Annotated in this window: 93 protein-coding genes and 1 other RNA gene (2 of these 94 running past the window's edge); 41 read left to right on the top strand and 53 right to left on the bottom strand. The window is 71.7% G+C overall.

Features of this window, described 5'->3' with window-relative positions; genetic code table 11:
* The 10 genes from KHP12_RS22360 to KHP12_RS22405 form a co-directional block, all read right to left on the bottom strand.
* Window positions 1–2,154: the 5' portion of a xanthine dehydrogenase family protein molybdopterin-binding subunit gene (locus tag KHP12_RS22360; protein ID WP_086884176.1), read on the bottom strand. The gene continues 168 nt to the left of window position 1, outside the view; only the first 2,154 of its 2,322 coding nucleotides appear in the window; it begins with the start codon at window positions 2,152–2,154; its stop codon lies beyond the left edge, outside the window.
* Window positions 2,151–4,451: a 2Fe-2S iron-sulfur cluster-binding protein gene (locus KHP12_RS22365; protein WP_308289497.1), complete on the bottom strand. Its 2,301-nt coding sequence runs from the start codon at window positions 4,449–4,451 to the stop codon at window positions 2,151–2,153. The genes KHP12_RS22360 and KHP12_RS22365 overlap by 4 nt, the downstream gene beginning before the upstream one ends.
* Window positions 4,448–5,347 carry an FAD binding domain-containing protein gene (locus KHP12_RS22370; RefSeq protein ID WP_037954802.1) on the bottom strand — a complete coding sequence of 300 codons (900 nt, stop codon included), beginning with the start codon at window positions 5,345–5,347 and terminating at the stop codon, window positions 4,448–4,450. The genes KHP12_RS22365 and KHP12_RS22370 overlap by 4 nt, the downstream gene beginning before the upstream one ends.
* Window positions 5,348–5,622: 275 nt before the next feature.
* Window positions 5,623–7,278: a beta-N-acetylhexosaminidase gene (locus KHP12_RS22375; RefSeq protein WP_086883617.1), complete on the bottom strand. Its 1,656-nt coding sequence runs from the start codon at window positions 7,276–7,278 to the stop codon at window positions 5,623–5,625.
* A gap of 111 nt (window positions 7,279–7,389) precedes the next feature.
* A complete protein-coding gene (locus KHP12_RS22380) occupies window positions 7,390–8,259 on the bottom strand; it encodes a carbohydrate ABC transporter permease (RefSeq protein WP_037954800.1) in 870 nt (289 codons plus the stop codon).
* Window positions 8,256–9,254, bottom strand: a complete 999-nt coding sequence (locus tag KHP12_RS22385; protein ID WP_086883618.1) for a carbohydrate ABC transporter permease — start codon at window positions 9,252–9,254, stop codon at window positions 8,256–8,258. Before KHP12_RS22385 ends, KHP12_RS22380 begins: the two co-directional genes overlap by 4 nt.
* Window positions 9,251–10,588, bottom strand: a complete 1,338-nt coding sequence (locus tag KHP12_RS22390; protein WP_086883619.1) for an extracellular solute-binding protein — start codon at window positions 10,586–10,588, stop codon at window positions 9,251–9,253. Before KHP12_RS22390 ends, KHP12_RS22385 begins: the two co-directional genes overlap by 4 nt.
* A gap of 157 nt (window positions 10,589–10,745) precedes the next feature.
* Complete coding sequence (locus KHP12_RS22395) at window positions 10,746–11,156, bottom strand: hypothetical protein (RefSeq protein ID WP_020870921.1); 411 nt, start codon at window positions 11,154–11,156, stop codon at window positions 10,746–10,748.
* A gap of 189 nt (window positions 11,157–11,345) precedes the next feature.
* Window positions 11,346–11,633 carry a DUF3039 domain-containing protein gene (locus KHP12_RS22400; RefSeq protein WP_075200572.1) on the bottom strand — a complete coding sequence of 96 codons (288 nt, stop codon included), beginning with the start codon at window positions 11,631–11,633 and terminating at the stop codon, window positions 11,346–11,348.
* A 21-nt stretch (window positions 11,634–11,654) separates the two neighbouring features.
* Entirely contained in the window at window positions 11,655–12,242 is a 588-nt protein-coding gene (locus KHP12_RS22405; RefSeq protein ID WP_037954797.1) for a YqgE/AlgH family protein, read from the bottom strand.
* Between the two features lie 255 nt (window positions 12,243–12,497).
* Here KHP12_RS22405 and murA point away from each other — a divergent pair, with 255 nt between their 5' ends.
* Window positions 12,498–13,841 carry a UDP-N-acetylglucosamine 1-carboxyvinyltransferase gene (gene murA / locus KHP12_RS22410; protein WP_037954796.1) on the top strand — a complete coding sequence of 448 codons (1,344 nt, stop codon included), beginning with the start codon at window positions 12,498–12,500 and terminating at the stop codon, window positions 13,839–13,841.
* 379 nt (window positions 13,842–14,220) lie between these two features.
* Here murA and KHP12_RS22415 read toward each other — a convergent pair whose 3' ends face one another.
* Both KHP12_RS22415 and KHP12_RS22420 read right to left on the bottom strand, forming a co-directional pair.
* Window positions 14,221–14,502, bottom strand: coding sequence for an HU family DNA-binding protein (locus KHP12_RS22415; RefSeq protein WP_009717479.1), 282 nt, complete (start codon window positions 14,500–14,502; stop codon window positions 14,221–14,223).
* Window positions 14,503–14,757: 255 nt separating this feature from the next.
* The gene (locus tag KHP12_RS22420) at window positions 14,758–16,179 is read right to left on the bottom strand and encodes an NAD-dependent malic enzyme (RefSeq protein ID WP_086883621.1); all 1,422 of its coding nucleotides are present in this window, start codon (window positions 16,177–16,179) and stop codon (window positions 14,758–14,760) included.
* A gap of 280 nt (window positions 16,180–16,459) precedes the next feature.
* On the opposite strand from KHP12_RS22420, the gene KHP12_RS22425 reads away from it, so the two are divergent.
* A complete protein-coding gene (locus tag KHP12_RS22425) occupies window positions 16,460–16,669 on the top strand; it encodes a cold-shock protein (RefSeq protein WP_020870916.1) in 210 nt (69 codons plus the stop codon).
* A gap of 256 nt (window positions 16,670–16,925) precedes the next feature.
* On the opposite strand, the gene KHP12_RS22430 is transcribed toward KHP12_RS22425, so the two are convergent.
* From KHP12_RS22430 to KHP12_RS22465, 8 genes are all read right to left on the bottom strand, one after another.
* Window positions 16,926–19,445: a HelD family protein gene (locus tag KHP12_RS22430; protein ID WP_372455216.1), complete on the bottom strand. Its 2,520-nt coding sequence runs from the start codon at window positions 19,443–19,445 to the stop codon at window positions 16,926–16,928.
* 63 nt (window positions 19,446–19,508) lie between these two features.
* Window positions 19,509–20,270 carry an anti-sigma factor family protein gene (locus KHP12_RS22435; RefSeq protein ID WP_037954794.1) on the bottom strand — a complete coding sequence of 254 codons (762 nt, stop codon included), beginning with the start codon at window positions 20,268–20,270 and terminating at the stop codon, window positions 19,509–19,511.
* Entirely contained in the window at window positions 20,267–20,788 is a 522-nt protein-coding gene (locus KHP12_RS22440; RefSeq protein ID WP_020870913.1) for a sigma-70 family RNA polymerase sigma factor, read from the bottom strand. Before KHP12_RS22440 ends, KHP12_RS22435 begins: the two co-directional genes overlap by 4 nt.
* A 261-nt stretch (window positions 20,789–21,049) precedes the next feature.
* The gene (locus KHP12_RS22445) at window positions 21,050–21,652 is read right to left on the bottom strand and encodes a CGNR zinc finger domain-containing protein (RefSeq protein ID WP_086884669.1); all 603 of its coding nucleotides are present in this window, start codon (window positions 21,650–21,652) and stop codon (window positions 21,050–21,052) included.
* A gap of 225 nt (window positions 21,653–21,877) precedes the next feature.
* Window positions 21,878–23,047: a uroporphyrinogen-III synthase gene (locus KHP12_RS22450; protein WP_086884668.1), complete on the bottom strand. Its 1,170-nt coding sequence runs from the start codon at window positions 23,045–23,047 to the stop codon at window positions 21,878–21,880.
* A gap of 212 nt (window positions 23,048–23,259) precedes the next feature.
* Window positions 23,260–24,660, bottom strand: a complete 1,401-nt coding sequence (locus KHP12_RS22455; RefSeq protein WP_086884667.1) for a nitrate/nitrite transporter — start codon at window positions 24,658–24,660, stop codon at window positions 23,260–23,262.
* Window positions 24,661–24,849: 189 nt separating this feature from the next.
* Window positions 24,850–25,215: an MmcQ/YjbR family DNA-binding protein gene (locus tag KHP12_RS22460; protein WP_037954790.1), complete on the bottom strand. Its 366-nt coding sequence runs from the start codon at window positions 25,213–25,215 to the stop codon at window positions 24,850–24,852.
* A 191-nt stretch (window positions 25,216–25,406) separates the two neighbouring features.
* Window positions 25,407–26,360: a LysR family transcriptional regulator gene (locus KHP12_RS22465; RefSeq protein ID WP_210609361.1), complete on the bottom strand. Its 954-nt coding sequence runs from the start codon at window positions 26,358–26,360 to the stop codon at window positions 25,407–25,409.
* 121 nt (window positions 26,361–26,481) lie between these two features.
* Here KHP12_RS22465 and KHP12_RS22470 point away from each other — a divergent pair, with 121 nt between their 5' ends.
* On the top strand, window positions 26,482–27,780 hold the full coding sequence (locus tag KHP12_RS22470; protein WP_210609363.1) for an MFS transporter: 1,299 nt from the start codon (window positions 26,482–26,484) through the stop codon (window positions 27,778–27,780).
* Here KHP12_RS22470 and KHP12_RS22475 read toward each other — a convergent pair.
* Window positions 27,775–28,626, bottom strand: a complete 852-nt coding sequence (locus KHP12_RS22475) for an alpha/beta fold hydrolase (RefSeq protein WP_086886504.1) — start codon at window positions 28,624–28,626, stop codon at window positions 27,775–27,777. The genes KHP12_RS22470 and KHP12_RS22475 overlap by 6 nt on opposite strands.
* A 93-nt stretch (window positions 28,627–28,719) precedes the next feature.
* Between KHP12_RS22475 and KHP12_RS22480 the strand changes: the two genes are divergently transcribed.
* From KHP12_RS22480 to yicI, 5 genes are all read left to right on the top strand, one after another.
* On the top strand, window positions 28,720–29,613 hold the full coding sequence (locus tag KHP12_RS22480; protein ID WP_086886503.1) for a LysR family transcriptional regulator: 894 nt from the start codon (window positions 28,720–28,722) through the stop codon (window positions 29,611–29,613).
* Window positions 29,614–29,754: 141 nt separating this feature from the next.
* Window positions 29,755–31,059 carry an extracellular solute-binding protein gene (locus KHP12_RS22485; RefSeq protein ID WP_086886502.1) on the top strand — a complete coding sequence of 435 codons (1,305 nt, stop codon included), beginning with the start codon at window positions 29,755–29,757 and terminating at the stop codon, window positions 31,057–31,059.
* 7 nt (window positions 31,060–31,066) lie between these two features.
* Window positions 31,067–31,981 carry a carbohydrate ABC transporter permease gene (locus tag KHP12_RS22490; protein ID WP_210609365.1) on the top strand — a complete coding sequence of 305 codons (915 nt, stop codon included), beginning with the start codon at window positions 31,067–31,069 and terminating at the stop codon, window positions 31,979–31,981.
* Window positions 31,982–32,136: 155 nt separating this feature from the next.
* Window positions 32,137–32,901, top strand: a complete 765-nt coding sequence (locus KHP12_RS22495; RefSeq protein WP_086883943.1) for a carbohydrate ABC transporter permease — start codon at window positions 32,137–32,139, stop codon at window positions 32,899–32,901.
* Between the two features lie 13 nt (window positions 32,902–32,914).
* Window positions 32,915–35,224: an alpha-xylosidase gene (gene yicI, locus KHP12_RS22500; protein WP_086883941.1), complete on the top strand. Its 2,310-nt coding sequence runs from the start codon at window positions 32,915–32,917 to the stop codon at window positions 35,222–35,224.
* Here the strand turns inward: yicI and dacB are convergent.
* Window positions 35,205–36,821: a D-alanyl-D-alanine carboxypeptidase/D-alanyl-D-alanine endopeptidase gene (gene dacB / locus KHP12_RS22505; RefSeq protein ID WP_086883940.1), complete on the bottom strand. Its 1,617-nt coding sequence runs from the start codon at window positions 36,819–36,821 to the stop codon at window positions 35,205–35,207. The genes yicI and dacB overlap by 20 nt on opposite strands.
* A gap of 126 nt (window positions 36,822–36,947) precedes the next feature.
* Here dacB and KHP12_RS22510 point away from each other — a divergent pair, with 126 nt between their 5' ends.
* Window positions 36,948–37,355 carry a DUF3592 domain-containing protein gene (locus KHP12_RS22510; RefSeq protein ID WP_211833563.1) on the top strand — a complete coding sequence of 136 codons (408 nt, stop codon included), beginning with the start codon at window positions 36,948–36,950 and terminating at the stop codon, window positions 37,353–37,355.
* An 85-nt stretch (window positions 37,356–37,440) separates the two neighbouring features.
* On the opposite strand, the gene KHP12_RS22515 is transcribed toward KHP12_RS22510, so the two are convergent.
* Window positions 37,441–38,133, bottom strand: a complete 693-nt coding sequence (locus KHP12_RS22515) for a TetR/AcrR family transcriptional regulator (protein WP_244203103.1) — start codon at window positions 38,131–38,133, stop codon at window positions 37,441–37,443.
* A gap of 99 nt (window positions 38,134–38,232) precedes the next feature.
* Here KHP12_RS22515 and KHP12_RS22520 point away from each other — a divergent pair, with 99 nt between their 5' ends.
* A complete protein-coding gene (locus KHP12_RS22520; RefSeq protein ID WP_086883937.1) occupies window positions 38,233–39,159 on the top strand; it encodes a zinc-binding dehydrogenase in 927 nt (308 codons plus the stop codon).
* Here KHP12_RS22520 and KHP12_RS22525 read toward each other — a convergent pair.
* Window positions 39,152–39,670, bottom strand: coding sequence for a GNAT family N-acetyltransferase (locus tag KHP12_RS22525; protein ID WP_237514890.1), 519 nt, complete (start codon window positions 39,668–39,670; stop codon window positions 39,152–39,154). The two genes, KHP12_RS22520 and KHP12_RS22525, sit on opposite strands and share 8 nt — an antisense overlap.
* 16 nt (window positions 39,671–39,686) lie before the next feature.
* A complete protein-coding gene (locus KHP12_RS22530; RefSeq protein WP_086883936.1) occupies window positions 39,687–40,979 on the bottom strand; it encodes a helix-turn-helix domain-containing protein in 1,293 nt (430 codons plus the stop codon).
* Between the two features lie 256 nt (window positions 40,980–41,235).
* Between KHP12_RS22530 and tgmA the strand changes: the two genes are divergently transcribed.
* The 3 genes from tgmA to tgmC are packed head-to-tail and all read left to right on the top strand — an operon-like array spanning window position 41,236 to window position 44,082.
* Window positions 41,236–41,934 (top strand): putative ATP-grasp-modified RiPP, encoded by a 699-nt coding sequence (tgmA, locus tag KHP12_RS51230; protein ID WP_241787800.1) that lies wholly within the window; start codon window positions 41,236–41,238, stop codon window positions 41,932–41,934.
* A gap of 7 nt (window positions 41,935–41,941) precedes the next feature.
* The gene (tgmB, locus tag KHP12_RS22540) at window positions 41,942–42,910 is read left to right on the top strand and encodes an ATP-grasp ribosomal peptide maturase (RefSeq protein ID WP_037954777.1); all 969 of its coding nucleotides are present in this window, start codon (window positions 41,942–41,944) and stop codon (window positions 42,908–42,910) included.
* On the top strand, window positions 42,907–44,082 hold the full coding sequence (gene tgmC, locus KHP12_RS22545; RefSeq protein WP_211833566.1) for an ATP-grasp peptide maturase system methyltransferase: 1,176 nt from the start codon (window positions 42,907–42,909) through the stop codon (window positions 44,080–44,082). The genes tgmB and tgmC overlap by 4 nt, the downstream gene beginning before the upstream one ends.
* An 88-nt stretch (window positions 44,083–44,170) precedes the next feature.
* Here tgmC and ssrA read toward each other — a convergent pair.
* The 5 genes from ssrA to ftsE all read right to left on the bottom strand — a co-directional run bounded on the left by ssrA (window position 44,171) and on the right by ftsE (window position 48,062).
* Window positions 44,171–44,540: a transfer-messenger RNA gene (ssrA, locus tag KHP12_RS22550) on the bottom strand.
* A 133-nt stretch (window positions 44,541–44,673) separates the two neighbouring features.
* The gene (gene smpB, locus KHP12_RS22555; RefSeq protein WP_079257863.1) at window positions 44,674–45,153 is read right to left on the bottom strand and encodes an SsrA-binding protein SmpB; all 480 of its coding nucleotides are present in this window, start codon (window positions 45,151–45,153) and stop codon (window positions 44,674–44,676) included.
* Window positions 45,154–45,171: 18 nt separating this feature from the next.
* On the bottom strand, window positions 45,172–46,383 hold the full coding sequence (locus tag KHP12_RS22560) for a S41 family peptidase (RefSeq protein ID WP_086883934.1): 1,212 nt from the start codon (window positions 46,381–46,383) through the stop codon (window positions 45,172–45,174).
* Window positions 46,384–46,451: 68 nt separating this feature from the next.
* Window positions 46,452–47,363 carry a permease-like cell division protein FtsX gene (ftsX, locus tag KHP12_RS22565; protein ID WP_086883933.1) on the bottom strand — a complete coding sequence of 304 codons (912 nt, stop codon included), beginning with the start codon at window positions 47,361–47,363 and terminating at the stop codon, window positions 46,452–46,454.
* Window positions 47,364–47,372: 9 nt separating this feature from the next.
* Window positions 47,373–48,062 carry a cell division ATP-binding protein FtsE gene (ftsE, locus tag KHP12_RS22570; protein ID WP_009717451.1) on the bottom strand — a complete coding sequence of 230 codons (690 nt, stop codon included), beginning with the start codon at window positions 48,060–48,062 and terminating at the stop codon, window positions 47,373–47,375.
* A 327-nt stretch (window positions 48,063–48,389) separates the two neighbouring features.
* Here ftsE and KHP12_RS22575 point away from each other — a divergent pair, with 327 nt between their 5' ends.
* A complete protein-coding gene (locus tag KHP12_RS22575) occupies window positions 48,390–48,584 on the top strand; it encodes a hypothetical protein (protein WP_020870883.1) in 195 nt (64 codons plus the stop codon).
* 123 nt (window positions 48,585–48,707) lie between these two features.
* Here the strand turns inward: KHP12_RS22575 and KHP12_RS22580 are convergent, their stop codons facing one another.
* The 4 genes from KHP12_RS22580 to KHP12_RS22595 all read right to left on the bottom strand — a co-directional run bounded on the left by KHP12_RS22580 (window position 48,708) and on the right by KHP12_RS22595 (window position 54,083).
* Window positions 48,708–49,379 (bottom strand): hypothetical protein, encoded by a 672-nt coding sequence (locus KHP12_RS22580; RefSeq protein ID WP_086883932.1) that lies wholly within the window; start codon window positions 49,377–49,379, stop codon window positions 48,708–48,710.
* 294 nt (window positions 49,380–49,673) lie between these two features.
* On the bottom strand, window positions 49,674–50,786 hold the full coding sequence (prfB, locus tag KHP12_RS22585; protein WP_037954772.1) for a peptide chain release factor 2: 1,113 nt from the start codon (window positions 50,784–50,786) through the stop codon (window positions 49,674–49,676).
* A 40-nt stretch (window positions 50,787–50,826) separates the two neighbouring features.
* The gene (locus KHP12_RS22590) at window positions 50,827–52,167 is read right to left on the bottom strand and encodes a serine/threonine-protein kinase (RefSeq protein WP_086883931.1); all 1,341 of its coding nucleotides are present in this window, start codon (window positions 52,165–52,167) and stop codon (window positions 50,827–50,829) included.
* Between the two features lie 200 nt (window positions 52,168–52,367).
* Complete coding sequence (locus KHP12_RS22595) at window positions 52,368–54,083, bottom strand: serine/threonine-protein kinase (RefSeq protein WP_086883930.1); 1,716 nt, start codon at window positions 54,081–54,083, stop codon at window positions 52,368–52,370.
* 649 nt (window positions 54,084–54,732) lie between these two features.
* Between KHP12_RS22595 and KHP12_RS22600 the strand changes: the two genes are divergently transcribed.
* The 4 genes from KHP12_RS22600 (at window position 54,733) to KHP12_RS22615 (ending at window position 63,325) form a co-directional block, all read left to right on the top strand.
* The gene (locus KHP12_RS22600) at window positions 54,733–59,391 is read left to right on the top strand and encodes an FtsK/SpoIIIE domain-containing protein (RefSeq protein WP_211833568.1); all 4,659 of its coding nucleotides are present in this window, start codon (window positions 54,733–54,735) and stop codon (window positions 59,389–59,391) included.
* A 299-nt stretch (window positions 59,392–59,690) separates the two neighbouring features.
* A complete protein-coding gene (locus tag KHP12_RS22605; RefSeq protein WP_086884663.1) occupies window positions 59,691–61,049 on the top strand; it encodes an ABC transporter substrate-binding protein in 1,359 nt (452 codons plus the stop codon).
* 24 nt (window positions 61,050–61,073) lie between these two features.
* Window positions 61,074–62,447, top strand: coding sequence for a carbohydrate ABC transporter permease (locus tag KHP12_RS22610; protein WP_211833569.1), 1,374 nt, complete (start codon window positions 61,074–61,076; stop codon window positions 62,445–62,447).
* Window positions 62,444–63,325 carry a carbohydrate ABC transporter permease gene (locus KHP12_RS22615; protein WP_037954765.1) on the top strand — a complete coding sequence of 294 codons (882 nt, stop codon included), beginning with the start codon at window positions 62,444–62,446 and terminating at the stop codon, window positions 63,323–63,325. The genes KHP12_RS22610 and KHP12_RS22615 overlap by 4 nt, the downstream gene beginning before the upstream one ends.
* 98 nt (window positions 63,326–63,423) lie before the next feature.
* Here KHP12_RS22615 and KHP12_RS22620 read toward each other — a convergent pair whose 3' ends face one another.
* Window positions 63,424–63,879: an ATP-binding protein gene (locus KHP12_RS22620; protein ID WP_086884661.1), complete on the bottom strand. Its 456-nt coding sequence runs from the start codon at window positions 63,877–63,879 to the stop codon at window positions 63,424–63,426.
* 168 nt (window positions 63,880–64,047) lie between these two features.
* Here KHP12_RS22620 and KHP12_RS22625 point away from each other — a divergent pair, with 168 nt between their 5' ends.
* The 3 genes from KHP12_RS22625 to KHP12_RS22630 all read left to right on the top strand — a co-directional run bounded on the left by KHP12_RS22625 (window position 64,048) and on the right by KHP12_RS22630 (window position 65,817).
* Window positions 64,048–64,962, top strand: a complete 915-nt coding sequence (locus tag KHP12_RS22625) for a helix-turn-helix domain-containing protein (RefSeq protein ID WP_086884660.1) — start codon at window positions 64,048–64,050, stop codon at window positions 64,960–64,962.
* A complete protein-coding gene (locus KHP12_RS51235; protein ID WP_244203224.1) occupies window positions 64,925–65,053 on the top strand; it encodes a DUF397 domain-containing protein in 129 nt (42 codons plus the stop codon). Before KHP12_RS22625 ends, KHP12_RS51235 begins: the two co-directional genes overlap by 38 nt.
* Before the next feature lie 221 nt (window positions 65,054–65,274).
* A complete protein-coding gene (locus KHP12_RS22630; protein ID WP_086884658.1) occupies window positions 65,275–65,817 on the top strand; it encodes a DUF4232 domain-containing protein in 543 nt (180 codons plus the stop codon).
* Between the two features lie 201 nt (window positions 65,818–66,018).
* Here the strand turns inward: KHP12_RS22630 and KHP12_RS22635 are convergent, their stop codons facing one another.
* The gene (locus tag KHP12_RS22635) at window positions 66,019–66,885 is read right to left on the bottom strand and encodes a LysR family transcriptional regulator (RefSeq protein ID WP_211833571.1); all 867 of its coding nucleotides are present in this window, start codon (window positions 66,883–66,885) and stop codon (window positions 66,019–66,021) included.
* Window positions 66,886–66,955: 70 nt separating this feature from the next.
* Here KHP12_RS22635 and KHP12_RS22640 point away from each other — a divergent pair, with 70 nt between their 5' ends.
* On the top strand, window positions 66,956–67,552 hold the full coding sequence (locus tag KHP12_RS22640; RefSeq protein ID WP_086884656.1) for a short chain dehydrogenase: 597 nt from the start codon (window positions 66,956–66,958) through the stop codon (window positions 67,550–67,552).
* 241 nt (window positions 67,553–67,793) lie between these two features.
* Window positions 67,794–67,958 carry a hypothetical protein gene (locus KHP12_RS22645; protein WP_211833573.1) on the top strand — a complete coding sequence of 55 codons (165 nt, stop codon included), beginning with the start codon at window positions 67,794–67,796 and terminating at the stop codon, window positions 67,956–67,958.
* Window positions 67,959–68,104: 146 nt separating this feature from the next.
* Here the strand turns inward: KHP12_RS22645 and KHP12_RS22650 are convergent, their stop codons facing one another.
* Together KHP12_RS22650 and KHP12_RS22655 are read right to left on the bottom strand one after the other, a co-directional pair.
* The gene (locus KHP12_RS22650) at window positions 68,105–68,422 is read right to left on the bottom strand and encodes a winged helix-turn-helix domain-containing protein (RefSeq protein ID WP_086884655.1); all 318 of its coding nucleotides are present in this window, start codon (window positions 68,420–68,422) and stop codon (window positions 68,105–68,107) included.
* Window positions 68,409–68,933 (bottom strand): hypothetical protein, encoded by a 525-nt coding sequence (locus tag KHP12_RS22655; protein WP_086884654.1) that lies wholly within the window; start codon window positions 68,931–68,933, stop codon window positions 68,409–68,411. The genes KHP12_RS22650 and KHP12_RS22655 overlap by 14 nt, the downstream gene beginning before the upstream one ends.
* A gap of 259 nt (window positions 68,934–69,192) precedes the next feature.
* On the opposite strand from KHP12_RS22655, the gene KHP12_RS22660 reads away from it, so the two are divergent.
* The 3 genes from KHP12_RS22660 to KHP12_RS22670 are packed head-to-tail and all read left to right on the top strand — an operon-like array spanning window position 69,193 to window position 74,561.
* Window positions 69,193–71,592 carry a bifunctional glycosyltransferase/CDP-glycerol:glycerophosphate glycerophosphotransferase gene (locus KHP12_RS22660; protein ID WP_211834895.1) on the top strand — a complete coding sequence of 800 codons (2,400 nt, stop codon included), beginning with the start codon at window positions 69,193–69,195 and terminating at the stop codon, window positions 71,590–71,592.
* Between the two features lie 54 nt (window positions 71,593–71,646).
* Entirely contained in the window at window positions 71,647–73,494 is a 1,848-nt protein-coding gene (locus KHP12_RS22665) for a stealth family protein (RefSeq protein WP_210609369.1), read from the top strand.
* Window positions 73,467–74,561 (top strand): FkbM family methyltransferase, encoded by a 1,095-nt coding sequence (locus tag KHP12_RS22670; RefSeq protein ID WP_086885826.1) that lies wholly within the window; start codon window positions 73,467–73,469, stop codon window positions 74,559–74,561. Before KHP12_RS22665 ends, KHP12_RS22670 begins: the two co-directional genes overlap by 28 nt.
* 95 nt (window positions 74,562–74,656) lie before the next feature.
* Here the strand turns inward: KHP12_RS22670 and KHP12_RS22675 are convergent, their stop codons facing one another.
* Together KHP12_RS22675 and KHP12_RS51240 are read right to left on the bottom strand one after the other, a co-directional pair.
* Window positions 74,657–75,010: a VOC family protein gene (locus tag KHP12_RS22675; protein ID WP_086885827.1), complete on the bottom strand. Its 354-nt coding sequence runs from the start codon at window positions 75,008–75,010 to the stop codon at window positions 74,657–74,659.
* A 41-nt stretch (window positions 75,011–75,051) separates the two neighbouring features.
* Complete coding sequence (locus KHP12_RS51240) at window positions 75,052–76,851, bottom strand: glycosyltransferase family 39 protein (RefSeq protein WP_246643187.1); 1,800 nt, start codon at window positions 76,849–76,851, stop codon at window positions 75,052–75,054.
* A 146-nt stretch (window positions 76,852–76,997) separates the two neighbouring features.
* Here KHP12_RS51240 and KHP12_RS22685 point away from each other — a divergent pair, with 146 nt between their 5' ends.
* Together KHP12_RS22685 and KHP12_RS22690 are read left to right on the top strand one after the other, a co-directional pair.
* Entirely contained in the window at window positions 76,998–79,148 is a 2,151-nt protein-coding gene (locus KHP12_RS22685; RefSeq protein WP_211833575.1) for a hypothetical protein, read from the top strand.
* A 231-nt stretch (window positions 79,149–79,379) separates the two neighbouring features.
* Window positions 79,380–81,392 (top strand): glycosyltransferase, encoded by a 2,013-nt coding sequence (locus tag KHP12_RS22690; RefSeq protein ID WP_210609371.1) that lies wholly within the window; start codon window positions 79,380–79,382, stop codon window positions 81,390–81,392.
* Between the two features lie 64 nt (window positions 81,393–81,456).
* Here the strand turns inward: KHP12_RS22690 and KHP12_RS22695 are convergent, their stop codons facing one another.
* From KHP12_RS22695 to KHP12_RS22705, 3 genes are all read right to left on the bottom strand, one after another.
* Entirely contained in the window at window positions 81,457–83,466 is a 2,010-nt protein-coding gene (locus KHP12_RS22695) for a glycosyltransferase family 2 protein (RefSeq protein WP_211833582.1), read from the bottom strand.
* A gap of 162 nt (window positions 83,467–83,628) precedes the next feature.
* Window positions 83,629–85,878 (bottom strand): bifunctional glycosyltransferase/CDP-glycerol:glycerophosphate glycerophosphotransferase, encoded by a 2,250-nt coding sequence (locus KHP12_RS22700; protein ID WP_211833584.1) that lies wholly within the window; start codon window positions 85,876–85,878, stop codon window positions 83,629–83,631.
* Between the two features lie 176 nt (window positions 85,879–86,054).
* Window positions 86,055–91,031: an NAD-glutamate dehydrogenase gene (locus tag KHP12_RS22705; protein ID WP_211833586.1), complete on the bottom strand. Its 4,977-nt coding sequence runs from the start codon at window positions 91,029–91,031 to the stop codon at window positions 86,055–86,057.
* Window positions 91,032–91,485: 454 nt separating this feature from the next.
* Here KHP12_RS22705 and KHP12_RS22710 point away from each other — a divergent pair, with 454 nt between their 5' ends.
* A complete protein-coding gene (locus tag KHP12_RS22710; protein ID WP_037954810.1) occupies window positions 91,486–92,052 on the top strand; it encodes a DJ-1/PfpI family protein in 567 nt (188 codons plus the stop codon).
* A gap of 144 nt (window positions 92,053–92,196) precedes the next feature.
* Here the strand turns inward: KHP12_RS22710 and KHP12_RS22715 are convergent, their stop codons facing one another.
* Both KHP12_RS22715 and KHP12_RS22720 read right to left on the bottom strand, forming a co-directional pair.
* On the bottom strand, window positions 92,197–92,865 hold the full coding sequence (locus KHP12_RS22715; RefSeq protein ID WP_086886344.1) for an HAD family hydrolase: 669 nt from the start codon (window positions 92,863–92,865) through the stop codon (window positions 92,197–92,199).
* Window positions 92,866–92,900: 35 nt separating this feature from the next.
* A complete protein-coding gene (locus KHP12_RS22720; protein WP_086886345.1) occupies window positions 92,901–93,407 on the bottom strand; it encodes a DUF6912 family protein in 507 nt (168 codons plus the stop codon).
* Window positions 93,408–94,084: 677 nt separating this feature from the next.
* Here KHP12_RS22720 and KHP12_RS22725 point away from each other — a divergent pair.
* Entirely contained in the window at window positions 94,085–94,474 is a 390-nt protein-coding gene (locus KHP12_RS22725) for an Rv3235 family protein (RefSeq protein WP_308036129.1), read from the top strand.
* Between the two features lie 513 nt (window positions 94,475–94,987).
* Here KHP12_RS22725 and secA read toward each other — a convergent pair.
* On the bottom strand, window positions 94,988–97,834 hold the full coding sequence (secA, locus tag KHP12_RS22730; RefSeq protein ID WP_037954740.1) for a preprotein translocase subunit SecA: 2,847 nt from the start codon (window positions 97,832–97,834) through the stop codon (window positions 94,988–94,990).
* 242 nt (window positions 97,835–98,076) lie between these two features.
* On the opposite strand from secA, the gene KHP12_RS22735 reads away from it, so the two are divergent.
* Together KHP12_RS22735 and KHP12_RS22740 are read left to right on the top strand one after the other, a co-directional pair.
* Window positions 98,077–98,751, top strand: coding sequence for a GNAT family N-acetyltransferase (locus KHP12_RS22735; RefSeq protein WP_246643186.1), 675 nt, complete (start codon window positions 98,077–98,079; stop codon window positions 98,749–98,751).
* A 122-nt stretch (window positions 98,752–98,873) separates the two neighbouring features.
* Window positions 98,874–100,070, top strand: coding sequence for a winged helix-turn-helix domain-containing protein (locus KHP12_RS22740; RefSeq protein ID WP_211833590.1), 1,197 nt, complete (start codon window positions 98,874–98,876; stop codon window positions 100,068–100,070).
* A gap of 146 nt (window positions 100,071–100,216) precedes the next feature.
* On the opposite strand, the gene KHP12_RS22745 is transcribed toward KHP12_RS22740, so the two are convergent.
* The 6 genes from KHP12_RS22745 to mtrA all read right to left on the bottom strand — a co-directional run bounded on the left by KHP12_RS22745 (window position 100,217) and on the right by mtrA (window position 107,731).
* Window positions 100,217–100,966: a response regulator gene (locus tag KHP12_RS22745; RefSeq protein ID WP_014061176.1), complete on the bottom strand. Its 750-nt coding sequence runs from the start codon at window positions 100,964–100,966 to the stop codon at window positions 100,217–100,219.
* Window positions 100,967–101,188: 222 nt separating this feature from the next.
* Window positions 101,189–101,878 carry a ribosome hibernation-promoting factor, HPF/YfiA family gene (gene hpf / locus KHP12_RS22750; RefSeq protein WP_037954739.1) on the bottom strand — a complete coding sequence of 230 codons (690 nt, stop codon included), beginning with the start codon at window positions 101,876–101,878 and terminating at the stop codon, window positions 101,189–101,191.
* Window positions 101,879–102,193: 315 nt separating this feature from the next.
* Window positions 102,194–102,991: a ComF family protein gene (locus KHP12_RS22755; RefSeq protein WP_086884841.1), complete on the bottom strand. Its 798-nt coding sequence runs from the start codon at window positions 102,989–102,991 to the stop codon at window positions 102,194–102,196.
* A 151-nt stretch (window positions 102,992–103,142) separates the two neighbouring features.
* On the bottom strand, window positions 103,143–105,020 hold the full coding sequence (locus tag KHP12_RS22760) for an LpqB family beta-propeller domain-containing protein (RefSeq protein ID WP_208653193.1): 1,878 nt from the start codon (window positions 105,018–105,020) through the stop codon (window positions 103,143–103,145).
* A complete protein-coding gene (mtrB, locus tag KHP12_RS22765) occupies window positions 105,010–106,989 on the bottom strand; it encodes an MtrAB system histidine kinase MtrB (RefSeq protein WP_211833592.1) in 1,980 nt (659 codons plus the stop codon). The genes KHP12_RS22760 and mtrB overlap by 11 nt, the downstream gene beginning before the upstream one ends.
* A gap of 64 nt (window positions 106,990–107,053) precedes the next feature.
* Window positions 107,054–107,731, bottom strand: coding sequence for a two-component system response regulator MtrA (mtrA, locus tag KHP12_RS22770; RefSeq protein WP_014061181.1), 678 nt, complete (start codon window positions 107,729–107,731; stop codon window positions 107,054–107,056).
* Between the two features lie 369 nt (window positions 107,732–108,100).
* On the opposite strand from mtrA, the gene KHP12_RS22775 reads away from it, so the two are divergent.
* The gene (locus KHP12_RS22775; RefSeq protein ID WP_211833594.1) at window positions 108,101–109,336 is read left to right on the top strand and encodes a helix-turn-helix domain-containing protein; all 1,236 of its coding nucleotides are present in this window, start codon (window positions 108,101–108,103) and stop codon (window positions 109,334–109,336) included.
* Window positions 109,333–109,896, top strand: a complete 564-nt coding sequence (locus tag KHP12_RS22780) for a flavoprotein (protein WP_308016953.1) — start codon at window positions 109,333–109,335, stop codon at window positions 109,894–109,896. The genes KHP12_RS22775 and KHP12_RS22780 overlap by 4 nt, the downstream gene beginning before the upstream one ends.
* A 216-nt stretch (window positions 109,897–110,112) precedes the next feature.
* Here the strand turns inward: KHP12_RS22780 and KHP12_RS22785 are convergent, their stop codons facing one another.
* Window positions 110,113–110,499: a GntR family transcriptional regulator gene (locus KHP12_RS22785; protein WP_020870841.1), complete on the bottom strand. Its 387-nt coding sequence runs from the start codon at window positions 110,497–110,499 to the stop codon at window positions 110,113–110,115.
* Between the two features lie 462 nt (window positions 110,500–110,961).
* On the opposite strand from KHP12_RS22785, the gene KHP12_RS22790 reads away from it, so the two are divergent.
* The 7 genes from KHP12_RS22790 to KHP12_RS22820 all read left to right on the top strand — a co-directional run.
* Window positions 110,962–111,231: a DUF6284 family protein gene (locus KHP12_RS22790; protein WP_211833598.1), complete on the top strand. Its 270-nt coding sequence runs from the start codon at window positions 110,962–110,964 to the stop codon at window positions 111,229–111,231.
* Window positions 111,228–111,554: a hypothetical protein gene (locus KHP12_RS22795; RefSeq protein ID WP_211833600.1), complete on the top strand. Its 327-nt coding sequence runs from the start codon at window positions 111,228–111,230 to the stop codon at window positions 111,552–111,554. Before KHP12_RS22790 ends, KHP12_RS22795 begins: the two co-directional genes overlap by 4 nt.
* Entirely contained in the window at window positions 111,551–112,429 is an 879-nt protein-coding gene (locus tag KHP12_RS22800; protein ID WP_211833602.1) for a hypothetical protein, read from the top strand. Before KHP12_RS22795 ends, KHP12_RS22800 begins: the two co-directional genes overlap by 4 nt.
* Entirely contained in the window at window positions 112,429–112,812 is a 384-nt protein-coding gene (locus KHP12_RS22805) for an RRQRL motif-containing zinc-binding protein (RefSeq protein ID WP_211833604.1), read from the top strand. Before KHP12_RS22800 ends, KHP12_RS22805 begins: the two co-directional genes overlap by 1 nt.
* Window positions 112,813–112,842: 30 nt before the next feature.
* A complete protein-coding gene (locus KHP12_RS22810) occupies window positions 112,843–113,094 on the top strand; it encodes a hypothetical protein (RefSeq protein ID WP_211833606.1) in 252 nt (83 codons plus the stop codon).
* Window positions 113,095–113,182: 88 nt separating this feature from the next.
* Window positions 113,183–114,766, top strand: a complete 1,584-nt coding sequence (locus KHP12_RS22815; RefSeq protein ID WP_211833608.1) for a hypothetical protein — start codon at window positions 113,183–113,185, stop codon at window positions 114,764–114,766.
* A gap of 1 nt (window position 114,767) precedes the next feature.
* On the top strand, window positions 114,768–115,343 hold the 5' portion of the coding sequence (locus KHP12_RS22820) for a hypothetical protein (RefSeq protein WP_211833610.1). Its footprint extends 1,527 nt past the window's final position; the window shows 576 of its 2,103 coding nt (coding positions 1–576); the start codon lies at window positions 114,768–114,770; its stop codon lies off the right edge, out of view.

The following is a 115,343-nucleotide window of genomic DNA, read 5'->3' on the forward strand; positions in this document are numbered from 1 at the left end:
CTTGACGATGCGGATGTCGGGGACGTCCAGGGCGGTCGGCAGGGCGTAGCCGGTCAGGTCCGGGTGCCGGACCACACCGCGTGAGGTGCGCAGGTTCTCGGTGAGGGCCGCGCCGATGCCCTGGGCGACACCCGCCTCGATACGGGTCCTCAGCTGACGCGGGTTGAGGACCCGGCCCACGTCCTGGGCCACCGTCATGTCGACGACCCGTACCGCGCCGATCTCGATGTCGACGTCCACCACGGCGCGCACCGCGCAGTAGGCGAGCCCGACGAAGGCGTCACCCTGCCCGGTCTCGTCCAGCGGCTCGGTGGGGTGCGGACGGCACTGCGCGGTGGCCCACAGCTCCTTGCCCTCCAGGGCCTCCTCGACGGTCGTGCTGAGCACCCCGTCATACGAGGTGATCTTGCCGTCGGCGATGCTGAGCAGCTCGGTGGACATGCCGAACGTATGCGCCAGGGGCTGGAGCAGCTGGGTGCGGACCATCTTCGCGGCGCGCTCGACCGCACCGCCCGAGACCCAGGTGTGGCGGCCGCGCGAGGCGGGCCCGGCCGGGGGCTGGTCGGTGTCGATGGGCGCCACATGGACCTCCTCGATACCGAGGACGTCCTGGACGATCTGGCGGGCCAGGGTGGTGAAGCCCTGGCCGGTCTCGACGGCCGCGCAGATGACGGTGGCCACCGGCCCGGTGACCTTGACGGTGGCGGTGGAGACCTCGTCCCTCCCCTCGGCGCCGAGCATATGGACCATGCCCAGGGCGTAGCCGACCCCGCGCCGCACCGCGGCCGGATCGCCCGCGCCCTCCAGGCCGCCCGGCAGCAGCCACTCCTCCTCGGGGTCGTCCTTGGGGAGAGTGGGCAGCGGTGCGTCCCTTACGGCTTGCAGCAGCTCGGCGACCGGGGCCGGGCAGGTGACGGTCTGTCCGGTGGGCAGCAGATCGCCGGTGGCCATCACATTGCGCATCCGGATCTCGACCGGGTCGAGACCCAGCTTGGCCGCCAGCTTGTCCATCTGGCCCTCGTACGCGGCGCACACCTGCATCGCGCCCTCGCCGCGCACATGGCCGGAGGGCGGGTTGTTGGTGCGCACCGCCCAGCCCTCGATGAAGGCGTGCGGAACGACATAGGGGCCGCAGGCGAAGGAGACGGCGGCGGCCAGCGAGTCCGCGGAGGAGTCGGCGTACGCGCCCGCGTCCAGCAGGATCTGCGCCTCGACCTTGACCAGCTTGCCCTGGGAGTCCGCGTGGTGGCGGTAGCGCAGCAGGGTGGGGTGGCGGTGGGCGTGGCCGAGGAAGGACTCCTCACGGGTCGCCGCCAGCTTCACCGGATGGCCGGTGCGCAGCGCCAGCAGCCCGAGCGGCAGCTGCATCCCCGGGTCCTCGCGCTCGCCCATGGCGCCGGGGACGCCGGTGACGACGACCTTCACCCGCTCCGGCTCGAGACCGAAACAGGCGGCGGCCAGGTCGCGGTCGGCGTGCGGATCGGTGGAGGCGGTGTAGATCTCCACCCCGCCGTCGGGGCGCGGCACGGCCAGGCCCGCCTCGGCGCCGATGGGCGCCGGGTCCTGTCGGCCGATCCGGTACAGCCCCTCGACGATGACCTCGCCGACCACGTCCGGGTCGCCGAAGGACAGCGGGATGTGGCGGACCAGATTGCCGTCGGGGTGCAGCGGCTCGGCGGAGAACGCCTGCTCGGGGTCGGTGACGGGCTCCAGCACCTCGTACTCGACGGCGATGGCCGCGGCCGCGAGGCGGGCCGTGTCGGGGTGGTCGGCCGCGACCGCGGCGATCGGCTCGCCGTGGTGGCGGACCAGGTCCTTGGCGAACACCGGACGGTCGGCGACCCGGCGGCCATGGGAGGCGTCGCCGGGCACGTCGTTGTGGGTCACCACGGCCCGTACGCCGGGCATCTCGACGGCCTGTTTGGTGTCGATGGAGACGATGCGGGCATGCGGGTGCGGGGCGCGCAGCACGGCCGCCCACAGCAGCCCCTCGGCCCACAGGTCGGCCGCGTACGGGAAGGTGCCCGAGGTCTTGGCGGCCGAATCGGTGGGCGGCAGGGACACGCCGAGGCCCATGGTGGACGGGGTCTTGACGGGCGTTCCGGCGGCGGGGGTGGCGGTGACGGCGCCCGTGCCGTCCGCGATTCCGGTCATGCCGATGCCCTTCCGCTGCCGCTTCCGTTGACGCTCCCGTTGCCGGTGATGCCGTGCGGTCCCGTCTGGTGCGGGATGCGGGCCGGGTCCTGGTGGGCGTCGTGTCCCTCGTCCGCCTCGGCCTCCGCGTCCTCGGCGGCCTCACGGCCCGCGACGACCTCGCGGACGGCGTCGAGGACCCCACGGTAGCCGGAGCAGCGGCAGAGGTTGCCGGAGATCGCCTGGCGGGTCTCCTGGTCGGTCGGGGCGTGGTTGCCCTCGAGGAGGTCGTGCACGGTCATCGCCAGCCCGGGCACGCAGAAGCCGCACTGCACGGCCCCGCACCGGGCGAGCGCGCGCTGGACGTCGGAGGGCTGTCCGCCGGTGGCGAGGCCCTCGACGGTGCGGACCTCGCTGCCCGCGGCGGTGGCGGCGGGCACCAGGCAGGAGGCGACGAGCCGCCCGTCGACCTGGACCGAGCAGGCCCCGCACTCGCCCTGGGAGCAGCCGTCCTTGGCCCCTGCGAGGCCGAGGCGCTCGCGCAGCACGTAGAGCAGCGACTCGCCGATCCAGACGTCGGTGACGGGGCGGTCGGCGCCGTTGACGTGCAGGACGTACGAGGCGAGCGGATGCTCGCTGTGGCTCGGGCCCTCGTCCGCGGCCTGGGCGGCCTCGGCGAGGAGGGGCTCGGCAAGGGGCTCGACGGGGGTGTCGGCGGCCTCGGGGGCGTCGGCCGGGGTCCCGGCCGGGGCGGGCGCTCCGGCGTCGTCGGACGCGTCCGTGAACTCGCCCTCGGCCGGGGACGGTTCGGGCTCGGCCGAGGGATCGGCGAGCTCGGGCCCGGCGTCGTCCGGTACCGCCTCGGCGGGGGCCTCGGGGGCGCCCGGCGCGGCGGCGGCGCCGGTGTGGCCCGCGCCGTCCTCGGGGCCGAGGTGCGGGGCGTGCCCATGGGCGTCCCCCGCGAATGGGGCGCCCGGCAAACGGTCATCGGCCGACCGGTCGTCCGTCAGACGGTCGTCCGCGAACCGGTCGTCCGCGAACGCGCCGTGCCAGGACGCCTCCTGGGGCAGTCCGGGGGCCGGACTGCCGTGCGGCGGGGTCTCCAGCCCGGTGTGCTGCCCGTCGACCGGGAAGTCGACCGGGAACTCGCCGGAGCCCCCGGCGGCCGGATCGCCCGGCCGCCGGCCGGGGTCGTCGGCGGCGGGCCGCCCGGACGCGGGGCCGTCGTGCGGCGGGGTGCCAGGGGGCGCGCCATGTGGCGGGGTCCCGTGCGGCGGGGTGCCGCGGGGCGGGGTGTGCAGCCCCTGGTGCCCGTCGGTCGCGAACTCGCCCGAGTCCCCGGCGGAGGGGCCCGGCCACGCCGGGTCCGCGGCCGGGGCCGGTTCATCGCGGTCGGGCATGCGCAGCCGGCGGCGGGCGGGCGGCGGCATGGGCACGGCCGGTGGCGCGGACGCGGCCGGGCCGAGGTGGCCCTCGACCGCGTACTCCCCGGAGTCCTCCGTGCCCTCGTCGGCGGCCGGAACCGACCACTGGCCGGAGTGCCCCTGCTGCTGCCCGGGCTGGGGCTGGAGGGGCTGCTGCGGCTGATGGGGCTGCTGCGGCTGCTGCCGGGGCTGTGCCTGCCCGGCGAACGGCATCCGCAACTGGGCCGTCGTCTGCGGGTCCTGGGGACCGTCCGCGTGGCCGCCGTACGGAGGGGCGGCCGGGCCGGGGTGGTCGTCGACGCGGTACTCACCGGTCTCGTCCACACCGTCGTCGCCCGCGACCGGGATGGTCCACTGGCTGGTGTGCACGGGCCCGCCGGCGCCGTCGTCGGACGGGGCGGGCACCGGCCAGTCGTCCACCGGCTCCTCGGCCGCCGGAGCCGGCCAGTGGCCGGTGTGCGGCGGATGGTGGCCCTGCTGGTCCTCGGTGGGCGCCGGCCACTGGCCGGACCCGTGATGGGGATCGTCGTGGCCGCCGTAGAGGTAGCCGCCATCGGTCTCGGCGGTGGTCCAGTGCCCGGTCATGCCCTGGTTGTGCATGCCCTGATCGTGCATGCCCTGGTCATGGGGCGCGCCCTGGCCATGTCCTGACGGCTGCCAGTGGCCGCCCTGGGACGGGTCACCGTGTCCGGTGTCCATGGGCGGGGGCGCGTAGCCCGTGCCGGGCGCCGCGAGCGGGTCCCAACGGCCGGAGGGGTCGGTCGGGTCCGGGTGGGCGTAGTCGGGCGGCAGTTGAACGAAGGCCGTCGACTCGGCGTCGTACTCCGGGCCGTGCGGCATCGGCTGCCAGCCGCTCCCCGGCTCCGGCCGGTGCGGCTGCTGTTCATCACTCACGCGAGTGCCCTCCCCAGTGCTCGGCGGGCCAGAGCTGCCACGGTACGCCTCAGATGGATCGCGGCAGGCGGCAGGGGGACCGGCTCGCCGCCGTCCTGCGGAGGCAGCGGGTCGGGGATGCACGCGGCGGCGACGTATTCGCCGAAAGCGGTCGTGACCTGCGGGTCCAGATGGCCTCGGTCCCCGTCCCAGTCGATGAGCGAGGCGACCCAGCGCTCGGCCTCCAGGGGGCGCAGCGGCATCGGCGCGACCGCGCCCACGGCACAGCGCACGCCGCGCCGCGCGGGGTCCAGGACGAGGGCGACGGAGGCGGTGGACCGGCCGGGCCCGGTGCGCCCGGTGGCCTTGAGGAAGGTCTGCGGGGCGTGCAGCAGCGGAACCCGGACGAATCCGACGAGTTCACCGGGGCGCAGCAGATCGACCCCGGCGAGCAGATGGCTGACCGGGATCTCGCGGCGGGACCCCTCGGGCCCGGCGATGATGACCGTGGCCTCCAGGGCGGCGAGCACCGGCAGCGCGTCGCCGGTGGGGGCGGCGGTGACGATGTTGCCGCCCAGGGTGCCGGCGTTGCGGATCTGCGGGGGCCCGGCGGCGCGTGCGGCCGCGGCCAGCGCCGGGATCAGCGCGGCGAAGTCGGGTCGGCCCATCCGGGCGTGGGTGAGTCCGGCGCCGAGGAGGGCGTGCCCGTCCAGATAGCGCCAGCCGCGGATTTCGCTGATCCGGCCGAGCCCGACGAGCGCGGCGGGCCGCAGCAGGCCGGAGTTGACCGTGGCCATCAGATCGGTACCGCCCGCCACGGGCACGGCGGCGGGCATGGCGGCCAGTGCCGCCACGGCCTCGTCGAGCGTGCTCGGCAACGTCACCGTGTGCGCCGCCTGCGGTGCGTGCGTGGTCAACCCAGCTGCCCCTTCCCCGGTGTCCCGGCTGTTGCGCCGTACGGTACGTGCTGACAGCCCGGACGTGGCAACTCTGGCACATCTTGCGAGCCCGCCGTCGCGGGGGTCCGTGATCCGTGGATCCGTCCCTGACCTGGGGGATGGTACGGGTTTCTTACGACGTCTCCGTCGGGAGTGGATTGCCACGTTTCAGGGACCCTTGTGCGATTTGGGCTTGCGCCGGTGGGACTACGCTCCCAGGGGCGGCGGAGCGCAGTGCGCACCTTACGGGCGGCTCACACGATCGGGGGCGCCCCCTCGCGCGGGCGTCCGAGAAGGCCGGGGCGCCGCTGCCAGGGAAGCGGCCCGGCGGGCGGGCGGTAACTCACGCCGAGCGCGTCCAGGCGCGCGTAATGTGCCTCCATGCGCCCCTGGAACGCCTCGAAGTCCCGTTCGGGAGACGGCGGCAGCGCCGACCAGACGACCTCGGCGAAGGCGGCGAGCCGGGGGAAGGTCTGGTAGTCCACCCGCCTGCGGTCCTCCATCACCTCGGTCCAGACATTGGCCTGGGCGCCCAGCACCCGGTCCGCTCCTACGCCGGTGAGCTGCGGTGGAACCGGTTCGAAACGGTAGACGTCCTCCAGGGTGCGGACATAGCCGATCGGCACCGGCTCGTCCTCCCCCGGCGCCTGCCGGTGGTCGAAGTACACCTGCTGCTCGGGGCACATGACGACGTCGTGGCCGGCCCGCGCGGCGGCGATCCCGCCCGCGTAGCCGCGCCAGGAGGAGACCGCGGCGCCCTCGGGCAGCGGGGCGTCGGGCGCGCCGCCCTCGAGGATCTCGTCCCAGCCGATCAGCCGGCGGCCGCGCGCGGCGAGCCAGTGGCCGAAGTGGCGGATGAACCAGCTCTGGAGCTCGTCCTCGTCGGCCAGGCCCAGGGCGCGGATGCGCTCCTGGGCGGCCGGGGACGCCTTCCACTGGTCCTTGGGGCACTCGTCGCCGCCGATGTGGACGAAGCTGCCGGGGAACAGCTCCAGGACCTCTTCCAGCACGTTCTCGTAGAAGCGGAGCGTGTTGTCGGTGGGGGCGAGTACGTTCGGGTTGATGCCCCAGGTGGTCCAGACTCCGAGGGAGGCGGTGTCGATGACATCGGTGTTGCCCAGCTCCGGGTACGCGGCGATGGCGGCCTGCGAGTGTCCGGGGATGTCGATCTCGGGCACGACGGTGATATGCCGCTCGGCGGCGTAGGCGACGATCTCGCGGATGTCGTCCTGGGTGTAGTGACCGCCGTGCGGCCGCTCGTCCCACAGCGGGGACGCCCGGTGGCCCAGCTTGGTGCGCTCGCGCCAGGCGCCGACCTCGGTCAGCCTCGGGTAGCGGCGGATCTCGACACGCCAGCCCTGGTCGTCGGTGAGATGGAAGTGGAACACATTGAGCTTGTGGGCGGCGAGCAGGTCCAGATAGGCCAGGACGCCGTCCTTGGGCATGAAGTGGCGGGCCACGTCCAGCATCAGCCCGCGCCAGGCGAACCGCGGCGCGTCCTCGACCGTCCGCTCCGCCAGCTCCCAGCCGGTCTCCGCGCCCCTGAGCGGGGCGCGGCGGTACGCGTCGGGGCCCAGCAGCTGACGGAGGGTCTGGGTGCCCCAGTGGACGCCCGCGGCCGTGCCGCCCGCGATCTCCACCCGGCCGTCGGCCACGGTGAGCCGGTAGCCCTCGGGCTCCAACGCGGCGTCGATCCGCAGGCTGATGGTGTCGTCGCCGCCGGGCTCGCCGTCCGGCAGGGCCAGACCGAGCGCCTGGCCGAGGGTGGTGCGCAGCAGCCGCGCCACCCCCTCGGTGCCGGGCCCGGCGGCCAGGGCGGTGCGCCGCGGGTGGATCCGCGCGCCCGCGCGGCCGGGACGGCTCTGGTCATGGCGGGGCGCGGGGATCAGCCCCGCGGCGTCGTGAGTCATCTGCTCCCCTGTCGGCCCATCATCGTCAGCTGTCGGCCCATCACCGGCTCTTGCCGGTCCTCGTCGTCCTCGTCGTCCTCGTGAGTCCTCGTGAGTCCTCGTCAGTCCTCGTCAGTCCTTCACCGCGCCGCCGAGCCCGGAGACCAGCCGGCGCTGGACGAGCACGAAGAAGATCAGCACGGGGATGGTCATGACGGTGGACGCCGCCATGATCCCTCCCCAGTCGTTCCCCTCGTCCTTGAAGAAGACCAGCAGCGCCATCGGAAGGGTGGAGTTCTCGGTCGCGCTGATGATGAAGGACTTGGCGAAGAGGAAGTCGTTCCAGGCGGAGATGAAGGAGAAGACGCTCGTCGCCACGAGTCCGGGGAAGACGAGTGGGAAGAGGATCTGCCACAGGAAGCGGGAGCGGCTGGCCCCGTCGAGATAGGCCGCCTCCTCCAGCGCCTCGGGCACCGCCTTGACGAAGCCGCGCAGCATCCAGATGGCGAACGGCAGCGAGAAGGCGATATGCGGCAGGATCAGCGACCCCAGGGTGTTGAGCCCCACCCCCGGCACCGACTCCCCCAGATCGCGCATCAGGAAGAACATGGGGATGGTCAGCGCCTCGATCGGCACCATCTGGGCGACCAGAAACATGATCAGCAGCGTGGTGCGGAACCGGAATGTGAAGCGGGCGACCGCCGTGGCCGCCAGGAAGGCGATCAGCGCCGAGGCGACCACCACCACCCCGGCCACGAACAGGCTGTTGAGGAAGTAGCGCCCGAAGTCCTCCTGCTGGAAGACGCGCCGGAAGGAGTCCAGCGACGGGGACCCGGTCCACGGCCGGGGCTCGGTGGACTGGATCTCCCCCTCCGGCTTGAAGGCCGAGAGCACCATCCAGTACAGCGGGAAGGCGACCACGGCCGCCACGAGAAGGGCGGTGGCCTCGGCGGCGAAGCGCCAGGGACGGCGGATGCGCAGCGAGACGCGCGAGTGGCTCACAGTTCTTCTCCCTGGCGTCGCAGCAGCCGCAGATAGACCAGCGTGACGGCCAGCAGGATCAGCAGCATCACCACGCCGATCGCCGAGCCCAGGCTGTACTGCGAGGACGCGAACGCCTTCTGGTACGCGTACACGTTGAGCACCATGTTCTGGCCGGCGATCCCGCCGCCGTTCGTCATCACGTAGATCTGCGTGAAGACCTTGAAGTCCCAGATGATGGACTGGATGGTCACCACGACGAGGATCGGCCGCAGCATCGGCGCCATGACCGTGCGCCAGATCCGCCAGGTGGAGGCGCCGTCCAGGGCGGCGGCCTCCAGCACCTCGGTGGGGATGGCCCGGATGCCCGCGTAGACGGTGACCATGACGAACGGGAACGAGCACCACACGACCTCGAACAGCACCAGGGCGAAGGCGCTGTAGCGGTCGTAGGTCCAGGAGTAGTTCTCGAAGCCGGAGAGGCCGAACCACACCAGGACCTTGTTCACCGGCCCGAAGTCGGGGTCGAAGAGGAAGACCCAGACCGTCGAGCCGGTGATCGCCGGGGTGGCCCAGGCGCCGAGCGCGGCCAGCATCAGCGCCAGCCGCGGAATCGCCCGTACGCGCGTCAGCAGCACCGCCAGCGCACAGCCGACCGCGAGGGTGGACACCACGCAGACGGCGGCGAAGAGCAGGGTGGCGACGGCGACGTTCCAGAACTCGCTGTCGCCGAACAGCTCGGCGTAGTTGGCGAACCCCTGGAAGGTGGTCGGTGCACCGCCGCTGACCTGCGCCTGGGTGTACTCCAGGAAGGAGATCAGACCGAGCTGGTAGATGGGGTAGACGAGCAGCCCGCCCAGGACGACGAGCGCCGGGGCGAGATAGAGCCAGGGGGTCCAGGTGCCGCGCCGGGCGCCCTTCCCGGATCGGCGCCCGGCCGGGACGGTGGATCCCGGCCGGGACCGGCGGCCCTTGGCGGGGGCTCGCCGGGCGTGCTGTGCGGTGCCGGCGCTCACTGCTCGAATGCCTCGTCCATCTTCTTCGCGGCGTCCTGGGTGGCGGCGGGCACGCTCTTACGGCCGCTGACGATCTCCTGGAACATGGTGGGCAGGACGAGCTGCGCGTCGATGGCCGCCCAGCCGGGCGAGGCGGGCACGAACTTGGCGCTGTCGTTGAGGGTCTTCACGAAGGGCTTGACGAAGGCGTCCTTGTGGGCGATGTCGCCGCGCACATCGGTGAAGGTGGGCAGGAAGCCCATGGCGTCGTAGAGCTCGCGCTGGGTCTTCTTCCCGGCGAGCGTCTTGATCAGGTCCACGGCGATCGTGCGGTGCGAGGTGCTCTTGAGCACCCCGAGGTTGTTCCCGCCCGCGAAGGCCGGTGCGATCTCGCCCTTCTTCACGCCCGGCAGCGGCACGACCTTGTACTTGCCCTTGACCTTGCCCGCCTCGATGGCCTGGCGGCTGAAGTCGCCGCCGATCGCCATGGCCGCCTTGCCCGAGGCGAACGCCTCGACGGTGTCGTTGCCGCCCCACTGGGCGCACTTGGCGGCCGGGCAGTTGTCGTTGCCGAAGAGCGAGGTGTACGCCTTCACGCCCTTCTGGGCGTCGGCGCTGTCGATGGCCGCCTCGTACTCGTTGGAGCCGAACTTGCCCTTCTCATCGGCGAGGTCGCCGCCATTGGCCCAGATGAAGGGCATCGCGCCATAGGTGTAGGCGCCGCCGACCGCGAGCCCGTACAGATCCGGCCGCTCCGAGCGGATCTTCTTCGCGGTCGCAATCAACTCGTCCTGGGTGGCCGGCGGCTCCAGGTCGAGCTCCTTGAAGACGTCCGTCCGGTAGTACAGCGCCCGTACGCCGACGAAGAGCGGGACGCCGTAAACCTTGCCGCCGATGGTCAGCGAGTACTTCGCGGTGGGGTCGATATTGGTCGAGTCGCCCCAGGCGCCGATCTCCTTGCTGATGTCCATCAGCCCGCCGTCCTTGACATAGCCGGCGGTGTCGGTGTTGCCGAACTCGATGACGTCGGGAGCGCTCTTGGGGTCGTTGAAAGCCGCCTTGATCTTCTGCGCCCGGGTGTCGATGGGGATGTAGGTCACCTCGACGTCGGTTCCGTCGTGCTCCTTCTCGAAGCCGGCGACCGCCTCGTCGATCACCTTCTTCTTGGGCGCGTTATTGACCTCCTGGAAGAGCCAGACACGCAGCTTGCCGCTCTTCTCGTCCTCCTTGGAGCTGTTGTCGGAGGTGGAAGGGGCACATCCGGTCATGGCCAGCCCCGCCAGGGCGAGTGCCACCACGGGCACGGTGACGCGGGAGGACGGCCGGGAGGAAACAGCGAGATGGGACGGCTTCATAAGGACCCTTAAACATTTGGCGTTGCAAGTAATGCAACGCATGTTTCGCTCAGCACAATACGCGTGAGGCTAGGGAACCTTGAGCGACCCCACAAGAGGTCTGAACCACTTCGTGATAAAGCGAGCCGAAGCACTCCCCCACAAAAGGGAATTCGCGCTAGCGACGCGGCAACTCCTCGCCCGGATAGGCGGGTTCAACATACGGCACGGCCTCTACCCGCGCACCAGCTTCCGCCAGGCGCTCGACCACCCGGTCCCAGTCCGGCCAGGTCTTCCGGAACCGCTCCAGAACGCGGTCGCTGGCCACCAGCACCACCTCGGCACCCGGGTCCTCCGCCCACTCCAGGAGCCTGGGAAGGGTCGGCTGGGCGACCGACATCACGCAGCCGCCGGAGAGCCGGTAACCCCGCTCGGCGGCCAGCCGCCCGCACCGCTCCAGCTGGGCGTCCCAGTCCTTCTCGAACTGGCAGTAGGCGCTGGCGCCTTCCGCTTCGGGCTCGTCGACCTCACGCGCCCCGAACACCAGATAGGCGGCCCGCGCCGCCCCGTTCTCCGTACGCCCGCTCATGGGCCGACCCTACTGGGGCCGTACGGCGCGCGGCAGGGCGCACAAGGCACGGCACGCCCGGCCCGCGACCCCGTTGTCTCGGGATCGCGGGCCGGGCGTGCCGTCTGTTCGCGCGCGAGGCTTGTCGTCGAGGCTGTTCTCGTCAGCGCCCAGGGCCGATCTCGTCAGCGCCCAGGCCCGACGGACCGGCTACTTCTTGCCGTCGCCGTCCTTGCCCTTGTCGCCACCGGCGCCCATGCCCTCGAAGATCTCCTTGCACATCGGGCAGACCGGGTACTTCTTCGGGTCACGACCCGGGACCCAGACCTTGCCGCAGAGTGCGACGACGGGAGATCCGGAGAGGGCACTCTCCATGATCTTGTCTTTCTGTACATAGTGGGCATAGCGCTCGTGGTCGCCGTCACCGTGCGACACCTGCGGTGTCGGCTCAACGAGGGTCCCCGTGCCTGCCCCGCGCTCGGGCTCAAGAGTGCTCATACAGCCCCAGGGTACTCATGCCTAGTTGAGAGAAGGGTCGTCCGGATACGTGGCGACCATGGCCAGCTCACTGCGCTGGCGGCGCAGCACCGACCGCCACAGCCGCTCGGGGGCGGGCGAGGACACATCGCCCGGCTCGGACTCCACCACGTACCACGCGCCCTCGGCGAGCTCGTCCTCCAGCTGACCGGGCCCCCAGCCCGCGTAACCGGCGAAGATGCGCAACGAGCCCACGGCGGCCGCCAGCAGCTCCGGCGGCGCCTCCAGGTCCACCAGGCCGATGGCGCCGTGCACTCTGCGCCAACCGAGTGGCCCGTCCTCGCTGCGCGCCGAGGACCGGCCCGACTCGCCCGGTACGACGGCCACGCCCAGCGCCGAGTCCAGCGAAACCGGACCGCCCTGGAAGACCACCCCCGGCTCCCCGGCCAGCGAGGCCCACGACTCCAGGATGTCGCCCACCCCCACCGGGGTCGGACGGTTCAGGACCACGCCGAGCGAGCCCTCCTCGTCATGGTCGAGGAGCAGCACCACCGCGCGGTCGAAATTCGGGTCAGCAAGCGCCGGTGTCGCGACAAGCAGCCGTCCTGTGAGCGAGGACACCTCGGTCATGGCCACATGATCCCCCATATCCGGGCCGGAGGGGGAGTGGAAGTCGAGTCCCGTATGAGAGCAGGTCGGGGCGCAAGACAGCAGATGCGGCGCACGTGACTGTGGGCCTTTCGATCGAAACGGAACGTGTTGTGTCGGCTACGGGGTGACGCAAAGGGTGCAAGAGCCTTACGGAGGCGGTCTCCGGGGCTATTACCCTTGCCCTTTGGCCCTTGTGCCTTTTGGCCCTTGCCCGTCTCAGGAACGCGAGACCAGATGACCCGCTCGAACGATGTCCTGCTCGTCCATGGCGGCACCCCGCTCGAAGGCGAGATCCGTGTCCGCGGCGCGAAGAACCTCGTGCCGAAGGCCATGGTGGCCGCCCTGCTCGGCAGTGCGCCCAGCAGGCTGCGCAACGTCCCCGACATCCGCGATGTGCGGGTGGTGCGCGGGCTGCTCCAGCTGCACGGTGTGACGGTGCGCCCCGGTGACGAGTCCGGTGAGCTGGTGCTCGATCCCACGCATGTGGAGAGCGCCAATGTCGCCGACATCGACGCACACGCAGGTTCCTCGCGGATCCCGATCCTCTTCTGCGGCCCGCTGCTGCACCGCCTCGGCCACGCCTTCATCCCGGGCCTGGGCGGCTGTGACATCGGCGGCCGGCCGATCGACTTCCACTTCGACGTGCTGCGCCAGTTCGGGGCGACGATCGAGAAGCGGGCGGACGGCCAGTACCTGGAGGCCCCGCACCGGCTGCGCGGCACCAAGATCCGGCTGCCCTACCCGTCGGTGGGCTCCACCGAGCAGGTGCTGCTGACGGCGGTGCTCGCCGAGGGTGTGACGGAACTCTCGAACGCGGCGGTCGAGCCGGAGATCGAGGACCTCATCTGCGTCCTTCAGAAGATGGGCGCCATCATCTCCATGGACACCGACCGGACGATCCGGATCACCGGTGTCGACCAGCTCGGCGGCTACAACCACCGCGCCCTCCCGGACCGCCTGGAGGCCGCCTCCTGGGCGAGCGCGGCGCTGGCCACCGAGGGCAGCATCTACGTGCGCGGCGCCCGCCAGCGCGAGATGATGACCTTCCTGAACACCTACCGCAAGGTCGGCGGCGCCTTCGACATCGGTGACGAGGGCATACGGTTCTGGCACCCGGGCGGCAAGCTCAACGCGATCGCCCTGGAGACCGACGTCCACCCCGGCTTCCAGACCGACTGGCAGCAGCCGCTGGTGGTGGCCCTGACCCAGGCGTCGGGCCTGTCCATCGTCCACGAGACGGTCTACGAGTCCCGGCTGGGCTTCACCTCGGCGCTCAACCAGATGGGCGCGCACATCCAGCTCTACCGGGAGTGCCTGGGCGGCTCCGCGTGCCGGTTCGGCCAGCGCAACTTCCTGCACTCCGCGGTCGTCTCGGGACCCACCAAGCTCCAGGGCTCCGACCTGGTCATCCCCGACCTCCGCGGCGGCTTCTCCTACCTGATCGCGGCCCTGGCCGCCCAGGGCACCTCGCGGGTCCACGGCATCGACCTGATCAACCGCGGCTACGAGAACTTCATGGAGAAGCTCGTGGAACTGGGCGCGAAGGTGGAGCTCCCGGGCGGCGGCAACGCCGTGTAACCCATCTCTCCCGGCCCCGCGGCCGGGCCCCAACCCACCTCAGCCCGCCCCGGCACCCCCGGGACGGGCTGACCCATGCCACACCCCGCACCACGACGACCGCCCCCGGCTGGGGGTCCGGGGGTTATCCCCCGGGGGAACGCAGCATGGAGAAGCTCGTGGAGCTCGGCGCGGAGGTAGAGCTCCCGGGCGGCGGCAACGCCGTGTAGGGCCTCCGTGGGGCCTCCATGGGCCCTCCGTGGGGCTCGTAGAGCCTCCGTGGGGCCTCGTAGAGCCTCCGTGGGGCCTCGTAGAGGCTCGTGGACGGGCCTCAGGGCCCGTAGGAGCGCCGAAGGGGCGGCCACCCTCCCGGGTGGCCGCCCCTCTTGTTCGCGGGGGCTTACTTGCCCTTGGCGGCTTCCTTGAGCTTGGAGCCCGCGGAGACCTTCACGCTGTAGCCGGCCGGGATCTCGATCGGCTCACCGGTCTGCGGGTTGCGCGCGGTGCGAGCGGCACGGTGGGTGCGCTCGAAGGTCAGGAAGCCGGGGATGGTGACCTTCTCGTCGCCCTTCGCGACGACCTCACCAGTCACCTCGGCGAGGGCGGCCAGCACGGCGTCGGCGTCCTTTCGGGTCACCTCGGCGCGCTCGGACAGAGCGGCCACCAGCTCACTGCGGTTCATGTTGTACTCCCGTGTTCATCTTGCCAATGAGGCGTGAGATCGAAGCCGATGCTGCCAGGGCCCTCGGACAGTCCCCGGACCCGGGTCTGCTGTTCAGACCCTCGCGCCCGGAACGCATCCTGCCCCCACCTGTGGCGGGAATGCCAATCCGGAGCCCTGGAGAGTCACACGAAAAGCGCCGTGGCGGTCGTTTTCCTGCCCGCCACCCTATGGCCGCTTCCGGGACCCCGGAGCGCGCGACGCGCCGTGCCCCGCCTAGACCGCAGTGGTACCGGTCACAGCGCGGGCCGCGTCCCGCACGGCCCCGGCGACCGCCCCCGCGACCTTGTCGTTGAAGACGCTCGGAATGATGTAGTTGGCATTGAGCTCGTCGTCGTGGACGACGTCTGCGAGCGCACCGGCAGCAGCCAGCATCATCTCGGTGTTCACCGTACGCGACTGCGCGTCCAGCAAACCACGGAAAACGCCCGGGAACACCAGGACATTGTTGATCTGGTTCGGGAAATCCGAGCGTCCGGTGGCGACCACGGCCGCGGTCTGGCGGGCGATCGCCGGGTCCACCTCGGGGTCCGGATTGGCCAGTGCGAAGACGATCGCGCCGTCCGCCATGGCGGCCACGTCGTCGCCGGAGAGCACGTTCGGGGCCGAGACGCCGATGAAGACGTCCGCGCCCCGCACGGCCTCGCGCAGGGTGCCCGTGACGCCCTCCGGGTTGGTGTTGTCCGCGATCCAGCGCAGCGGGGACTCCGGGTCGGCGGAGACCAGGTCCTCGCGCCCGGCGTGCACCACACCGTGGATGTCGGCCACCACCGCGTGCCGCACACCCGCGGCGATCAGCAGCCGCAGGATGGCCGTGCCGGCGGCGCCCGCGCCGGACATGACGACCCTCACATCCTCGATCTTCTTGTCGACCACCCGCAGCGCGTTGGTGAGGGCCGCCAGCACCACGATCGCGGTGCCGTGCTGGTCGTCGTGGAAGACCGGGATGTCCACGGCCTCGCGCAGCCGCGCCTCGATCTCGAAGCAGCGGGGGGCGGAGATGTCCTCCAGGTTGATCCCCGCGAAGCCGGGGGCGATGGCCTTCACGATCGCGACGATCTCGTCGGTGTCCTGGGTGTCCAGGCAGAGCGGCCAGGCGTCGATGCCCGCGAACCGCTTGAAGAGGGCCGCCTTGCCCTCCATGACCGGCAGGGCGGCCTTGGGGCCGATGTTGCCGAGGCCCAGCACCGCGGAGCCGTCGGTGACGACCGCCACACTGTTGCGCTTGATGGTGAGGCGGCGGGCGTCCTCGGGGTTCTCCGCGATGGCCTGGCAGACCCGGGCCACGCCCGGGGTGTAGACCATGGAGAGGTCGTCACGGTTGCGGATGGGGTGTTTGGACGACATCTCGATCTTGCCGCCGAGGTGCATCAGGAACGTACGGTCGGAGACCTTGCCGAGCGAGACACCCTCGATGCCCCGCAGCTTCTCCACGATTTCCTGGGCGTGCGCGGTCGAGGTCGCGGCGATGGTCACGTCGATACGGAGCTTCTCGTGGCCGGACGCGGTCACATCGAGGCCCGTCACCGAGCCACCGGAGGACTCCACGGCCGTGGTCAGCTGGCTGACCGCGGTACCGCTCGCGGGCACCTCCAGCCGGACCGTCATCGAGTACGAGACGCTGGGCGCCGTTGCCATGGCCTGCTTCCTCTGCTTTCCCTTGTTCATGCTGTCGGGGCCGCGGGATGCCGGGGCCACGTCCTCAGATGGTTACACCTACCTCTGGGTACGGGGTAACCCGGCCCGACTTTCGGACATATTGTTCTGACATAGCAGAGTGGGGTCAGGCGAGTGGAAAGCCCCACTCCTTCGCGGGAACGCCTGGCGAGGCGGACCGTCCGCCGCAGCCGCCGCCCTAGGCTCTGGCGCGCTACAGCGTCGTAAGGACGTCGAGGAAGAGACAACGAGGAGCGCGGGCATGGCTCAGGGCACCGTGAAGTGGTTCAACGCCGAGAAGGGCTACGGCTTCATCGCCCAGGAGGACGGCGGACCGGATGTCTTCGTCCACTACAGCTCGATCGACGGCAGCGGCTACCGCAGCCTGGTCGACGAGCAGCGGGTCGAATTCCAGATCGTGCAGGGCCGCAAGGGCCCCCAAGCGGAAGAGGTCCGCGTCCTGGGCGGCTGATGCCGCCGGGCGCGGACCCCTTACGGAAGAGATGAAAGATGGCACCGACCCGCCATGCTCGCCTCGCGGCAAGTGGTCGCTCGAAGCGACGAAGGTTGGGCCCGGGGGCTTGGATCGGGCCGGTGCCACATCAAGGCTAACAAACAGGCCCGGGAAGGGATTCCCCTCCCGGGGGTGGATTTTGGAGCGTCCCGGAGCACCGGGCTCCGAGGTCTTCCGAGCAGCGGGCGCCGGGGCCATCCGGCCGGGGTGGCGGTCAGTCCCGCAGCAGGTCGGGGACGGCGTTTCCGTCCGGCTCGTCGCGGTCGCCCGAGACGACCGTCAGCCGCTGGGTGGCGCGGGTGAGCGCCACATACAGCACCCGGAGCCCCGCCGGGGACTCGTCGGCGATCTCGGCGGGCGAGACCACGACCGTCGCGTCGTACTCCAGCCCCTTCGCCTCCAGGCTGCCCAGCGCCACCACCCGGTCGCCCAGGCCGTTCAGCCACTGCCGGGCCTGGGCGCGCCGGTTCATCGCGACGACGACGCCGACGGTGCCGTCCACCTCGTCCAGCAGCCGGACCGCCTCGCGGCGCGCGGCCGCGCCGAGGCCGCCGTCCGCGCCCGGTACGAAGCGCGGCGCCACGCCCGTGGAGCGGACCGCCTCGGGGGCGGGGGTGCCGGGCATGGCGAGGGTGAGGACCTTGGTGGCCAGCTCGGCGATCTCCGCCGGGTTGCGGTAGTTGACGGTAAGGGTGAAGCGGCGGCGCGGGCGGCTGCCCAGCGCCTCGTCCCGGGCCCGCCCCGCCTCGTCCGGGTCGGACCAGGAGCTCTGGGCCGGGTCGCCGACGACCGTCCAGGTGGCGTGGCGGCCGCGGCGTCCGATCATCCGCCACTGCATCGGGGTGAGGTCCTGCGCCTCGTCGACGATCACATGGGCGTAGTCGGCGCGCTCCCGCTCGGCCCGCTCGGCGCGGCTGCGGCGGGGGCTGACCCGGTCGGCGTGGGTGGTCAGCTCGTCCAGACCGGTGAGCAGGTCCAGCGGGTCGGCCTCGCGGGGGGCCGCGGGGCGGGCGGGGGTGCCCAGGAGGGTGGTCAGCTCGTCCAGCAGCGCCACGTCGTGGACCGACAGCGGGCCCTGCCCGTCCGGGCCGAGCCGGGCCAGCGACCGGGCCACCTGACGGACCTCGCGGGGGTTGAGCACCCGCCGTGACCAGCGGTTCAGCCGCTTCTCATCGGCCATGGCGGCGAGGACGGAGCGGGGGGTGAGCTCGGGCCACCAGGCGTCGAGGAACTCCTGGAAGGAGTCCTCCGAGGAGATGTCCTCGTCGAAGCCCTCCCGCGCCTCGGCGGCCAGCTCGGGGTCGGTGTACCGCCCGGGGGCGCCGGAGCGGGTCCACAGCGCGTCCAGGAGCAGCCGGCGGGCGCGGGGGCGCAGCAGATTGACGGGCGCGGTGCCGCTCAGCACGTGTTCGCGGATGGTGCGCAGCTCTTCGGCGCCCAGCTCGATCCGGGCGCCGAAGGCGACCACGCGCAGCAGCTCGGGCGGACCGCCGGGTCTGGACCCGGAGCCCGCGCCGGGTCTGCCGCCGTGGACGTCCAGCGCCCCGTCCAGCGCCCCGTCCAGCGTCAGCTGGCCGTTGTCGGATGACGGTGACGAAGCCGAAGCCGAAGCCGAAACCGATGACGGCGAAGGGGCCGAACCGGCAGGCGCGGCGGCTCCGCGCGGCAGCTCGAGCGCGCCCCGGGCGGCCTTGCGCAGCACCTTCACCATCCGGGACGAGCCCTTGACGCGGGCCACGGCCGGGGTGTCGTGCGTAGTGGCCTCGGCGCCCTCCACCAGCGAGCCCACCGCCCGGATGGCCACCTGGCCCTCCTCGCCCAGCGAGGGCAGCACGCCCTCGGTGTAGGCGACCAGCAGCGGGGTGGGACTGACCACGAGGATGCCGCCCGCGTACCGCCGCCGGTCCTGGTAGAGGAGGTACGCCGCGCGGTGCAGCGCGACCGCCGTCTTCCCCGTGCCGGGGCCGCCCTCGACCTCGGTGACGGAGGCGGCGGGGGCGCGGATCACCTGATCCTGCTCGGCCTGGATGGAGGCCACGATGTCCCGCATGGTGTGGCCCCGGGCCTGGCCGAGCGCGGCCATCAGCGCGCCGTCGCCGACCACCGGCAGCGCCCCGCCGTCGAGGGTGGCGCTGAGCTCCGGGCGCAGCAGGTCGTCCTCGACGCCGAGCACCCGGCGGCCCTTGCTGCGGATCACCCGGCGGCGGACGACCCGGCCGGGGGCGACCGGGGTGGAGCGGTAGAAGGGCGCGGCGGCGGGCGCCCGCCAGTCGATCACCAGCGGGGCGTAGTCGGCGTCCAGGACGCCGATGCGGCCGATGTGCAACGTTTCGGCGATCTCCGCGCGGTCGCCGTCCGGCCCGCTGCGGATGGCGTCGTCGGCCGGTTCCACGGAGGTGTAGGCGCCGTCGGGGCCGCGTTGGCCGTCCTTGCCCGGCAGCAGATCGATGCGGCCGAAGAGGAAGTCCTCGAACTCGCTGTTCAGCCGGTTGAGATGCACCCCGGCCCGGAAGACCTGGGCGTCCCGTTCGGCGAGCGCGCCGGGCGTGCCGACCTGCCCGCGCTTGGCGGCGTCGTCCATGAGGAACTCCGCCTCGTGGATCTTCTCCGCGAGGCGGTGGTACACCCGGTCCAGATGCGCCTGCTCGATCCGGATCTCGCTGTCCCGGACCCCGTCCCCGCGGTCCCCCCGCGGTGCCGTCCGGTCGTCATGCGTGGCGTTCTGCGCGGCCACCCAGGCCCCCTTCTGTGTTCTTAAGGGCAGCCGTCAACCGTACACCTCCAGGGAGGGGGTTTCTCAGAGCCTGACCTGGGCCAGGCGCTGGCCGTCCAGGGTGCGGACCTCGAACCGCTCGATGTCGTCGGTGTTCATGGCGGCGCCGCCCTGGGCGTAGAGCGGCTCCTTGCTCCAGCGGGAGCCGTCCCCGTCCTTGACGCCGTAGCCCGAGGTGGGCACGGCCCAGGTGGTGATGGTCTCCTCGTGGCCGTCCTTGCCGATGGCGACCAGGTCGCAGGTACGCGGCCCTTTGAGGTTGCCCAGCTTGAGGGCGACGGAGGTGCCCCACCCCTTCTGCTGGAGCGAGACGGAGGCGTCCACCTTGGTGACGGGGTCCACCGCGCTGAACTTCTGGCCCTGGTCGTACACCTGCTTGGAGGAGGAGGCCACCACCTGGCCCTTGCCCCCGTCGTCGGAGTTCGCGGTGATGGCCGCTCCCGCGAGCGGGCCGCCGACGATGAGGACGGCGGCCGCGGCGACGAGGAAGAGCCGCCTTCTGCCGGAGGCTTTGCGACTCACCGCGACGTCGTCCATCAGCCGGTCGAGCAGTTCGGGCCCCGGGCGGGCGGTGACCACCGCCGGATCCGGGAGCGCGGTGCCGTCGGCGGCGGTGGCGTACTCGGCCAGCAGCGGCGGGAGGCCCATCAGCTCGTCGAGCTCGGCGGCGCACCGCTCACACCCGATGAGGTGGTCCTCGAAGCGCGCCGCGTCGGCGGGGTCGAGCACCCCGAGCGCATAGGCGCCGACCGCGGTGTGCTGCTGGTCGTCCGCTGCCGGCATCATGCCGTGACCCCCCGTTCCTCGAGCGAGAGCTTCAGGGAGCGCAGCGCGTAGAAGACCCGGGACCTCACCGTCCCGGCGGGAACGCCCAGCACTTCGGCCGCCTCACTCACCGTCCGTCCCTTGAAGTATGTCTCGACGAGGGCCGCTCTATGTGCATCGGTGAGGTCATTCAACGCGTCAGAAATGGTCATCTGGCGCAATGCGCGGTCGATGTCGTCCGCGGCGGGCATCACATGGAGCGGCGCCGCGTCCACTTCGTGGGGGCGTGCGCGGCGTTGGCGGTGGCCGTCGATGACGATACGGCGGGCCACGGTCACCAGCCAGGGCCGCACCGATCCTCCGGAGCGCCGCAGTTGGTCGGCGTTGCGCCAGGCGCGCAGGAGGGTCTCCTGGACCACGTCCTCGGCGCGGTGCCGGTCGCCCGCGACCAGGCGCAGGACGAAGGCGAGAAGCGGGCCTGCGTGCTCCGCGTAGAGCGCGCGCATGAGCGCGTCGTCCGGTGTCGTCCTCTCGGTCACGAGGGCATCTTTGCGTACGCAAGCCGCCGGGTCGAGGGGGGTACGGGCTGGAAACGCTCGGCGTTCATCGACACACGTGTGATGTACATCCCATTCCCGGGCTGAACATCTCCCCCTGTGCGGTGCGTACTTGAGTCCGAGTAAGGCCGACGCCGGGCGGGCGCCGGCCACCAGGAAGGGCTCCCTCCCCAAATCCGCCCCGCAGGCCCCGGTCCCCCCATCCGGGGCCTGCGTCATGTCCGGGTCATGGCTGAATATCGCTCATGCTTTGCTGATGCTTGGGTTTACCCGACGGCGGTGACGAGCGACCCGCTCGCGGTTTCCGCAGACTTCGCTCGAGCACCAGCGGCGTCGGCGGCCGCGCGAGGTGTCGAGGTAGACCAGCGAGCAGGTCTCCCCCGCACAGCGCCGCAACTGCCCGCGCGCCACCGGGTCGGTGAGCAGCTGCACCGCGTCCCGGGCGATCTGGGAGAGCAGAGCGCCGCAGTCCGGCTTCCCCGCGAGGGCGCTCACCAAGGCGCCGTCGGGGGTCCGTACGGCGCGCAGGGCGGGCGGGGCGGTGGCGGCCAGCGCGTTCATCCGCTCCAGATCGGCGGCTGCGGCATGGCCCTCGACCTCGGTGTGGACGATGCGGTGCAGCAGGTCGCGGGCGGCCCGGAAGCGGATGAGCCAGCGGTGGTCCACGGCCTCGAGCGAGGTGCCGCCGGGCACCAGCCCGGCGCCCAGCAGCCACGCCCTGAGGGGTTCCACCCCGCCGAGCCGCTCGACGGGCGCCTCGCTGAGCCGACCGCCGACCGTGGCCACCAGGTCCAGGCAGATCCGCCCCGAGTCGAACCGCAGGTCGTAGGCCGACGCCGACGCCATGTTCCTGTCACCCCTTCGGGGAAGGCCCGATCCGGTCACCCCTCAGAGTGCCCGCCTCGCGGGTTACCCGTAACCCCCCAGAAGCGGAACTCCAGCCCCTCCAGGGGCACCTCCCAGCGGTAGCTGGGGGAGCTTGAGGAGCGGGCCCCGGGGCAGAGCCCCATACTCCAGCCCCTCCGGCGCTTGAGGAGCGGGGTCCGGGGCGGAGCCCCGGCAACAGAACAGCTACGCGCCCCCATACTTCGTGTCGACGGACGGATCGAGCGCCAGCCGATACCCCCGCTTGACCACCGTCTGAATCAGCTTCGGCGAGCCGAGAGCCGTCCGCAGCCGAGCCATCGCCGTCTCCACCGCATGTTCATCACGCCCCGCCCCCGGCAACGACCGCAGCAGCTCCGACCGCGCCACGACCCAGCCGGGCCGCCGGGCCAGGGCCCGCAGCAACGCCATCCCGGCGGGCGGCACCATACGCAGCTCCCCGTCCACGACCACCGCGTGGCCACGGATCTCCAGCCGCCGCCCGGCGACCGGCAACGGCCGCACCCGCCCGGGAAGTTCCGCGGTCAGCAGCTGCACCAGCGGCCCGAGCCGGAACCGTTCGGGCTGGGAGGTGGGGATGTCGTGGGCCTCCAGCGGCAGCGCGGTGACCGGCCCGACACACGCGGGCAGCACATCATGGCGGAGCGCGTCCAGCAGCTCCGCGCGCATCCCGCGCCGCTCCGCCCGGTCCAGCAGGCTCGCGGCGGCGGGCGCGCTGGTGAAGGTGACGGCGTCCAGGGTCCGGGCCACCGTCGCGTCCAGCAGCCGGTCCACGGGCCCGATGTCCTCCGGCGGCATCCAGCGGTACACCGGCACCCCGACCACCTCCGCTCCCCCGGCCCGCAGCGACTCGACGAAGCCGGGCAGCGGCTCGCCGTGCAGCTGGACGGCGATGCGGTGCCCCTCGACGCCCTCGTCCAGCAGCCGCTCGAGCACCTCGGCCATCGACTCCGAGGCCGGGTACCACTCCTCGGTCAGCCCGGCGGCCCGGATCGCCCCGCGCACCTTGGGCCCGCGGGCCAGCAGCCGCACCTGGCGCAGCCGGTCGAGCAGGGCGTCGCCCAGACCCCAGCCGTCGGCGGCCTCGACCCAGCCGCGGAAGCCGATGGCGGTGGTGGCGACCACGACATCGGGCGCGCTGTCGATCAACTGCTTCGTGGCGGCGAGGAGTTCGGAGTCGTCGGCCAGCGGCACGATCCGTAGCGCGGGCGCGTGCATCACCTCCGCGCCACGGCGCTGCAGCAGGGCGCCGAGCTCATCCGCGCGGCGCGCGGCGGTGACCCCCACGGTGAATCCGGCGAGAGGGCCGACGGGCAGCTCGTCGTCGCCCGCGGCTCCGGTCTGTTCTCGGTGCATGGCTCTCGTCCCGATCTTCCGATCTCCCGATTCAGTCGTGTATGGGCGCCTTCGGTTCCGCATCGTGTCGCCGTCCCGTGTCGGTGGCGGTTCACGGAGGTTTCCCAGGCGTAACGGAGTGGACGGCCGGCGGGCTTCCCCGGCCGACCGTACGCCCCGAAACCACTGGGACGCCCGCCCGTAGGACGTCCGGAGTTCCCTGGGCGCCCCGCTCAGATGTCCGCGTAGGCGGGTTGCCGCTCCGACCGCGGATCATGCGCACCCGCCTGCCCGGCGGGCACCGTTGCCGGGCGCCGCGCGCCACGGAGGTATACGGCCCAGGTGACCGCGGAGCACACCGCGTAGAAGCCGAGGAAGGAGACGAAGGCGGGGGTCCCGGAGTGGGCGCTCGCGAACGACTCCCGGAAGGCGAGGTTGATCCCGAGCCCGCCGAGCGCGCCGACCGCCCCGATCAGCCCCATCGCCGCGCCCGACAGCCGCCGCCCGTAGGCCGCGGCCTCCTCGCCGGTCAGGCCGCGGGCCACGGCCTTCGCCTGGAAGATGCCGGGGATCATCTTGAAGGTGGAGCCGTTGCCGAGCCCGCTGAGGACGAAGAGGGCGATGAAGCCGACGAGGAAGACGGCCAGCGACTTCTGCGCGGAGGCGTAGACGACCACGACGGTCGCGGCGGCCATGGCGGCGAAGGTCCACAGCGTGATCTTCGCGCCGCCGTGGGCATCGGCGAGCCGGCCGCCGACGGGGCGGATGAGCGAGCCGAGCAGCGGGCCGATGAAGGTGAGCGAGGCGGCCTGGAGCGGGGTGCGGTCGAACTGGTTCTGGAGCACCAGACCGAAGGCGAAGCTGTAGCCGATGAACGACCCGAAGGTGCCGATGTAGAGCAACGACATGATCCAGGTGTGGGCGTCCCGCGCCGCCTCCTTGGCCGCCCCGGCGTCGTTGCGCACCGGCGCCAGGTTGTCCATGAACAGCGCCGAGAGCGCCGCCGCGACGACGATCAGCGGGATGTAGACGGCGAGCACGAGCCGTGGGTGGGCCGCCCCGGCGGTGCCGATCACCAGCAGTCCGATCAGCTGGATCACGGGCACGCCGATGTTGCCGCCGCCCGCGTTGAGCCCGAGCGCCCAGCCCTTCCTGCGCAGCGGGTAGAAGGAGTTGATGTTGGTCATGGACGAGGCGAAGTTGCCGCCCCCGACCCCGGTGAGCGCCGCGACCACCATGAACGTGGTGTACGAGGTCCCGGGCTCCATCACCACGGCGGCGGTGATCGCGGGCACGAGCAGCATCCCGGCGCTGACGATCGTCCAGTTGCGCCCGCCGAACCGCGCGACGGCGAAGGTGTACGGCACCCGCAGCACCCCGCCGACCAGCGTGGGCATCGCGACCAGGAAGAACTTCCCGGCCGGGTCGACGCCGTACTCCGGCCCCATGAACAGCACCATCACCGACCACAGGCTCCAGATGGAGAACCCGATGTGCTCGGAGAGGATGGAGAAGACCAGGTTCCGGGCGGCGATCCGCTCGCCCTTCTCCCTCCAGAACGTCTCGTCCTCCGGGTCCCACTGCTCGATCCAGCGGCCCCCTTTGCGCGCGGCGGTGGTGGTCGGGGCAGTCATCACGCCTCCACAGTTCTCGGTGTCGCCACAGACGGTAGGGACGGCGGATTTCCGGGCTGTGGCGGCAGGTGACACGGACGAAACCTTGCTCTCACCCGGGGGGCCGGGTGGCGGTGAGGGGGATTCCCGAGCTCCCGGAATCCCTTGAGAGCCAGGACCGCGGCACCCTCGAGACCGACCACGACACCCTCAAGGCCGGTCGAGCCGGAGCCGCTCGGCCCTCGGCAGCCCCGCGACCACCAGGTCGTAGGAGTCCTCGATGAGCTCCCGGACCAGCCGGTCCGGGAGGCCGCCGTCGACCGTCACCGTGTTCCAGTGGCGCTTGTTCATGTGCCACCCCGGAACGATCAGCTCCGGGTGCCCCTCGCGGAGCCGGCCCGCGTCCGCCGGGTCGCACTTCAGATTCACCGTGAGCGGACGCGCGTCCAGCGTCGTCAGGGCGAAGATCTTGCCGAGCACCTTGAAGGTCGAGACCTCGGGGTGCCGGGAGAACGGGAACTCCTCCACCACCGCGTTGAAGGAGAGGCAGAAGGACCGCAGTTGCTCAGGGGTCACTCCGGATACTCCTCGCACTCGACCGATGGGGCCAGGACGATCCTCACCGTAGACCACGCCTCCGACAACGGGCCGGTGACGACAGCGGCGCAGGCAAGGGACGTGCCCGAAGGGGCGCGGGGAACTGCGCGACCAGCCACGACGCAGCCGCGGATGAACGACCGCACCTCGCGGCACTTCCCGCGGGCCGCCTAGTCCGCCTCAGGGCGCGGCAGCCATGCGCCCGGTGGGCGGTGGAGCCAGCCGGACGTGGTGGCGAGCGCGCGGGCCGCCGCGTGGAGGGCGTCCAGGCCGGGGTGGACGAGGCCCTTGCGCCACACGATGGAGACCGGTGAGAGCGGAACGGGCTCGGCGAGGGGCCGCAGCACCGCGCCGGGCAGATGGGTGAACACCTCGCTCGCCAGCACCGACCAGCGGCGCTTGGTCACCACCCGGATGAACTCCTCGTCCCCGTCGATCTCCGGGAACGGCTCCGCCATCACGATCCCGCGCCCCGCGAAGAGCTGGGCGGCCAGGTCCGTCCACTCGGTGGTGGTGTCGTTGCCCGCCGCCGCGTACAGGGTCTCGCCCGCGAGCGCGGCCAGCGGGATCTCCTCGAGCCGGGCCAGCGGGTGGTCCTCGCGCAGCACCACCGCGATGCGCTCATAGCGGATCAGCCGGTGGTCCAGCCGGGCGAGCACGGCGGGGTCGAGGCCGCGGGCCCGGCCGAAGGAGACGTCGAGGCGTCCGGCGAGGAGTTCGGCGGCGGCCCCGGCCAGCCCGCTGTGGAAGCGGGCCACCAGCTCGGTCTCGGGGCCGATGCGACGCCGCGCCTCCGCCAGCACCTGGTTTCCGGTGCTCACCGGGGCGCTCACGTCCACCAGCAGCGGACGGCGCCCGGCCCCGCTGAAGGCCGCCGCCAGATCGTCCTGGGCCCGGAGCACCCGCCGGGCGTGCGGCAGCAGCCGTTCACCCGCAACCGTGAGGGCGACCTGGCGGGTGGTACGGACGAACAGCTCCGCGCCCAACTCCCGCTCCAGGCGCCGGATGTCGCGGCTGAGGGCCTGCTGGGCGACGTAGAGGCGGGCGGCGGCGCGGGTGAAGTGCAGTTCGTCGGCGACGGTGGTGAAGGCGCGCAGCAGGCGCGGTTCGATGTCCCGGTTCACCCGCACATGGTGACCGACGCACCCCGCGATCCTCACCCGGCCGGCATTGACAACACAGATGCGTGAATGGCTCCCGATCAGGTGTTGGACCGCCCCCGGCCGGGCCCGGGACCGTAGTGACGTGATCCTCTTCCTCGCCTCCCGCCCCGTCGTCCCCCGCCCCTCCGGCCCCGCCCACCCCGGCACCGCCGCACGGCGCCGCCGCCGGTCGCCACTCACCCCGTACCGCCGCCTCTTCGCCGCCCCCGGCGCGCTCGCCTTCACTCTCGCGGCCTTCGTCGGCCGGCTGCCGGGCTCGATGCTCGGCGTCTCCACGGTGCTCATGATCGCCACGGTCCGGGACTCGTACGCGCTCGCGGGCGCCGTCTCGGCGACCGGAGTCGCGGCGACGGCGGTCGCGGGGCCGCTGCTGGGTCGCCTGGTCGACCGGTACGGACAGGCCGGGGTCGCGGTCCCCGCCGTCCTCGTCTTCGTGGCGGGGGCGATCGCCATGGTGCTCTGCGTCCGCCTCGGTGCCCCGGCCTGGACGCTGTTCTGCTGCGCGGTGGGCTCGTCCGGCGTGCCCAGCCTGGGCTCGATGACCCGCGCCCGCTGGGCCGCGCTGCACCGCGAGGACCCGGCGGCCCGGCACACCGCCGCCTCCTTCGAGCAGGTCGTCGACGAGGTCTGCTTCATGGCCGGGCCCGCGCTCGCCATGGTGCTGTGCACGGCGGTCCGCCCCGAGGCGGGGCTGGTCACGGCGGCGGCGCTGCTGCTCGTCGGCACCCTGCTGTTCGCCGCCCAGCGCCGCACCGAACCGCCGCCGGATCCGCGCCCCGCCCGGGGCCGCGTCCTCCTCACCCCCGGTCTGCGGGTCGTCCTGATGACCTTCCTCGCGACCGGCGCCGTCTTCGGTTCGATGGAGGTGGCGACGGTCGCCGCGGTCGGCTCGTACGGGGGCTCCACGGCGAGCAGCGCCGTCCTCGCCCTCCAGGCCGCCGGGTCCTGCGCGGCCGGGCTGGCCTTCGGCGCGCTGCCACCGCGCGGTACGGCCGGAGGGCGCCTGGTGGCGGGCGTGGCCGCGATGGCCGTGGCCGTCCTCCCCCTCCTGACCGCCCGCGGCCTCGCCACTCTCGCCCCGCTGCTCTTCCTGGCGGGCATGGCCACGGCCCCCACGATGATCACGGGTATGACCCTTGTCCACCGGCTGATCCCGGCCGCCCGCCTCAACGAGGGGATGACCACCGTCTACACCGGTCTGCTCATCGGCATCTCCACGGGCGCCGCGGCAGGCGGCTGGACGGTGGACCATCTGGGCGCCACCTCCGCCTACCTCACCCCGGCGGCCGCGGCCGCCCTCGCCTTCGCCATCGCCTGGGCGGGGCGGGACCGGCTGCGGCCCGGCTACGGTGCGGTGCCCGGTCCGAGCGGGCGGTCATGACGCATCGGCCTCCGCCAGAAAGGGCCTGAGCAGAGACAACAGGGGGCCGGGGCGTTCCTCGGGGAGGAAGTGGCCGCTGTCGTCGATCACGGCGCCGCGGGTCGCCGGGGCGACCTGGCCGAGGCTGTGGACGGGGGCCGGGCCGCCGGCCCGGCCGCAGCCGACGGCCAGGGTGGGCATCGGGAGCGGGGTGCGGGCGAGTTCGGTGAGGGCGGCGGTATCGGCGGGGGCGTTGCGGTAGTACGCGAAGCCGTTGGCCAGCCGGCCCGGGCGGGTGTAGCTGCGCAGATAGGTGTCGACATCGGCGGGGCGGATGGCCCCGGCCTCCAGGGCATGCCCGTAGAAGTGCTCCAGCAGGATCCGCTCCCGGCCCTCCGCCAGCCGCTCCGCGAGGCCGGGCACCGAGAAGAAGCCGAAGTGCCAGAGCCCGGCGCGGGCGATCAGTTCGCTCAGCCCGAAGCCGTGCAGTGGCACGGCGAGCAGGGTGAAGCTGCGGACCGGGGCGGGGTGGGCGGCGGCCCACGCGTAGCCGATGGGGCCGCCCAGGTCGTGGCCGACGACATGGACCCGGTCCAGGCCCAGCTCGGCGCGCCAGGCGTCGAGCAGGTCGGCGGCGATCCGGACGCCGTGGCCGCGCGGGGAGGAGCCCGAGTCGCCCAGGCCCGGCAGGTCCACCGCGAACACCTCGTGGTGGCGGGCGAGTTCGGGGATCACCTTGCGCCAGGCGTACCAGGTCTGCGGCCAGCCGTGGAGCAGCACGACGGGGGTTCCCGGCCCCGCCGCCCGCACCCAGTGCAGCCGTACGCCTTCGATCGTCGTCTCGTGGTGTTCCAGCGTTTCGCTCATGCGGGCCAGTCGAACACCGGCGCGACGATGCTTTCCTCTTTGATATATGAGACCTGAAGGGATTATTCGCGATCAGATATAGGCTTGGCTGTTATGGAGCTGCGCCATCTCCGCTACGCGCTCGCCCTCTCCGAGCACGCCCACTTCGGCCGCGCCGCCGCCGCGCTGGGCATCCGGCAGCCCCCGCTGTCCCAGCAGATCAAGGCGCTGGAGACCGAGCTGGGCGTACGGCTCTTCGACCGCACCGGGCACGGGGTGCGGCCCACCGCCGCGGGTGAGGCGTTCCTGGCCCGGGCCCGGCAGGTGCTGGACCACCTCGACCTCGCCGTACGGGACGCGGCCGACGCCGGGCGGGGTGAGACCGGTTCGCTCGCCATCGGCTTCCTCGGCACCGCGCTGGCCGCCGTGCTGCCCGAGGTGCTCACCGCCTTCCGGACCCGTCGCCCGCAGGTCCGGCTGGAGCTGCGGGAACTCCCCAGCGCCCGGCAGATCGAGGCGCTGCTGGACGGCAGCCTGGACGCCGGGGTCGTCTGCGGCCCACCGCCCGCGGCCGCCCGGCGGCGGCTGACCAGCCTGCCGCTCGGCCGGGAGACCCTGGTGGCGGCGGTGCCGTCCGGCCACCCGCTGACCAGCGCCGCGGCCGTGCCCGTACGGGCGCTGGACAGCGAGCCGCTGATCCTCTCCTCGCGGCAGGCCGAGCCCGCCGCCGCCGATGTGGCGCTGGCCGTATGCCGCGCCGCCGGGGTCGAGCCGCGGGTCGCGCATGAGGCGCACAATCTGCACACCCTGCTGGGGCTGGTCGCCTGCGGGCTCGGCATCGGCATCGGACCGGCGGGGATGCGGCGCTTCCGGCATGTGGGGGTGACCCTGCTGCCGCTGGAACCGGCCGCCGCCGGGCTGGAGTTCCACCTGGCCCACCGCTTCGGCCCGGTCCCGAGCGTCCTGGGCGCCTTCCTCCGCACGGTGCGCCAGGTCCACAAGGGCTGAGGCCCACAGCGTTTCCGGGTGCGCCCGTTTTGTCAACGGCATTGACATATCTCTACCACCCCTCGTATACCTCTCCCCATCGAAGCGCTTCGACGAACGTTGCACATGCGCCCTTCCTTCCAACCCTCTCGGAGGCAGCGGATGTTGACGGCACGGAAACGGACGAAACGAACGGTGGCCACCATCGCGGCCGCGCTCGCGGCATCCCTGGTCATCGCGGGTTGCGGGGACGGCGGGGACGAGGCCGGGGACGGCAAGTCGCTCAAGCTGTGGCACTACGAGGCGCCCAACAGCGCCATGGGCATCGCCTGGAAGCAGGCGATCGAGGAGTTCAAGAAGAGCCATCCGGGCGTCACCGTGAAGGTCGAGGAGAAGGGCTTCGAACAGATCCAGAAGACCGCCTCGATGGTCCTCAACTCCGGTGACGCACCCGATCTGATGGAGTACAACAAGGGCAACGCCACCACCGGGCTGCTCTCCAAGCAGGGCCTGCTCACCGACCTCACCCCCGAGGTCACCAAGCGCGGCTGGGACAAGCCGCTCAGCTCCGGCGTGCGCACCACCAGCCGCTATGACGCCCAGGGCGTGATGGGCTCCGGCAACTGGTACGGGATCCCCAACTACGCCGAGTACACGATGGTCTTCTACAACAAGACCCTCTTCACCAAGCACCACATCAAGGTCCCGACCACCTTCGACGAGTTCACCGCCGCCCTGAAGGCGTTCAAGAACAAGGGCGTCACCCCGCTGGCGAGCGCGGGCGCCGAATACCCCGCCCACCAGTACGTCTACCAGCTCGCCCTGTCCAAGGCCGACCGCTCCTGGGTGGACGCCTACGAGCAGTACCAGGGCAAGCCGGACTTCCACGACGCCGCCTGGACCTATGGCGCCACCACCTTCGCCGACTGGGTGAAGAAGGGCTATATCGCCAAGAGCTCGAGCGGCGCCAAGGCCGAGGACGCGGGCGCGGCCTTCATCGCGGGGAAGTATCCGATGTTCTTCTCCGGCAGCTGGTGGTTCGGCCGCTTCAAGTCCGAGATGAAGGACGAGTGGGGCACCTTCCCCTTCCCCGGCTCCAAGCTCACCCTCGGCTCCGGCGGCAATCTCTGGGTCGTCCCCAAGGGCGCCAAGAACAAGGAGCTCGCCTACGACTTCATCGACATCACGATGAAGAAGGGCATCCAGAACACCCTCGGCAACAACGGCGGAGTGCCCGTGGCCGCCGATCCCTCGGCGATCACCGACCCCAAGTCCAAGGCCCTGATCAAGGACTTCGCCACCTACGCCGACGGCGACGGCCTCGCCTTCTACCCCGACTGGCCGGTCCCCGGCTTCTACGACGTCCTCGTCTCCGAGACCCAGAAGCTGATCACCGGCGGCGCCGGGCCCGACGCCTATCTGGACGCGCTGAAGAAGGCGTACGACGCGGGCGCGCCGAAGGGATGAGCTCCCGATGAGCTCCCACAGCAAGGCACCGCCGCTACGGCGCCGCGAGTATCCGTACGCCCTGTTCCTGCTCCCCGGCGCGCTGGCCTTCCTCGCCGTCATCGTCGTCCCGTTCCTGATGAACGCCGGGATCAGCCTCACCCACTGGCAGGGCGTGGGCAGCCCCAAGTGGGCCGGGCTCGCCAACTACCGCGATCTGCTGGACGACTCCGCCTTCTGGGAGTCCTTCCGGCACAGCCTGGCCATGGTGGTGGCGATGGCGGTGCTCCCCACCGCCCTCGGCCTGGTGCTCGCCGCCGCGCTCTTCGACTACATCGCCAAACACATCGGCACCCGCACCGCGAGCGTGCTGCGCGCCTGCTTCTATCTGCCGCAGGTGCTGCCGATCGCGGTGGCCGGAATCGTCTGGAGCTGGATCCTCGCCCCGGAGAACGGCGCGCTCAACGAGGCGCTGGGCACCGTCGGGCTCGGCTCGCTGCGCCAGGACTGGCTGGGCGACCCGGACTTCGCGCTCTACAGCGTGATGGCCGTGATGGTGTGGGTCCAGCTCGGCTTTCCGCTGGTGGTCTTCATGGCGGGGCTCCAGCGCGCCGACCCGTCCCTGCACGAGGCGGCCGAGCTGGACGGGGCCTCGTGGTGGCGGCGGTTCTGGCATGTGACGCTGCCCCAGATCCGCCCGGAGATCTATGTCGTGCTGCTGTGGTGCACCATCGCGGCGCTCAAGGTCTTCGGCGCGGTGTATGTGCTCACCAAGGGCGGGCCGGGTGGGGCCACCAACGTCCCCTCGTACTTCTCCTTCCAGTCCTTCTTCGAGAAGACGCAGGTCGGGTACGGCTCCGCGGTCTCCACCGCCCTCACCGTGATCATCCTGGCGCTGGCCCTGGTGGCGTTGCGCCTGCAAACCCGGGCGGAGGACCGGTGAACGCCGTCAAGGGCCCAGTGAACGCCGTCGGAGGACCGGTGAACGCCGTCGGAGGACCGGTGAACGCCGTCGGAGGACCGGTGAACGCCGTCAAGGGACAACGCGCCCCGGCCCGCTTCCCGGTGCTGGCCGCGCTGATCGTGGCGGCCGCCCTCATGGTGCTGCCCTTCCTCGTGGTGGCCCTCAACGCGGTGAAATCGCCCGCCGACTACTCCGCGCACGGCCCGCTGAGCCTGCCCGAGGGGATCCACCTCGACGGCCTCAGGGACTTCTGGCAGCGAGTGGACTTCGGCCGGAAGCTGTTCAACTCCGCGCTGATCTCCGGCTCGGTGGCGGTGCTCGCCGCACTGCTGTCGGTGCTCAACGCGTATGCGATCGGCATCGGGCGGGTCAGGGGCCGCCCCTGGGTGCTGGCCTTCTTCGTGCTGGCCAACATGCTGCCGCAGGAGGCCCTGGTCTACCCCGTCTACTACCTGTCCAAGCAGGTGGGCCTGTACGACACCCGGCTGAGCGTGATCATCGTCTTCACCGTGATCCAGTCGGCCTTCGGCACCTATCTGCTCTCCTCCGTGCTCGGCGCCTTCCCCAGGGAGGTCATCGAGGCGGCCCGGATCGACGGTGCCACCAAGTGGCAGGTGCTGTGGCGGGTCGTGGTGCCGGTGAGCCGCCCCACCATCGGGGTGCTGCTGGTCTTCTTCTTCATCTGGACCTGGAACGAGTTCCTGCTGCCCCTGGTGATGCTGATCTCCAACGACAACCAGACGGTCTCGGTGGCGCTCGGCGTCCTCCAGGGCCAGCGGCTGATGGACGCCACCATGACCAACGCGGCCGCCCTGCTGGGGGTGCTCCCCGCGTTCTGCTTCTTCCTGATCTTCCAGCGGACCCTGACCCGTGGCATCGCCATGGGCGCGGTCAAATGACGAGGAGGCCCGCATGAAGTTCAGCGACGGCTACTGGAGACTGCGCGAGGGCGTCCACGCCGCCTACCCCCAGGGGGTGCTCGACGTGGAGACCGGCCCCGGCACCCTCACCGTCCACGCCCCCACCCATCCCGTACGCCACCGCGGCGATCTGCTCAAGGGTCCCGCCCTCACCCTGACCTGCACCGCCCCCATGCCCGATGTGATCGCCGTCCGGATCACCCACTTCGCGGGCGGGGTCGAGCGCGGCCCGTCGTTCGAGATCGCCCACGAGACGTACGACGCCGAGGTGAGCTGCGACGACGGGGAGGCCCGGCTCACCTCGGGCGCGCTCTCGGTGCGCTTCGCCCGCACCGGACCCTGGCGGATGGACTTCGAGGCCGCCGGGCACACGCTCACCAGCAGCGGCGTCAAGGACACGGGCATCATGGAGACCGCCGACGGCGGCCACCACCTGCGCGAACGGCTCGCGCTGCGGGTCGGCACCTCCGTCTACGGGCTCGGCGAGCGCTTCGGCCCGCTGGTGAGGAACGGCCAGGCCGTCGACATCTGGAACGCCGACGGCGGCACCGCCACCGAGCAGGCGTACAAGAACATCCCGTTCCTCCTCACCGACGCGGGCTACGGCGTCTTCGTGGACCACCCAGGACGGGTCTCCTTCGAGGTCGGCTCGGAGGCGGTCTCCCGGATCCAGTTCAGCGCCGAGGACCAGGAGCTCACGTACTACGTCATCCACGGGCCCACCCCCAAGGACATCCTGCGCCGCTACACCGCGCTCACCGGCCGCCCCGCGCTGCCGCCCGCGTGGTCCTTCGGGCTGTGGCTGTCCACCTCCTTCACCACCTCCTACGACGAGGAGACCGTCACCGGCTTCGTGGACGGCATGGCGGAGCGCGCGCTGCCGCTGTCCGTCTTCCACTTCGACTGCTTCTGGATGCGCGAGTACCAGTGGTGCGACTTCACCTGGGATCCGCGGGTCTTCCCCGATCCGGCGGGCATGCTGCGGCGGTTGCGGGAGCGGGGCCTCAAGATCTCCGTCTGGATCAATCCGTACATCGGCCAGCGCTCCCCGCTCTTCGCCGAGGGCAAGGCGGCCGGGCATCTGCTGAAGCGGCCGGACGGGTCGGTGTGGCAGTGCGACCTGTGGCAGCCGGGCATGGCGCTGGTGGACTTCACCAGTCCGGCCGCCCGCGCCTGGTACGCGGCCAAGCTGACCGCGCTGCTGGACATGGGCGTGGACTGCTTCAAGACCGACTTCGGCGAGCGGGTGCCGTTGGACGTGGTCTACGCGGACGGCTCCGACCCCGAGCGGATGCACAACTACTACACCCACCTCTACAACCGCACCGTCCACGAGGCGCTGAGCGAGCGGCGCGGGGAGCGCGAGGCGGTGGTCTTCGCGCGCTCGGCCACGGCGGGCGGCCAGCAGTACCCGGTGCACTGGGGCGGCGACTGCGAGTCCACCTACGAGGCGATGGCCGAATCGCTGCGCGGCGGGCTCTCGCTGGGCCTCTCCGGCTTCGGCTTCTGGAGCCATGACATCGGCGGCTTCGAGGGCACCCCGGACCCGGCCCTGTTCAAACGGTGGATCGCCTTCGGGCTGCTGTCCTCGCACAGCAGACTGCACGGCTCGTCCTCGTACCGGGTGCCGTGGCTCTTCGACGAGGAGTCGGTCGAGGTGCTGCGCCACTTCACCCGGCTGAAGCTGCGGCTGATGCCGTATCTGTACGAGGCGGCGCGGCAGGCGCACACCGAGGGCATCCCGGTGATGCGCGCCATGGTCCTGGAGTTCCCGGACGACCCCGGGTGCGCGGGTCTCGAGCGGCAGTACATGCTCGGCGGGGACCTGCTGGTCGCCCCGGTCTTCGACGACGAGGGCGAGGTGACGTACTACGTGCCCGAGGGCGTCTGGACGCATGTGCCCAGCGGGCGGACGGTGCGCGGCCCGCGCTGGGTGCGCGAGACCCACGGCTTCCACAGCGTCCCGCTGCTGGCCCGTCCCGGCGCGGTGATCCCGTTCGGCGCGGCCGACGACCGCCCCGACACCGACTGGGCGGACGGGGTCACGCTGCGGGTGTACGAACCGGCGGCGGGCCGCCCGGTCACGGTGCGGGTGCCGCGCCCGGACGGCACGACGGCCGCCACCTTCACCGTCGTCCGGGACGGGGCGGTGCTGCGCGCCGAGGCCGCCGGCACCTCGGCGCCATGGCGGCTGGAGGTGGCCGGCGGCCCGTCCGCGGAGGCGGCGGCGGGGACGGCGGTGCTGACGGTGCCGCTGCCTCTCAGCGGTGGTGGGCTTGACCTCAGCAGCTCCGGGGCTTGACCCAGGAGCATTCGAGTCCGGCGTCGGCCGTGGCGGCCGTGGCACCCCGTACGGCACGGGGCCGCACCGCCTCCGCACGGCCGTCGCCGGACTTCGCGAGCGTCACCACGATCGCGTCCTCCAGGTTCTTCACGGACGGGGCGAGGTAGTTGTTGAGGACGACGCTGTAGACCAGCTCCCTGCCGTCCGCGTCGGTGACATAGCCGGAGAGCGCGGAAGCGCCGGTCAGGGAGCCGGTCTTGCCGCGCGCGTTCCCGGCCGCCGGGGTGGAGCACATCCGCGTACGCAGGGTGCCGCCCACGAACCGGTCCGGGGCGCAGGCCACCGGCAGCGAGGCGTACCAGTCGGCGTACCAGGGCTGGTCGCGCACCGACAGCAGCAGTTCGGTGAGGCGCCCGGCCGCGATGTTGTCCATCCGGGACAGCCCGGAGCCGTCCACCTGGCGCACCGCGCCGGTGTCCACGCCCTGCTTCTTCAGCCAGTCGGCGATGGCGGCGAGCCCCGCGTCCCAGGTGCCGCGCCCGGCCGTCGCATAGCCGATGGCCTTGGTGAGCGCCTCGGCGTGGATGTTGTTGGACAGCTTCATGAAGGGGATGAGCAGTTCCTTCAGCGGCATGGAGCGGTGCGAGGCGAGCTCTTGGGCGTCCGCCGGGGTGGCTCGGCCGAGGCGGGTGGGCCCGGCCACGCGGACGCCGTGCCGTTCGAGGGCGTCGGCGAAGACCGAGGTGGCGTAGCCGGTGGGCGCCCAGACGCTGACCCACTCCTTGGCGGTCGCCGCCCCGGCCGGGAGGGCGCCGCTGACGGTGATGGTGTTGGAGCCGTGCTGCCGCTCGACCGTGAGGCTGCCGCTTCCGCCGCCGCCTCCGGTGGTCGCGCGGTTGTCGATCCGTACGTACGCGTTCGGCGGTGTGACGGTGACCTTCGGCCGGTCGCCGGCCGCCGCGCCCGGGGTGACCTCCACGATGACGCTGCCCGCGTCGTAGTCGGTGTCGGGGGCGAGGGTCAGCGCGGAGATCTGCGCCGCGTAGTACGAGGACTCGTCGTCGGCCGCCCAGGAGCGGCCCACCCGCTGCGCGTCGAAGCGGGTGTCATCGGCGATCAGCCGCCCGCTGACCTTGGTGATCCCCGCGTCGGCGACACCCTTCGCGAGGCGGTCGTAGTCCCCGGCGAGCATCGTGGGGTCGCCGGTGCCGCGAAGGTAGAGATCGCCCCGGAGCGTACGGCCGTGGCGGGTGCCGTCGGTCAGCACATCGGTGCGGAAGCGGTGGTCGGGACCGAGCAGCCCCATGGCGGCGGCCGAGGTGAACAGCTTGGTGTTGGAGGCGGGCATCAGCCGGTCGTCGGGCCGGTGCCGGTAGAGCACGGCACCGGAGTCGGCGTCGGCGACCACGACCCCGGCCGCGCCGCCCTTCAGCAGGGGGTCGGCGAGGATGGTGTCGATGGCGTCGCCGATCCCGGCGCGGGAGGCGTCCGCAGCGCGGGAGGCGTCGGCACCGGCAGGCGAGCTCCAGGTGAGGGTGAAGGCGAGTCCGATGACGAGGGGGACGACGAGGGGCCAGATCCAGCCGCTCACACGACGGTTCAGGGGTCTGCTCATGTCACGGGAGGATCCCGCACCCCGCCCCTTCGCGACAGAGCGCCCGAAGGTGGCAACCGAAGTTCCGGATCACCGCGTCCCCTGTGTCAGAGGGGGGCACCGAACACGACGAGAAACGAACCACTGATGGCCGTGCCCGGAGCCGATCTGCTGTGCGTCGCGGTCGGATTGCTGCTCTACGCCTGCGCCGTCCGCGACGCCCGGCTGGTGCGAAGGCTGCGCCGCGAGGGGGTCCGTACGGAGGGCGTGGTGGTCGCCAACGTCGTGGACCGCCGGGAGCGGAACCGGCACCCGACCCAGACGCCGGTCATCCGGTTCCACGACCACCAGGGCTACGTGGTGGAGTTCACCACCGCGATCCAGGGCGTCGGCCTGGGCCTGGCGACCGGCCGGAGGGTGGACGTGAGGTACCTCCCGGGCGAGTCGCAGAAGGCCCGGGTATGGATGCGGCGCCACATACTCGGCCCGGCGGCGGGCCTGACCCTGGGCGGCACGCTCTTCCTCGGCTTCGGCCTGGTGATCGCCTTCAGCTGACCACCGCTCGCGGGGCGGGGCGCGAGGTCACCCGCTGTGGGCGGGGCAGTGCCGGACCGGCCACGGGCTGCCCAGGGCCCGAACATCAACCACCGTCCCCGCCGTCCCCGCCATCCGCGGCCGTCAGGGCGAGGCTCGCGGGGAGGGCGGCGACGGCCTCGCGGAGGCGGTCGGCCAGTTCCCCGGCGGTGGGCGGCTCGGTACGGCCCGCGCCAACCGCCGCGTCGGCCTCATCCGCCCGCGCCACCCAGCTCGCCAGCGCCCCGTGGAACGCGGCGATCAGCATGTCCACGGCCAGCCGCGGCCGCAGGTCGCCCGGCCCCCCGAGGCCGAACCTGCGGTGCAGGATCTGCAGCGCCTCCTGTGTGGTGGCCTCGCAGAACTGCAAACCGTGCGCGCCCATCGAGGGCGTCCGCTCGGCCAGCCGCCGGCTGAGCAGCAACCGGCGGGCCCAGCCCTCGTCGTCCATCCGCGCCAGCGCGGCCAGCAGCGCGTCCCGCCCCAGCTCCACCACCGGCAGCCCGTCCGGCTCCGCGGTCTCCAGCTCCTCCAGGAAGGCCCGCCACAGATCCTGGTCGGGGGCCATCGCGACATCTTCCTTGCTGGTGAAGGTGCGGAAGAAGGTGCGCTTGGAGACCTCCACCTCCTCGCACAGCTCATCCAGCGTCACCCCGCCGAAGCCGCGCCGGGTGAACAGCTCCAGCGCGGTGTCTATCAGCGTCTGACGGGTGCGCCGCTTCTTGCGTTCGCGCAGTGAGGAGTTGGGAGCGGCAGTCACGGCGAAAAGTGTAGCCGTCATCGACGATGCCACTTGCACGCGTTTGCCACTCAGTGGCATAACTGATGTCGCCATCATTCACCGGAAAGGCGAACCGCCATGCGCGCCCTGCTCGTTGACCACTCCTCCCCCTCCGGCCTCCGCATCGGCGAAGCCGCCGACCCCGAACCCGCCCCCCACCAGGCCCTGGTCCGGGTGACCGCCACGTCCCTCAACTACGGCGAGGTCTCCCACCGGACCGAGGCCCCCGACGGCACCGTGCTGGGCTGGGACGCCGCCGGAGTGGTCGAGCGCGCGGCCGCCGACGGCTCGGGACCGGCCGCCGGAACCCCCGTCGTCACCCTGGGCGCGGACGGCGGCTGGGCGGAGCTGCGCGCGGTGGACACCGGAACGCTCGGCCTCCCACCCGCCGGTGCCGACCCCGGCGCGATCAGCACCATCCCGGTCGCGGGCGGCAGCGCCCTGCGCGCACTGCGCCGGATCGGCGACACCCTCGGCCGGCGCATCCTGATCACGGGCGCCACCGGCGGGGTCGGCCGGTACGCCGTCCAGCTCGCCCGGCTCGGCGGCGCGTACGTCATCGCCACCACCGGCGATCCCGCCACCCACGGCGACGACCTACGGGCGCTCGGCGCGCATGAGGTGATCGCGAAGCCGGAGGAGGTCGGCGAGCCGGTGCACGGAGTCGTGGACATGGTCGGCGGACCACAGCTGGTGGCCGCGTACGACAAGCTCGCCGCGCACGGCACCCTGGTCTCCGTCGGCCATGTCACGGGCCAGCCCGAGACCTTCCCGTTCGGCGCCCTCTACGGCAACGAAGGCCGCCACAACCGCTCCATCGTCACCTTCTACCTCCTCGACCGCCCTGACATCGGCCCGGACCTGACCTGGCTCGGCGAGCGCCTCGCGGCGGGCGACCTGGACCCGCAGATCGCCTGGCGCGGCGGCTGGGACCGCGCGGACGAAGCCATCGCGACCCTCCTGGACCGCCGCCTCCACGGCAAGGCGGTCCTCGACATCAGCTGAGAACCATCACCGTCAGGACCGGCGCCTCCGGCGAGGACTGCGCGGTGCCCACCGCGCGGTATCCCCACGCCGTGTAGAGGGCCTGCACCTTCCCGTCCTCGTTCAGCGGGTTCACCATCAACGAGGCTTGCGTCTCGGCCCGCCCGGCCAGCAGGACGTCGTGCAGCCGGCGGGCGATCCCCCGCCCGCGCCACGGTCGGCGGACCATCATCTCCTTCACCGCGACGGTGGAAGCCCCCACCAGCTCCGGCCCGGGCGCCGGACGCGTACGCCGCCACCAGCGGTCGTCCGCTCCGGTGAGCCGGTTGGCGTAGAGATAGCCGACGGGCTCACCCGAGTCATACGCCACCACGGCCTCCCACCCCGGTTCGGCGGCATGCCGGTGCAGCCGCTCCCCGAATGTCTCCGGGGCGTAGTGCGGCAGGTGGAGCTTGTGCGCCCAGCACTCCTTGTAGATCCCGACCAGGTCATCCCACACGGACTCCACGTCCCCGATCCGGACGAGGCTCACGCTGCCTTCCACCGCGTCAGTCCGGCAGGGCCCCGGTGCGGGCCGCGAATTCCCGCACGCCCGGCACGCGCGCGGGCGTGTGCAACAGGTCCGCCGTCAGGGCCCGCAGCGCCGGCCGCCGCACTTCCTGCGGCGCCTCCTGCTCCACCCGGCGGAGCGCCGCGAAGGTCTGCGGCTGGTCGCCGAGGGCGTGCCACATGCGGGCTGTGTCCGTCCAGGCACGGGCACGGCGCTCCGCCGTCGGCATGGAGTCGATGTTCAGCCTTGCGGCGACCTTCACACCCTCGTCAGGCGTGCCGAGTGCGTTGAGCACGCCGATGCGATACACGTCCACCTGCGTCCGGCTGACGTCCACGGTGAACAGGCCCGGTACCGCCTGGCACCGCTCTGTCTCCTCCCGAGCCTCGTCCAGCAGGCCCAGGGCCGTGGCGCGGTCCCTGCTGCTGGCCGCTGTGTACGCGGCCGTCAACATCAGCGTCGTGCGCACAGCCCCGGTCGGGGACTGCCCGGCATCCAAATCGGCCGCCTCCCGGGTGAGCAGCCGCACCGCGGCCGGGCTACGCCCCGACCGCCGCATGGTGATCGCGAGCACCCGCGAGGACTCACCGATCGGAACCGGGTGGCCGCTGGCCCGGGCCGCGGTCAGCGCACGGTCGGCGGCCACCCAGGCCGCATCGTTGTGCTGTTTGAGCGCCAGTTCGGCAGCCAGCACGTATGCCCGCGCGAGCGCCATGCTCGCCCGCTCTCGCTCCCGCCCGCTCGACGCGTCCCGCGTCGCCGAGGCTGCGGCGAGCAGGCCCGGAAGCGCGCGGCCCAGAGCGGCATAGCGAGCGGCACAGAAATCCGATCGCGCGGCCGCCGTCTGCTGGACGAGGCAGGCCAGCGGAACCGGGGCAGCGGAGGGGAGCCGGAAGAGCGCGTCCTCAAGCCCGGCCGCCGGGTCGGCGGTGCCGGATGCGGCACCGGCTGGTGCGGCACCTACGACGGCCGTTGCCCCGGCCGCCAACGCACCGGTGAGCAGATTCCTACGACGCACCGCATCCTCCTCGCCCAATGGACGCTCCACCGTATCGACCGTGGGTGCGTCCGGCACAGGAGTCGCGGTGAGCCGGTCGAGTGGGACGTTCAAGAACGCTGCGAACCGCACCAGCGCGGCGTAGTCGAGCCGCATGCGGCCGGACTCGATCCGCGAGACGGCCGACGCGGAGTAGCCACACGCCTGCCCGACTTGCGCCTGAGTGAGGCGGGCGGCGCAGCGGGCGCCACGAAGGATCGACCCGATGTCAACTCTCGTTAAACCAACGTCCATAGGTACCTCCTACGGAACAACGGGAGACACGACACTAGGGATACCGGGAGCGGGTGGGGAGGGCGTATAGAAGCACGCCATGTGCGGGTTCGGCACACGGCGTGCGGAAGGCCGCTTCACGCTCCCGCACGAGGCGGTGGGCCGCGATGGTGATGACACGCCCGGCGGCAGACCCGGGCATTCCCAACGGCATGCGGCGAGCCCCGTTCCCCAAGGTCGCCACGCTGCCTGGCCCACTCACCAGAAGGCCGACGAGATGACCACGATGATGATCAGCAAGCCCTCACCGCTCACCCCCACCGGAACCGGCCATCCGGCCTACACCCAGTCGCTCCCCTGCACCGAGGAGTCCGTGCGCATCGCGCGGCTGTCCGTCGCCGCGACCCTGCGAGCCTGGGGACTGGAGGACCTGGTGGACGACGCCCGCTTGATCACCTCCGAGCTGGCCACCAACGCCATCCGGCACACCGCCCACCGCATCCCCGACCCCGAGCAGCGCGGCTGCTTCCGCCTCAAGGTCGAACGCCCCAGCGACAACCTCGTGCGCATTTCCACGTTCGACCGGTCCCGCGCCGTCCCGCGCGTCGTCCAGGCGAGCGAGACCGCTGAGTCCGGGCGCGGCATGACCGTGGTGGAAGCCGTCTCCTGCCGGTGGGGCATCGATTCCAAGCCGTGGGGCAAAGGAGTCTGGGCGGAGTGCGCCACCCCGGACCGGCCCGCCCCGGGCCGCCCGTGGGGCCTGCGCCGACTCGGCCCGTACCCCACGGCGGGGGAGATGCCGTTCATCACCGTCACCATCGACCCGGACACCCAGACCGGCGTGTTCCGCGACCGTGCCGGCCTGGTGGTCGAGATGGGCAGGCACGGCACCAGCTCCGCCACCTCGACATCGACCGTGACGAACCTGGACTCGCGCAACGACGCGGGCTCCGACCAGGACTCCCAGCAGGACTGACAGCCCGATGGCCGACACCAAACCGGTCCTGGTGGTCACGGAACCGCTCGACATCACCGCCGACATGGTGATCACTCGCCTCAACGAGCGCGGCATTCCCGTGATCCGCTGCAACCCCGCAGACCTCCCGACCGGGGAGCTGACAATCTCGGCGCGGTTCGGCGGGCGCCCGGCCACCGCCCCGGTGGCCGGGCGGCTCCGTACCCCGTCGAGGGCCGCCGACCTGGAACACGTACGGGCGGTGTACTGGCGCCGCCCCGTCTGGCCCGCTTTCGAGCACCTGGACGCGGACGACGCGCGCTATGCCGCCGCGCAGGTCCGCCACGGAATCGCGGGCGTCCTCCACGCCCTCGACGGCCCGCTATGGGTCAACCACCCCGTCCGCAACGCGGCGGCCGACCACAAACCCACCCAACTCGCCACAGCCGTACGCCTCGGCCTCACCGTGCCCGCGACGCTGGTGACCAACGACCCCGGCGAGGCCCGCAGGTTCATCGCCGCGCACGGGCGAGTGATCACCAAGACCCTGCGATGGACCCCGTACGAGCGAGACGGCATCGGCATGACGAGCTGGGCAGAGCCGGTCACCGCCGACGAGGTCGACGACAGCGTGTCCGTGGCACCGCACCTGTTCCAGGCCCGTGTGGACAAGGTGGCCGACCTTCGAGTGCTGGTCGTCGGGCGGCAGTCGTTCGCCGTCCGTATCGACTCCGGCCTGCTGGACTGGCGCAAGGACTACTCCGCCCTCTCGTACCGCGTGGTAGACCTGCCGGATCGGCTGGAAAAGGCGCTCCTCACCTGTCTCGACCACTTCGGCCTCCGCTCCGGGAGCTTTGACCTCGCCCTCGACCGCGACGGCGAACCCCACTGGCTCGAGCTGAACCCGAACGGCCAATGGGGGTGGCTGGAGGAGAGGACCGGCCTGCCGATGGCCGCCGCCTTCGCCGACCTACTTCAAGGAGACACCTCCCGATGACCCCCGACACCGCACCGGAGCGGCGCGCCCTCGCCGACCGGCTCCAGGAGGCAGAAGTCCTCGCCCATCCGAAGTGGCGCGCGGCGGTCGAGGCCGTACCCCGTGAGCTGTTCCTCCGGCCCGGCGTGTTCCTGCCCGCCGACGATGGGCACTGGCGGCCCGCCACCGCACTCGGCACCGACCCGAAGGAATGGTCCGAGATCGCCTACCGCGACGAGTCCCTGGTGACACAACTGGACGGGCACCTCACCGCCGACCAGGCCACCGAACCCGTTCCCGGCGTGCCCACGTCGTCGTCCACCACGCCCGTCACCGTCGTCGGCATGATCGAGGCCCTGGACATCGAGGACGGTGACACCGCGCTGGAGATCGGCACCGGTACCGGCTACTCCACCGCCCTGATGTGCCACCGGCTCGGAGAGGACAACGTCACCACGATCGAAGTGGACCCGGGTGTGGCCACCCGTGCGGATGCCGCCCTGGAGGCCGCCGGATACTCCACATGGACCGTGACCGGCGACGGGCTATTCGGCCACCCCCGCCGCGCCCCCTACGACCGCGTCATCGCCACGTGTGCGGTACGCCGCATCCCCCACACCTGGGTACGCCAGACCAGGCCGGGCGGCACCATCCTCACCACCCTCGCGCCCGGCTCCTGGGCATACGGCACCGGCCTCGCCAAGGTCACCGTGAACGACGACGGCACGGCCGAGGGGCGGATCATCGGGGAGTCGTCGTTCATGCAGGCCCGTTCCCAGGCCGTCGAACCACTCGCCGGGGACCTCTCGGCCCGCACCTCCTACGCCGACAGCGAGCGCAAGGCGAAGGTGCCACTGACGCTGCTGGAGGAGTGGATGCCCGCCTTCCTCGCCCAGCTCGCCGCGCCCGGCGCCCAGCTCGTACGCGCCACCGGCGGCGATGGTGCCTCACAACGCTACGTGTTCGACGCCGACCGCGAATCCTTCGCCGCGTTCACCGAGAACTGCTCCGGCTGGACCGTCCGGCAAGGCGGTCCGGTGGCGCTGTGGGACGACATCGAGCGGACGCTCCTCGCCTGGCAGGACGCCGAACGTCCCGACATCAGCACCGTGCGGCTCCGCGTCACCCCCCGCTCGCATACGTACTGGATCGGCGACCGGCCCGCACTGCGCTGGGAACACCGGCTCGGCTGAGCACCGATGAGCGCCGCGACACGGCCGAGCGCCGGAACGCGGCGAAGGGCCCCGCCGTGGTGGCGGGGCCCTTCGTCGTAGATGGGATGAGTGGAGATGGCGGGAATCGAACCCGCGTCCAACGGTGCGGAATCAGGGCTTCTCCGAGCGCAGTCCGCTGTGATTTTCTCGGCCCCGGAGATCACGCGGACAAGTCTCCGACGGGCTCAGTCACTGTTTGATTTCCCACTACACCCCGTGACCGGGTCTAGTGGTTTAGTTCCCTAGTCGATGCCAGGATCCGGGTCGGGAACAGCCCCGGGCTGACACTTCGCAAGTCGCTACTTAGGCAGCGAGGGCGAAGGAATCGCGCTTGGTGTTGGCGATTATTGGTTGCGACATATGGTTAACGAGATCATTGCCGCTTCCTCGGCTCGCTTCCCCTGCTTCGACAGCCGCTGTCGAAACCGATCATCCCCATGTTGCCCACTATTGAATTAGGTACTGCTCAAAGGTGGTGCCACGCCCTGGAGGGGCGCAGGGCCATCATAGGTGAACAACGCGCGACAAGGCCACATCATTCCCGCCGACCGTGGTACGCCTTCCGGCTGGTCAGGCGCGCTGGCGGCGGCGGGCCGCCGAGATCGCCCGCTCGGCCTCGCGGCGGTCCTGCTTCTCGCGGAGGGTCTGGCGCTTGTCGTACTCCTTCTTGCCCTTGGCCAGCGCGACCTCGACCTTGGCCCGGCCGTCCTTGAAGTACAGGGCCAGCGGCACCAGGGTGTGGCCCGTCTCCTGGGTCTTGCCGATCAGCTTGTCGATCTCCGCCCGGTGCAGCAGCAGCTTGCGCCGGCGGCGTGCCGAGTGGTTGGTCCAGGTGCCCTGGCTGTACTCGGGGATGTGCACGTTGTGCAGCCACGCCTCGCCGCCGTCGAGCTGGGCGAAGCCGTCCGCGAGCGAGGCCCGCCCCTGGCGCAGCGACTTCACCTCGGTCCCGGTCAGCACCAGACCGCACTCGTAGGTGTCCAGGATGTGATAGTCGTGCCGCGCCTTCTTGTTCTGCGCGATCAGCTTGCGACCCGTCTCTTTAGCCATGGTCAGGCCATTCTCGCACTAGGACCCGCCCCCGAGGCCACTCAATACCGTGCGCGCCCGCGCCTCCGCGGACGGGCCGTCGTCGCCACTGACCGTGAGGTCCGGGTCGATGCCCTCGCCGTCGACGTTACGCCCGGCGGGGGTCCGGTAGTGGCCGACGGTGAGCTCGGCGACCGAGCCGTCGGGGAGTTCGCTGGGCATCTGGACCGAGCCCTTGCCGAAGGTCCGGGAGCCCACGACCACGGCGCGGCCGCGGTCCTGGAGGGCGCCGGTGAGCAGCTCGGCGGCGCTCATGGTGCCGCCGTCGACCAGCACCACCAGCGGGGTGTCGGTGTCACCGCCCGATCGCGCGTCGAGGACTCGCTGGTCACCGCGGACGTCATAGGTGGCGACCAGGCCACCGTCGAGGAAGGAGGAGGCGGCGGTGACGGCCTCGGAGACCAGCCCGCCGGAGTTGCCCCGCAGATCGAGCAGTATGCCGTCGCCCCGGGGGATGGAGCGCACCGCGCGCCGGATGCGCTCTCCGGTGCCCTTGGTGAACGAGTCGACCTTGATCCGGACGGTGCCGGGTCTGTGGTCGTCGTAGCCGCTGAGCCGGTCGACGGTCACCGGGTCCGTGGTCAGCCGGGCCCGGCGGAGCTCCTGCGTCCATTCGTGGCCGTCGCGCCGCAGCCCGAGCTCCACCCGGGTGCCCGGGGAGCCGTCGGCGGGGCCGCGCAGCAGGGCCACGACCTCGGTGACGGGCCGCCCGGTCACGGTCTTGTGGTCGACCGTGCGCAGTCGGTCACCGGCCCGGATCCCGGCCTTCTGGGCAGGGCTGCCGGGCTCCACGCGCTCCACCGCGATCCGCCCCTGGACGTCCCGGCGGGCGGAGATCCCGACGCCGACGTAAGCGCCGTCGAGGGTCTGGCGGTAGCCCTCGTACTCACGGGCGCTGTAGACCGCGCCCCACCGGTCTCCGCTGCGGCTCACCACCTCGCGAGCGGCCTTGGAACCGGACTTCCCGTCCTCCTGGGCCGCGGCCGCGGCCGCCTTGACCTGGTCGCTCTCGACCGCGCCGACGTAGGCGCGGGCCGGTATCCGGGCGGCTTGGGGGTCCCGGCGCGATCCGGGCTCGGCGCCCCAGGAACCGACGGCCGCCCCGGTGGCGAGCACGCTGGCGAAGACCAATGTCAGGGCGGCCCCGCGGCGAATGCGGCGGGGATGGACGAACAAACACGGGCCCGACATGCCGGTGAGTGTAGGGCACCAACAGGCGCCGTACCGGGGGTTGTCCGGTACGGCGCCCTAGGCGAATGTCACACCTTGAGGTACTTGCGGAGCGCGACGAACGCCGCGAGAGCGGGCATGAGCAGGCCAATCGCGAGCACCAGCGGCAGCTTCGCCAGCACCGCGTCCCAGCCGATGAAGTTGATCACATCGATCTTGTCCACCAGCCAGTTGTTGACCAGGAAGTACTGCCCGCTCACCAGCAGTACACAGGCGAAACCGGCGCCCAGCAGCCCCGCGATGGCGGCCTCCATGATGAACGGCATCTGGATATAGAAGCTGGACGCGCCGACCAATCGCATGATGCCGGTCTCCCGGCGGCGGCTGAACGCCGACACCCGCACCGTGTTGACGATCAGCATCAGCGCGACGATCAGCATCAGCGTCATCACGCCGAGCGCCGCGAAGTTCATGCCGTTGAGCAGGTTGAACAGATCGCCGACCAGCTTCTTCTGATCCTGGACCTCCTGCACCCCGGGGCGGGCGGCGAAGGCCGTGGAGATGACGTCGAAGCGTTCGGGGTCCTTCAGCTTGATGCGGAAGGACTCCTGCATCTGGTCCGGGGTCAGCGAGGCGGCCAGCGGCGAGTCGCCGAACTGCTCCTTGTAGTGCTTGTACGCCTCCTCACTGGTCTCGAACTGCACCGACTCGACGATGTTCATCCGCTTGAGCTCGGACGCGATCTCCTGCTTCTGCGCCTCGGTGACCGCACCCTTGGTGCAGTTGGCCGCGGTCTCCTTGTCGTTCTTGTTGCAGAGGAAGATCGAGACGTTGACCTTGTCGTACCAGTAGCCCTTCATCGTGCTCACCTGCTCGCGCATGAGCAGGGACCCGCCGAACAGGGCGAGCGAGAGGGCCACGGAGACGATGACCGCGAAGGTCATCGTGAGATTGCGGCGGAGACCGACGCCGATCTCCGACAGGACGAACTGGGCGCGCATGGCGTCCTTTCAGTGCTGGTAGCCGTAAACGCCGCGGGACTGGTCGCGGACGAGGCGGCCCTTCTCAAGTTCGATCACGCGCTTGCGCATCTGGTCCACGATCTGCTGGTCGTGCGTGGCCATGACGACCGTGGTGCCGGTCCGGTTGATCCGGTCCAGCAGCTTCATGATGCCGACGGAGGTCTGGGGGTCCAGGTTTCCCGTCGGCTCGTCGGCGATCAGCAGCATCGGACGGTTGACGAACGCGCGGGCGATGGCCACCCGCTGCTGTTCACCACCGGAGAGCTCACCGGGCATACGGTCGTCTTTACCGCCCAGACCCACGAGGTCGAGCACCTCGGGAACGGTTTTCCGAATGGCGCCGCGCGGCTTGCCGATCACCTCGAGCGCGAAGGCGACATTCTCGCCGACCGTCTTGTTGGGGAGCAGCCGGAAATCCTGGAAGACGGTCCCCAACTGGCGGCGCATCTGCGGCACCTTCCAGTTGGACAGCCGCGCGAGATCCTTCCCCAGCACATGGACCGCGCCATGGCTGGCGCGCTCCTCGCGGAGCAACAGCCGGAGGAAAGTGGATTTTCCCGACCCCGAGGAGCCCACCAGGAAGACGAACTCGCCCTTCTCGATCTCGAGCGAGACATCCCGAAGTGCGGGACGGGTCTGCTTGGGGTAAGTCTTGGATACGTTGTCGAATCGGATCACTGATGCACCACGGTCGACCTGGGTAGCGGTACGGGCTGCCGGAGCGGCTCCCGTCGGTGAGCGTGACCATACGCGAAGCGCGCATGGGCGCGCAGTCCGCCGTCCGGCGTGGGTGGGTTTCTTCACTGCACTATTGGGGTCAAACGGTTGACAAACCGCCTGTCGGCGCGGCTGAAACGGCCACGAAACCGGTACGGATGCGGCACGGAATCGTGCGGGGCGCGCCGAACCGCACGGAAGCTGGCACAGTGGAAGGGGAACCAACCCATTTCCCTGAGCGTTGGCCCCGTGTCTACTGCGGCACCGCCGCGCGGGAGGAGAAAGCGCATGACGTACGACAGGCTCGTCTGCGCCAACTGCGCGAGCCCCGTCAGTGAGGGCCGCTGCCCGGTCTGCCGGGCCAGTAGGGAGCGCCTCCAGCAGGAGGGCATGTTCGGCGGGCTGACCCCGGCCGCGCTGATAGCGCTGCTGGTGGCGCTCATCGCGGTGGCCGTGCTCGCGCATGAGATGGCGACGGCGTAGCGGAGCGTTACGAGGCGATACGCCGGATAGGGCGCCCCTGAACGCAACCGGGGCCCGATAAACGCACAAGGGGCCCGGAGCGCCGCAGCGCTCCGGGCCCCTTACCGTGCGTGAGGCGCGCGATCAGGCCACGTTGTTGCGGTTCACCAGACGCGGCACAAAGCGGAAGCCAATACCGCCGGCGATCATCGTCGCGGCGCCGACCAGCAGGAACGTGGTCTCGGAGGCACCGGTCTCGGCCAGCTGCTCCTTGGCCTTGCCCTGCTCCACCGGCTTGGAGCCGACATTGTCGGTGCCGGTGTTGTCGTCGCAGTTGGTGCTGTCGAGGTCCACCGTGCAGGTGCTGTCGTCGCCACCGCCACCGCCGGTGCCACCCTGGCCGGGCGTGCTCGGCTGAGCGGTCGGGCCGTCGGTGGGCTCGCCGCTCGGCGGCTGAGTCGGCTCGCCGGTCGGCGGCTTGGTGGGCTCACCGGTCGGCGGCTTGGTGGGCTCGTTCGTCGGCGGCTTGGTCGGGTCACCCGTCGGCGGCTGAGTCGGCGGGGTCGGCTCGGTCGTCCCGGTCGGAATCCCGGTCGGATCGTCGGTCGGCGTCGGGCCATCGGTCGGGTCGTCCTTGCCGATGCCGACGCCGACGTCCAGACCCTTCTCGTCCGCGTTCGCGGAAACGTTCACGCCACCGATACCGACATCAACACCAACGGCCGATGCGGCGCCGGCGGCGGTGAGCGACGCACCGGCGGCGATCACCGCACCGGCAGCTATTCGCGCCACGCGCAGCCGCGTCTTCTTCGTCATCTGCCTGCTACCCCCAGTAGCTGTACTCGTCAATGGAGCAGCTATGCACGGGGCAGCGGCTCGGGGTGTCTCCGTGTCCGCGGGCCCCTATCCCTCCGAGGCGGTCCGCCGGCCCCCGTGCAACACGCGCCCCAGTCATACGCATGCCGCGCGTCAGCCTTCCCAGTTTTCAAACCACCGTCAAGGCCATTGCACGCGAGATGTCCGCTATGGAAGTGCTTGCCGGATGCATGGGTACAGGACTGTGACCAAAAACGCGGTGGGCGCGGCCCGTTGGGGGGCCGAGCGGGAAGGTTACTTCCCCTGCTCCTGCTGCTTGCGCCAGCGGATCCCGGCCTCCAGGAAACCGTCCAGCTCACCGTCGAGCACGGCCTGCGGATTGCCGACCTCGAATTCGGTGCGCAGGTCCTTGACCATCTGGTACGGGTGCAGGACGTACGAACGCATCTGGTTGCCCCAGGAATTGCCGCCGTCGCCCTTGAGCGCGTCCATCTTGGCCTGCTCCTCCTGGCGGCGCCGCTCGAGCAGCTTGGCCTGGAGGACGTTCATCGCGGTGGCCTTGTTCTGGATCTGCGAGCGCTCGTTCTGACACGAGACGACGATGCCGGTGGGGATGTGGGTCAACCGCACCGCGGAGTCGGTGGTGTTGACGCCCTGGCCGCCGGGGCCCGAGGAGCGGTAGACATCCACGCGCAGCTCGGACTCGTCGATCTCGATGTGGTCGGTCTGCTCGACGACCGGCAGCACCTCGACGCCCGCGAAGGAGGTCTGGCGGCGGCCCTGGTTGTCGAACGGCGAGATCCGCACCAGGCGATGGGTGCCCTGCTCGACCGAGAGCGTCCCGTAGGCGTACGGGATCTGCACGGCGAAGGTGGTCGACTTGATGCCGGCCTCCTCCGCGTACGACGTCTCATAGACCTCGGTCTTGTAGCCGTGGCGCTCGGCCCAGCGCAGATACATCCGCTGGAGCTGCTCGGCGAAGTCGGCGGCGTCCACCCCGCCCGCCTCGGCGCGGATGTTCACGACCGCCTCACGGGAGTCGTACTCGCCGGACAGGAGGGTGCGCACCTCCATCTCGTCGACGGCCTTGCGCACGGCCTCCAGCTCGGCCTCGGCCTCGGCGCGCGCGTCCTCGTCGCCCTCGTCGGAGGCCAGCTCGAACAGCACCTCGAGGTCGTCGATCCGGCCGCGCAGCTCCTCGGCCCGGCGCAGCTGCCCCTGGAGATAGGAGAGCTTGCTGGTGACCTTCTGCGCGTTCTCCGGGTCGTCCCACAGGGACGGGGCCGCCGCCTGCTCCTCGAGCACGGCGATGTCGGCCCTCATCTTGTCGAGGTCCAGGACGGCCTCGATCGACCCCATGGTCGAGGAGAGGGACTTCAGCTCTTCGGATACATCGACGACTGCCACGGGACCAGCGTAACCGCTACGGAAGACTGACCGACCCCCGTCATGGCGTACCGGGGTCCTGGGAGGCGGAGTGCTCGCCGCCCTTGGGCGGATCGCCGCCGTCGTCGCCGCTCGCCGCCAGCCATCCGCCGAGCCCCACCGCGATCAGCGCGGCCAGGGTGACCGCGGCCACCTTCAGCCGGCGGCGGCGCAGCGCGCCCGCGACCGCGGGGTTGCGGGCCGAGCCCGCCCGGCGCTGGCCGTGTACCCGGGGGGCGCGCGCGGTGCCGTGGGCGCCGCCCGCGAGCTCGTCCGCGCTGGGCACCCGCATGCTGGTGTGGGTCTCGCGGCTGGAGTCCGGCACGGCGCCCGGGACCAGCGGCACCGCGCCGCGCCGCCGCGGGGGCGTATGCGGCGCGGGCCCGGAGGCGGGGACGGAGACGCCGCGGTGCGGAGTCTCGGCCTCCGCGCCCTCCCGCTCGCCGCCCTCCTGCTGCTCATCGGGCTCGTCGATGTCCAGCGGCGGATATCCGGCCAGACCGGGCAGCAGCTCGCGCAGCCGGGCGGCCAGCTCGGAGGCGCGCAGCCGGGAGGCGGGCGCCTTGGCCAGGCACTGGAGGAGCAGCTGCCACAGCTCGTCGGGGATCCCGGGCAGCGGCGCCACGGTCTCGGTCACATGGCGGCGCAGGATCGCGCCCGGGTGGCCGCCGCCGAAGGGCGTGAAGCCGGCCAGCATCTCGTACAGGACCGTCGCCAGGGCGTAGACATCCACGCTGGCCCGGGGCGGCAGCCCCTCGACGATCTCGGGGGCGAGATAGTCCGGGGTCCCGATCACGCTGCGCGGGTTCGGCGAGCGGCCCTGGGAGGACGTCCGGTCGCGGGCGGGCTGGGCGCGGATCGGGGTCGGCTCGTCGACCAGCCGGGCGATACCGAAGTCGGTGAGCAGGGCGGGGTGCGCACCGCCGGGGCCGAGCGGGCCCTGCATGTCCAGCAGCACGTTCTCCGGCTTGACGTCGCGGTGGACGACCCCGGCGGCGTGCGCGGCGGCCAGCGCGTCGGCGACGTCCACCGCGATCGCCACGGCGGCCTCGGGAGCGAGGCGGCGCTCGCGGTCCAGGCGGGTGCGCAGATCCGTACCGCGGATCAGGTCCATGACCAGCGCGAGGTCATTGCCGTCGACCACCAGGTCGCGCACCCCGACCACCCGGGGGTGGTCGAGGCCGAGCAGTGCGGTGCGCTCCTGGACGAAGCGCTCCACGAGCTCCTGGTCGGAGGAGAGGTCCTCACGCAGGAGCTTGATGGCGACGGGTCCCTCGGGCCCGTCACCCAGCCACACCGCGCCGGCGCTGCCGCGCCCCAGGAGCTGATGCGCGGTGTACCGACTGCCGATCTTCCGTGACAAGACTGCTCCGAATCCTCCGACAAGGGCGGCACGTTGGCGACAAAGCTACGCGGCTACTGGCGCGTTGGGTGCACCAGACAACGCCAACTGTCACTTCTGCGGCGGAAAACACCCTTCGGATGTCGACAAATCACCGGAGTGGGAGGTGCGGAGGCGGAGTTATGGGGACGGATCAGCTTCTGGAGCCCCGAGGGGGCGGATCAGCTGCTGGGGCCGCCGAGGTCCTCGATCCACTGGCCGATGTCCTTGGCCCAGCCCGAGACCGCGTCCCAGTAGCCCTTGCCGTCGGCGATCCAGTCCTTGAGCGGGCTCAGCTCCCAGACCAGCCAGGAGCCGATGATCAGGACCACGATCACGAACAGACAGCCCTTGAGGCACCCCAGGCCGGGGATCTTCATCCGGTTGGGGTTGGAGCCCCGCTGCCGGGGCTCGTGGCGCGGCTCCGGCTGCTGCGGCGGCGGGGCGTAGCGCTGCGGCTGGGGCTGCTGCGGGTGGTGCGGCGCCGGGGCGTACTGCTGCGGCTGCTGGTACTGCTGCGGCTGCTGGCGGCCCCGCCGGCGCTGGGGCGGCTGCTGGGGCTGCTGGTACTGCTGGGGCTGCTGGTACTGCTGTTGCTGGTACTGCTGCTGCGGCGCGGCGCGGTGGGGGCGGCGGCGCAGCGGGTCCTCGCTCGGGTCGAGGTACTGGACCTGGGTCTGCTCATTGCGGTCGCGGGCCGCGCGCAGCTGGTTCTGCCAGGGGTGCGGATCGTCCTGGCCGGGCCCACCGGGCGGTACGGGCGGCATGGCGCGCGTCGGATCGGCGCCCCCGGCCGGTCCTGAGCCGCTGGGCAGCACCTGGGTGGGGTCGGCGTTGGCCCCGGCGTTCGCACCTGTGGTGGGCATCACATTGGTGGCTGCGGCGGGGTCGTACGAGGGGGTGCCGCCCGGGGCGGTCGTGGGGAGCGCCTGGGTCGGGTCGGCCGAGCCCGCGGGCGCGGTGTCCGGGACCGGCGCGGGCGCCGGGTCCGGGGCGAGCAGCGCGGCCACGCCGAGTGCCGCCTCGGCCTGCGCGGCCGAGGCGTGCACCCCGACACCGGCGGCGACCACGCGCAGCGCCTGGGCCAGGTTCTCGGCGCTGGGGCGCTCCTCGGGCCGCTTGCGCAGACAGCGCTCTATGACGGTCCACAGCGGCTCGGGCACGGTCGAGGGGCGGCGCGGCTCCTCGCTGAGGTGGCGGTGGAGCACCTCGAGGGCGGTGTTGCCGGCGAACGGCGGACGGCCGGTGACCAGCTCGTACAGCATGATGCCCGCGCCGTAGATGTCCACCGCGGAGGTCTGCGGACGGCCCTCGGCGGACTCCGGCGCCACATAGGCGGGGGTGCCGACGAACTCCTGGGTGCGGGTGAGGCCGGGCGAGTCGGCGAGGCGCGCGATGCCGAAGTCGGTCAGCATCGGGTGCATCTCCTGGCCCTCGCCGGTGCCCGCGAGCAGCACGTTGGCGGGCTTCAGATCGCGGTGCACCACACCGTCGGCGTGGCTGGCGGCGAGCGCGTCGGCGATCTGAGCGGTGAGCAGGGACGCGGCCACAGGGGTGAACGGGCCGTTGCTGCGCAGGTACTTGTGCAGGTCCGGGCCGTCGATCAGATCCATGACCAGGGCCAGCAGATCGCCCTCGACCACCAGGTCGCGGGTGCGGACGATGTTGGGGTGGGTGAGCCTGAGCAGCACCGAGCGCTCGCGGAGAAAGCGCATGACGATGTCCGCGTCGTTCGCGAGCTCCTCCTTGAGGACCTTGATCGCGACGGTCTCGCCGGGCTGCCCGGCCACGGCCGCTTCGGCCCCCGCCGTCTCCCGCTGGCTGGCTCGCCAGACGGTGCCCGTGGCTCCGCGCCCGAGCGGCTCCTCGAGCAGGTATTTGCTGCCTACCGGCCGCACGTCATGCGCTCCCTGATCGTGGTCTTACATCGGCGTACTGCGTTGGTCTGCTGGGTGATCTGCTGTGTGGGTCTGCTGTGGTGCTCGACTTGTTGTACTCGTCTTGTACTCGTCCGCCCCACTGTAATGGCGACGCACGGTGAGCCCTATCCGATCACCACACGAGGGTCCGGAACGGGTCCGGCGCAGGTGTCCGGGAAGGGTGTCCGGAACGGGGTCCGGCACAGGTGTCCGGCGCGGGGGAAGACGTGTGATCCGGACGGATGGTTGCCAACGGTGGCCCGGATCGCTCGTTGACCGCTCAATCGCCGCTCAAACGGGCGCGACGGGGCGCGGAGGGGCGCGACCGGGCGGCTTCCATCACCGTAAGGACGGCTCAAGGGCGGCCCAAGGGCGGCCGTTCCGGTCGCAATCAGCCAGTTTCGGCCGACTAGCCGACCAATCAAGATCATGTAGCGCCGGGCGGCGGGCGAAGTGTCGGTGGCAGGTGCGAGGATGCAGGCAGCACGGAAGCGCCGAGCGGCGGGAGGCTCACGCTCCGTGACCCGTACGACCCCGTACGGACCTGTACGTGCCGAAGGGCCTGGGGGCGGTGGTGGGGGTCGGCACCCCTGCCCGGCCCCCTGGACAGAAGGGACCGTTGACGGCGATGCAGATTCGGCTGACCGTCCTCGGGCCGCGCAGCGCCCACCCGGGCCGTTCCGGCCACCATCCTGCGCCCGCGTCCGGGCCGCACGCCCTCGTGGGCGCGGTGGACGTCCTGGTCACCGCCCCCGCCGGCACGGCACTCGCCGCGGTGGCCGGCGGGCTGGCCGACGCGGTCGCCGCGGCCGGTTACGAGGCGGGGGGCGCCGGCGGCGGGAGCGGCGGCCCGGTGGTGCTGTACGCGGGGGGCGAGCGGCTGGACCCGCAGCGCTGTGCGCTCGGCGAGCCGCCGCTGGTGGACGGCGCGGTGCTCTCCCTGCACGGCCCGGCCGACCCCGACTCCGACCACTACCCCGGCTACCCCGGCCTGCCCGAGACCGCCGTCGCCGACGCCACGGTCCACCTGGACGTGGTCGCGGGGCCCGACGCGGGCGGCGTCCATCTGCTGCACGGCGGCCAGGTCCGCATCGGCCGCTCCGCCGACGCGGATGTCCCCCTGGACGACCCCGACGTCTCCCGGCTGCACTGCGCGGTCACGGTCGCCGAGGACGGCCGGGTGACCATCGCCGACCTGGGCTCGACCAACGGCACCGCCGCCGACGGCGTCCCCGTGGGCACCCAGCCGGTGCCCCTGGAGCCGGGGGCGCTGCTGCGGATCGGCGAGTCCGCCCTGCGGCTGCGCGTCCCCTCCACGGCATCGGCGATGCCCTCGGCCCCCACCCGCCTCCCCGTCCATGCGGACGGCGAGGGCCATCTCCGCGTCACCCCCGCCGGTGACCACCCCACCCACACCAAGGCCCCTTGGCCCGGCGCCCCCCAACCGGCCGCCCCCACCCACACCGCCCAGGGCCCCTGGACCCCTCCCACCCGCCACCCCGGCACGGGCTGGACGAGGGTGGGCCAAGCGGGTGACGAGTCTCACGCAGCCCACGAGAGGGCTGGCGCCCATGGGAGCCACGACGGGTGGGCCGGTGAGGGAGCGGGCACCGGGCCACGCGGCAGTACGGGCACCGGGCCGCGCGGCGACGCGGGCACCGGCACCCCGGGCGGGGCGAGTTCCTACGCCCACCGGAACGACGACGGCTGGGGCCCAAGTGAGGGCGCGACCCCCGGGCCGCGCGGCAGTACGGGCACCGGGCCGCGCGGCGACGCGGCCGGACGCGGCCGGGGCCCGCAGGGCCGCCCCTCGACCCCCGGCGACCAGCCGTACGACGACCCGTCCACGGCCCGCACCCGACGCAGTGAGCGCGCCCCCGGGGCCGGAGCCGCCGGACAGGGCCCGGCGGGGCGGCCCGCGCGAGCCGACCAGGGCCGCCCCGGCTCGGGCGGCAGCGCCCATCCGGACCACGGCCCACGGCCGACCGACGGCCGCCACCCGGACGCGGCCCAGGGCCACCGGCCCACCTCCCGTGGAGCCGCAGGCGCCCCGGCGGGTCCCGGTGGCGCCCCTTACGACAGCGCGGCCGCAGGCCGCAGCGGGCCGGACGAGGCCGAGGCGGGGTACGGCGACGCCCCGCACGGCGGTCGGCGGTACAGCCGAGGACGCGGCGACACGGACGGACGCGGCCAGGGCCCGCAGCGGGCCCGGTCCACCGGCAATCAGCCCGCCGACGCGAACCCCGGCCGCTCGCCGTACGGCGGCGCGGCCGCAGGCCGCAGCCGGTATCGCGAAGGCGACGCCGACTCCGGGCGGCAGCCCGGTCCGGGCGCGGAGTACGGCGACGCCCGGCGCGGCGGTCAGTCGCACGGCAGAGGACGCGGCCAGGAGGGCCCGCAGGGGCCCTCCGCCGGCGGGGGCGACGGCGCGGCGCCGTACGACGGCCGGTCCGCCGCTCCCGGACAGCGCACCCCCTACCCCGGCGGCCAGCCGGGCGCCGGGCCGCGCAGCGGGCCCGGCTCGGCCGCCCCCGGCCGCGCGGGGTACGGCGAGGCCCCCGCCAACAGTGACCGACATGGCAGGCGGCCACAGGCCGAGAGCGCTGGGTACGGCGGGGCCGGACAGCAGACGCCCCACCCCGGGGCCCAGCAGGGCGCCGGGCCGCGCAGCGGGCCCGGCTCGGCCGCCCCCGGCCGCGCGGGGTATGGCGGGGCCCGCGCCAACAGTGACCGGCGTGGCGGTGCGGCGCCCGGCGGCCCCGGGCAGCCGGGCGCCAGGGAGCGTACGCATGGTGCGGGATATGCGCTGGACGCGCCGGGGGCGCAGGCTCGGCGGCGGGGGATAGGGGCTTGGGTGCGGCAGTTGGCCGGGGGGAAGGCGGCCGAGCGGGGTGGGGCGCGGGAGGACCGGGGCGCGGCGGCGCGGGCGGCCGCGGAGGCGGAGGCGTTGCAGCGGCGGTGGCCGGATCCGGCCACCATGCTGATGACGGCGCTGGGGCCGGGCTCGCGCCTGTGGGAGCGCGCCCCCGGGCATCCGGACATGCTCACCGTACGGCTCGGCTCGGCCGACCAGCTGACGGTCGGCGGCGGGCTGCTGCCCGCCGCGCCCGTGACCGTCGATCTGCGGCAGTGCGGTTCGCTGGGGCTCGCGGGCCCGCGCACGCGGGTGGCGGGGCTCGCCCGGTCCGTCGTGGCGCAGCTGGCGGCCCTGCACTCACCGGCCGCGTTGGAGATCGTGCTGATCAGCGGCGAGGAGCGGCTCGCGGAGTGGTCGTGGCTCGGCTGGCTGCCGCACGTCCAGCCGTTGCGCGGGCAGGACTGCCGGCTGCTGCTCGCGTACGACGCGGAGCAGGCCGCGGCCCGTACGGAGGAGCTGACCCGGCGGCTGGAGGACGGTCCGCTGGGCCCCGGCTGGGCGAGCGCCTCCCAGGCCGCCGCGCAGTCCGTGGCCGCACGCCACTTCGGGCCGTACACCGTGGTGGTCGTGGACGGCGCCCCCGGTCCGGGCGCGCTGCACGACACCCTCGCCCGGCTGGCGGTGAGCGGTTCCGCGGCCGGAATCCATCTGCTCTCTCTGGCCGAGGCGCCCGCCGCGTCGCCCACCTCCCCGCTGCCCATGAGCTATGAGGCCGCGCGTTCCGCGTCCGCCGCGTTCGCGGCGTGCGGAGTGGCGGCCGTGCTGAGCGGTGACGTGGCCACGGGTCTCCAGATCGTCCACGGGGACGGGACGGCGCCCGGCACCAGCGGGGTCAACGGGATCACCGGCGCGACCGGCGCCACCACGACCGTGACCGTGGACGCGGTGTCGGCGGCGTGGGCCGAGCGGTTCGCGCGGGCGCTCGCGCCCCTGCGCCCGGCCGCCTCCGCGCAGGACGGCGCGTTCGGCGGCTCCGACGGCCCGCCGACCGTCCCGCTGCCGGACTCGGCGCGGCTGCTGGACGAGTTGGGGCTCGCGCGGGCCACGCCCGCTTCCCTGCTGGCCCGTTGGGCGGCCGCGGCGGACGAGGTCCCGGCGGGCGGCCGGGCGCTGGCGGTGCTCGGCGCCGGTCCGCGCGGCCCGCTCGCGGTCGATCTGGCCGCCGAGGAGGGTCCGCACGCACTGATCGACGGCGCGGCGGGCACCGGTAAGACGGAGCTGCTGCGCTCGTTCGCCGCCTCGCTCGCGGCCGCCGAACGGCCGGACCGGCTCGAGCTCATCCTGGTCGACGGCGCCGGGTCGGGGGCCGGAGCCGGAGCGGGCGAGGGGCTGCGGGTGTGCACGGATCTGCCGCATGTCTCGACGCATCTGTCGGCCACCGACCCGGTACGGATGCGGGAGTTCGCGCAGGCGCTCAGCTCGGAGCTCAAGCGCCGCGCCGAACTGCTGGGCCGGCAGGACTTCACGGATTGGCACGCCCGGCCCCACCACCCCGGCGACGACGAGGGCTACGGCGACGGCGGCGACCACGCCACCGGCTCGGGCAGCACTTCGGGCGGCACCATGGGCGCCAACCCGGGCCCGTCCGGCCCTGGCACGCCCCGCGTCGTCGCGCCTCGCCCGCCCGGCGACATCGACCCGCCCCCGAGCGACACCCTCCATACGCTCAATCTGCGCGCCCAGCGCACGCGCACCGCGAGCGCGGCGTCCGCCCGTCCTCGTTCCCTCCTCCCCCGTCTCGTCGTGCTCGTCGACGACTTCGACGCGCTGGTGGCCCCGGCCCTCGGCAGCCCCGGCCGTCCGGCGTCCGGTTCGGTCGTCCGCGCGCTGGAGGCGATCGCCCGTGACGGCGCCCGGCTCGGGGTGCATCTGGTCGTGGCGTCCGGCCGGCCGGACCGTACGGCGGACACGGCGGCCGTCGAGCGGGCCGCCCTGCGGATCGCCCTGGACGCGCGCCCGCTCAACCCCGCGCCCTCGGCGACCCCCGCGCATCCAACCGGCTCTCCCCACCCCGGCGAGCCCGAAAGGCCCGATACATCCCCCGCCACATCGACACGCTCGGTCACATCCACCCCCGCCGCCGCAGCCGCTCCGGGCAGCGACCCGGCGCCGGGCCGTGGGCGGCTGTTCCGTCCGGATGACGCCGCGGGAACGCCGTTCCAGGCGGGCCGGGTGACCGGACGGATACCGCGCACCGCGACCCAGCGGCCCACCGTCGTGCCGCTGGAGTGGCGGCGGATGGGCGATCCGCCCGCCCGCCGACCGCTGCGCGAGCTCGGGAACGGCCCCACCGACCTGGCACTTCTCGCCAGTGCGCTCCAGCGCGCCGCGCAGTCGGCGGACGCGCCCACCGCACCCGCGCTGATCTGACCGGCCGACCGGCCCCGCCCATCACCGCCCGCACCCTGCCCGATAACTGTCCGATTCCCGCCCGTTTCTCGCCCGTTCTCGACCGTTCCCCGCACCCCCGGCCCACTTCCCGATCCATTCCGGCCATCCGCCCGTCTGTCCCGCCTGCCCCGTTTCACGGCCGACCCTTCATCACGGCCCGGTCACGATCCGTGAGTGAACGCCGGACGCAGTATTGCCACGTTCGGTGACCGGGCGTAGGACTACTCAGCACGGGACACGGCCGCGCGGGGGCGGCCGGCATCGGAGGGAACACGGGGATGCACGTATCGCTTCCTGCGAAGCGTTCGACACGAGCCGCGGTGGCCCTGCTGGCGGCGGGAGCACTCATGCTCACCGCCGCGGGCTGCGGCGGCGACGACGGAGACACGGTCAGCGGCGGCCCGCCGCCCAACACCGTGAAACTGCCGCATCTGAAGGGGCAGAAACTCCAGGTCACGGCGGTCTGGACGGGCACCGAGCAGGAGAACTTCACCAAGGTGCTCAAGGAGTTCGAGAAGCGCACCGGCGCCAAGGTCTCCTTCGTACCGAGCGGTGACGACATGGCGGGCTTCGTCGGCTCGAAGATCGCGGGTGGCGCCCCGCCGGATGTCGCGATGGTCGGACAGGTCGGCGTCATGCGCGAGTTCGCCCAGAAGGGCTGGGCCAAACCGCTCGACGCCGCCGCCAAGGCCGAGTTGGCCAAGAACTTCGCCAAGGGGTGGCAGGACCTCGGCTCGTACCAGGGCAAGCCCTACGGGGTGTATTTCAAGACCAGCAACAAATCCCTGCTCTGGTACAACACCTCCGCGTTCGACTACGCGGGCGCCAAGGTGCCCAAGACCTGGCAGGAATTCCTGGAGCAGGCCCAGCTGATCTCCGACTCCGGCACCGACGCGGTCGCGATCGGCGGCCAGGACGGCTGGACGCTCACCGACTGGTTCGAGAACGTCTATCTCTCCCAGGCGGGCCCGGAGAAGTACGACCAGCTCGCCCAGCACAAGATCAAGTGGACCGATCCCTCGGTGAAGAAGGCGCTCGAGACGCTCGCCCAGCTCTGGGGCACCAAGGGCCTGGTCGCGGGCGGCCGGAGCGGCGCGCTCCAGACCGCGTTCCCGGACTCCGTCACCAAGGCGTTCGGCAACAAGGCCGAGCCGGACGCGGGCATGGTCTTCGAGGCCGACTTCGTCGCCGCCAACGTCGCCGACGCGGGCGCGGAGCTGGACCAGGACGCGAAGGTGTTCCCGTTCCCGGCGGTGGGCGCGGACGCGCCGGTGGTGACCGGCGGCGACGTCGGCGTGGCGCTGAAGAACAGCAAGGCGGCGCAGGCGCTGCTCACCTTCCTCGCCTCACCGGACGCCGGGACCATCTGGGCCCAGTCCGGCGGGTTCATCTCGGCGAACAAGAACGTCAAGTTCAGCGCCTATCCCAATGCCTCCATGCGCAAGATCGCACAGGCGCTGATCGCGGCGGGCAATGACTTCCGGTTCGACATGTCCGACCAGGCTCCCGCCTCCTTCGGTGGCAAGCCGGCGCAGGGCGAGTGGAAAGCGCTCCAGGACTTTCTCAAGAACCCGAGGAATGTCGAAGGCATCCAGCGCCAGCTGGAGCGGGATGCCGCCAAGGCGTACAAGAACTGACGACTCGACCGGGAGAACCACATCATGTCGACCGCGACAGCGGACGGCGCGGCCACACCTGGCCGGGCATCGTCCTCCCCTCCGGCCAAACGGCCGAGCGCACGTGCGCGAAAGAGCCTCATGGGCACCCGGCCCTGGCTGGCGGCGGTGTTCCTGCTGCCCGCCCTGGTGCTGCTCGGGGCGCTCGTCGTCTATCCGATCGCCTACTCCGTCTACCGGAGCTTCTTCGACGCCTCGGGCAATGGTTTCGTCGGCCTGGACAACTACCAGGAGATGTTCTCCGACGACGCCACCAAGACGGCCATCAAGAACAACGTCATCTGGCTGATCCTGGCTCCGACCGTCTCCACCGCACTGGGCCTGATCTTCACCGTGCTCACCGAGCGGGTGCGCTGGGCCACCGCCTTCAAGCTGGTCGTCTTCATGCCGATGGCGATCTCGATGCTGGCGGCGGGCATCATCTTCCGGCTGGTCTACGAGCAGGACCCGGACAAGGGCGTGGCCAACGCCATGTGGGTGAGCGTGCATGACTCCTTCAGCGAGTCACCGCCGTTCCCCGGCGCCCATCCGCGTCCCACCGCCGGGCTGACCGAGGCGTCGAACGGCTCGTTCACCACCAAGGACGCCGTGCACGCGGGCACTCCCGCCGCGCTGCCGCTGGTCGCGGCCAAGCGCGGGGACATCAGCGGGGCGCAGGACGCCAAGGCCGCCAAGGCCGAGCCCGGGAAGATCACCGGCACCGTCTGGTTCGACTTCACCCGGGGCGGCGGTGGCGAGCAGGGCGCCATCGACAAGGGCGAGAAGGCGATGGCCGACCTCAAGGTGGAGGCGGTCAAGGACGGCAAGGTGGTCGCCAAGACCACGACGGCGGCGGACGGTACGTACACCCTCCCCGCCAAGGCCGAGGGCGCCCAGCTGCGGCTGCCCGCCTGGAACTTCTCCGAGCCGTACAACGGCGTGGACTGGCTCGGCCCGTCCCTCGTCACCCCGGCCGTCATCGGCGCGTACGTCTGGATCTGGGCCGGTTTCGCGATGGTGCTGATCGCGGCGGGGCTCGCGGGGGTGCCGCGCGAGCTGATGGAAGCCGCGCGGATGGACGGCGCCAATGAGTGGCAGGTCTTCCGGCGGATCACGGTGCCGATGCTGGCGCCGGTGCTCTCGGTCGTCGTCGTCACGCTGATGATCAACGTGATGAAGATCTTCGACCTCGTCTACATCATCGCGCCCGGCCCCTCCCAGGACGACGCCAACGTCCTCGCCCTCCAGCTCTTCCAGTCGTCCTTCGGCACCGACGTCAACCAGGGCCTCGGCAGCGCGATCGCCGTGCTGCTGCTGTTGCTCGTGCTGCCCGTCATGTTCATCAACATCCGCCGGATCCGAAGGGAGAGCCGCCGATGACCAGCGCGGACACGGTCGTACAGGCGAAGCAGTCCCCGGTCGCGCGGATCGCCGCGAGCGTCGGCGGCGGGGCCCTGCGGGTCGTCCTCATCCTGGTCGGCCTGCTGTGGCTGATGCCGACCGCCGGACTGCTGCTGTCCTCCCTGCGGGACCCGTCGGAGGTGGACCTCTCGGGCTGGTGGAAGGTCTTCACCGACCCCGGGCAGCTCACCTTCAGCGGCTACGACCATCTGCTGGGCAATCAGCAGATCACCGACTCCCTCTGGACCACGCTCGCGATCACCGTCCCGGCGACCCTGCTGGTCGTGGTGATCGGCGCCCTGGCGGGCTACGCCTTCGCCTGGATGGACTTTCCCGGCCGCGACGTGTGGTTCCTCATCGTCGTCGGCCTGCTGGTGGTCCCCATCCAGGTCGCCCTGATCCCGGTGGCCAAGCTCTTCGGCGAGATCGGCATCTTCCAGACCACCACCGGCGTGGTCCTCTTCCACACCGCCTTCGGCCTCCCCTTCGCGATCTTCCTCCTGCGCAACTTCTTCGCGGAGATCCCCCGCGAGCTCCTGGAGGCCGCCCGCCTGGACGGCGCGGGCGAACTGCGGCTCTTCCTGCGCGTCGTCATGCCCCTCGGCGGCCCGGCCATCGCCTCCCTGGGCATCTTCCAGTTCCTCTGGGTCTGGAACGACATGCTGGTCGCCCTGATCTTCGCCGACAGCGGCAACCCCCCGATCACGGTCGCCCTCCAGCAGCAGGTCCGCCAGTTCGGCAACAACATCGACATCCTCGGCCCCGGCGCCTTCGTCTCGATGCTGATCCCGCTGGCGGTCTTCTTCGCCTTCCAGCGGCAGTTCGTGGCGGGCGTGATGGCGGGCGCGGTGAAGTAACGCGCGCCCCGGAACGACGGGCGGCCCGGCACCCCCCCTGGGGTGTCGGGCCGCCCCTTTTCACGTCACGGCGCACCTCAGGTCACGGCGCACTCATCTCACGGCGCACCGCACTCCGCCCACACCGTCTTGCCAACGGGGACACGAGGGGTCGTCCCCCAGCGGGTGGCCAGCAGATCGACCAGGAGCAGCCCACGGCCCGATTCGTCATCGGCCGTCGGCGTCGGCGGAATGGCCGGGAGGCGGTCCTCGCGGGCGTCCGAGACCTCGATACGGATCGTCCGCGTCGCAGTTGCGCAGGCGAGGCGGAGCCGGAAGTCCCGCCCGGGTACGCGCCCGTGCCGTACGGCGTTCGAGGCCAGCTCCGCCACCAGCAGGGCCACTGTGCAGGACGCGTTCGACGCGGGCGGATAGCCCCACTCCTCCATGCGCCGCACAGCCAGCCGCCGAGCGAGGCGCGCTCCGCGCGGTGTGGCGGGGAACTGCTGGGTGAGCTCCCGGAGTTCGGGCTCGGGGTCCGGCGCCGTGGTCGTCTTCAGCACGGTGTTGTCCATTTCCGTCCGATCGATCTTCCGTACGATTCGCAGCGTGTGCGCATCGTGACGTTCCGTGCCCAAGGATCGTGGCGCGGGTCTACGCTCGAAAGGCCGTAACGCCTTACCTTTCAGGCCGTAAGGAACGGAAGTGATGTTTTGGCCAAAGAAGTTGATCCCCGCTCGTCCATGGCGGCGTTATTCGGTTCGCGGGTCCGCAGACTCCGCACGGCCGCCGGTCTGACCCAGGCCGAGCTGGGCGAGCGCACGCATGTGGTCAGCACCCGGATCACGCAGATCGAGCGCGCGTCCGGGGCGAAACCGACGTTCGAGCTGGCGCGGACGCTCGACACCGTCCTCGAGGCGGACAGCCTGCTCGTGGACATGTGGCCGTATGTCTATCGGGAGGCGTTCCCGGACTGGTCGCGGGCGTTCATGGCGTACTCGGAGAGAGCGGTGTCCATCAGGCAGTACGCAGCGCATGTAGTACCCGGTCTGTTGCAGACCGAGGACTACGCGCGGGCGGTACTGAGTCTCGATCCCCTGCTCAGCGGCGAGCAGCAGTTGGAGGAGCGGGTCACCGCTCGCCTCGGACGGCAAGAACGACTCCGTTCACCGGACCGGCCGGAGCTATGGGTCGTCCTGGACGAGGCGGTGTTACGGCGCCCCATCGGTAGCCACCCGGTCATGCGAGCGCAGTTGTACCGATTGCTGGAGGCAGCCGTTGAACGCCACATCACCGTGCAGGTCCTGCCATTCGACCAGGGCGGGCATGAGGCAATGGGCGGATCCCTGACCGTGCTGACGCTGCCGGACGGCGACGAAGTTGCCTACAAGGAAGGAGCCGACTTCGGTCAACTCGTCGAGGAACCAAAGGATGTGAAGCACTACGCGCTGTCCTACGATCGGCTGCGGGCAGGATCCCTGCCCCCGCTCATGTCGCTCGACATGATCCGATCCGTGATGGAGGGCAACCACCGTGGAGCGAGTGTCCCGTCCCGATCTGAACGGCGCCGCGTGGCGCAAGAGCAGCTACAGCAATCAGGCGGGTGGCGACTGCGTGGAGGTGGCCGACGGCATACCCGGCCTCGTCCCCGTCCGTGACAGCAAGCGGCCCGATGGCCCCGCGCTGGTCTTCCCGGTGGCCTCCTGGACCGCGTTCGTCGATGAACTGACGACGGGCCGCAGCCTCTGACGTACCCGTTTTGCCTGGTCGCCGTTGCGGTGTCCGCCCCACGACGCCGCAACGGCCCGCACCGGGGCAAGTCCTCGTCATACAGCCGCCGTTGGGAGCCCGGCTGTCCGAAACAGGCTCTCCGGCACACGGAACCTCCCCCGGGCACCGCACATCTTCCGGTGCGCAGGTGCCGACTGACTTCGCGCGCCGATTCGTATGCGAGGGGAACCCCAAACTTCATGAAGAACAAGCTGACCGCCGTGGCCCTTGCGGCCCTCGTCGTCGCGGGCACTGCCGCTACGGCCATCCCGGCCTCGGCCGCCACCGCCAAGGCCGCCCCGACCCGCTGCCACACCGCCGACCTGAAGGCCGGCTTCGCCACGGGGGAGGACGCGAGACCGGAGATGGATCAGACCGAGAGGCAAACCCAGGCGTACATCTGGTTCACCAACAAGAGCACGCGCACCTGCACCCTGTCCGGCTTCGCCGGTGTCGACATGATCGGCGCTCAGGGGACCGACGGCACCTGGTCGCTGGCACGCTCCTCCAAGACGCCCGACAAGATGGTCCTGGGGCCGGGAGATACGACCGACTTCAGCATCACCCTGCTCCCGGTGGCCGAGTCCACCCCGCAGAAGGAGAAGTTCGTTCCGGCGAAGTTCCTGGTCACCCCGCCGAACGAGACGGCGCACTTCACCCTGAAGTGGCCGTTCGGCGGCCAGATCCTCAAGCAGGACGGCGCCACCCACCCGGGCACCTACCTCAACCCGGTCGGGCTGTAACCGAGCCGGCCCGCCGGACCCCCGTACACGGGGGTCCGGCGGGCCACGAACTCCCCCAAAGAACCGGGATAAAGGGCGTCGCGGCGTACATCTCCTCACTCCCCGACGGCACACCCGTCAGCATCGCACAGCAGCAGTTCGACGGCGGCCACCGCGCGGCGCTAACTGCTGCGGGACGAGAGACGCGACGGACGCTGCTCGTTACAGCTCGGGGTCGGCAGCGCCGATCATGCGCCGCACATACTCGAGGAAGGTGCGGGTGGCGGGATGCGTAGGGGTGCGCGGCCAGACCAGGCGCACCGTCACGGGGGCGGAGTCCGCGAGGGGCAGGTAGCGGACACCGGGATGCGGGTGGCTGTACGCGGTGGCCTCCGCGGTGGCGCCGACCGCTTCTCCGGTGGCGATCGTGGTGAGCCACTCGTCGACGTTGGCCACCTCGAACGCGGCGGGCCGCTGCCCGCGGGGCCAGAGGTTGGCCGTGCTGGCGGCAGTGGCGCAGAGCACGACCGACCGGTCGGCAAGGTCGGCCAGACGCACGACGGAACGGCCGGCTAGCGGATCGCTGTCCGACACGGCGGCCAGACGGCGCTCCCGGTAGAGTTCCTCGGCCATCAGCTCGGCATCGGTAGTGAGCGGAGTGCGCAGGAACGCGGCGTCGATCTCGCCCCGGCGGAGCGCCGCTTCGGGATCGTCCCGGCGGTGTACCCGCACCGGGATGTCGGGGTGCTGTTCACGCCAGGCCCGCAGCAACGGCACGGTACGGTCGCCGAGGGCCGCCCAGGCGAAGCCGATCCGCAGCGGCCGCAGCCCCGCCTGGGCCTCCGACAGCGCATCGTCCAGCTGGTTGAGGATCAGGTGAGCGCGCTCATACAGCATGCGACCGGCGTCGGTCAGGGAGAGCTGGCGGGTGGTGCGCTCCACCAGGCGCGTGCCGAGCCGGTTCTCCAGTTGCTCCAGGGTCCGGGACAGCGCGGGCTGGCTGATGTGCAGAGCGGCAGCGGCGCCGGTGATGGTGCCCTCGTCCCCGATCGCGGCTAGTGCTCGCAGATGCCGCAGCTCGACATTCATAACCGTCAAGCATAAGCGCTTCGCAAACGGCATTTCCCTGCCCCGGTGGGCCGGGCCTAGCGTCGCTGACATGAAGATTCTGCTCATCGGTGCCACCGGCACCCTCGGCACGGCCGTGCACAAGGAGCTGTCCGCCCGAGGTCACGAGATCCTGGCTGTCGGGCGCACCGGCGGCGACCTGCGGTACGACGTCACTGACCCCGCCCAGATCGCCGCGATCTACGAGTGCGCCGGCCGTGTGGACGCGGTGGTCAGCACCGCCGGCGACGTGCCGTTCAAGCCGGTAACGGAGATGACGCCCGAGGACTATCTGGCCGCCTTCCATGGCAAGGCGCTCAGCCAGATCGACCTGGTCCGGCAGGGCGTACCCCGCATCGCCGAGCGGGGCTCCTTCACTCTGATCACGGGCGTACTGGCACGCGAGCCGATCCCCACGGGCGCCGCCGCCTCCATGGCCAACGGCGCGGTGGAGGCGTTCGTGCGCGCCGCCGCCATCGAGATCGCCCCGCAGCGCATCAACGCGGTCAGCCCCACCGTCTTCACCGAGAGCCTCCCCCACTACGGGAGCTACTTCCCCGGCATGGGTTCGGTTGATCTCGCCGACGTCGCCCAGGTCTACGTCCGCTCCGTAGAGGGCGCCCAGACCGGCCAGGTCTACGCGCTGTAGAGGCGAGTGGCGAGCATGGGGACGAACAGCTTGGTCTGCGGGTCGTCCGCTGCCAGGTCGAAGCCGGACCAGGCACCGGTCGCGATGTGCAGACTCCCGTGACCGGATCGGGGAACGGGAGCGCAAACGACCGATTCAGCCCCCGCCCGTCATTCGACCGGAGCTCAGACGATCACCTCGCCACGGCGGGGCAGCACAATGGCGGGACTCCCTGGTTCGCGAAGCGCTGGTCAATCCAGCGGTGAAGCCGGTCGCCCCGGCTTTGCTGTGGCGTGCGGAGGACGAGAGCTGGATTGCTCTGGGGTTCGAGGTGGTGGAAGGGAAGCGGGCGGATTTCGGACCCGGCTCACGGGATCTGCCCGCCGCGGTCGACGCCTTCAACCGGATCAGCGCGCTCGGCACCTGATCATCGGCCGGAACGGCACGTGGCACGCGGCCCATGGGGCCGAGTCCTGGGCCGTTCACTGTCAGGCGTGGAGGGATGCGGACCCTGTCGCGATCGACGCGTTCGCCGCCGCCACCTTCCGCATGTACCGGTCACGGGACTTCCGTTCAGGTGTCGCGCCGCTCCGCCGCCCGCTGGGACTCCTCGACGACGCGGCGCAGCGCCGCCACGTGTCTTTCGAGGGCGTCCCGTCCGGTCGGGGTGAGCGCGAGCCATGTTCGGGGGCGTTTGCCCACGTAGCCCTTCTTCACCTCGACGTAGCCCCGGGTCTCGAGTGTGCTGACCTGCTTGGAGAGCGCGGAGGGCGACAATCCTGCCGACTCGCGGACCCATCCGAACTCGGCCCACTCCACACTCACCAGCAGCGACACGATCGACAGCCGCGTGGGGTCGAGCAGGGCGGTGTCGAAGTCAGCGGGATCCATAGGTGCCGCCGTTCAGGCCGCCCTTGCCGTCGCCTCGGAAGGCCAGGGAGTTCAGGGTCCGTTGCAAGGGGCGGCCGAAGAGGATGAGGGTGCCGCCGAGCACCACGCCCACCACCGTCCTTGTGTACGGGAACGGCTCGTGCGGCAGCAAGCGTGTGCCGAGGAAGCCGATCACCGCCACGGCGACGATCACCAGCTGGGCCAGCCGTATGAAGCGCGGGGAGATTTCGTCCCTGCGCACGCGGGTGGGTCGGCCCAGGAGGGCGCCGCCCCGGGGGTTCCGCAGCATCATCACGTACACCAAGGAGAGTGCGGCGATCGCCAAGCCGATCCAGGAGCGCACGTCGTCGCCGAAGAAGTCGGGTGCCGCCATTTGGGCGAAGATCGCGACGCCGAACACGACGCTGACCCAGCGGGATTGCTGCTCCGATGCGCGGGCTTGGTCGCGGCGCCGCTCGATGTCGCGCAGGGCGCGGGCGGCCTCGGCGGACGGGGTCACACGCTCTGACATGGGGTACCTCCAGGTGGTGCGGGGCCGTGCTTCAGCAGAACCAGGCTCCAACAGAACTAGTTTCCTGAGAGGAAACTAGTTTCTCCCCAGGGGGTAGTCAACCGTCAGGACAGTCATGTCCTGAACGTCATGAGCGGTCGGGTGTTGGGCCGAACGGGGGGCTTTTGCGGGTGCCTCGCCATGGCGTCGTCCCATTCGGTGGGCGTTCAGATGATGGTGTGAGGAACCATCCGTGCCGCTTCGACCGATGGGATGCGCCGTGCCCCGGTTCAGCGTCATCGTGCCCGCATACGAGGTCCAGCCGTATCTGAGTGACTGTCTGCGGTCCGTGCTGGAGCAGGACTTCACCGACCTGGAGCTGATCGCGGTCGATGACCACTCGCCGGACGCGTGTGGCGCGATCATCGATGAGGCCGCCGAGCGGGACCCTCGGGTGCGGGCCGTGCATCTGGCGGAGAACGCGGGGCTCGGGCGGGCGCGGAACGCCGGGATTCGGCGGGCCACCGGGGACTATCTGCTCTTTCTCGACGGGGATGACACCCTCGCCCCCGGCTCGCTGCGCGCCATCGCCGACCGGCTGGCGCGGACCGGCGAGCCGCAAGTGCTGGTCTTCGACTACGCGCGGGTGGACTGGACGGGTGACGTCGTACGGAACGTGCGGGCCGAGTTGCTCCGGGAGGGAGATCCCGGACGCGTCCGGCAGGTGTTCCGGCTCGATCAGCGGCCGGAGCTGCTGCGGCTGCTGATGGTCGCCTGGAACAAGGCGTACCGGCGGGACTTCGTCCGGGAGGAGGACTTCGCGTTTCCGCCCGGGTTCTACGAGGACACGCCCTGGACCTTTTCCGTGCTGCTCAGCGCGGAGTCCATCGCCGTCCTGGACCGGGTGTGCGTCCACTACCGGCAGCGGCGGCGCGGCGGGATCCTGCGTACCACCAGCCGGCGCCACCTCGATGTGTTCGACCAGTACGACCGGGTGTTCCGGTTTCTCGACGCCCGGCCCGAACTGGCCCACTGGCGCCCGGCGCTGTTCCGGCGGATGGTCGACCACCTCGGCGTGATCGCCGCCGCGCCGGACCGGCTGCCGGTGCGGGTCCGGGCCGAGTTCTTCCGCCGGGCGGGCGCGCACCACCGGCGCTACCGGCCGTACGGCGCGGCCACCCCGCCCGGGCGCGCCCGGTGGCGGTGTCTGCTGCTGCGGCTGGGGGCCGGCCACGTGTATCAGCTGCTGCGGGGTGGCGATCGGGTGTGGCGGAGTGTCCACAAATGCGCCCGCGCGGCGTACGGGCAGGCGCACGCGGCCGCGCTTCGGGTGCATTACCGGGTGCAGTTGTGCCTCCCCGTCGATCCCCGCCTCGCCGTCTTCGCCGCGTACTGGCACAAGGGCTACGCCTGCCACCCGGCGGCCATCGAGGCGAAGGCGCGCGAGCTGGTGCCGGGGGTGCGTACCGCCTGGATCACCACCCCCGAGTACGCCCCCACCCTGCCGCCCGGGGTGCGCCGGCTGCACCCCGGCTCGGCCGCGTACTGGACGGCGCTGGCCCGCGCCCGCTTCCTCGTCAACAACGTCAACTTCACGCCGGGGATGCGGAAGCGGCCCGAGCAGATCCATCTCCAGACCCACCACGGCACCCCGCTCAAGCACATGGGCCTGGATCTGCGCGACCGTCCGGCCGCCGCCCGCGGCATGGACTTCGGCAAGCTGCTGGAGCGGGTGGACCGCTGGGACTACAGCCTCTCCGCCAACCGCCACACCACGCTGGTCTGGGAGCGGGTCTACCCCTCCGGCTACACCACGCTCCCCTACGGCTCGCCACGCGACGACGTCTTCCAGCACGCCACCGAGGACGACGTGGCCCGGCTGCGCGCCCGGCTCGGCATCCCCGAGGGCAGCGTGGCCGTGCTGTACGCGCCGACCCACCGCGACTACCAGCGGCGCGCCGTGCCGCGGCTGGACCCGGAGCGGATGGCCCGCGCGCTGGGGCCCGGGTTCACGCTGCTGGTCAGGCCGCACTACTTCCACGCGCCGGACGGGGCCATGGGGAGTGCCGGCGGCCGGGTGCTCGATGTCTCGGGGTACGGCCGGGTGGAGGAGCTGTGCCTGGCGGCGGACGCGCTGCTGACGGACTACTCGTCCATCATGTTCGACTACGCCAACCTCGACCGCCCCATCGTCATCCACGCCGACGACTGGGACGCCTATCGCGCCGCCCGCGGCACCTACTTCGACATCACCGCCGCCCCGCCCGGCCCGGTCTCCCGCACCGAGGACGAACTGATCGCCCTCTTCGCCACGGGCGCCTGGTGCGGTCCGCGTTCGGCCGCGCTGCGCGCCGCGTTCCGGGACCGCTTCTGTCCGTACGACGACGGGCGGGCGGCCGAGCGGGTGGTGCGCCGGGTGTTCCTCGGCGAGCACCCCGAACTGCTGCCGCCCGTCGTCCCGCTCGCCGAGCGCCGTCCCGCCCCCGCCGCCGTACGTGCCGCCCCCGCCGCCGTGCGTACCGCTCCGGTCGCCGTCCGTACCGCTCCGGCCGACGATGACCGGCCCGGCGAGGCCCGGACGGCGTCGCGGGCCGGGGTCGTGTGCACCCCGCCCGTCGCCTCACCCTCACCCGCCCCCGCACCCGCCGCCTCACTCCCCCACCGGAGCCGCCTCCCCTAGCCCCCGCCCCGTCCCGACGCGCCCCCGTCCCGACGCCCCGACCCAGGACGCACGATGCCCCTCACCGCACCGCCCGCCGCCCTCCGCCCCTGGCTCGCCGACCCGCCGCCGCTGGTGCGCGGTTACCGGCGTACGGTCCCGCTGCCATTGCGCCGCGCGGTCGTCGCCATGACCGGCCCCGGGCTGCGCCGGGCGGCCATGCGGGGCCTGGGCGGTCTGTCGGCCGCCTCCGGCTCGCTGCGGCTGCGCCGGGCACGGCGGCGGATGCGGCGGGCCGGGCTGCTGGCCGGATCATCCGGCCGGCTGGTGATCGCCGACGGACAGGGCGGCGCCCTCGTGGCCACCCTGGTCCCCTCCCCCACCCCGCTGTTCGCGCGCGCCGAGAATCTGCGGCTGGTGTGCGAGGCCCTGGACCGGGCCCGGATCGACCACTTCGTGGTCCGCTGCTACAGCAACGTCGGCTCGGCCGTGGGCGTCCGGGCCGATCAGCGGGCGGAGGCGGTCAAGGCGCTGGCCGCGCTGTGCGCCGAGGAGGCCGGGTATGTCTCACTGCCCCCGCGGCGCGGCCACCCGGCGCCCCCGCCCCGGCTCGGCGGTACCCGACGGGCCTGGCGGCGGCTGGCCGCCGCCCCCGTGGTCCGCTTCACCCGCTTTCACGCCGGGCCGGGCGGACGGCTGGTCCTCGGCCCGGCGCACGGCTGCGACATCGAGTTCTGGGAGCCGGGCGGGCAGGGCGAGGAGCGGGTGCTGATCGCGCCGCGCTTCAACCGCACCACCGCGTCGGTGCCGCTCGTGGGGGAGCCGGTGCGCGCCCCCGACCAGCTGTTCACCCGGCTCGCCCCGCCCATCGGCTGGCAGCCGGGGCCGCTGGTGCGCACCCGCCCGGAGTTCCTGACCCGGCTGCCGGACGAGGTCCGCTTCCCCATCGACGTCGTCTACACCTGGGTGGACGGTTCGGATCCGCAGTGGCAGCGGCGACGTGCGGCCCTCGCGGGCACGGGCTATCACGCCCAGGCCGCCAACACCGCCCGCTACGCCAACCGCGACGAGCTGCGCTATTCACTGCGCTCGCTGTACCTGTACGCCCCCTGGGTGCGCCACATCTACCTGGTGACCGACCGTCAGGTGCCCGACTGGCTGGCCGTCTCGCACCCGGGGATCACCGTCGTGGACCACCACGACATCTTCGACGACCCCGATGTGCTCCCCACCTTCAACTCCCACGCCATCGAGACCCGGCTGCACCACATCGACGGACTCGCCGAACACTTCCTCTACTTCAACGACGATGTCTTCCTCGGCTCGCCGGTCACCCCGCAGGACTTCTTCCTGGCCAACGGCGTCTCCAAGTTCTTCCCGTCCCGCGCGCTGATCCCGCTGACCCCCGTGGGCCCCGGCGACGTGCCCGTATCGGCGGCGGGGAAGAACAACCGGGCGCTGCTGGAGGAGCGGTTCGGCCCGTCCGTCACCCAGAAGATGAAGCACACCCCGCACGCCCTGCGCACCAGCGTGCTCGCCGAGATCGAGAAGGAGTTCCCGGACGCGGTCCGCGCGACCATGGCCAGCCGGGTGCGCTCGGCGTCGGACATCTCCGTACCGTCCTCGCTCCACCACTACTACGCGTTCCTGACCGGGCGCGCGGTCCCCGCCCAGCTGCGCTACGACTACTTCGACCTGGCCCAGCCCACCATCCGCGCCCGGCTGGCCAGACTGCTGCGGGCCCGCCACTGCCAGGCGTTCTGCCTCAACGACACGGTCTCCTCCGAGCACGACCTCGAGGACCAGCTGGCGCTGGTCCGCCCCTTCCTCGACGCCTACTTCCCCCTCCCCAGCCCGCTGGAGCGGGCCGTCACCCGACAGGAGACGCGGCAGCCATGCCCCTCGCCATCACCCTTCCCCTGAACCCGGACGTCCTCGAGGCGGGCGGGCCGTATCCGCGGGCGCTCAATGTGCTCAGCCGCAAACAGACCGCCGTACAGCGGCAGTTGCGGCGCGCCGGGCTCGCGGGCTACGAGCCGACCACCCAGGCCACCTTGCTGGCCCTGGCCCAGCAGGCGCCCGAGGGCAGCGCGGTGTACGACATCGGCGCGCACATCGGGCTGTACTCGGCGCTGATCAGCGCGGTGTACGGGGACGGCGGGCGCGGACCGCGGACCATCGCGTTCGAGCCGACCCCGGAGACGGCCGCGCTGTGCCGCCGGATCCGGGATTGCAACCGGCTCGGTTTCGAGGTGCAGCAGACCGCGCTGGCCGATGAACCGGGCACCGCCGAGCTGTACTTCTCCCTCAAGTCGGAGTCCTCCAACTCGCTGAACCCGGCCCACCGACGGCACACCGAGTCGGTCACGGTGCCGGTCACGACGGTCGACGCGTTCACCGGGGAGCGCGGTCTCGCCCCGCATCTGATCAAGATCGATGTGGAGACGTTCGAGGCGGCGGTGTTGCGCGGGTCGTACGACACGATCCGGCGTCACCGGCCGTGGATCGTGTGCGAACTGCTCCCCGGCACGGACCACACCGCGCTGCGCACCGCGCTGGCGCCGCTGACCGCCATGGACTACGGCCTCCACCCGATCACCCCGGAGGCGCCGTGGCACCGCTATGACGAGACCACGTACCGGTCCGCGGTGAGCGGCCAGTGCCGCGACTGGCTGCTGGCGCCGCGGCCGCTGACGCCCGCCTTCCACCGGGTGGTGCGGCGGTGGCTGATCGCGATTCTGGCGTGCGACGAGACGACGAACATCATCACGACCGACAAGGCGTCCTTCCCGTACGGCTGGAACGCGCCGTACCGCTCGGCGCGGGGGGCGGCGCGGGTGCCCCGTACGGGTCCGCGGGGTGCGGCGCGCGTTCCGCTCACCGGGCTGCTGCGGCTGGCGGGCGCCGCGGCGATGGCGCGCCGCGCCGTTGTTCCGGCTCGGCGGGCGCCCGGTGCGCAGGCTACGGGGAGTGGGTCGTTGCGGGGGTGACGGGGCTCCGCCCCCTCATCCCGCCGGGGCTCCGCTCCTCAAGCTCCCCCAGCTACCGCTGGGAGGTGCCCCCTGAGGGGCTGGATAACCGAGCCTTACTGGCGCCGCTGGCCCAGGATGCAGAACTCGTTGCCTTCGGGATCCGCCAGCACAACCCACGATTGCTCACCCTGGCCGATATCGACACGCCGTGCGCCGTGCGCCACCAGACGAGCCACCTCGGCGTCCTGGTCATCGGGCCGGAAGTCGAGATGCAGCCGGCTCTTGGCCTTCTTGCTCTCATTGAGCCGGACGAAGTCCAACCCCGGCACGCGATCCGGCGCCGGGCGGATCTCGAACTCGTCATCGGAGGAGTGGACCACGACCCAGCCAAGAGCCTCGGCCCACCACTGCCCCAGGGCCACCGGATCTTCCGAATGAACGATTACCTGTTCCCATTCCAAGGTCATCCGCAGAGCTTAGACCTGCAAGACTTCGAAAAACCATCGGTTCAGTGCGCGGGCCCCGCCCGCACATAGCGCTCCAGGCGGACGCCGCGCAGACACAGCGAGTACGCCAGCCGGAAGTGCCCCGTCAGCACCGGGGCCTTCGGGCCGCGCGTCTCCGGTTCATCGGCCGCGATCAGCCATGCCGAGCGCGCTCCGTCCAGCCGTCGCAGCAGCTCGGTGGGGCCGACATCGACCCCGTAGAGCGTGCCGGAGGCCGGGCCGGGGGTGCCCAGCGCGATGTCGCGCAGCCCGGCGAGGGGGCGCGGATAGGCGATGGCGATCCGGCGTTCCTTGGGCGGGTCGTACAGCACGGGCTCACCCGGCCGGGTGAGGCGCCCCACCGCGGCGGACAGCGCCGCCAGATCGTCCTGGCGGCTCAACGGCTCCCGCTCCCGCTGGTGCAGCGGGAGCTGCCAGCCGAACGCGCAGCCGATCGCGAGAACCCCCGCCGCCGCGACCACGGCCCGGCACCGGCCGGCCACCGACTCCGCCAGCCGGTCGGCCCCCGCTGCGGCCAGGAGGGGGATGCCCGCGAGGGCGAAGAGGAGGTAGCGCTCGTGGAAGCAGGGGCGGTGGAGGGCCAGGGCGAAGAGGAGGACGGGCGGGACGCAGATCAGGGGCAGGGCGACGGCGGTCAGCGTCCGCCGGCGGGGGCGGATCACGGCGATCGCGAGCAGCAGGAAGTTGAGGGCGAGGACGAGGGCGCTGGGGCCCGCGAACTCCTCGACCACCGCCCACAGCCGGCCCGGCGTCGGATGCCGTATCCAGGCGATCTGCGCGCTCTGCCGCCGGGCCACCAACGCCAGCGGCACCACCGCCCCCACCGCCCCGGCCGCCGCGCTCCCCCAGCCCCACCACACGCGGCGCGGGGCGCGCGAGACGAGCAGCGTCACCGCGTGCGCGGCGAGCATGAGCACCGCGAACACGTGCAGCAGCGCGGTCACGGCCACCACTCCCCCGTACGCGGCCCAGCGCCACCCCGCCGCACGGCCCCGTGCCTCGGGCCCGCCCGGACCCCGCGCCAGGCGGGGCACGTCGCCGCGTACCCGTACGGCCGAACGGACCCGCGTGGCCGACGCCGCCTCGCCCTCCGGCCCGGCCGGGCGGGACGCCGCCCCGGGGCCGGGGGCGGGCGTGGGGGCCGCGCCCGGCGTGGGACCGGGCGCGAGGGCCGTTCCCTCGCCGGGCTCGAGGGCCGGGCCCCGCGCGGGTCGGTCCGCCCGGCTGTCCGCCTGGCCACCCGCCCAACCCGCTCGGCTGGCCGCCCGACCGGTCGCTGGCCCGGCCGTCCGGCCGACCAACCATCTGCGCGCACGGCCGGTCGTCCGGCTCGCCGTCGGGCTGGCCCCTCTACTACCTGCCCTCCTACCCCCTCGCCTCGTCCCCGGCGCCAGCCCCGCCGCGCCCACCAGCAGGTACGTCGCCCCCGCCGCGCTCGCCGCGACCAGTGCGTAGGAGCGGCCCTCCTGGGCGTAGTGGGTGACCACGGGTGTGGTCGCGTAGAGCAGACCGGCCCACAGGCCCACCCGGGGGCGGGCGAGGCGGCAGCCCAGGGCGGCGACCAGGGCGGTGGCGGCCACGGCGGCGAGCACCGAGGGCAGACGCATGGTCACCTCGGAGGGCCACAGCGCCAGGACCGGGTGCATCAGCAGGTAGTAGAGCCCGTGGACGGCGTCCACCGTGCCGAGGGCGTCGCGGATCTGAGGGAGGGTCCGCCGGGCCATCTGGTACGTCACGGACTCATCGCGCCACATCGTGCCCCGGTCCAGCCCCCACAGCCCGAGGCCGAGCATGACGGCCATCGGGACCACGATCGCCGTTGGCCTGGAGATCCCGCGCTTTCGCACCCTCACCTCACCCACTCCACACCGCAACAAAAGGCATAAATACGACTATTCGCCTACAGTGTGCAGTCAGAACGACTCATCCGCCGCGAAGGGCACGCGTCATGAACCGCCTCGGTATCGAAAGCCCCCGCGGTCTCGTGGCCTTCGCCGCGCTGACCGGGTGTCTGGTGACCATGGCGGTGGCGGCGCTCACCGGGGCCGGAGGGGTCTTCGCCGCCGCCGGGCTCACCGGGTGCGGCTGCGAGCTGCTGCTGCACCGCACCGCGCCGGGGCTGATGGCCCGTCTGGGGCGGCTCCACATGGGCGCCACCTCACGCTTCGAATTCCGCTGCGTGCTGCTGCTCCTGCTGCTCGGCCGACTCCATGTCACCGGGCCCGTCGGGCTGGCCGCCGCCATGACGCTGGTGCTGTGTCTGCTCGCCGGGCAGGCCCTGCACGCCGCGCTCACCACCCTCATCCGGCGGCGTCGCGCCCTCGCGGTCGCGGCCCGCAACATCGATCTGCGCCGACTGGACATCAGCGACCGGCCGCCCCGCAGACTCACCGAATGGCCCGGTCAGCGGATCCTGGTCTACGAGCTCTCGGCCCTGCTCGGGCTCACCGCGTCGCTGACCACCGGCGACGCCCGCTGGGTGGTGGCGGCGCTCACCCTCGCCGCCGGGTCCTCCCTGATCACGGTGGTGGCGCTCGTTCCGTACCTGGTCCGGGCCACCCGTCGGCTGCCCGGCGCCGCCGAGGTGCTGGCCGAGGTGGACGCCTGGCTGATCCGTCACCGCCCCCGCACGGTGCTCTACTTCTCCGGCCCGCGCGAACGCGCCGACCAGGTCGCCCGCTGGCTGGGGCCGGTGGCCGCGCTGCACACCCCGTCCCTGGTCATCCTGCGCGAACGGGAACTGCTGGAGGCCCTGGAGCCGACCCCGCTGCCGGTGCTGTGCGTGCCGAGCGCCGCGCATCTGTCGCAGCTGGACCTGAGCGGAGTCCGGGTCGCCCTCTACCCCGCCAACACCGGCCGGAACATCCACCTCCTGCGGATCCCCACCATGCAGCACGTCTTCCTGGCCCCCGGCGACGGCGACGAGACCACCGACGTCGATCCGTACAGCAAGGTCTACGACCAGGTGTGGGTCGCGGGCGAGGCGGGGCGCCGCCGCTATGTGCGGGCCGCGGTCGGTGTCGAGGAGGCCGACATCGTGGAGATCGGCCGCCCCCAGCTCGACGGCCTGCGCGTCGCGGGAACCGGCCATGCCCCCGCGCCGACGCCCACGTCCCTGCCCACCGTGCTGTACGCGCCCACCCGTGACCTCCCGGCGGGTGAGCCGATCGTCCGAGCGCTGCTGGAGAACGAACGCCCGGTCCGGGTGCTCTACCGGCCGCATCCGCCCACCGGCCACCGCTCCCCCGAGGACCACGCCGCCCACCGCCGTATCGTCGCCCTGATCCAGGCCGCGAACGAGCGGCGCGCCGCGGCGGCCCTCGCGGCGAACGCCCTCGACAACGGCACCTTCGCCGCCGACGCCCTCAGCGCGGACGCCCTGGCCCCGCGCCTCGACGCCCCACACACCGACACCCCGCACGCCGACACCCCGCACGTCGACACCCCGCACGTCGAGGCCCTCCGCACCGAAGCCGCCCGCCGCCGCGCCGAGTTGACCAAGCGCATCGCCGCGCTCGACGCCCGTCTGCGCCGGGCGGACGCCGACGAGGCCATGCTCACCAGAGACCGCGCCGCACCCGACCCGGCCCTGCTCACCGAGGCCGAGGGGCTGCGCCGGGAGTGGCACCAGGCCCACTGGGCGGCCTCACCGCCCTGGCTCCACCAGGTGATCGAGGGGGACACCCCCACCCTCCACTCCTGCTTCGACCAGGCCGATCTGCTGATCGGCGACCCCTCCGACGTGGTCGGCGACTTCCTCGCCACCCTCAAGCCGTACGCCCTCACCGTCCCGGCGGGGCTCGGCGAGGAGGAGTTCCGGCGGCAGAACGTCATGGCCAGGGCGGCCTATCCGCTCGGTCCCGGGGCATCAGCAATGCGTAACCTCCTGCGCCCGCTCTTCGACCCCTCCCTCGACGAGCTGCGCACCGCCCGCCGCGAGGTGAAGGAGTTTCTCCTCGGCCCCGCCACACCACCGTCCATCCAGCGCTTCACCGACGCCGTCGACGCGCTCGCCGAGAAGGGAGAGGCGGTCGTCCGGCTGCGCGACCTCCACACGGCCCCGCCGCCCGGCGCCGGACGCTGGTCCATCACCCGGTAGAGCGACATCCCCTATGTACGTCCCGTATGTACGTCACACGGCAACACGACGCCCCACCCGTACGCCACCCGGTAATACGACACCCCACATCTACGTCACCCGGTGGCAGCACTTCCCACACCCGGATCTCACCCCAGGCCCCCACCATGAGCTTCCGCCCCCGGCCCCGCCCCCAGGAGCCCCCCCCTCTCTCACGCCTCCTGAGCCCCCCGCACACCTTCCGGAGCCAGCATGCCGCGCAATCACCGCACCGGCCCGCCTCCCCGTGTCAGCGTGATCGTCCCCGCCCGTGACGCCATGCCCGGAATCACCCGGGCCGTCACCTCCGCCATGGAGCAGACCCTCGGGCTCAGCCGCCTCGACATCATCGCCGTCGACGACGGATCGGCCGACGGCACCGCGGAGGAGCTGGACCGGCTCGCCGCCGGCTGCCCCTCGCTCCATGTGGTCCGCGACCCCCACCCCTGCCGCGGCGGCGCCGGCGGCCCCCGGAACACCGGACTGGCCCGCGCCACCGGCGACTTCGTCTTCTTCCTGGACGCCGACGCCCGGCTCGCGCCCGACGCGCTGCGCCGCATGGTCGCGATGGCCGACCAGAACGGCACCGACGTGGTCCTGGGCAAGATGGTCTCCCCGGACGGGCGCGGCGTCCCCAAGGCGGTCTTCCGCCACAACCAGCTGCGCACCGACGTCCACAGCTCCCACGCCTACGCCAGCCTGGAGCCGTGCAAGCTCTTCCGCCGCTCCCTGATCGAGCGGCTTCGGCTGCGCTTCCCCGCCCACCTCCGCCACGGCGAGGGCAAGCCCTTCACCGCGGCCGCCTATCTCAACGCCTCCGGGATCTCCGTCGTCGCCGACTACGACTGCTACCACCTGGGCCCGAACCCGGGCCGCGCCGCCCCCGGTCTCGCCGAGCGCGTCGAGGCCATGCGGCCGCTGTTCGAGACCGCCGCCCGGCACACCCGGTCCGGCGCCCGCCGCGACGCGGTGATGCGCCACCACATCCGGCGCGAGCTGTGCCCGGCCCTGCGCGCGCTGCCGCGCGAGGACGAGACCGAGGTACGCGAGCGGTTCCTGCCCGAACTGCGCCGCTGGGCGCTGGCCCACTGCTCCGACGCGCTCTTCCCCACCCTGACCGCGCCCGAGCGGCTGATGGTCCATCTGCTGCGCACCGGCCGCTACGAGGATCTGCTGTCCGTCGTGCGCAACGCCAAACGGGACGCCCGGTGCGGCCATCTGGTGGAGAAGGGCAGCGTCTACTGGCTGCACCCCTTCTTCCGCGACCCCGACGCCGAGGTCCCCGACGCCTGCTTCGACGTCACCGACCGGCTGCCGGTCCGGCACCACCTCGCGGGCGCGGGCTGGCACGGCCGCAGCACCCTGCGGGTGCGCGGCCGGGCGGCCATCGACGGATTGGAGGCCGACCCCGAGGAAGACCGCGCCGAGCTGGTGCTCCGCCGCCGCGAGGCGCGGGACGAGGTACGGATCCCGGTGGACGCCACGGCGGAGGACGACCCCGCGCGGTTCGAGGCGGACGTGGACATCGCCACCGCCGACGGCGGCACACCGCTGCGCCCCGGGGTCTGGGACGTCTTCCTCGACGTCCGCGCCCAGGGCATCAGCCGCACCGTCCGGTTCGGCAGCCGCCATGACGACCTGCTCGACATCGGCACCGCGCGCCGGGTGGTGGCCGCCGGGCCCGGGCTGCGCGCCCGGGTCACGCCGTACTTCACCAGCCCGTACCGCAATCTCTCCCTCGACATCGGCCCGGCCCCGCGCGGGGCGCCCTGCGAGGTGACGGAGGCCGTGTGGCACCCGTCGGACAAGGGCACCCTCGTCGTCGCCGGACGACTGCTGCCGCCCGGCACCCCGGCGCGCGGGCGGGTGCTGCGGCTGCGCGCCGAGCACACCGACGGACGGGTCCACGACCATCCGGTGCGGTTCGCCGCGGGGCATCCGGCGGGCGCCTTCACCGCCCGGCTGCCGGTGCGGGACCTGGGCCGCGGCCGGTGGACGGTGACGCTGGCCGTCGTCTCCCCCGGCGACGAGCAGGGCCAGGGCCGCACCGCGCCGCCCGCCGCGCCCGTGCCGCCGCCCGCCCGGCTGCCCGCCGCCCGCTGGGTGCGCCGCGGCCGGCCGTACTACGCCAAGCCGCTCATGGGGCGCGGCGAGGTGACCCTGGAGCTGCGGGTGGCCCCGGTCCGGCTGCTCGCCGCCGTACGCAACCGGCTGGGCCTGAACTGACCGACACCCACGGGTCCAGGGGCGAAGCCGCTGATAAGGAAAAACCCGCCGGACGTGACCGCGCTCACCCGCCCAGCCGCCGCCGCACCCCCGTGACGACCTTGATCGGAGCCACCTCCAGGCCCAGGGCCCGCGCCGGGCCCAGGGCCACCGGCTTGGCGTAGTACGGACGGCAGCCGAAGCGGAGCCAGCGGGTGGCGGCCAGCCGGTCGAAGTACGGCACGATCGCGGTGCGGCGCGGCGCGTCCTCCCCGGGCCCTTCCATGACCAGCGTCAGCGTCCAGCAGCCCGGGCCCAGGCGGCCGATCGGCAGCCGGGCGGTGAAGACGTTCACGGAGCCGCCCTGCTCACCGCGCACCGGCACCTCGTGCACCCCGCCCGTCCCCGTCTCGGCGCGCAGCCGCAGCGCCCCGCCGTCCCGCACCGCCTCCTCGGTCAGCCGTCCGCCGACCAGCAGGGTGCTGCGGGTGTGCCAGATGGTCCTGAGCACCTGGCAGGGCGGGTCGAGGGGATGGGCCACCTCGCCGACGTCGAGCGAGAGATTTCCGTACGGGGTGAAGTACGGCACCACCGTCACCGGGCCCTGGGAGGTGGTGACGCGGCGCCGGGTGGGGTGGGTGACCTCACCGCCCTCGCGCCGGTTGCCGAACCGCACCGTACGACTGACGCCCTGGGCGCGGACGTCCAGGTAGATGTTCCACAGCCCCCGCTCCAGCGGGGCGCCGCCGTCGGCGGTGGCCGGGTCGATCTCGGCGGTGAAGCCCGCCATCTCGTACCGCCGCCCCTCGCCCGGCAGCGGATGGGCGGACGGGCACGGCGTGGTGGGCAGCCGGACCTCGGGGCGGTCGGCCCGGTACTTGCGCAGCACGATCTCGGTGGCCGGGTCGAGGGAGTCCACGTCCTCGACATACGCGTGTCCGGCCAACCGCAGCACCCCGCCGTGCCAGCTCGCCGCCTCCAGGTGGTGCTGGACCGGCAGCCGGTCGGTGACGTCGAAGCAGATGTCGGGGACGGCGGCGGTGTGGTCCCGGAAGAAGGGGTGCAGCCAGTAGACCCGGCCCTTGTCGACGAGATGGCCGCGCCGCGCGTCCCGTCCGGCGTTCCGGGCCACGGTCAGCACATCGTCGAAGCGGTCGGCGCGCAGCAGATGGACCAGCAGCCGGTCGGGGGCGTCGAGCCGCTGGAAGAGGGCGTCGGTCACCCAGGTGCTCGCCCAGTGCCGGAACTCGGGGAAGAACCGCTCCCGCGCGTCCTGTTCGCTCTCGCGGGGCAGCAGGCCGCGCAGTGGCCCGCACAGCTCCCACTCCACATGGCGGCGCATGATCTGGTCCCGGCGCGGGCCCGGTTCCAGATAGCGGGCCACGGTCTCGAAGCACAGCCGGGTGCCGTCCATGCGGTGGGCGAGGTCGGAGGCGGTGAGGGTGAGGTTGGTGCGGTTCTCGCGGTAGCGGACGTAGTAGCAGTCGTAGTCGGCGACCACCGAGATTCCGGAGGCGTTGAGGTAGGCGGCCGCGGTGAACGGCTTGTCCTCGCAGTTGCGGTAGGGCGGGAAGCGCAGCCCCAGCCGCTCGATGAGGGAACGGCGGAACAGCTTCCACGGGCCCAGGGTCAGATAGGCGTGGGAGGAGAAGATGTCCGTACGGGGCTGATTGCGCTGGAAGACGGCCCGGGGCACGGCCCGTCCGCCCACGGAGGCGATCTTGCCGAGGACGATGTCGGTGCCGTGGGCGTCGGCCATGGCGACCATGCGGCGCAGCGCGTCCGGGCCCAGATAGTCGTCGGAGTCGAGGAAGAAGACGAAGTCGCCCCGGGCGTGGTCAAGGCCGGTGTTGCGGGGGACGCCCGCGCAGCCGGAGTTCTCCTGGTGGATGACGTGGAGCGCGGGGCAGGTGCGGGCGAGCCGCTCCAGCTCCTCGCCGGTGCCGTCGGTCGAACCGTCGTCCACCGCGATGATCTCGACCCGGTCCTGGCCGAGGGTCTGGTCCATCGCGGAGGTGACGGCCCGGGTCAGCTCCGGCAGGGAGTTGTAGGCGGGGATGATCACACTGACACGAGGTCGGGACAGAGCGGGCATGACGGGCTCCTGACTCCGGGCTCTCGACGGGTCGGGTCGGGGTCACTCGGCGGACGGAGACACTCGGCGGACCGGGGACACTCGGCGGACCGGGGACACTCGGCGGACCGGGCTGCGGGCCGGGGACCACGTGGCGGACCGCCGGACCACGCGGCGGATCGGTCACTCGGCGGTCAGGACGCCGCCGCGCGGCCCCGCCGGGGCGCTGTCCGCCAGGGGACGCGTCTGTGGCGTGGGGGCGAGCGGGAGCTCGAGGTCCTGGCCCAGCATCAGGGCCCGCACCACCCGCTCGGCCGCGCGGCCGTCGTCGAACCGGCAGAAGCGGGCCCGGAAGGCGGTCCGCAGCGCGGTCGCGTCCGCGTCGCACCAGCGGCCCTCGCGGAAGACCTCGACCAGCTCCCGCTCGGTGCGGGCGACGGCCCCCGGGGTCTCGCCGGGGGACCCCGACAGCAGGTCGAAGTAGACGCCGCGGGAGGACCGGTAGATGTCCCAGTCGTCGGCGTAGATCACGACGGGGCGGTCCAGCACGGCGTAGTCGAACATCATCGACGAGTAGTCGGTGATCAGCGCGTCGGCCGCCAGGCACAGCTCCTCCACCGACCGGTGGCGCGAGACGTCGATCACCGACCCGGCCTCCTGGAGCCGGGCCAGCTCGTCATCCGGCCGGTAGGAGTAGTGGGCCCGCACCAACAACGTCGTCTCCGGGCCGAGTTCGCGGCTGAGCCGCTCCAGGTCCAGCCGGGGGGTGAACCCCTTGTGGTAGTCGCGGAGGGTGGGCGCGTAGAGGAGGGCGGTGTTCCCGGCCGGGATTCCCAACTCCTCGCGGATCCGCCGGATATCGTCCTCGGTCGCGGTGAAGAAGACGTCATTGCGCGGATATCCGTACTCCAGCAGCCGGTACGCGGCGGGGTAGACCCGCTCCCAGATCTGGCTGGAGTGCGGATTGGAGGAGAGGGCGAAGTCCCAGCGGTCGATGCGCTTGAGCAGATTGCCGAAGCTCATTCCGCCCGCGGCGGCGGGATAGCGCTGCTGATCCAGGCCCATGCATTTGAGCGGGGTGCCGTGGAAGGTCTGAAGATGCACCGTGCCCGGCCGCTTCACCACCTCATTGGGGAAATTGACGTTGTTGATGAGGTATTTCGCGCGGGCCACCGTGCGGTAGAAGTCACGGGTGCCGGTGACGACGTAGTCGACGCCTTCCGGAAGCGTCTCGATCTCCGACTTCTTGACCACCCACACCCCGTGGATCTCCGGCGCCAGCTCCCGCGCCCTGTGGTAGATCGCCGCCGGATTGCACAGCACCCCACGCCCCCAGTACGCGGAGTAGACGGCCAGCTGGGGGTCGACCGGACGCTGCCGGTGCAGCCGGTACAGACCCTGCTTGGCGCGCGCCGCCAGCGGCGGCCGGACGGTACGGCGCAGCTTGCGGGCCCCGGCGGCGGCTCGTACGGCCAGCTCGTGCTCGCGGTAGCGGAGGAAGGAGCCGGACGCCAGCGCCTCGAAGCGCCAACGGCCCTCGACCGGCGGGGTGAACCCGGCCGGGAGATGGGCGCGGTACCACTCGACGGCCCGGGCGAAGAAGCGCGGCCGGTCCGCCGTCGCCACCCGGGAGGTCCGGTCCAGACAGAACAGGAAATGCGATACGGCCCGCTCGAAGAGCAGCGGGCGCAGCGGATCCAGATGCGGCCGGTCGTCGAGGAAGTCGAAGAGCCGGGCGTACTGCTGGAAGATGACGAAGTGCTTCTCGCCGGGGCTTGCCGTACTCGCCCCGACCCGCCGCTGCCGGTATTCCAGGCCCACCAGATCCACACAGGCTATTCGGCGCGCGGTGAGCATCGTCTTGTACGAGAGCAGGGCGTCCTCGTAGATGCCCTCGCTGAACGCGAAGCCGTGCCGGGTATAGAAATCCCGGTGGTAGACGCGATTGGACGACATCGCGAACAGCCGCAGGAATTCCGGGCGTTCGACGGCGGAGAAGACATCGGTGCCCGCCGAGGCCAGCAGGTCCCCGAAGAGGCTGGGGGCCCGGCGCTCCGACCAGTAGGTGCGTACGTGGTTGAAGTAGAGGATCTCCGGGTCGTGGGTGAGGGCGAGCCGGTCGGCGAGGCCCTGGAGGGTGCCCGGGGCGAGGGTGTCATCGCCGTCCAGGAAGAGCAGATAGTCCCCGCTCGCCCGCTCCACCCCGGCGTTACGGGCCCGGCCAGGGCCGGAGTTGACCCGCTGGTGCACGGGCACGACCCGGTTGTCGCGCGCCGCGTACGCGTCGATGATCGCGCCGCAGTGGTCCGGTGAGCGGTCGTCCACGGCGACCACCTCGAGGTCGGGATACGACTGCGTCAGCACGGAGTCCAGGCAGGCGCCCAGATAGCCCTGGACGCGATAGGCGGCGATGACGATGGTGAAGCGGGGCATAAGGCTCCTCGGGACGCGGTGGCGGTTCGAGGCGCGAAGCACTCACTGACCACCCACGCTAGGTGGGTTCATCCCGGTATGCCCGCTCGGTCGTTGGAGGGTCGCCCAAGCGGGTGACAAACGCCCCCGGCGGACATGAAGTCCACCGGGGGCGCCGTAGGAGCGTGCCGACCGCGTCAGCTGTGGGTGCGCAGCAGCGTCCGCATCGTCCGCATCGCGACCGACAGATTGGCCAGGTCGAAGGTCTCCGACGACTGGATCTCATCGAGCGTGGTGCGGGCCCGCTGGAGGATCGCGGCGTTCTTCTCCTCCCACGCCTTGAAGCGCTGCTCGGGCGTGAAGCCGCCGTTGCCCACCGACAGCACATCGGCGGTCAGGGCGGCCTGGGCCGCGTACAGGTCCTCGCGGATGGAGACCCGGGCCATGGACTGCCACCGGTCCGCGCGCGGCAGCTCGATGATCCGGTCCATCAGCTGGCTGATCCGCAGCCGGTCGGCCAGGTCGTAGTAGACCTCGGCGACCGCCAGCGGGTCCTTGCCGGTGCGGTCCGCGATGGCCACGATGTCCAGCGTCGGGAAGGCCGAGGAGAAGCCCGCCACCCGGGTGGCCAGGTCCTCCGGGACACGCGCCGCGATCAGGTCGTCGTAGATCCGCTGGTACCACTCGATGTCGGAGCCGCGCAGCAGCTTGGGCAGCTGCGCGCGGACCGCGCCGACCCGCTCGCCGAAGAAGTCGATCGTCTCGGCCAGCTCCAGCGGCTGCGGCCGGTTGTTCAGCAGCCAGCGGGTGCCCCGCTCGACCAGCCGGCGCGAGTGCAGCCGCATCCGGGTCTGGACGTCGGCGTCGACGACCGTGTCCAGCGCCTCGACCTCGTCCCACACCTGGTTCAGCTCGAAGATCGCGCGGGCCGCGGTCTGGGCGCGCACGACCTCCTCGGTGGAGGCCCCGGTCTCCTCCCGCATCCGGTGCAGGAAGGTCGACCCGGCGGTGTTGACGGTGTCGTTGACCAGCACCGTGGTGATGATCTCGCGCCGCAGGGCGTGGCCGTCGATGTACTCGGGGAACCGCTGGCGCAGCGCCTGCGGGAAGTACGCGTGCAGCAGCCGCTGGAGGTACGGGTCGTCGGGCAGCCCGGTGGTGATCAGCTCATCGGCCACCGTGATCTTGACGTAGGCCAGCAGCACCGCCAGCTCGGGCTGGGTCAGACCGCGCCCGGCGGAGAGCCGCTCGCGGATCTGGCGGTCGGTGGGCAGGAACTCCAGCGCCCGGTCCAGCCGCCCCTCGCGGCCCAGGCGGCGCATCAGCCGCTGGTGGGCGTGGAGCAGGCTGGAGGACTGGGCGGCGGAGTTGGCCAGCGCCACGTTCTGCGCGTAGTTGTTGCGCAGCACCAGCGCGCCGACCTCGTCGGTCATCTCGGCGAGCAGCTTGTTGCGCTGCTTGAGGGTGAGATCGCCCTCGGTGACCAGGGCGTTGAGCAGGATCTTGATGTTCACCTCGTGGTCGGAGGTGTCCACACCGGCGCTGTTGTCGATCGCGTCGGTGTTGATCCGGCCGCCGTTGGAGGCGAACTCGATCCGGCCGAGCTGGGTCAGCCCCAGGTTGCCACCCTCGCCGACGACCTTGACCCGCAGATCCTGGCCGTCCACCCGGATCGCGTCATTGGCCTTGTCGCCGACATCGCCGTGCGACTCGGTGGACGCCTTGACGTAGGTGCCGATGCCGCCGTTCCACAGCAGGTCCACCGGGGCCTTGAGGATCGTCTTCATCAGATCGGCCGGGGTCATCTTGACGACCCGCTTCTCGATCCCGAGCGCCGCCCGCACCTGCGGGGTGATCGGGATGGCCTTGGCCGAACGGGGGTGGATGCCGCCGCCCGCCGACAGCAGCTCGGCGTTGTAGTCCTCCCACGAGGAGCGCGGCAGCTCGAACAGGCGGCGGCGCTCGGCGTAGGAGGTGGCCGCGTCCGGGTTCGGGTCCAGGAAGATGTGCCGGTGGTCGAAGGCGGCGATCAGCCGGATGTGCTCGCTCAGCAGCATCCCGTTGCCGAACACGTCACCGGACATGTCACCGACGCCCACGACCGTGAAGTCCTGGGTCTGGGTGTCATGGCCCAGCTCGCGGAAGTGGCGCTTGACCGACTCCCAGGCGCCGCGGGCGGTGATGCCCATGCCCTTGTGGTCGTATCCGGCGGAGCCGCCGGAGGCGAAGGCGTCCCCGAGCCAGAAGCCGTACGCCTGTGCCACGTCGTTGGCGATGTCGGAGAAGGTCGCGGTGCCCTTGTCGGCGGCGACGACGAGGTAGGTGTCGTCCCCGTCGTGGCGGACCACGTCCTTCGGCGGCTCGACCTGCCCGGCGACCATGTTGTCGGTGATGTCGAGCAGACCGGAGATGAAGGTCTTGTAGCAGTCGATGCCCTCGGCCATCCAGGCGTCGCGGTCCACGGACGGGTCCGGCAGCCGCTTGCCGACGAAGCCGCCCTTGGCGCCCACCGGCACGATGACCGTGTTCTTCACCATCTGCGCCTTGACCAGGCCGAGGATCTCGGTGCGGAAGTCCTCACGCCGGTCGGACCAGCGCAAGCCCCCGCGCGCGACCTTGCCGAACCGCAGGTGCACACCCTCGACCCGCGGCGAGTAGACCCAGATCTCGTACGCCGGGCGGGGCGCGGGCAGATCCGGAACCGCCTGCGGGTCCAGCTTGATCGACAGGTAGTCGTGCGGCTTGTCGTGGGCGTTCTTCTGGAAGTGGTTCGTCCGGAGGGTGGCCTTGATCAGGGTGAGGAAGGAGCGCAGGATGCGGTCCTCGTCCAGCGAGGCCACCTGGTCCAGCGCCGCGTCCAGCTCCTCCAGCAGGGCGTCGGTGAGCTCCAGGCCCGCCCGCTGCCGCTCCGGCGACATGCGGGCCTCGAAGAGGGAGACCAGCAGCCGGGTGGTGTGCACATTGTTACGGAGGGTGTCCTCCATGTACGACTGGCTGAAGGTGGAACCGGCCTGCCGCAGGTACTTGGCGTAGGCCCGCAGCACCATCGCCTGCCGCCAGTCCAGACCCGCGCCCAGCACCAGCTGGTTGAAGTCGTCGCTCTCGGCCTGGCCGGTCCACACCGCCGCGAACGCGTTCTGGAAGCGCTCACGGGCGTCGTCGGCCAGCGCCTCGCCCTCGCGCAGCGGCAGCCGCAGCCCGAAGTCGTAGATCCAGGCGGTGGTCTTGTCCGAGCAGCGCAGCTCGTACGGGCGCTCGTCCACCACCTCGACACCGAGGGTGTTGAGCACCGGGAGCACCGCGGACAGCGAGATCTGGGCCCCGGCCCGGTAGATCTTGAAGCGGCGCTCGGCGTGGGCCGCGCCCACCGGCTCGTAGAGGCTGAGCGCGAAGTCCTTCTCACTGTCCTGTAGCCGCTCCAGGTGCTGGAGGTCGGCGACGGCGCCGCGCGGGGTGTGGTCCGCCTTGTAGCCCTCGGGGAAGGCGTGCTGGTAGCGGCGGAGCAGCTCGGCGGCGCGCTCCTCGCCGACCTCGGAGACCAGCGCGTCGGTGAAGCCGTCGGCCCAGGAGCGGGCGGCCTCGATCAGCCGGCTCTCGATCCGCTCCACATCGGCGTCGGTGAGGTCGGGCAGCTCGGTGCCGGGCTGGACGCGGACCACGAAGTGCAGCCGTGAGAGCACCGATTCGGTGTGCAGGGCGGTGAAGTCGACCGGCGGGCGGCCGCTCAGCTCCTCCAGCAGGATGTCGGTCAGCCGCAGCCGCACATCGGTGGTGAAACGATCGCGCGGAAGGTAGACCAGCGCGGAGTAGTAGCGCCCGTACTCGTCCTGGCGCAGGAACATCCGCAGCCGGCGGCGCTCCTGGAGGTAGAGCACGCTGGTGGCGATCGAGCGGAGCTGGTCGACCGGGGTCTGGAACAGCTCGTCGCGCGGGTAGGTCTCCAGGATCTGCATCAGGTCACGGCCGTCGTGGCTGTTGGCCGCGAAACCCGCGCCCGCGAGCACCTCGTCGACCTTGCGGCGGATCACCGGGACCCGGCGCACCGACTCGGTGTACGCGGCGGACGAGAACAGCCCCAGGAAGCGGCGCTCGCCGATCACATTGCCCTCGGCGTCGAACTTCTTCACGCCGATGTAGTCCAGGTACGAGGGGCGGTGGACGGTGGCGCGGCTGTTCGCCTTGGTGAGCACCAGCAGCTTGCGCTCGCGCGCCTTGGCGCGGGCGTCGGCCGGCAGCCGGTTGAAGGCCTGGGACACCGGGGTGCCGGGGCCCGCGTGGGCGCTCTCGTCGGTGTCCTTGTGCTGCGGGTCGGAGCGGAGGATGCCGAGGCCGGTGCCGGGCACCGCGGTCAGCGCGTCCTCCTCGCCACCGGCCTCGGTGGGCACCCGCGTCAGCTCGTACTCGCGGAAGCCGATGAAGGTGAAGTGGTCGTCCGAAAGCCAGCGCAGCAGCTCACGGGCCTCCTCCACCTCCTCCTCGCGGACCTCGGCGGCCTTCGGCTCGTCCGGCAGGCCCTCGGCGAGGCGCAGCGCGGAGTCGCGCATCTTCTCCCAGTCCTCGACGGCCTCGCGGACATCGGACAGGACGCGCAGCAGATCGGCGGTGATCTGCTTCAGATCGCCGCGGTCGGTCTCGCGGTCGGTCTCGACATGGATCCAGGACTCCACGACCGCGTCATGCGGCAGCTTCTTCCGCCTCTTCCGGGACGGGCCGTCCGGGGAGATGTCGAGCAGCTCGATCAGCTTGCCGGTGATGTCACGGCGCACGATCACCTGCGGGTGGATCACGACATGGATGCCGCGCCCCTGGCGGGTGAGCTCATTGGTGACCGAGTCGACCAGGAACGGCATGTCGTCGGTGACCACCTCGACCACGGAGTGGCTGCACGTCCAGCCGTGCTCCTCGACGGTCGGGGTGTGCACCCGGACGTTCGCCGTGCCCTGCGGACGCACCTCGGCGAGCCGGTAGTGGGAGAGCGCCGCCCCGAAGACATCGACCGGGTCGCGATCGGCGAGGTCCTCGGGAGGCGTGTGCAGGTAGTAGTGCTGGAGGTATGCGGTCAGGGTCTCCGGTCCTGGGCCCTGTACCGGTTGCCCCCCGGCAGGGCTGTTCTCAGCGACCCGGGCGGCCCGTTCGAGCAACTCGGCCTTGGCTTCGTCCAGCTTGGTCTGCATGTCCTCTGGCTCCTGTCGCGCGCCGTTGCGTGACATCGATGGCGGTGGCATGACGCCGCGACGCGAAAAATCCGGTCGTGAACGACGGTATGCCGGATCGGGAAAAGGCCGGGGTGTACTCGGCCGTAAGTGACCAAGACCCCACGCGCCACGGGTCAGCGGCGGCTCGGGCCCGGGCCTGGTGGGGCGCCGGGCGCGGAGCGAGGGCCTCGTTGCCCTCACGGACTATCGCGCTGATCACGCAGTAAGGCTATCGCTCCTCCCCAGGGGGCCGTCATGAGCCGTTCGTGTACAAAACCGGGCCCTGAAGTTTGACGAAATGGACAGCGACCGGGAGGGGCGCACGGGCCGATGATGCGCCGCTTATGCACCCTTGGCAAAGCGTGGGCGCGGATGCACCGTGATCTGGACGGTGGTAAGCACGGTGGTAGGCGTGGACCTGGAGGTGCGTGGCATGGCTGCGAAGATCCTGCTGGTGACCGGCGACGCGGCCGAATCGCTGGAGGTGCTCTATCCGTACCAGCGGCTGCGCGAGGAGGGGTACGAGGTCCATATCGCGGCCCCGAGCCGCAAGACGCTGCGCCTGGTGGTCCATGACTTCGAGGAGGGCTTCGACACCTACACCGAGAAGCCGGGCTATACGATCCCCGCCGACCTGGCCTTTTCCGAGGTGGACCCCGGGCAGTACGCCGCCCTGGTGATCCCGGGCGGCCGGGCCCCGGAGTATCTGCGGAACGACCCCGAGCTGCGCAAGATCTGCAAGGCGTTCTTCGACGCGGACAAGCCGGTGGCACAGATCTGCCACGGCCCGCTGCTGACGGCGGCCGTGGGCGGCCTGAGCGGACGGCGGGTCACCGCGTATCCGGCGCTGGAGCCGGACATGCAGGCGGCGGGGGCGGACTACCAGGACGCGGAGGTCGTGGTCGACGGCACGCTGATCTCATCGCGGGCGTGGCCGGACCATCCGGCGTGGATGCGGGAGTTCCTGGCGGTGCTGCGGTCGAAGGCGCCGGTGGTGTGAGGGGGCGGTGGCGTGAGGGCGGCGGTGGCGTGAAGGGGGCGGTGGCGTGAAGGGGGCGGTGCGGCCCTGGGGGCGCTCGCCTCACCCGGCTCACTCACCTCGCCCGGCTCACTCGCCTCACCTGGCTCACTCGCCTCACCCGGCTCACTCGTCGGCCATGCGCTCGGCCTCCCGTACGGCCTCCTCGAGCGTGTCCACGACCGGCACCCCGGCCGCCTCCAGGCTGGCCCGGCTGTGCGAACCGCCCGTGTAGAGCACGGCGCGCGCCCCCACGTGCCGCGCCGCCACCGCGTCGTCCAGGGCGTCCCCGATCACCACCATCCGCTGCGGCGGCATCCCTTCGAGCGCGGCGATATGGCGCATCATCTGCTCGGCCTTGCCGGTGTTGCTCTGGCCTGTGCGGCCGTCCACCCGGACGAAATGGCGCTCGATGCCATGTGTCCGCACCAGGGGGAGCAGATACTCATGCGGGGCCAGTGAGCACAACGACTGGGTGAGACCCGCCTCCTGCCACTCGGTGAGCAGCTGCCGGGCGCCGATCGCCAGCGCGGCGGTCTCGGCCAGCGCCCAGTAGTGCCGGTGGAACGCCTGGTCCATGACCGCCCACTCCTCATCGGAGGGCAGCCGCCCCATCAGCCGCTCGTAGAAGCGGGGCACCGGGACGCAGTACAGGTCGCGATAGCGCTCGATGGTGATCGGCGGCAGCCCGATCTCCTGGAACGAGGCGTTCGTCGCCGAGATCACGGCGTCGATGTCGTGGAGCAGCGTGCCGTTCCAGTCCCAGACGAGGTGCGTCACGTGGTTCTTCCCCATTCCACGACCGTACCCGGAGGGTCGGACAGCGGGCATCAATCGATCAGATTGGGGATCTCCTGGGTGGCGTACCAGAGCAGTTCGTGGTCCTCGGCACCGTCCACGGTGAACTGCGCGTCGTCGTCACCGAGGTCGGCCGCGCCGAGCGCGTCGGCGGCCGCGGCGATGTCCCGCTCGGCATCTTCGGCGTCCAGGTGGACGGCGGCCGCCTTCGCGAGCGGTATGGCCGCCTTGATCCGCACCTCGCCCAGCGCGGACTGGTCCAGCCCCCGGTCCGGATCGGCGACCGCCTGTCCGTCGGGCACGTCCACGGCCACCACGACCCGGCGGCGGGGCGCCCGGGGGTCGACGGCGAGCAGCCGCAGCGACGCCTGCGCGGCCCGGCTCAGCGCCGCGTACTCCAGCTCCTCGATGTCGTCGGACAGATACCACTCGCGAAGCGCCGGGGTGACCGCGTAGGCGGTGAGCGGCATCGGCCCCAGTTGGCCCTCCTTGTACGCCTCGGCGAGACCGGAGAGGGTCAGGGGGACGTAGACGCGCATGGCTGCCGCTTTCATCAGAGACCAATAGGCACCCAGCATACGATCGCCCGTCCCCTGGCCCGAGCCTTCCGCGAAGGGCCGCGCTGGTCCCCTTTCGGGGGACAGGGGCCGAAGGGGCCGTACGAAGACGAGACCGAGCCGCGCTCGAGCCGATGACCGGGGCCGACGATCCGCCGCATGCCCCGAATAGGTGAACCGCGGTGCGGGCGCGAAGGGGGCTCGGCGCTGATTGCGGAGGCCGAAAACCCGCCGGTAGAAGACTCTCCGACGAAAGCTACCGCCCGGTATTCCACCGGGCCGCGGAGAACGGGGCGAGCGGCATGAGTGAGGGCGTCCACGCGACGGATCGGACCACGAACCGGGCCACGAACCGGACCACGCACCGGGCAAGGACGGCCGGGGAGGCCGTACAACGGCGCGGCGGCAGCGGGCCAGGGCGAAGCGGCCCACCCAGCCGCAAGGACCCCCGCCGCCCCCGCACCACCCCCACAACAGCAGCACCTCACACAACGGCCACACCGCCCCCGACCGCACCACCCGCGACCGCACCGCCCCAGACGGCCCGCACGACGACCGCACGGCGCAGCGGAACAGCACACACAACAGCCGCACCGTCCACGACGACGGCACCACGCGGCGCCGCACCGCCCGCCCCGGCCGCGCACCGCGCGTCCACCGTGTCCCGTGCCGCGGCCGTGTCGCGGTCCGCGGCGGCCGCTGCGGCGTGGCGGGAGCGGGATCGGCTGCCGCGCTACTGGTTCGCCAACCGGCTGGTGCTCACCCTCAGCGGTCAGCGCCCCGTCCACACGCTCCTCGGGCACGCCCTCCCGGCCGCCTACGACCAGCTGATCGAGCTCGCCCCGCGCGCGCCGCTGCGTCCCGCCGGAGAGCGGGCCACAGCACCCCTGGTGCGGCGCTGTGGCGAGTACCAGCCCAGGCATGGGGTGATCGAGGCGTTCGCCCGGATCGCCTCCGGAGACCGGCTCACAGCGCTCGCGTTCCGGCTCGAGCTCGGCGCCGACGCCCGCTGGCGCTGCGCCGCGATCGACCTCGGGCCGCTCGCGTAGGCGGTGTCCGACGGATCTCGACGCCTGCGGCGGGTCGCTCCCCGACCGGGGCTGCGACGCCCAGGGGCACCTGTGGGGTGTGGTGACCGGCGGGTCTTTCCCCCTCCCCGCCCCTTCCCGCTGCCAGGGGCTCCGCCCCTGGACCCCCGGGGCCTGGGGCGGAGCCCCCCTTCCCTGCCCCTGTCACGCGGTGGAGCCGCATACCGCTGCTGCGGGAAGGGGCGGGGAGTCAATTCAGCCCCTCCGGCGTTTGAGGAGCGGGGTCCAGGGGCGGAGCCCCTGGTTACGGGAAGGGGCGGGGAGGGGAAAGCACCGATACGCGGCTCCACCGCATGGTCCGCCGGACCCCCTATAGGCCCCCATAGGCCCCCATAGGGCCCGGGACTCCGGGGGCCGACACCATGAACCGGCCCGATCCACCAAACCCGCCCACACGGCGGCGCGGCACAACGCGACGGGCCGGGGCGCCACGCTCCCGCGCGGCGCCCCGGCCCGTTCACCCCAGCCCGGTCACTACTTCTTGCGGCGGCGCCCCTTCTGCGCCTTCCGCCGCTCCGCACGCGTCAGCCCATCGGCCTCCGACCGCGGCGCCGGCGGCGTCTCGCCATTGGGGAAGTCGCCCTCGACGACACCGCCCTCCCCGTCCACCGTCGGAGCGGAGAAGTGCAGCCGGTCCGGCCGCTGCGGGGCCTCCAGGCCCTTGGCGCGGATCTCGGGGCGGGCGGCCGAGGAGCCCGCGGACGGCGCGCCCGCCGGCACCGCGTCCTGCACGTCCTTCTCGAGGGCGACCTGCTCCTCCGCCACCTCGACCGGCACCTCCTCGACCTGCTGCTCGACCTGGACCTCCAGGTTGAACAGATAGCCGACGGACTCCTCCTTGATGCCCTCCATCATGGCCTGGAACATGTCGAAGCCCTCGCGCTGGTACTCGACCAGCGGGTCCTTCTGGGCCATCGCGCGCAGCCCGATGCCCTCCTGGAGGTAGTCCATCTCGTAGAGGTGCTCGCGCCACTTGCGGTCCAGGACGGAGAGCACGACCCGCCGCTCCAGCTCACGCATGATCTCGGAGCCCAGCTGCTCCTCGCGCGCCTCGTACTGCTGGTGGATGTCGTCCTTGATGGACTCCTCGATGAACTCGGCGGTGATCCCGGCGCGGTCGCCGGCCTCCTCCTCCAGCTCCTCGATGGTCACGCTGACCGGGTAGAGCTGCTTGAAGGCGCTCCACAGCCGGTCCAGGTCCCACTCCTCCGCGAAGCCCTCGACCGTCTCCGCCCGCACATAGGCCTCGATGGTGTCGTTCATGAAGTGGCCGACCTGGTCCTGAAGGTTCTCGCCCTCCAGGACCCGGCGGCGCTCGCCGTAGATGACCTCGCGCTGGCGGTTGAGGACCTCGTCGTACTTCAGGACGTTCTTACGGGTCTCGAAGTTCTGCTGCTCGACCTGCGACTGGGCGGAGGCGATGGCCCGCGTGACCATCTTGTTCTCGATCGGGACGTCGTCCGGGACGTTCGCCATCGCCATGACGCGCTCGACCATCTGCGCCTTGAACAGCCGCATCAGGTCGTCGCCGAGGGAGAGGTAGAAGCGGGACTCGCCGGGGTCGCCCTGACGGCCGGAGCGGCCGCGCAGCTGGTTGTCGATCCGGCGCGACTCATGGCGCTCGGTGCCCAGCACATACAGCCCGCCGAGCTCCTTGACCTCCTCGAACTCGGCCTTGACCGCGGCCTCGGCCTTCTCCAGGGCGGCGGGCAGCGCGGCGGCCCACTCCTCGGAGTGCTCCACCGGGTCCAGACCGCGCTGGCGCAGCTCGGCCTCGGCGAGGTCGTCGGGGTTGCCACCGAGCTTGATGTCGGTACCGCGGCCCGCCATGTTGGTCGCGACGGTCACGGCGCCCTTACGGCCGGCCTGGGCGACGATCGTCGCCTCCCGGTCGTGCTGCTTGGCGTTGAGCACCTCATGCGGCACCCCGCGCTTGGCGAGCTGCTGGGAGAGGTACTCGGACTTCTCCACGGAGGTCGTGCCGACCAGGACCGGCTGGCCCTTGGTGTGCTTCTCGACGATGTCCTCGACCACCGCGTCGAACTTCGCGACCTCGGTGCGGTAGATCAGGTCGGACTGGTCGAGCCGGGCGAGGGGGCGGTGGGTCGGGATCGGGACCACGCCGAGCTTGTAGATCTGGTGGAACTCGGCGGCCTCGGTCATCGCCGTACCGGTCATGCCGGAGAGCTTGTCGTACAGGCGGAAGAAGTTCTGGAGGGTGATCGTGGCGAGCGTCTGGTTCTCGTCCTTGATCTCCACCCCTTCCTTCGCCTCGATGGCCTGGTGCATGCCCTCGTTGTAGCGGCGGCCCGCGAGGATACGGCCGGTGTGCTCGTCGACGATCATGACTTCGCCGTCCATGACGACGTAGTCCTTGTCCTTCTTGAAGAGCTCCTTGGCCTTGATCGCGTTGTTGAGGTAGCCGACCAGCGGGGTGTTGACCGACTCGTAGAGGTTGTCGATCCCCAGCCAGTCCTCGACCTTGGTGACCCCGGACTCATGGATGCCGACGGTGCGCTTCTTCTCGTCGACCTCGTAGTCCCCGGTCTCCTCCTGGCCCTTCTGCGGCTCGGCGGCCTGGCCCCGGGTGAGCCGGGTGACCAGCTTGGCGAAGTCGCCGTACCACTTGGTGGCCTGGTCGGCCGGGCCGGAGATGATCAGCGGCGTACGGGCCTCGTCCACCAGGATCGAGTCGACCTCGTCGACGATCGCGTAGTTGTGGCCGCGCTGGACCAGCTCGTCCTTCGACCACGCCATGTTGTCGCGCAGATAGTCGAAGCCGAACTCGTTGTTGGTGCCGTAGGTGATGTCGCACGCGTACTGCTCGCGGCGCTGCGCCGGGGTCATGTTGGCGAGGATGCAGCCGACCTCCAGGCCGAGGAAGCGGTGTACCCGGCCCATCCACTCGGAGTCGCGCTCGGCCAGGTAGTCGTTGACCGTGATGAGGTGGACGCCCTTGCCCGACAGCGCGTTCAGATACGCCGGGAGGGTGCCGACCAGGGTCTTGCCCTCACCGGTCTTCATCTCGGCGACATACCCGAGATGCAGCGCCGCGCCGCCCATCAGCTGGACGTCGTAGTGACGCTGTCCGAGCACCCGCTTGGCCGCCTCGCGCACCGTGGCGAACGCTTCGGGCATCAGGTCGTCGAGGGACTCACCGTCGTCATACCGCTGCTTGTACTCGTCGGTGAGGGCGCGCAGCTCGGCGTCGGAGAGGGACAGGAAGTCCTCTTCGATGGAATTGACCTGGTCCGCGATGCGGTGCAGCTTGCGCAGGATCTTTCCTTCGCCTGCACGCATGAGCTTGTTGAGGACGGACACGTAGGCTGGCTCCTTGCCGGTCGGGCCTGGCACGGTCGGGGTGCGCTGGCGCGGCATTGTCAAGGGGCGCAGGCCCCGCCGCAACGGCCATCGTAAGACAGACCCCGGCACGCCGGGAGGTCCGTCACCACGAGGACCGGATGTCACCTCACCGTGTCAACGCCCGAGAGGCCCCCCAGGTGCCCTCCAATTCACCGAAACCGCTCGCGGTGAGTGACGACGGCGGCGCAGACTCGGGTCGCATGGAGCCTGTCACCCTCACCACCGAGCGCCTGGTCCTGCGCCCCTTCCGGCCCTCCGACACGGACGCGGTCTTCGCCGCTTGTCAGGACCCGGACATCCAGCGATGGACCAGCGTGCCCTCCCCGTACGAACGCGCGCACGCGGAGGACTTCACCGGCCGGATCTGCCCCGAGAACTGGCGTGACGACGTGACCTACGACTTCGCGGTGGTCACCAAGAGTGACGGCGCGCTCGTCGGTGCCATGGGCCTGGTCCGGCTGGCCCATCTGCGCTCCCCCGAGCACCAGGCCGAGCTGGGCTACTGGACGGCGCGCGAGCAGCGGCGGCGCGGCTACACGGGTGAGGCGGCGCGGGCCGTGATCGAGTGGGCGTTCACCCGGCTCGGGGTGGAGCGCCTGGAGTGGTGCAGCGAGGCCGGGAACGAGGGCTCGCGGGCGGTCGCCCTCGGGGTGGGCTTCCGGATGGAGGGGACGGACCGCGCCCGGATCGTCCACCAGGGGACCCGGCGGGACGCCTGGCGGGGCGCGCTGCTGCCCTCCGACTGGGGGCTGCCCTCGACGATGCCGTATCTGCCCGCGAAGGCGGCCGTGGCGGCCAACGCGCCCCAGGAGCCGGAGGCGTCCGGGCGGGCGGACCGGGCGGACCGGGCGTCCACGGCGCCGTCGGTCGCCTGAGGGCGGCGTCGGCGGTCCCTGATGGCCGCGCCGGCGGTCCGAGGGGCCCGGGGGCCCGGGGCATCCGGCGGGCGCGGGCGGCGTCGGCGGCGTTGTCAGTGGGTGCTACTACGGTGGCGCGCATGACGAACGCCGCCACCGGGTCCGCCGTGGACCGCACGCCCGAGGCCACCCTCTCCGCCGACGATGCGCGCCGGATAGCGCTGCGCGCCCAGGGACTGCTGGGCGCGCCCGACCGGCGTGGCGGGGTGCGGGGCGTGCTGCGCCACCTGGGCGCGGTGCAGCTCGACACGATCTCGGTGCTGGCCCGCTCCCATGAGCTGATTCCGTACGCACGGCTGGGCGCGGTCGGCCGTAAGGCGGTCGAGTCGGCGTACTGGACCGGCACCCACGCCTTCGAGTACTGGTCGCATGCCGCGTGCGTGCTGCCGATCGAGGAGTGGCCGCACTTCGCCTTCCGGCGCCGCGCCTACCGCCTCCGGCCGCACTGGCACCACGAGCTGCCGGACGGGGTGTACGAGACGGTGGTGAAGCAGCTGCGCGCGGAGGGCCCGCTGACCGCGACGGAGCTGGGCGGGGCCAAGAACGGCGGGCCGTGGTGGGACTGGTCGGCCGCGAAGATCGCGGTCGAGCGGGCGCTGATGTTCGGCGAGGTGGTGTGCGTCGAGCGGCGCGGCTGGAAGCGGGTGTACGACCTGGCGGAGCGCGCCGTGCCGGACGCCCTGCTCCATGACGACCTGGACGACCTGGAGTGTCTGCGCCGGCTGGTCCGGCTGGCCGGGCAGTCCCTGGGCGTGGCCACGCGGGCGGACATCGCCGACTACCACCGGCTCAAGGGCGAGCAGGTGCAGGCGGTGATCGCGGACTCGGGGCTGGTGCCGGTGGCGGTCGAGGGCTGGGACAAACCGGCCTGGGCGGACCCCGAGGCACTGGCCACCCCGCCGCGCGGCAGGCACCGCACCACCCTGCTGTCGCCCTTCGACTCGCTGATATGGGACCGGTCGCGCACCGAGCGGATCTTCGGCTTCAGCCATCGGCTGGAGGCGTATGTGCCCAGGCCCAAGCGGATCTACGGCTACTTCGCCATGCCGCTGCTGTCCGGCGGGCGGCTGCTGGGCCGGGTCGATCCGGCCCGGGAGGGGACGACCCTGGTCGCCCGGCAGGTCTCCCTGGAGTCGCCGAAGGCCGTGGCCCCTATGGCGCAGGCGCTGCGGGAGGCGGCCGAATGGGTGGGCTGTGACGCCGTACGCGTCGAGCGCGTGGACCGCCCGGAGCTGGCCGCACCGCTCGCGGCGGCGGTCTCGGCGGCGGTCGCCTGACCCGATCTCGGCTCACCCGGGGCTTCGGCCCCGGGCTCCGGGCATCGGGGTCCGGTCTCCGGCCTTCGGGCTCCGGGCTCCAGGCATCGGGCTCCGGGCATCGGGGTCCGGGCTCCGGGCTCCGGGCTCCGGGCGAGGCGTAACCCTCACCTGATCTCGAGGATCTTCTCCCGCATCGCGTACACCACGGCCTCCATCCTGGAGTGCAGCTGCAATTTCTCCAGAATGTTGCGCACGTGGTTCTTCACGGTGTTCTCGCTGATGAACAGCTCCTTGGCGATGTCCCGGTTGTTCATTCCGGTCGCCACCAGCTTGAGCACCTCCAGCTCCCGGTCGGTGAGCCGGGGCGCGGGCACCAGCCGCCGCTCGTCGGTGCGCTGGATCATCGACTTGAACTCGGTCAGCAGCTTGGCCGCCATCGACGGGCTGATCTGCGACTGGCCGTCCGCCACCGCCCGGATCGCGGTCGAGACCTCGTCGGTCGAGATCTCCTTCAGCAGATAGCCCGTGGCCCCTGCCTTGATCGCGTCGTAGAGATCGGCTTCCTCATCGCTGATCGTCAGCATGATGATCTTGGCGCTGGGTGCCACCTCCTTGATGGCGGTGCACGCCTCGATCCCCCCGCGCTTGGGCATCCGCACATCCATCAGGACGATGTCCGGCAGCAGATCCGCCGCCTTGTCCACGGCCTCGGCCCCGTCCCCCGCCTCGCCGACGACCTGGATGTCCTCCTCCTGGGCCAGGACGATCTCCAATCCACGCCGGAAGAGCGCGTGGTCGTCCACGACGAGGACCCGAATCGGCTCCTTGCGCGGTTCGCCGCGCGGCTCGCCCCCGTCCGGACCGACGCCATGGTCTTCACCGGCGTCGGACACGGGCCCGAAGCTGTCCGCCATCGTTCCTCCCCCTGAAGGCCATGGCCCTTACGGTCCGCACCTTGGGTGCACTCGGTCTGGCGTCAACCGGTGCTTTCGGTACACCGGTTGGCCGCCGGGCCATGATTTCATGCCCGGACGGCGGAATGGTCCCGCCGTGGTCGCACGGAGGTGCCCCGGGGGGCGCGCAGGCGCTCCGGGGCACCACTTACGTGTCAGGCTGGATTCGGCTGAATTTCTCGGTCAGCCACCGAGTGCGCCACCGGCGCCGCCGGCTGCCTCTCCGACGAACGCTTCCGGCTGAAGATGAATCACCCCGTAGTCATAACCATGCCGCCGGTAGACGACGCTGGGTCGATTGGTGTCGGAGTCGACGAACAGATAGAAGTCGTGCCCGACCAGCTCCATCTCGTAGAGAGCCTGGTCGAGCGACATGGGAGCCGCGGCGTGAGTCTTCTCCCGGACCACCAGGGGGCCCTCGCCCTGGACTTCCAGGGGGCCCATCCGGGTGGTGGGGACGGTCTCCGCCGTGCGCTGGGGGGCGATATCCCCATGCCCGTTGATGCGCGCCGCGTTGGGCACGGTGATGGCCACGTCGCTGGCCGGAATGCGACCGTTGCCCCGGCGGGTATGGCGCTTGTCGTGCTGCTTGCGCATCCGTGCCTCCAGCTTGCTGGCCGCCAGGTCCAGCGCTGCGTACGGATCGGCCGCGGCGGCCTCCGCCCGGATCACCGGGCCACGCGAGCGAAGTGTGATCTCCACTCGGTCGGCGCGGTCGGACTGCCGCGGGTTGTGCTCCTTGGACACCTCGACGTCGAGGCTGATCACCTTGCCGTCGAGCTTCTGGATCTTATCCAGCTTCAGCTTCTCGGCCACGTGCTTCCGGAACCGCTCGGGCACCTCAGTTTTACGGCCCTTGACGACGATGTCCACGCAGAACTCCGTTCCCGGGTAGCTCCAGTCAATATCGGAGCGTCATCCCTTGTGCACTTGGCTCCGGCGTCTTCCGGAGCCACCGGCTTGGCGCTTTCGACTCCTCCTTCCCACGGGGACGATCTCAATCCCATTTGTTCCAAGCCTCACCAGAATGCAGGCAAAACACGCCAAGCGGATGAGTGAGTCATAGCACCCGCCATTCCTCACAACCGAACATAGCTCGACCGGTCGGAAGTCGGCACCCCCTACCGGCCCGTACCTCCGATCAGGTGCTTTGCCACGCTTACTGCCTGCAACGATGTGGCTTCGTCATCAGTTCCGGTTGGCGGCCGTCAGAGGTGCTGCGACCACGGCCGCGCCGATGACCAGCCCTCCGGCCGCCGTCACCGCCCGCGCCGCCTCCGCGAGCGAGGCTCCTGTGGTCATCAGATCGTCCACCACCACTACGGGGCCCGCCACCAGCAGCCGTCCGCCGCCGGGGACCGCACCCAGCGCCCCGGTCACATTCGCCCGCCGCTGCCGCGCGTCCAGCCCCGACTGGTCGGTCACCCGGCGCCGCTGGCACAGCACGGCCGGGACCCTCGCCGGGCGCCCGTCGGCGCGCAGCACGCTCGCCGCGGCGAGCGCGATCCGCCGGGCCGGGTCATGCCCCCGGGCGCCCACCGAGCGCCGAGCCGACGGCACCGGCACCAGCAGCAGCGGCCCTCCGCGAGGTCTCACCCCCGGCCCGGCACCGGGTCTCGTACCCGGTCTCGCCCCGCAGACCGCGCCCGATCCCACGGCCGCCCGCCCTCGGGGCCCCGCACCGGGCCCGCCGCCGGGGCAGGCCGCCCGCACGGCTCTCGCCAGCGTCTCGCCCAGCGGCCGCGCCAGCCGGAGCGCTCCCCGCTCCTTGTGCGCGAGCAGCACGGCCCGCGCCTCGTCCACGTAATCCACCGCCGCGTGGACCACCGGCAGCCCAGGCGGCGCCGGGCTCGGCTCCACCCGGCGCGCCCCGGTCCCCCGCAGCGCTCCACGACAACGGTCACACAACGTGCCGCCTGGCCGACCGCATCCGGCGCAGTCGGCCGGCAGCACCAGATCGGAGATCTCCTGCCACCAGCCCCGCATGAACACCACTGTCCCGGCGGTCGGGCCACCGCGCCACCCCTTGTGGACAACCGCGCACATGTGGACAACCAGCCACCCCCGATCGGTGTCCTGGCCTAAGAGCCGCCCCTACGGGCCCAGCCCAGCCGGGGCAGACCCAGCCGGGGCAGACCTAGCCGGGGTAGACCGGAGCCGAGCCGTCCTGGTCCACGGTCTTCCAGTCGGTGTTCGGCAGCAGCCGGACGATGCCGTTCTCCCTGGTCTCGGCGATCAGCGGGCGGGTCTGGTCCTCCGAGGCGCCGATCGACTGCACACCGTTCGGCCCCGGCACCTCCGGGACGTTCGCCGGGGAGCCGTCGGACTCCACGTACTGGAGCTGCTGCACCCCGTCCGACTCCCGGCCCGCGACCACCAGCCGGCTGTCCCCGGCCCAGGAGAAGGCGTCCACGTCCTCCAGCTTCGGCGCGACCGCCCGCAGCGCCCCCACCGACAGCTTCGGGGCGTCCGCGGTGCCCCGCCGCTCGATCCGGCCGAGCCGCAGCGTGGTGTGGCCGGACCGCTTGACCAGCATCGCGATCCTGGAGCCGTCCGCGGACACCCGCAGCGCCGTGATCCGGCCACCGTCCAGCTCGGGCAGCCGCACCTCGTCCGCCGGTCCGGTGCCGCCCCGCAGCCGCAGCAGCCTCGGCTGCCGCGGATCCCGGTCGGCCACCCACAGACCACCCAGCCCGTCCCAGCTCGGCGCCGTCAGACCGTTCTCCACGCTGCCGCCCCGGCTGCGCACCCGCACCTTGCCGCGATCGGCGTCCGACGTGAGCTCGGTCACATGCAGCGCCGAGCCGTCGGCGGTGACCCCCGCCGCGTCCCGCTCGTCGCGGGAGACCGCCACCGAGCCCAGTCCCGCGTCATCGGCGCCGAACGGCCCCGGAACGGGCTGTGGCCGGTCCTCGTCGTCGGACAGCCGGACCATCCGGTGCTCGGAGTCCACGAAGTACTGGTGCCGCGGATGGCCCTCGACCCCGTCCGGGGCGTAGGCCCGCGCCGCGTCACTGGAGAGGGCACATAGCTCCGAACCGTTCTGCCGCTCCAGCCGAACCCCGCTGACCTGGGACGATCCCTCGCCCAGATCCTGGACCGTGAACAGCGTCTGCGCCGCCATCCGGGCACAGCGCGCCGCGCTGATCTGCGCGGCCCGTTCGTTCAGCCGGATCTTCAGCGCGTTCGAGTCGTCCAGCGACAGCCGCTCGTCCCGGCGGCCGAGCGCCGCACCGCGCGGGAAGGAGCTGCTGACCACCGGCTCCAGCCACCCCGTGGGGCCGTCCAGCAGCGCCTTGACGGTCGCGGTCACCGGGTCGATACGGCGCCGCACATAGACCGGATCGGCCACCAGCACGTTGTCCCCGGCCTTCGAATCCTCCGCGTCCGGGCCGAGATCGGCGAAGTAGTACTTGTTGACCGAGCGGTAGATCCGCTGGAAGTCGGACTCGCCGAGGATCAGCCCCCGCGGCGGCCCGTCGATCCGCCACTCGGACCCGCTCAGGGTGAGATGGATGCGCTCCTCGTACGGCTGCTCATCGGGCTTGTAGGCGTGGGTCTCGTCCACGAGGGCGATCCGCTTGCCCGACAGCACGACCGTCTTACCGTTACCGTCCCGGTCGCCCGGGTCCGTCTCCACCCGCACGTCAGGCGCCTGGTCCAGCACGGTGGTGGCCGCGAAGGGCTGCCACCGCTTGACCGCGCTCTTGGTCAGGTACTCCTTCGCCGTGCCGAAGTTCTCCTCGTCGCTCGTCGTGGCCTCCAGGAAGCCGGAGACCAGCTCGGCGGGCTGCTCGCCCTTGCCCGGGCTCACCCCGTACACCCGCACCTGCGAGTCGACGTCGGAGCGCGGTGAGGAGTCCACCCGCCGCACATCGCCGCTGTCGGGCATCGAGGCACAGCCGGACAGCAGCAGGGCGCCACAGGCCAGCAGCACGGGCGCGCTCAGGCCCCGGCCGCCCGGGCGGCGCACACGGCGGCGGAAACGGCGACAGTCGGCACGGTCAGCGCCCACGGGGGCGGCCCTCCCCTTCGTTCGATGGTGTCGGCCGGGCGGACGGCTCCTGGCCGCCCCGCGGGCCGTCGGACGGCGTCTCCGGGGTGCCACGCACCACCCGGGCCCCATTGCCCGGCAAGGCCGTCGGATCGGCGGACGGCGCCGCGGTGTCGGCGGGCAGCGCGGACCGCGGCTGCGCGGGCACCGCCGCCAGCCGCTCCGCCGCGGGCTGCGGGCCCACGGCATCACTCGGACGGAGGTTACGCCGGGAGTCCTCGGGCTCCAGCGGGATCGGCGAACCGCGCAGCACATCGCCCGCGGTGCGCGGCAGCGTCAGCCGGAACTGCGAACCGCCGCCGGGTTCGCCCCACGCCTGGAGCCAGCCGCCGTGCAGCCGCGCGTCCTCCACCGCGATCGACAGGCCCAGGCCGGTGCCGCCGGTGGTACGCGCACGGGCCGGATCGGCCCGCCAGAAGCGGTTGAACACCCGCGTCGCCTCGCCGGGCTTGAGCCCGACGCCGTAGTCCCGCACCGCGACGGCCACCGCACCGCCCGCCGTCGCGAGCCGCACGACCACATCGCGGCCCTCACCGTGCTCCACGGCGTTGACCACCAGATTCCGCAGCACCCGCTCGACGCGCCGGGGGTCCGCCTCGGCGATCACCGGCGCCTCGGCGCCCCGCACCAGGATGCGGGTGCACTTGGCCTCGGCGAGCGGCTCGGCCCCGTCCACCACCCGGTGCACCACATCGCGCAGATCGATCGGCTCGGCCTCCAGCGCGGCCGCGCCCGCGTCGAACCGGCTGATCTCCAGCAGATCGCTGAGCAGCGACTCGAAGCGGTCGACCTGGCCCCACAGCAGCTCGGCCGAGCGCGCGGTGATCGGATCGAAGTCCTCACGCGCCTCATGGATGACGTCCGCCGCCATCCTTACGGTCGTCAGCGGGGTGCGCAGCTCATGGGAGACATCGGAGACGAAGCGGCGCTGCATCCGGGAGAGCTCCTCCAGCTGCTGGATCTTGAGCTGGAGGTTCTGCGCCATCTTGTTGAACGACTCGCCCAGTCGGGCGATGTCGTCCTCCCCGGTGACCTTCATCCGCTCCTGGAGCAGTCCGGCCGCCAGCCGCTCGGAGATCCCCGCCGCCATCCTCACGGGCGTCACGACCTGCCTGACCACCACCCAGGCGATGGCCCCGAGCAGCACCACCACGAACACCCCGGCCGTGGCCAGGGTGCCCTTGACCAGGCTCAGGGACTTCTCCTCCTGGGTGAACGGGAAGAGGTAATACAGCTGGTACGCGTCGCCGTTGTTGTCGTCCAGACGCTTGCCGATGATCAGCGCGGGCTCGGCGTCCCCGGAGCCCGCGTGCACGATCTTTCCGTAGCGCTCGTACGGCGCCGTGCGGCCCTCGTCCACCCGACGGCGCAGATCGGTGGGCACACTGTCCGGCTGCACATCGCCGGAGGCTCGCGGCCCCCGGCTGGCCACGTAGGGCGTCTCGCCGGAGTCGGAGCTGAGCGCCACCACCGAATAGGCGCCCTTGCCGCCGCTGGCGAGCTGCTCCACCAGCGCGTTCAGCCAGGCACCGGAGTCCTGGGCACCGGCACCGGCACCGGCCCCGTCCTGGCCACGGTTGTCACTCTTGCGGTCGGCCATCTGCTCGGCCACCTCGAACCCGCCGACCGCCTGGCCCTGCGCCGCATGGCGCTTGGCGTCCAGCAGACCGTTGCGCACCTGCCCGATGACCACCAGGCCCAGCAGCAGCACCACACCGAGCGACATCAGCAGCGTGGTGGCCACCACTCGCAGCTGGATGTTCCGCCGCCACAGCCGGGCAGCGGGCAGCAGCGGACGGCGCACCCACCGGCCGAACAGCCGGATCACCGGGTGGGCCGGCCCTCCGGACGCCCCGTCGGGCAGCAGATGCCCGCCGCTCCACAACCTGCGCAGCAGCGGTATCTCACCCGCCGGGTCGGGCCGCCCCATCCGGGCACCCTCCGGAGCCCCGCCGCCCGGATCACCGGGCTGCGGCGCCGTACCACCGGTCATCTCAGCTGGGCCCGGCCTTGTAGCCGACACCGCGCACGGTCACGACGATCTCCGGCCGCTCCGGGTCCTTCTCGACCTTCGACCGCAGTCGCTGCACATGCACATTCACCAGCCGGGTGTCGGCGGCATGCCGATAGCCCCACACCTGCTCCAGCAGCACCTCACGGGTGAACACCTGCCACGGCTTACGGGCCAGCGCCACCAGAAGATCGAACTCCAGCGGCGTCAGCGCTATCGACTGGCCGTCCCGCTTCACCGAGTGCCCCGCCACGTCGATCACCAGATCGCCGATGGCCAACTGCTCCGGCGCCGGCTCCTCGGAACGCCTCAGCCGCGCCCGGATCCGGGCCACCAGCTCCTTCGGCTTGAACGGCTTGACGATGTAGTCATCCGCCCCGGACTCGAGCCCGACCACCACATCGACCGTGTCGCTCTTGGCCGTGAGCATGACGATCGGCACCCCGGACTCGGCCCGGATCAGCCGGCACACCTCGATGCCGTCCCGTCCGGGCAGCATCAGATCGAGCAGCACAAGATCGGGCTTGGTCTCACGGAAGGCGGCAAGAGCCTTGTCGCCGTCCGACACGAACGACGGTTCAAAGCCTTCGCCGCGCAGCACGATGCCGAGCATCTCTGCCAGTGCGGTGTCGTCGTCGACGACAAGGACGCGTCCCTTCATATCGACATCATCCCATTTTCGCATCCGGTCCATAGAGCAGGGTGACCTAGGCCACTTCCCATGGGCCGGTGTCGGCTGGTGTCGGTCATTGTCGGTGGGGTCCCGTCGCCGTTGATGTCAGCCGTGGATGTCAGGGCAGGCCCCGCCGCGCGGATCGGGCAGAGCCCGTCCATTGTGGCTGACCAGTGCCTATCGCCGTAGTGGATGCCCAAACGTATGACCGCAGCACCCCGGACACAATGTCCGGGGTGCTGCCCGTTGCGCTGCTCATGCTGGCTTCACGCCGAGAGAGCAGACAGATCGCCTGTCCGCCCCCTGGGCGGATCTGTACCGTGAGCAACGCCCCTACTCGCCTGGAGGCAGCACGCAATGCGTGGTCTTGGAGATCACCTCAGCATCGGGGAACGGATCGCCTTCTACCGCAACCGTCGCGGCTACACCCAAGAGGTCTTGGCCGGGCTCGTAGGCCACAGCACAGATTGGCTGGCCAAGGTGGAGCGGGGCCGCCGGAAGCCGCCCCGTATCGACAAGCTCGGCGAGCTGGCACGCGTCCTGCGGGTGCCGCTCGGAGACCTGATCGGGCAGCCGTCGCTGCTGGAGGACGAGAAGCAGCAGGACGACGTCCCCGCCGTGCGCGACGCGCTCATGAGCCCCCGCCGCCTCTCTCGGCTGCTCTTCGGGCCGGAGGCCGAGGCGCAGCTACCGGTGCCGGGCCCAGTCGTCCCGATCGTTGAGCAGCGCTGGAACGACTACCAGACCGGCCACCTCGGCAAGGTGGTGGCCGCGCTCCCCGGTCTCCTCCAGACCGCCCAGGAGCTAGAGGACCGGGCCGCACGCTCGCCGGAGGAGCGGCGCGACTGCTGGGCCGTCTCCGCTCGTACTCACCATCTCGCCGCGACCACGCTCGCGAAGATCGGCGAATCCGATATCTCGTGGCTCGCGGCCGAGCGCGCCATGCGGGCCGCGGACGAGTCGGGTGATCCCCTCGTTCTGGCGTCGGCGGCCCGCTCGGGCACGCATGCACTGCTGGCCAACGGCCGATACGACGACGCCATGGAGCTGGGCGAGACCACGGCGGTATGGCTGTCGTCACGCATAGAAGAGGATGACCCGGCCGCGCTGAGTCTGCTCGGGATGATCCACCTGCGGGCAGCCATCGCGGCGGCCCGCCACCAGGACCGGGCGACCACAACGAACCTGCTGGGCCGAGCCGAGACGCTGGCAAACCGACTCGGCTCGGATGAGAATCACTGGCAGACCAGCTTCGGGCCGACGAACGTCGTGCTGCACAGGCTGTCGGCGGAACTCGACCTTGAGAACGTCTCGTACGTCGTGGAGCACGGGGACATCGACGTGGACCACATGCCGCCGGAACGCGGCGTATCCCACCGCATCGACTTCGCTCGCGCGCTCACGCTGGCAGGCAAGGGAGACGATGCCTTCACCGAGTTGCGGACCGCCGAAGGCACGTCGCCACAGCTCGTGCGCAACAATCCTCGTGTGCGGGAGACGCTGCGAGACCTGATCAAACAGGCCCCGGTCACCGGGGGCGCTCGCTCGTCCGAGCTGTTCGCGATGGCCCAGCGATGCAAGGCGGTGCAGTGAGTACGAAGGCGCGCGGAGTCCTCGGGGTCGTCGCCTCGGGTGCCGGCGGGGTGGAGTCCCTTCGCACGGGTCTGGTCGAGCCCGCGATGGCGCGCGGCTGGCAGGTGGCCGTGACGCTGACGCCGACTGCGGGTGAGTGGCTGCGAACCATCGGCGAAGTCGAGCGACTGGAGAAGGTGACAGGGCTCCCCGTACGGGACGCGCCCCGGTTGCCAGGTGAGGCTCGGCCGCACCCCCAAGTGGACTGTTACGTCGTTGCCCCAGCGAGCGCGAACACCGTCGCCAAGCTGGCGGCCGGCATTGCCGACAATCAAGCGCTCACGCAGGTCTGCGAAGCGATCGGCACCGTCGGCCTACCGGTCATCGTCTTCCCTCGCGTCAACGCGGCGCACGCCCGGCATCCCGCATGGCGCGGGTATCTCGCCGCCCTCCGCGAGGCAGACGTACGGCTTGTGTACGGACCGGAGGTCTGGCCGCTGTACGAGCCGCGCGAGGCACCGTCCGGCCGTGAGCTGCCCTGGCCTGCCGTGCTCGACGCGGCGGACGAGACGGTCACCTGAGAACTCGTCAACCCGCCTGACCTGCAAAGAAATCGGACCCGGACAGTCTGTCCGGGTCCTTTTGCGTTGGCACCCACATGCTCATTGGCATGTCAGGGAGCAACGAGCACCGCATCACTGAACTGGGCATGACCGCCGCCGAATTCGCATTGATCGAAGCGAGTCTGCGCACGGCACGAGCGACAGCGGAGAACCTGCTGAGCCGCACCAACACGCTCATTGAGCGGGCGGAGTCCCGTTGCCCTCGACAAGCCGCTCCAGGCGGTCAAGCCGATCACCAAGCTGTCGGAGGGTCTCGTGAATCGTGCTGAGTTCCGACGCCAGCGCGGTGAACGCGGGGCTGCTGCCGGATTCGGTGCCGAGGGGCACAGCAGGATCGCGGACGAACGTTCCGCGCCCCTGTTGGGTGATGACCAGCCCCTCGGACCGGAGCTGTCCATAAGCACTCTGCACGGTCATGAGCTGGACACCGAGCTGTTTCGCGAGCCCACGGGCTGCGGGCAGCCGGTCCCCCGGCCCGTAGACCTCGTTCGCGATGTCCTCGCGGAACTTCGCGGCGATCTCCTTGGCCGTCGGCTTGGGCGCGTCAGGGCTTAGCTCCATGTCACGAGCGTAGCTGTCCTAGGTCAATCCCTGGTTCGGCGAAGCGCCTTGACATCCAGATTGACCTAGGTCAATCTGGAATCGCAACGCCAGCCGGACCCCGGAAAGGGGGCTGGATGGCTCCTGCATGACCTGCAAAAACGCGCCCGGAGGGCCCCGTGAAACGGGCCCAAAGGAAGCGCTCGTTCATTGACAACTGAATGGGGATCACGCCGCCTCTCCTCGGCCAAGTAGGCGGCCACGCGGGTCCGACCCCCGCGTGAGGAACAGCGCAACCCAACTTGTTCGCGGCCCCTAGAGCCGCGGCCGGTTGCCTCCTCCGTCCGTCCGGGCCGCTTGTGTGCGGTGCCGTACGGGCGGGGTGTGGGGAGCCGGATCTACCGACTTCAACGGCGCGCGGCTCCGGTGCTGCAACACCGGAGCCGCTTTCGGGCCGTTCAACCCTGGAAGGAACCACGACCCATGAAGCACATCGGTGCACTTCAGGCGGTTGTTACCGCCGACCTGTCCGACCGCGAGCCGACAGCCGCTGAGCTGAACGCCATCGCGCTTGAAATGCCCGTCATCACGGCCGAGGTTGAGCTGCTGGACGTGCAGATCATGACGCTTGACCGGCCGGTGTCCGAGCTGGACGCCCGCCGCATCCGCCGGGCCCGCCGCCGGGTGCTGGCCGCCCGGCGGGAGCTCTCGAACCGTACCGCCACGGTGAGTACGTCGGGGGTGGGAGCGTGAGCGCCCCGGAGATGTCGACCACGAATGCCAACCCCGGCCCGCTGCCCGAGGACGTTGCTGACCTGCTGCGTGCCGTCCTCGAAGCGCTCCGCATCCCGTTCCCGGCCACGTTCGGTGACACCGACCGGTTCCGTGAAGTCCTCGACAACCGGGCCATGGACGTGGTCGTCGCGATCGAGGGTGTTCTCTCCGACCCCACCGGCTGGGCCATCGGGTGGATCACGCCCTACCTCCGCAAGCAGCTCGCCAAGAACCCGCCGACCGGCTACCGCACGGCGGGTGACCCGCGCAGCACGAAGCCGAGCGGGGAGGCCGACCGGTGAACGGCAGGTCCGCCCCGCCGCGCGTCCAGATCGCCGCGCTGAACCGGCTCCAGTCGGGGCTGACGACGGTCCTGGTGCTGGTGGCCGTGGTGGCGCTCGCGTTCACCGCGACCAACGTCACGATGTTCGCCATCCGGCACGAGGTCTCGCCCTGGATCGCCTGGCTGCTGGACCCCATGGTCGCGGTCGCTCTCGGGGCCGTTCTGATCGTGGATGGCCGGTTGTCGGAGTACGGCGTGACCCCCTCCGGCTGGGCGTCCGGGCTGCGCTGGTTCGCCGGTCTGGGCACGTGGGTCATGAACTGCTGGGGCTCGCTGTGGCCGGAGGGGAGCGCGTTCGGTGTTCCCCGGCTGGTGGATCCGGCGGGGCTGGTGCTCCACTCCATCCCCCCTGTCCTCCTGATCGTTCTGGCCGAAGCGATCACCCACTACCGCCGCGCGATCCTCGACAAAATCGCCGAACTGCGCGCCGAGGTGGAAGCGGTGGACGCCCCGGTGGAATCCGCCCCTGTCCCCCCGGTGTCCACCCCGGTCCCCGCGCCCCCTGCCCCGGCTCCGGCTGCTGTGCCGGTCCCGGCAACAGTAGAGCGGTCGCCGCTGGTCATCTGTGGTGACCGGCGGGTGTATGAGCTCACTGTCCCCCCAGTTTCCACCTCGGCCGAGGACGATGCCGCGGAGACGGAGAAGCTGCCCGCGGATGAGGCGCTGAACGTCATCCGCACGTGCTGGGTGATGGGGGAGACGATCACGGAGGCGGCCCGGAAGTCCACCCGTTCCACCTCCTATGTCCACAAGGTCTACCAGCGTCTGCGGGACCAGGGATCCGACCCCCAGGCCACCGGCCATGACCGCGTGCGTGAGGCGGTGGCGGTCTGATGTCCCCGGCGTTCGGCAAGTGCTACGACCCTTCCGGCGCCCGCTACGGCATCCCCACCTTCCCGTGGCGCCTGGCGCCGGATGGGCTGGCCACGAGGCGCCAGTTACGGGCACGGGGCTTACGGCCCGGTGGGCAGCCGATCGCAGCGCAGGTCATGCGGGCCAACCGCCGTGCCGGTGGGACGCAGGTCGCGTTCCTGTACCGGCTGGACCAGGCCAAGCCCGTCCGGCCGATGACGGCCGCGAAGTCCGCGGCGCTCGCCGCGGCGATGCTCGCCCGCCGCACCTGCCCCGCCTGCCGCACCGATGCCGGGTACTGCATCCCGACCTCCCTCGGCCTGTGCGTGACCTGCGCCTACCCCGACGAACAGCGCGCCGCCTGATCAACCCGAACTCGACCAGGAGTGTCACCTGTGACCACCAAGACTCAGCAGACCACTGGCCCGGCCGCTCAGCAGCAGGGCTCGCACCACTTCATCCTCACCCTCCAGAAGCCGCACGGTGGGGGCTTCATCAGCGCGACGTTCGCCAACACCTTCACGCCCCGTCCCGGTGACACCCGGGCCGACCTCTACGAGGTGCTGCGCAAGGAGATCACGCAGGCGCACCCGGAGCTGTCGGACGCCAACGTCATGTTCTTCTCGCTGGAGCCCAACGGGCTCTGAGCAGCAAGTTTCAGCAGTCGCCCGGACGCGGCCGGCCAAAGCGTGCGTCCGGGCTCTGCCCTCCCTTCAGACAAGGAGTGCTGTCAGCATGACCGACACCAGCACCGAAGCGGTAGCGGCCCCGCAGGCCGTTACCGCGCCGCCGGTCGAGAAACCGCCTGAGCCGACGCCCGCCCCGGCCCCCACACCGGCCGCGGTCGGGGTGGAGCACACGCCGGGCGGGTGGCCGGTGGTGCCGCTGGCGATGACCGGCGCGAACACCACGATCGGCGCGGTCGCGTCTGCCGGTCTGGTGGGCGGGCCGGTCGGCGCCATGGTCGCCGCCACCGGCGCCGTGGTCCTGGCCACGGTGGCCGCCGCCCGCTCCCGCAAGCCCAACCCCCGCCGGGACGCCCGCCGGACCGCCGCCCGCACGGCCGGATATGCCGCTGCCCGCACCGCGGGCCTGCACCGCAGCGGCACGTTCAGCGGTGGCCGGATGGGGAGCCGTTCGGGTGGCTCTCGTACGGGCCGCACGGGCGGTATGCCGGGCCGGAACCGATCCGGCAACCGCCCCGCCGCACGCCATGGTGGTACGTCCACCAGCGGCAAGACACTCGGCAAGCCCGGACACGCCGCGTCCAGGCACTCGGCCAGCGGCGCGGGAAAGAGCGCTGGCAGGGTCGGGCAGATACGGGGGCTGCGGGCCTCGCAGCAGGCCGCGGCCGGATCCCGCGCGGACCAGCGGGCGCAGACCACCGCGGCCCGCCGCGCGGTCGCCGACGCCCGCCGCAACGCCAAAGCCGCCTCCGGTAACAACCGGCTGGGCAAGCGCGGGAGCTCCGGTGGTGGCCTGCTGGGCGGTGCCGTCCGTAAGGCCCGTGCCGGGCGGGATGCGGCCATCGCCCACAATCGCGCCCGGCGGGATGCCAAGACCGGCGCCGATGTGGCGGCGCAGCGCGCGGCGGTCCGTAAGGCCCCGGCCCGGAAGGCTGCCCGACGGGCGTTGCGGCGGTCCGCGGCCCGCTTCCACGGGCGTCGCCTGATGGCGGCCCTGCTCGCCCTGCCGGTGGGTCTGTTGGGCTGCCTGACCACCCCGCTCGGCCGCAAGCTCGGCATTCCGGGGCTGATGCACCCGGGGCGCCGCCTGTACCGGCGCCTGGTCCTCACCGCGGCCGAGCAGCGCGCGGCACGGGACGAAGCTACCCGCCGGAACCTGCGGGAGCAGGAGGAGGCGGCCGACGCGGAGGCAGCCGAGGACGGCACGGAAGAGGTCGCGGACAGCGTGGAGCGGCCCGCGGCCAAGGTTCCCACCGGCACCACACCCCAGGTGAGTGAAGGAGAGCACGTGTCCGGTTTCCAGTTCGAAGAGACCGCGGCCGAGATGGAGCAGGCCGCCCACTCCTACGACCCCGACAACGCCATGGAGATCCTGGCCATGGTCGAAGGGCTCCCGGCCGCGCTGACCAGCGTGGCGAACGTGATGAAGATCCTCGCCGAGCGCTCCGACAGCGAGTTCCCGCTGGAGAAGGAGGTCGCGTCCGGCTTCAACGACATCTTCGGCGCCCTGATGAGCACCGTCGCCGTCGCCGAGGACATGGGCCCGCTGTTCCGGCAGGTCCACGCGCAGGACATCGCCCGCCACGAGGACCCCCGCAACGGCCACCAGGCAGAGAAGGGCTGGAACGTCTGAGATGAGCGCCACCGCCACCGCCAAACAGCAGAGCAGTGGCCCGGTGCTGGACTGGGCTGCCGGTCACGGACCCGTGACCGGCGCCCTGTCCGCGACCACCGGAGCCTTCGCCGTTGCCACCACCGGCGCCGCCACCTCCATGCCCCCCACCTGGGCACTCGCGGTCGGAGCCGCTGGCGCCCTGGGTCACACCGTCGTGGGGCTGCGCGTGCGCAACGCTGGCCGCACCCTGGCCACCCGCGCCGCCTCCTGGCTCGTCGGGGCCGGGTGGACCACGTGGGCCATGACCCACGGCCCGCTGACCTGGGCCGCTCTGGGGTCGCTGGCCACGATCGGGGTCGGGATCGGCGCTGCCGCACGGTCCACCGCCCTGTTCGAGGAGGCCCGCGAGGAGGAAGCTATCGCGGCCGAGCAGCGGCAGATCGCGCAGGAACTCTCCGCGGAGCGGCGGGAGATCGCCGCGGAATGGGTGGAGCGGATCCGGCGGATCTGCAACATCACCGTGCGCGTGCTCGGCGTGGAGAAGTGGGAGACCGGTGCCGGGTACTCCCTGGACCTGGAACCGCAGGGCGGCGTC

The organism is Streptomyces asiaticus (assembly GCF_018138715.1).
In the GTDB taxonomy this organism is placed as follows: domain Bacteria; phylum Actinomycetota; class Actinomycetes; order Streptomycetales; family Streptomycetaceae; genus Streptomyces; species Streptomyces asiaticus.

What these genes read in the sequence shown, in the direction of transcription:
- tgmA (WP_241787800.1), top strand. Translation starts at nt 41,236, where the DNA reads ATGACCACGATGATGATCAGCAAGCCCTCACCGCTCACCCCCACCGGA.
- yicI (WP_086883941.1), top strand. Translation starts at nt 32,915, where the DNA reads ATGAAGTTCAGCGACGGCTACTGGAGACTGCGCGAGGGCGTCCACGCC.
- KHP12_RS22720 (WP_086886345.1), bottom strand. Translation starts at nt 93,407, where the DNA reads ATGCGCGTCTACGTCCCCCTGACCCTCTCCGGTCTCGCCGAGGCGTAC.
- KHP12_RS22700 (WP_211833584.1), bottom strand. Translation starts at nt 85,878, where the DNA reads ATGCCCCGCTTCACCATCGTCATCGCCGCCTATCGCGTCCAGGGCTAT.
- KHP12_RS22480 (WP_086886503.1), top strand. Translation starts at nt 28,720, where the DNA reads ATGGAGCTGCGCCATCTCCGCTACGCGCTCGCCCTCTCCGAGCACGCC.
- KHP12_RS22685 (WP_211833575.1), top strand. Translation starts at nt 76,998, where the DNA reads ATGAACCGCCTCGGTATCGAAAGCCCCCGCGGTCTCGTGGCCTTCGCC.
- KHP12_RS22575 (WP_020870883.1), top strand. Translation starts at nt 48,390, where the DNA reads ATGACGTACGACAGGCTCGTCTGCGCCAACTGCGCGAGCCCCGTCAGT.
- KHP12_RS22785 (WP_020870841.1), bottom strand. Translation starts at nt 110,499, where the DNA reads ATGGAGCTAAGCCCTGACGCGCCCAAGCCGACGGCCAAGGAGATCGCC.
- tgmC (WP_211833566.1), top strand. Translation starts at nt 42,907, where the DNA reads ATGACCCCCGACACCGCACCGGAGCGGCGCGCCCTCGCCGACCGGCTC.
- KHP12_RS22635 (WP_211833571.1), bottom strand. Translation starts at nt 66,885, where the DNA reads ATGAATGTCGAGCTGCGGCATCTGCGAGCACTAGCCGCGATCGGGGAC.
- dacB (WP_086883940.1), bottom strand. Translation starts at nt 36,821, where the DNA reads ATGAGCAGACCCCTGAACCGTCGTGTGAGCGGCTGGATCTGGCCCCTC.
- mtrB (WP_211833592.1), bottom strand. Translation starts at nt 106,989, where the DNA reads ATGGGGCGGCCCGACCCGGCGGGTGAGATACCGCTGCTGCGCAGGTTG.
- KHP12_RS22815 (WP_211833608.1), top strand. Translation starts at nt 113,183, where the DNA reads ATGACCGACACCAGCACCGAAGCGGTAGCGGCCCCGCAGGCCGTTACC.
- KHP12_RS22620 (WP_086884661.1), bottom strand. Translation starts at nt 63,879, where the DNA reads ATGGACAACACCGTGCTGAAGACGACCACGGCGCCGGACCCCGAGCCC.
- KHP12_RS22745 (WP_014061176.1), bottom strand. Translation starts at nt 100,966, where the DNA reads ATGGCGGACAGCTTCGGGCCCGTGTCCGACGCCGGTGAAGACCATGGC.
- KHP12_RS22695 (WP_211833582.1), bottom strand. Translation starts at nt 83,466, where the DNA reads ATGCCCGCTCTGTCCCGACCTCGTGTCAGTGTGATCATCCCCGCCTAC.
- KHP12_RS51240 (WP_246643187.1), bottom strand. Translation starts at nt 76,851, where the DNA reads ATGGCCGTCATGCTCGGCCTCGGGCTGTGGGGGCTGGACCGGGGCACG.
- KHP12_RS22435 (WP_037954794.1), bottom strand. Translation starts at nt 20,270, where the DNA reads ATGATGCCGGCAGCGGACGACCAGCAGCACACCGCGGTCGGCGCCTAT.
- KHP12_RS22420 (WP_086883621.1), bottom strand. Translation starts at nt 16,179, where the DNA reads ATGGCAACGGCGCCCAGCGTCTCGTACTCGATGACGGTCCGGCTGGAG.
- KHP12_RS22675 (WP_086885827.1), bottom strand. Translation starts at nt 75,010, where the DNA reads ATGACCTTGGAATGGGAACAGGTAATCGTTCATTCGGAAGATCCGGTG.
- KHP12_RS22640 (WP_086884656.1), top strand. Translation starts at nt 66,956, where the DNA reads ATGAAGATTCTGCTCATCGGTGCCACCGGCACCCTCGGCACGGCCGTG.
- KHP12_RS22630 (WP_086884658.1), top strand. Translation starts at nt 65,275, where the DNA reads ATGAAGAACAAGCTGACCGCCGTGGCCCTTGCGGCCCTCGTCGTCGCG.
- KHP12_RS22775 (WP_211833594.1), top strand. Translation starts at nt 108,101, where the DNA reads ATGCGTGGTCTTGGAGATCACCTCAGCATCGGGGAACGGATCGCCTTC.
- KHP12_RS22455 (WP_086884667.1), bottom strand. Translation starts at nt 24,660, where the DNA reads ATGACTGCCCCGACCACCACCGCCGCGCGCAAAGGGGGCCGCTGGATC.
- murA (WP_037954796.1), top strand. Translation starts at nt 12,498, where the DNA reads ATGACCCGCTCGAACGATGTCCTGCTCGTCCATGGCGGCACCCCGCTC.
- KHP12_RS22425 (WP_020870916.1), top strand. Translation starts at nt 16,460, where the DNA reads ATGGCTCAGGGCACCGTGAAGTGGTTCAACGCCGAGAAGGGCTACGGC.
- KHP12_RS22690 (WP_210609371.1), top strand. Translation starts at nt 79,380, where the DNA reads ATGCCGCGCAATCACCGCACCGGCCCGCCTCCCCGTGTCAGCGTGATC.
- KHP12_RS22580 (WP_086883932.1), bottom strand. Translation starts at nt 49,379, where the DNA reads ATGACGAAGAAGACGCGGCTGCGCGTGGCGCGAATAGCTGCCGGTGCG.
- KHP12_RS22755 (WP_086884841.1), bottom strand. Translation starts at nt 102,991, where the DNA reads ATGCGGGGCTGGTGGCAGGAGATCTCCGATCTGGTGCTGCCGGCCGAC.
- KHP12_RS22560 (WP_086883934.1), bottom strand. Translation starts at nt 46,383, where the DNA reads ATGTCGGGCCCGTGTTTGTTCGTCCATCCCCGCCGCATTCGCCGCGGG.
- KHP12_RS22490 (WP_210609365.1), top strand. Translation starts at nt 31,067, where the DNA reads ATGAGCTCCCACAGCAAGGCACCGCCGCTACGGCGCCGCGAGTATCCG.
- KHP12_RS22510 (WP_211833563.1), top strand. Translation starts at nt 36,948, where the DNA reads ATGGCCGTGCCCGGAGCCGATCTGCTGTGCGTCGCGGTCGGATTGCTG.
- KHP12_RS22520 (WP_086883937.1), top strand. Translation starts at nt 38,233, where the DNA reads ATGCGCGCCCTGCTCGTTGACCACTCCTCCCCCTCCGGCCTCCGCATC.
- KHP12_RS22495 (WP_086883943.1), top strand. Translation starts at nt 32,137, where the DNA reads ATGGTGCTGCCCTTCCTCGTGGTGGCCCTCAACGCGGTGAAATCGCCC.
- KHP12_RS22615 (WP_037954765.1), top strand. Translation starts at nt 62,444, where the DNA reads ATGACCAGCGCGGACACGGTCGTACAGGCGAAGCAGTCCCCGGTCGCG.
- KHP12_RS22610 (WP_211833569.1), top strand. Translation starts at nt 61,074, where the DNA reads ATGTCGACCGCGACAGCGGACGGCGCGGCCACACCTGGCCGGGCATCG.
- KHP12_RS22655 (WP_086884654.1), bottom strand. Translation starts at nt 68,933, where the DNA reads ATGTCAGAGCGTGTGACCCCGTCCGCCGAGGCCGCCCGCGCCCTGCGC.
- tgmB (WP_037954777.1), top strand. Translation starts at nt 41,942, where the DNA reads ATGGCCGACACCAAACCGGTCCTGGTGGTCACGGAACCGCTCGACATC.
- KHP12_RS22530 (WP_086883936.1), bottom strand. Translation starts at nt 40,979, where the DNA reads ATGGACGTTGGTTTAACGAGAGTTGACATCGGGTCGATCCTTCGTGGC.
- KHP12_RS22400 (WP_075200572.1), bottom strand. Translation starts at nt 11,633, where the DNA reads ATGAGCACTCTTGAGCCCGAGCGCGGGGCAGGCACGGGGACCCTCGTT.
- KHP12_RS22605 (WP_086884663.1), top strand. Translation starts at nt 59,691, where the DNA reads ATGCACGTATCGCTTCCTGCGAAGCGTTCGACACGAGCCGCGGTGGCC.
- KHP12_RS22445 (WP_086884669.1), bottom strand. Translation starts at nt 21,652, where the DNA reads ATGGCGTCGGCGTCGGCCTACGACCTGCGGTTCGACTCGGGGCGGATC.
- KHP12_RS22475 (WP_086886504.1), bottom strand. Translation starts at nt 28,626, where the DNA reads ATGAGCGAAACGCTGGAACACCACGAGACGACGATCGAAGGCGTACGG.
- KHP12_RS22740 (WP_211833590.1), top strand. Translation starts at nt 98,874, where the DNA reads ATGACGAACGCCGCCACCGGGTCCGCCGTGGACCGCACGCCCGAGGCC.
- KHP12_RS22670 (WP_086885826.1), top strand. Translation starts at nt 73,467, where the DNA reads ATGCCCCTCGCCATCACCCTTCCCCTGAACCCGGACGTCCTCGAGGCG.
- KHP12_RS22375 (WP_086883617.1), bottom strand. Translation starts at nt 7,278, where the DNA reads ATGACTCACGACGCCGCGGGGCTGATCCCCGCGCCCCGCCATGACCAG.
- KHP12_RS22650 (WP_086884655.1), bottom strand. Translation starts at nt 68,422, where the DNA reads ATGGATCCCGCTGACTTCGACACCGCCCTGCTCGACCCCACGCGGCTG.
- KHP12_RS22805 (WP_211833604.1), top strand. Translation starts at nt 112,429, where the DNA reads ATGTCCCCGGCGTTCGGCAAGTGCTACGACCCTTCCGGCGCCCGCTAC.
- KHP12_RS22790 (WP_211833598.1), top strand. Translation starts at nt 110,962, where the DNA reads ATGAAGCACATCGGTGCACTTCAGGCGGTTGTTACCGCCGACCTGTCC.
- KHP12_RS22710 (WP_037954810.1), top strand. Translation starts at nt 91,486, where the DNA reads ATGGCTGCGAAGATCCTGCTGGTGACCGGCGACGCGGCCGAATCGCTG.
- KHP12_RS22600 (WP_211833568.1), top strand. Translation starts at nt 54,733, where the DNA reads ATGCAGATTCGGCTGACCGTCCTCGGGCCGCGCAGCGCCCACCCGGGC.
- ftsX (WP_086883933.1), bottom strand. Translation starts at nt 47,363, where the DNA reads ATGCGCGCCCAGTTCGTCCTGTCGGAGATCGGCGTCGGTCTCCGCCGC.
- KHP12_RS22390 (WP_086883619.1), bottom strand. Translation starts at nt 10,588, where the DNA reads ATGAAGCCGTCCCATCTCGCTGTTTCCTCCCGGCCGTCCTCCCGCGTC.
- KHP12_RS22705 (WP_211833586.1), bottom strand. Translation starts at nt 91,031, where the DNA reads ATGCAGACCAAGCTGGACGAAGCCAAGGCCGAGTTGCTCGAACGGGCC.
- KHP12_RS22415 (WP_009717479.1), bottom strand. Translation starts at nt 14,502, where the DNA reads ATGAACCGCAGTGAGCTGGTGGCCGCTCTGTCCGAGCGCGCCGAGGTG.
- KHP12_RS22715 (WP_086886344.1), bottom strand. Translation starts at nt 92,865, where the DNA reads ATGGGGAAGAACCACGTGACGCACCTCGTCTGGGACTGGAACGGCACG.
- KHP12_RS22625 (WP_086884660.1), top strand. Translation starts at nt 64,048, where the DNA reads ATGGCGGCGTTATTCGGTTCGCGGGTCCGCAGACTCCGCACGGCCGCC.
- KHP12_RS22485 (WP_086886502.1), top strand. Translation starts at nt 29,755, where the DNA reads ATGTTGACGGCACGGAAACGGACGAAACGAACGGTGGCCACCATCGCG.
- KHP12_RS22405 (WP_037954797.1), bottom strand. Translation starts at nt 12,242, where the DNA reads ATGACCGAGGTGTCCTCGCTCACAGGACGGCTGCTTGTCGCGACACCG.
- mtrA (WP_014061181.1), bottom strand. Translation starts at nt 107,731, where the DNA reads ATGAAGGGACGCGTCCTTGTCGTCGACGACGACACCGCACTGGCAGAG.
- KHP12_RS22665 (WP_210609369.1), top strand. Translation starts at nt 71,647, where the DNA reads ATGCCCCTCACCGCACCGCCCGCCGCCCTCCGCCCCTGGCTCGCCGAC.
- KHP12_RS22395 (WP_020870921.1), bottom strand. Translation starts at nt 11,156, where the DNA reads ATGAGCGGGCGTACGGAGAACGGGGCGGCGCGGGCCGCCTATCTGGTG.
- KHP12_RS22735 (WP_246643186.1), top strand. Translation starts at nt 98,077, where the DNA reads ATGGAGCCTGTCACCCTCACCACCGAGCGCCTGGTCCTGCGCCCCTTC.
- smpB (WP_079257863.1), bottom strand. Translation starts at nt 45,153, where the DNA reads ATGGCTAAAGAGACGGGTCGCAAGCTGATCGCGCAGAACAAGAAGGCG.
- KHP12_RS22450 (WP_086884668.1), bottom strand. Translation starts at nt 23,047, where the DNA reads ATGCACCGAGAACAGACCGGAGCCGCGGGCGACGACGAGCTGCCCGTC.